The 115343-nt window shown below is 75.1% G+C and carries 96 protein-coding genes (2 of these 96 cut by a window edge); 28 read left to right on the forward strand and 68 right to left on the reverse strand.

The window, feature by feature from the left end; genetic code table 11:
- A protein-coding gene (gene gmd, locus WA616_RS05070; RefSeq protein WP_073421975.1) for a GDP-mannose 4,6-dehydratase crosses the window boundary here: on the reverse strand, positions 1-483 show its 5' end (the start). The gene continues 498 nt to the left of window position 1, outside the view; 483 of the gene's 981 nt are visible here — the first part of the coding sequence; its start codon is at positions 481-483; the stop codon falls past the left edge of the window.
- 100 nt (positions 484-583) lie between these two features.
- The gene (locus tag WA616_RS05075; RefSeq protein ID WP_073421545.1) at positions 584-1513 is read right to left on the reverse strand and encodes a glycosyltransferase family 2 protein; all 930 of its coding nucleotides are present in this window, start codon (positions 1511-1513) and stop codon (positions 584-586) included.
- A 102-nt stretch (positions 1514-1615) separates the two neighbouring features.
- Here WA616_RS05075 and WA616_RS05080 point away from each other — a divergent pair, with 102 nt between their 5' ends.
- The 4 genes from WA616_RS05080 to WA616_RS05095 all read left to right on the forward strand — a co-directional run bounded on the left by WA616_RS05080 (position 1616) and on the right by WA616_RS05095 (position 8111).
- Positions 1616-3166: a hypothetical protein gene (locus WA616_RS05080; protein ID WP_336027876.1), complete on the forward strand. Its 1551-nt coding sequence runs from the start codon at positions 1616-1618 to the stop codon at positions 3164-3166.
- A gap of 110 nt (positions 3167-3276) precedes the next feature.
- On the forward strand, positions 3277-4818 hold the full coding sequence (locus tag WA616_RS05085; RefSeq protein ID WP_336027878.1) for a hypothetical protein: 1542 nt from the start codon (positions 3277-3279) through the stop codon (positions 4816-4818).
- Between the two features lie 103 nt (positions 4819-4921).
- Positions 4922-6109, forward strand: a complete 1188-nt coding sequence (gene glf, locus WA616_RS05090) for a UDP-galactopyranose mutase (protein ID WP_139253018.1) — start codon at positions 4922-4924, stop codon at positions 6107-6109.
- A gap of 34 nt (positions 6110-6143) precedes the next feature.
- On the forward strand, positions 6144-8111 hold the full coding sequence (locus WA616_RS05095) for a glycosyltransferase (RefSeq protein WP_336027880.1): 1968 nt from the start codon (positions 6144-6146) through the stop codon (positions 8109-8111).
- 122 nt (positions 8112-8233) lie between these two features.
- Here WA616_RS05095 and glfT1 read toward each other — a convergent pair whose 3' ends face one another.
- From glfT1 to rfbB, 8 genes are all read right to left on the reverse strand, one after another.
- Positions 8234-9145, reverse strand: coding sequence for a galactofuranosyltransferase GlfT1 (gene glfT1, locus WA616_RS05100; protein ID WP_336027883.1), 912 nt, complete (start codon positions 9143-9145; stop codon positions 8234-8236).
- Positions 9142-9906 (reverse strand): galactan export ABC transporter ATP-binding subunit Wzt/RfbE, encoded by a 765-nt coding sequence (gene wzt / locus WA616_RS05105; RefSeq protein ID WP_245794688.1) that lies wholly within the window; start codon positions 9904-9906, stop codon positions 9142-9144. Before wzt ends, glfT1 begins: the two co-directional genes overlap by 4 nt.
- A gap of 2 nt (positions 9907-9908) precedes the next feature.
- Positions 9909-10745 carry a galactan export ABC transporter permease subunit Wzm/RfbD gene (gene wzm, locus WA616_RS05110; RefSeq protein WP_073421972.1) on the reverse strand — a complete coding sequence of 279 codons (837 nt, stop codon included), beginning with the start codon at positions 10743-10745 and terminating at the stop codon, positions 9909-9911.
- A 76-nt stretch (positions 10746-10821) separates the two neighbouring features.
- Positions 10822-13737, reverse strand: coding sequence for a hypothetical protein (locus tag WA616_RS05115; RefSeq protein ID WP_336027888.1), 2916 nt, complete (start codon positions 13735-13737; stop codon positions 10822-10824).
- Positions 13734-14267 (reverse strand): hypothetical protein, encoded by a 534-nt coding sequence (locus WA616_RS05120; protein WP_336027890.1) that lies wholly within the window; start codon positions 14265-14267, stop codon positions 13734-13736. Before WA616_RS05120 ends, WA616_RS05115 begins: the two co-directional genes overlap by 4 nt.
- A 62-nt stretch (positions 14268-14329) precedes the next feature.
- Positions 14330-17269 carry an N-acetylmuramoyl-L-alanine amidase gene (locus WA616_RS05125; protein WP_336027891.1) on the reverse strand — a complete coding sequence of 980 codons (2940 nt, stop codon included), beginning with the start codon at positions 17267-17269 and terminating at the stop codon, positions 14330-14332.
- A 232-nt stretch (positions 17270-17501) separates the two neighbouring features.
- Positions 17502-18395, reverse strand: a complete 894-nt coding sequence (gene rfbD / locus WA616_RS05130) for a dTDP-4-dehydrorhamnose reductase (RefSeq protein ID WP_336027893.1) — start codon at positions 18393-18395, stop codon at positions 17502-17504.
- Entirely contained in the window at positions 18392-19390 is a 999-nt protein-coding gene (gene rfbB / locus WA616_RS05135; RefSeq protein ID WP_336027895.1) for a dTDP-glucose 4,6-dehydratase, read from the reverse strand. Before rfbB ends, rfbD begins: the two co-directional genes overlap by 4 nt.
- Before the next feature lie 184 nt (positions 19391-19574).
- Between rfbB and WA616_RS05140 the strand changes: the two genes are divergently transcribed.
- On the forward strand, positions 19575-21155 hold the full coding sequence (locus WA616_RS05140) for an LCP family protein (protein WP_336027898.1): 1581 nt from the start codon (positions 19575-19577) through the stop codon (positions 21153-21155).
- Positions 21156-21216: 61 nt separating this feature from the next.
- On the opposite strand, the gene WA616_RS05145 is transcribed toward WA616_RS05140, so the two are convergent.
- From WA616_RS05145 to WA616_RS05165, 5 genes are all read right to left on the reverse strand, one after another.
- Positions 21217-21972 carry a decaprenylphospho-beta-D-erythro-pentofuranosid-2-ulose 2-reductase gene (locus tag WA616_RS05145; RefSeq protein ID WP_336027900.1) on the reverse strand — a complete coding sequence of 252 codons (756 nt, stop codon included), beginning with the start codon at positions 21970-21972 and terminating at the stop codon, positions 21217-21219.
- Entirely contained in the window at positions 21969-23333 is a 1365-nt protein-coding gene (locus WA616_RS05150; protein ID WP_336027902.1) for an FAD-binding oxidoreductase, read from the reverse strand. Before WA616_RS05150 ends, WA616_RS05145 begins: the two co-directional genes overlap by 4 nt.
- A complete protein-coding gene (locus WA616_RS05155; protein WP_336027904.1) occupies positions 23330-24331 on the reverse strand; it encodes a decaprenyl-phosphate phosphoribosyltransferase in 1002 nt (333 codons plus the stop codon). Before WA616_RS05155 ends, WA616_RS05150 begins: the two co-directional genes overlap by 4 nt.
- Positions 24328-24870, reverse strand: coding sequence for a phosphatase PAP2 family protein (locus tag WA616_RS05160; protein ID WP_336027907.1), 543 nt, complete (start codon positions 24868-24870; stop codon positions 24328-24330). The genes WA616_RS05155 and WA616_RS05160 overlap by 4 nt, the downstream gene beginning before the upstream one ends.
- A gap of 68 nt (positions 24871-24938) precedes the next feature.
- Entirely contained in the window at positions 24939-25601 is a 663-nt protein-coding gene (locus tag WA616_RS05165; protein ID WP_336027909.1) for an SGNH/GDSL hydrolase family protein, read from the reverse strand.
- 148 nt (positions 25602-25749) lie between these two features.
- Between WA616_RS05165 and WA616_RS05170 the strand changes: the two genes are divergently transcribed.
- Positions 25750-27975: an acyltransferase family protein gene (locus WA616_RS05170; protein WP_336027911.1), complete on the forward strand. Its 2226-nt coding sequence runs from the start codon at positions 25750-25752 to the stop codon at positions 27973-27975.
- Between the two features lie 257 nt (positions 27976-28232).
- Here WA616_RS05170 and WA616_RS05175 read toward each other — a convergent pair whose 3' ends face one another.
- From WA616_RS05175 to WA616_RS05200, 6 genes are read right to left on the reverse strand one after another with little or no spacing between them, the layout of a single operon-like run.
- Positions 28233-28973: a glycosyltransferase family 2 protein gene (locus tag WA616_RS05175; protein WP_073421531.1), complete on the reverse strand. Its 741-nt coding sequence runs from the start codon at positions 28971-28973 to the stop codon at positions 28233-28235.
- The gene (locus WA616_RS05180) at positions 28973-29755 is read right to left on the reverse strand and encodes a glycosyltransferase family 2 protein (protein ID WP_336027912.1); all 783 of its coding nucleotides are present in this window, start codon (positions 29753-29755) and stop codon (positions 28973-28975) included. Before WA616_RS05180 ends, WA616_RS05175 begins: the two co-directional genes overlap by 1 nt.
- Positions 29752-31974 carry a lysylphosphatidylglycerol synthase transmembrane domain-containing protein gene (locus WA616_RS05185; protein WP_336027913.1) on the reverse strand — a complete coding sequence of 741 codons (2223 nt, stop codon included), beginning with the start codon at positions 31972-31974 and terminating at the stop codon, positions 29752-29754. The genes WA616_RS05180 and WA616_RS05185 overlap by 4 nt, the downstream gene beginning before the upstream one ends.
- Positions 31974-32546, reverse strand: a complete 573-nt coding sequence (locus tag WA616_RS05190; RefSeq protein ID WP_336027915.1) for an HAD family hydrolase — start codon at positions 32544-32546, stop codon at positions 31974-31976. The genes WA616_RS05185 and WA616_RS05190 overlap by 1 nt, the downstream gene beginning before the upstream one ends.
- Before the next feature lie 52 nt (positions 32547-32598).
- Positions 32599-33036: a GtrA family protein gene (locus WA616_RS05195; protein WP_073421527.1), complete on the reverse strand. Its 438-nt coding sequence runs from the start codon at positions 33034-33036 to the stop codon at positions 32599-32601.
- Entirely contained in the window at positions 33033-35411 is a 2379-nt protein-coding gene (locus WA616_RS05200; protein ID WP_336027920.1) for a hypothetical protein, read from the reverse strand. Before WA616_RS05200 ends, WA616_RS05195 begins: the two co-directional genes overlap by 4 nt.
- Before the next feature lie 178 nt (positions 35412-35589).
- Between WA616_RS05200 and WA616_RS05205 the strand changes: the two genes are divergently transcribed.
- The 5 genes from WA616_RS05205 to WA616_RS05225 are packed head-to-tail and all read left to right on the forward strand — an operon-like array spanning position 35590 to position 39203.
- Complete coding sequence (locus tag WA616_RS05205) at positions 35590-36393, forward strand: TIGR03089 family protein (RefSeq protein ID WP_336027921.1); 804 nt, start codon at positions 35590-35592, stop codon at positions 36391-36393.
- Between the two features lie 41 nt (positions 36394-36434).
- Positions 36435-37241 (forward strand): CoA transferase subunit A, encoded by an 807-nt coding sequence (locus WA616_RS05210; RefSeq protein WP_083628798.1) that lies wholly within the window; start codon positions 36435-36437, stop codon positions 37239-37241.
- Positions 37238-37906 carry a CoA transferase subunit B gene (locus tag WA616_RS05215; RefSeq protein WP_336027924.1) on the forward strand — a complete coding sequence of 223 codons (669 nt, stop codon included), beginning with the start codon at positions 37238-37240 and terminating at the stop codon, positions 37904-37906. Before WA616_RS05210 ends, WA616_RS05215 begins: the two co-directional genes overlap by 4 nt.
- Before the next feature lie 30 nt (positions 37907-37936).
- Positions 37937-38758: a DUF1028 domain-containing protein gene (locus WA616_RS05220; RefSeq protein ID WP_336027925.1), complete on the forward strand. Its 822-nt coding sequence runs from the start codon at positions 37937-37939 to the stop codon at positions 38756-38758.
- 1 nt (position 38759) lies between these two features.
- Entirely contained in the window at positions 38760-39203 is a 444-nt protein-coding gene (locus WA616_RS05225) for a GtrA family protein (protein ID WP_073421522.1), read from the forward strand.
- Positions 39204-39209: 6 nt separating this feature from the next.
- On the opposite strand, the gene WA616_RS05230 is transcribed toward WA616_RS05225, so the two are convergent.
- From WA616_RS05230 to WA616_RS05255, 6 genes are all read right to left on the reverse strand, one after another.
- Positions 39210-39635, reverse strand: coding sequence for an adenylyltransferase/cytidyltransferase family protein (locus WA616_RS05230; RefSeq protein WP_336027928.1), 426 nt, complete (start codon positions 39633-39635; stop codon positions 39210-39212).
- Positions 39636-39646: 11 nt separating this feature from the next.
- On the reverse strand, positions 39647-40054 hold the full coding sequence (locus WA616_RS05235; RefSeq protein WP_073421521.1) for a DUF6752 domain-containing protein: 408 nt from the start codon (positions 40052-40054) through the stop codon (positions 39647-39649).
- A complete protein-coding gene (locus WA616_RS05240) occupies positions 40051-41649 on the reverse strand; it encodes a class I SAM-dependent methyltransferase (RefSeq protein WP_336027931.1) in 1599 nt (532 codons plus the stop codon). The genes WA616_RS05235 and WA616_RS05240 overlap by 4 nt, the downstream gene beginning before the upstream one ends.
- A gap of 219 nt (positions 41650-41868) precedes the next feature.
- A complete protein-coding gene (locus WA616_RS05245; protein ID WP_336027934.1) occupies positions 41869-43038 on the reverse strand; it encodes an acyl-CoA dehydrogenase family protein in 1170 nt (389 codons plus the stop codon).
- A gap of 9 nt (positions 43039-43047) precedes the next feature.
- Positions 43048-43602, reverse strand: a complete 555-nt coding sequence (gene purE, locus WA616_RS05250) for a 5-(carboxyamino)imidazole ribonucleotide mutase (protein WP_336027936.1) — start codon at positions 43600-43602, stop codon at positions 43048-43050.
- Between the two features lies 1 nt (position 43603).
- Entirely contained in the window at positions 43604-44809 is a 1206-nt protein-coding gene (locus tag WA616_RS05255; protein WP_336027939.1) for a 5-(carboxyamino)imidazole ribonucleotide synthase, read from the reverse strand.
- 78 nt (positions 44810-44887) lie between these two features.
- Here WA616_RS05255 and WA616_RS05260 point away from each other — a divergent pair, with 78 nt between their 5' ends.
- A complete protein-coding gene (locus WA616_RS05260) occupies positions 44888-45487 on the forward strand; it encodes a GtrA family protein (protein WP_336027941.1) in 600 nt (199 codons plus the stop codon).
- Positions 45488-45530: 43 nt separating this feature from the next.
- On the opposite strand, the gene WA616_RS05265 is transcribed toward WA616_RS05260, so the two are convergent.
- Entirely contained in the window at positions 45531-48491 is a 2961-nt protein-coding gene (locus WA616_RS05265) for an AAA family ATPase (RefSeq protein WP_336027944.1), read from the reverse strand.
- Entirely contained in the window at positions 48488-49636 is a 1149-nt protein-coding gene (locus WA616_RS05270) for an exonuclease SbcCD subunit D (RefSeq protein WP_336027945.1), read from the reverse strand. The genes WA616_RS05265 and WA616_RS05270 overlap by 4 nt, the downstream gene beginning before the upstream one ends.
- Before the next feature lie 121 nt (positions 49637-49757).
- Here WA616_RS05270 and WA616_RS05275 point away from each other — a divergent pair, with 121 nt between their 5' ends.
- Complete coding sequence (locus tag WA616_RS05275; protein ID WP_336027946.1) at positions 49758-52175, forward strand: protein kinase domain-containing protein; 2418 nt, start codon at positions 49758-49760, stop codon at positions 52173-52175.
- A 19-nt stretch (positions 52176-52194) separates the two neighbouring features.
- Here WA616_RS05275 and WA616_RS05280 read toward each other — a convergent pair whose 3' ends face one another.
- Entirely contained in the window at positions 52195-52755 is a 561-nt protein-coding gene (locus tag WA616_RS05280) for a PH domain-containing protein (protein ID WP_336027948.1), read from the reverse strand.
- Positions 52756-52786: 31 nt separating this feature from the next.
- A complete protein-coding gene (locus WA616_RS05285; protein WP_336027950.1) occupies positions 52787-53626 on the reverse strand; it encodes a biotin--[acetyl-CoA-carboxylase] ligase in 840 nt (279 codons plus the stop codon).
- 19 nt (positions 53627-53645) lie between these two features.
- On the opposite strand from WA616_RS05285, the gene WA616_RS05290 reads away from it, so the two are divergent.
- From WA616_RS05290 to WA616_RS05305, 4 genes are all read left to right on the forward strand, one after another.
- Positions 53646-55271, forward strand: coding sequence for an acyl-CoA carboxylase subunit beta (locus tag WA616_RS05290; RefSeq protein ID WP_336027952.1), 1626 nt, complete (start codon positions 53646-53648; stop codon positions 55269-55271).
- Positions 55268-55486 (forward strand): acyl-CoA carboxylase subunit epsilon, encoded by a 219-nt coding sequence (locus WA616_RS05295; protein ID WP_336027953.1) that lies wholly within the window; start codon positions 55268-55270, stop codon positions 55484-55486. The genes WA616_RS05290 and WA616_RS05295 overlap by 4 nt, the downstream gene beginning before the upstream one ends.
- On the forward strand, positions 55483-56085 hold the full coding sequence (locus WA616_RS05300; protein ID WP_336027955.1) for a Maf family protein: 603 nt from the start codon (positions 55483-55485) through the stop codon (positions 56083-56085). Before WA616_RS05295 ends, WA616_RS05300 begins: the two co-directional genes overlap by 4 nt.
- A 76-nt stretch (positions 56086-56161) precedes the next feature.
- Positions 56162-57931: an acetyl/propionyl/methylcrotonyl-CoA carboxylase subunit alpha gene (locus WA616_RS05305; RefSeq protein ID WP_336027956.1), complete on the forward strand. Its 1770-nt coding sequence runs from the start codon at positions 56162-56164 to the stop codon at positions 57929-57931.
- 68 nt (positions 57932-57999) lie between these two features.
- On the opposite strand, the gene WA616_RS05310 is transcribed toward WA616_RS05305, so the two are convergent.
- From WA616_RS05310 to WA616_RS05330, 5 genes are all read right to left on the reverse strand, one after another.
- A complete protein-coding gene (locus WA616_RS05310) occupies positions 58000-60114 on the reverse strand; it encodes a reprolysin-like metallopeptidase (protein WP_336027958.1) in 2115 nt (704 codons plus the stop codon).
- A 127-nt stretch (positions 60115-60241) separates the two neighbouring features.
- On the reverse strand, positions 60242-61927 hold the full coding sequence (locus tag WA616_RS05315) for a reprolysin-like metallopeptidase (protein ID WP_336027960.1): 1686 nt from the start codon (positions 61925-61927) through the stop codon (positions 60242-60244).
- A gap of 178 nt (positions 61928-62105) precedes the next feature.
- Complete coding sequence (locus WA616_RS05320) at positions 62106-63227, reverse strand: hypothetical protein (RefSeq protein ID WP_336027962.1); 1122 nt, start codon at positions 63225-63227, stop codon at positions 62106-62108.
- Complete coding sequence (locus WA616_RS05325; RefSeq protein ID WP_336027965.1) at positions 63224-65896, reverse strand: HAD family hydrolase; 2673 nt, start codon at positions 65894-65896, stop codon at positions 63224-63226. The genes WA616_RS05320 and WA616_RS05325 overlap by 4 nt, the downstream gene beginning before the upstream one ends.
- 153 nt (positions 65897-66049) lie before the next feature.
- Positions 66050-67456, reverse strand: coding sequence for an NAD(P)H-quinone dehydrogenase (locus tag WA616_RS05330; RefSeq protein WP_336027968.1), 1407 nt, complete (start codon positions 67454-67456; stop codon positions 66050-66052).
- Between the two features lie 115 nt (positions 67457-67571).
- Between WA616_RS05330 and WA616_RS05335 the strand changes: the two genes are divergently transcribed.
- Positions 67572-68030 carry a gamma-glutamylcyclotransferase family protein gene (locus tag WA616_RS05335; protein ID WP_336027970.1) on the forward strand — a complete coding sequence of 153 codons (459 nt, stop codon included), beginning with the start codon at positions 67572-67574 and terminating at the stop codon, positions 68028-68030.
- Positions 68031-68110: 80 nt separating this feature from the next.
- Here WA616_RS05335 and WA616_RS05340 read toward each other — a convergent pair whose 3' ends face one another.
- The 10 genes from WA616_RS05340 to WA616_RS05385 all read right to left on the reverse strand — a co-directional run bounded on the left by WA616_RS05340 (position 68111) and on the right by WA616_RS05385 (position 81733).
- Positions 68111-68830 carry a hypothetical protein gene (locus tag WA616_RS05340; RefSeq protein ID WP_336027971.1) on the reverse strand — a complete coding sequence of 240 codons (720 nt, stop codon included), beginning with the start codon at positions 68828-68830 and terminating at the stop codon, positions 68111-68113.
- A 350-nt stretch (positions 68831-69180) separates the two neighbouring features.
- Positions 69181-69642, reverse strand: coding sequence for a hypothetical protein (locus WA616_RS05345; RefSeq protein WP_336027972.1), 462 nt, complete (start codon positions 69640-69642; stop codon positions 69181-69183).
- A 9-nt stretch (positions 69643-69651) separates the two neighbouring features.
- On the reverse strand, positions 69652-70647 hold the full coding sequence (gene meaB / locus WA616_RS05350; protein ID WP_336027974.1) for a methylmalonyl Co-A mutase-associated GTPase MeaB: 996 nt from the start codon (positions 70645-70647) through the stop codon (positions 69652-69654).
- The gene (scpA, locus tag WA616_RS05355; RefSeq protein ID WP_336027976.1) at positions 70647-72854 is read right to left on the reverse strand and encodes a methylmalonyl-CoA mutase; all 2208 of its coding nucleotides are present in this window, start codon (positions 72852-72854) and stop codon (positions 70647-70649) included. The genes meaB and scpA overlap by 1 nt, the downstream gene beginning before the upstream one ends.
- On the reverse strand, positions 72851-74722 hold the full coding sequence (locus tag WA616_RS05360) for a methylmalonyl-CoA mutase family protein (RefSeq protein WP_336027977.1): 1872 nt from the start codon (positions 74720-74722) through the stop codon (positions 72851-72853). Before WA616_RS05360 ends, scpA begins: the two co-directional genes overlap by 4 nt.
- A 29-nt stretch (positions 74723-74751) precedes the next feature.
- Positions 74752-76011, reverse strand: coding sequence for an amidohydrolase (locus tag WA616_RS05365; RefSeq protein ID WP_336027979.1), 1260 nt, complete (start codon positions 76009-76011; stop codon positions 74752-74754).
- Positions 76008-77228, reverse strand: coding sequence for a glutamate--cysteine ligase (locus WA616_RS05370; RefSeq protein WP_336027981.1), 1221 nt, complete (start codon positions 77226-77228; stop codon positions 76008-76010). Before WA616_RS05370 ends, WA616_RS05365 begins: the two co-directional genes overlap by 4 nt.
- Before the next feature lie 50 nt (positions 77229-77278).
- Positions 77279-78757 carry an insulinase family protein gene (locus tag WA616_RS05375; RefSeq protein ID WP_336027983.1) on the reverse strand — a complete coding sequence of 493 codons (1479 nt, stop codon included), beginning with the start codon at positions 78755-78757 and terminating at the stop codon, positions 77279-77281.
- Between the two features lie 73 nt (positions 78758-78830).
- The gene (locus tag WA616_RS05380; RefSeq protein ID WP_336027985.1) at positions 78831-80123 is read right to left on the reverse strand and encodes a hypothetical protein; all 1293 of its coding nucleotides are present in this window, start codon (positions 80121-80123) and stop codon (positions 78831-78833) included.
- Positions 80124-80236: 113 nt separating this feature from the next.
- Complete coding sequence (locus WA616_RS05385) at positions 80237-81733, reverse strand: hypothetical protein (protein WP_336027987.1); 1497 nt, start codon at positions 81731-81733, stop codon at positions 80237-80239.
- Between the two features lie 121 nt (positions 81734-81854).
- Between WA616_RS05385 and WA616_RS05390 the strand changes: the two genes are divergently transcribed.
- Genes WA616_RS05390 through WA616_RS05400 form a run of 3 tightly spaced genes read left to right on the forward strand, consistent with a single transcriptional unit; the run spans position 81855 to position 84984 of the window.
- Positions 81855-82667, forward strand: coding sequence for a purine-nucleoside phosphorylase (locus WA616_RS05390; protein ID WP_336027989.1), 813 nt, complete (start codon positions 81855-81857; stop codon positions 82665-82667).
- Positions 82664-84289 carry a phospho-sugar mutase gene (locus tag WA616_RS05395; RefSeq protein WP_336027991.1) on the forward strand — a complete coding sequence of 542 codons (1626 nt, stop codon included), beginning with the start codon at positions 82664-82666 and terminating at the stop codon, positions 84287-84289. Before WA616_RS05390 ends, WA616_RS05395 begins: the two co-directional genes overlap by 4 nt.
- A 2-nt stretch (positions 84290-84291) precedes the next feature.
- Entirely contained in the window at positions 84292-84984 is a 693-nt protein-coding gene (locus WA616_RS05400) for a haloacid dehalogenase type II (RefSeq protein ID WP_336027994.1), read from the forward strand.
- Here WA616_RS05400 and WA616_RS05405 read toward each other — a convergent pair.
- The 5 genes from WA616_RS05405 to WA616_RS05425 form a co-directional block, all read right to left on the reverse strand.
- Entirely contained in the window at positions 84917-85462 is a 546-nt protein-coding gene (locus WA616_RS05405) for a hypothetical protein (protein ID WP_336027996.1), read from the reverse strand. The genes WA616_RS05400 and WA616_RS05405 overlap by 68 nt on opposite strands.
- Before the next feature lie 32 nt (positions 85463-85494).
- A complete protein-coding gene (locus tag WA616_RS05410) occupies positions 85495-86007 on the reverse strand; it encodes a DUF805 domain-containing protein (RefSeq protein WP_336027998.1) in 513 nt (170 codons plus the stop codon).
- A gap of 117 nt (positions 86008-86124) precedes the next feature.
- Positions 86125-87018, reverse strand: a complete 894-nt coding sequence (locus WA616_RS05415) for a Gfo/Idh/MocA family protein (protein WP_336028000.1) — start codon at positions 87016-87018, stop codon at positions 86125-86127.
- 2 nt (positions 87019-87020) lie between these two features.
- Positions 87021-87644 carry a uracil phosphoribosyltransferase gene (upp, locus tag WA616_RS05420; RefSeq protein ID WP_073421961.1) on the reverse strand — a complete coding sequence of 208 codons (624 nt, stop codon included), beginning with the start codon at positions 87642-87644 and terminating at the stop codon, positions 87021-87023.
- A 23-nt stretch (positions 87645-87667) separates the two neighbouring features.
- Positions 87668-88768, reverse strand: coding sequence for a calcium:proton antiporter (locus WA616_RS05425; RefSeq protein ID WP_336028003.1), 1101 nt, complete (start codon positions 88766-88768; stop codon positions 87668-87670).
- Between the two features lie 94 nt (positions 88769-88862).
- Here WA616_RS05425 and deoC point away from each other — a divergent pair, with 94 nt between their 5' ends.
- From deoC to WA616_RS05440, 3 genes are read left to right on the forward strand one after another with little or no spacing between them, the layout of a single operon-like run.
- Positions 88863-89858 (forward strand): deoxyribose-phosphate aldolase, encoded by a 996-nt coding sequence (gene deoC / locus WA616_RS05430; protein ID WP_336028004.1) that lies wholly within the window; start codon positions 88863-88865, stop codon positions 89856-89858.
- A complete protein-coding gene (locus WA616_RS05435; protein WP_336028006.1) occupies positions 89858-91321 on the forward strand; it encodes an aldehyde dehydrogenase family protein in 1464 nt (487 codons plus the stop codon). The genes deoC and WA616_RS05435 overlap by 1 nt, the downstream gene beginning before the upstream one ends.
- Positions 91321-92187 (forward strand): aldehyde dehydrogenase family protein, encoded by an 867-nt coding sequence (locus WA616_RS05440; RefSeq protein ID WP_336028007.1) that lies wholly within the window; start codon positions 91321-91323, stop codon positions 92185-92187. Before WA616_RS05435 ends, WA616_RS05440 begins: the two co-directional genes overlap by 1 nt.
- 42 nt (positions 92188-92229) lie before the next feature.
- Here the strand turns inward: WA616_RS05440 and WA616_RS05445 are convergent, their stop codons facing one another.
- The 8 genes from WA616_RS05445 to WA616_RS05480 all read right to left on the reverse strand — a co-directional run bounded on the left by WA616_RS05445 (position 92230) and on the right by WA616_RS05480 (position 100755).
- On the reverse strand, positions 92230-93177 hold the full coding sequence (locus tag WA616_RS05445) for an MBL fold metallo-hydrolase (protein ID WP_336028008.1): 948 nt from the start codon (positions 93175-93177) through the stop codon (positions 92230-92232).
- A gap of 64 nt (positions 93178-93241) precedes the next feature.
- Positions 93242-94819: a class I adenylate-forming enzyme family protein gene (locus WA616_RS05450; protein WP_336028010.1), complete on the reverse strand. Its 1578-nt coding sequence runs from the start codon at positions 94817-94819 to the stop codon at positions 93242-93244.
- Complete coding sequence (locus tag WA616_RS05455; protein WP_336028012.1) at positions 94816-95490, reverse strand: GntR family transcriptional regulator; 675 nt, start codon at positions 95488-95490, stop codon at positions 94816-94818. Before WA616_RS05455 ends, WA616_RS05450 begins: the two co-directional genes overlap by 4 nt.
- 37 nt (positions 95491-95527) lie before the next feature.
- Positions 95528-96364, reverse strand: a complete 837-nt coding sequence (locus WA616_RS05460) for an ATP-binding cassette domain-containing protein (RefSeq protein WP_336028013.1) — start codon at positions 96362-96364, stop codon at positions 95528-95530.
- Positions 96364-97356, reverse strand: coding sequence for an ABC transporter ATP-binding protein (locus WA616_RS05465; RefSeq protein ID WP_336028015.1), 993 nt, complete (start codon positions 97354-97356; stop codon positions 96364-96366). The genes WA616_RS05460 and WA616_RS05465 overlap by 1 nt, the downstream gene beginning before the upstream one ends.
- The gene (locus WA616_RS05470) at positions 97353-98276 is read right to left on the reverse strand and encodes an ABC transporter permease (protein ID WP_336028016.1); all 924 of its coding nucleotides are present in this window, start codon (positions 98274-98276) and stop codon (positions 97353-97355) included. Before WA616_RS05470 ends, WA616_RS05465 begins: the two co-directional genes overlap by 4 nt.
- A complete protein-coding gene (locus WA616_RS05475) occupies positions 98273-99217 on the reverse strand; it encodes an ABC transporter permease (RefSeq protein WP_336028018.1) in 945 nt (314 codons plus the stop codon). The genes WA616_RS05470 and WA616_RS05475 overlap by 4 nt, the downstream gene beginning before the upstream one ends.
- On the reverse strand, positions 99214-100755 hold the full coding sequence (locus tag WA616_RS05480) for an ABC transporter substrate-binding protein (RefSeq protein ID WP_336028020.1): 1542 nt from the start codon (positions 100753-100755) through the stop codon (positions 99214-99216). Before WA616_RS05480 ends, WA616_RS05475 begins: the two co-directional genes overlap by 4 nt.
- A gap of 126 nt (positions 100756-100881) precedes the next feature.
- Between WA616_RS05480 and WA616_RS05485 the strand changes: the two genes are divergently transcribed.
- The 4 genes from WA616_RS05485 (at position 100882) to WA616_RS05500 (ending at position 105867) form a co-directional block, all read left to right on the forward strand.
- A complete protein-coding gene (locus WA616_RS05485; RefSeq protein ID WP_336028021.1) occupies positions 100882-102459 on the forward strand; it encodes a class I adenylate-forming enzyme family protein in 1578 nt (525 codons plus the stop codon).
- Complete coding sequence (locus tag WA616_RS05490) at positions 102456-103406, forward strand: fumarylacetoacetate hydrolase family protein (protein WP_336028024.1); 951 nt, start codon at positions 102456-102458, stop codon at positions 103404-103406. The genes WA616_RS05485 and WA616_RS05490 overlap by 4 nt, the downstream gene beginning before the upstream one ends.
- 3 nt (positions 103407-103409) lie before the next feature.
- The gene (locus tag WA616_RS05495; protein WP_336028025.1) at positions 103410-104351 is read left to right on the forward strand and encodes an MBL fold metallo-hydrolase; all 942 of its coding nucleotides are present in this window, start codon (positions 103410-103412) and stop codon (positions 104349-104351) included.
- Positions 104352-104415: 64 nt separating this feature from the next.
- Positions 104416-105867: a hypothetical protein gene (locus WA616_RS05500; RefSeq protein WP_336028027.1), complete on the forward strand. Its 1452-nt coding sequence runs from the start codon at positions 104416-104418 to the stop codon at positions 105865-105867.
- Positions 105868-106068: 201 nt separating this feature from the next.
- Here WA616_RS05500 and WA616_RS05505 read toward each other — a convergent pair whose 3' ends face one another.
- From WA616_RS05505 to WA616_RS05545, 9 genes are all read right to left on the reverse strand, one after another.
- Positions 106069-107622 carry a DEAD/DEAH box helicase gene (locus WA616_RS05505; RefSeq protein WP_336028029.1) on the reverse strand — a complete coding sequence of 518 codons (1554 nt, stop codon included), beginning with the start codon at positions 107620-107622 and terminating at the stop codon, positions 106069-106071.
- 223 nt (positions 107623-107845) lie between these two features.
- Positions 107846-108922, reverse strand: coding sequence for an adenosine deaminase (locus WA616_RS05510; RefSeq protein WP_336028030.1), 1077 nt, complete (start codon positions 108920-108922; stop codon positions 107846-107848).
- A gap of 9 nt (positions 108923-108931) precedes the next feature.
- Complete coding sequence (locus tag WA616_RS05515) at positions 108932-109759, reverse strand: ABC transporter permease (protein WP_336028031.1); 828 nt, start codon at positions 109757-109759, stop codon at positions 108932-108934.
- Positions 109756-110664 (reverse strand): ABC transporter ATP-binding protein, encoded by a 909-nt coding sequence (locus WA616_RS05520; protein WP_336028032.1) that lies wholly within the window; start codon positions 110662-110664, stop codon positions 109756-109758. The genes WA616_RS05515 and WA616_RS05520 overlap by 4 nt, the downstream gene beginning before the upstream one ends.
- 189 nt (positions 110665-110853) lie before the next feature.
- A complete protein-coding gene (locus tag WA616_RS05525; RefSeq protein WP_336028035.1) occupies positions 110854-112125 on the reverse strand; it encodes a thymidine phosphorylase in 1272 nt (423 codons plus the stop codon).
- Positions 112125-112568 (reverse strand): cytidine deaminase, encoded by a 444-nt coding sequence (locus WA616_RS05530; RefSeq protein WP_336028037.1) that lies wholly within the window; start codon positions 112566-112568, stop codon positions 112125-112127. Before WA616_RS05530 ends, WA616_RS05525 begins: the two co-directional genes overlap by 1 nt.
- Positions 112569-113852, reverse strand: coding sequence for an ABC transporter permease (locus WA616_RS05535; RefSeq protein WP_336028038.1), 1284 nt, complete (start codon positions 113850-113852; stop codon positions 112569-112571).
- Positions 113849-115105 (reverse strand): ABC transporter permease, encoded by a 1257-nt coding sequence (locus WA616_RS05540; RefSeq protein WP_336028040.1) that lies wholly within the window; start codon positions 115103-115105, stop codon positions 113849-113851. Before WA616_RS05540 ends, WA616_RS05535 begins: the two co-directional genes overlap by 4 nt.
- Positions 115102-115343 carry the 3' end of an ABC transporter ATP-binding protein gene (locus WA616_RS05545; protein WP_336028042.1) on the reverse strand. 1378 nt of this gene lie beyond the right edge of the window, so the window shows 242 of its 1620 coding nt (coding positions 1379-1620); its start codon lies off the right edge, out of view — the gene reads right to left on this strand; it ends in the stop codon at positions 115102-115104. Before WA616_RS05545 ends, WA616_RS05540 begins: the two co-directional genes overlap by 4 nt.

Below are 115343 nucleotides of genomic sequence, written 5' to 3' on the forward strand. Positions count from 1 at the left end.
CGTCATGTAGTGGCCGAAGACCTTGGCGACGCCGTAGGGCGAGCGCGGCCACAGCAGGGTGCTCTCCCGCTGCGGGACCTCCTGCACCTTGCCGAACATCTCCGAGCTCGACGCCTGGTAGAAGCGGATCCGGCCCGGGTCGTCACCGCAGGACAGCCGCACGGCCTCGAGCATGTTGAGCACGCCCTTGCCGGTGACGTCGGAGGTCAGGTGGGCGTTCTCCCACGAGTACGCGACGAAGGAGATCGCGCCGAGGTTGTAGACCTCGTCGGGCTGCGCGGTCTGCACCGCGCGCAGCAGGCTGGAGAGGTCGGTGAGGTCGCCGAACAGCAGCTTCAGGCCGGGGATCTGCCGCGCGATCTCCACCTTGGGGTTGTTCTGGCCCCGGACGAGCCCGTAGACCTCGTACCCCTTGTCGAGCAGGAGCTCGGACAGGTACAGCCCGTCCTGTCCGGTCACCCCGGTGATCAGCGCGCGCTTCATCGACTCCACTTCCTCGCGACGGTGTTCGGCGCCGATGCTCGCACGCCCACGGCCGGATCAGGCCCGGTTCCGGGCCGGGATCACCCGTCCGGCGGCGCGTCTACGGCGTCCGGGTCCGCCGCGCGGCGCGGCCGACGTCGTCGGCCCGGCGCTGGAACCGGGCCCCGGCGGCCACCCGGCCGCTGACGTAGCTGACCAGCATCCGGCCGCCGAGCCCGGCCCGCAGGGCCGCCCGCAGCGGGGCGTTCCGGCGGCCCGGGTACTGCCCGGCCAGGTAGCGCAGGGCGCTGGTGTGGTGCACCCGCTGCATGCGGTGCGGCTCGCGGCGGGTGGCGTGCCCGCCCTCGTGGACGACGACCGCCGACGGCGCGTAGACGTGCAGGTAGCCGGCGCGGCCGAGGCGCTCGGCGAGGTCGACGTCCTCGAAGTACATGAAGTAGCCGGGGTCGAAGCCGCCGACGGCGCGGAACGCCTCGAGGTCGACGAGGAAGCACGAGCCCGACAGCCAGCCGGCCGTGCGCTCCCGCGGCGCCTCCCGCTCGCGGCGGTAGCGCGCCGTCCACGGGTTGCCCGGCCACGCCCAGCCGAGCAGCGCGTGCCCGGCGCCGGTCGACAGCCGCGGCAGGTCGCGCGCGGACGGGTACAGCTCCCCCTCGGGGGTGCGGATGGCCGGGCCCACGGTGGCCGCGCGCGGCCAGCGGGCGGCGACGGCGAGCAGCTCGTCGACGGCGCCGGCCTCGAAGCGGACGTCGGGATTGGCGACCAGGGCGTACCGGCCCGCCGCCCCGGCCAGGCCCGCGTTGACCGCCGCCCCGTAGCCGACGTTGCCGCCGGTGCGCAGCAGCCGCACCTGCGGGTGGCGCGCGGCGACGTCCTCGGGGACGCCGTCGGTGGAGCCGTTGTCGGCGAGCACGACCTCGACCGGCCGGGTGGTGGCCTCGGCCAGGGAGGTGACGAACCCCTCGAGCGCCTCGCCCGGGGAGTAGGTGACCGCGACGACGCGCAGCGGCCCCGCGTGCTCGGCGCTCATGTCCCCGACACTAGAGGCCGCGCTCCGGGGTCGGCCCGACACCCGGGGTGCACGGGGACCAGGGCACGCGCGACACGACGACGACCGACCGAGGGGACCAGCGTGGCCAGCAGCGCGCCGCCGACCGAGCACGAGCGCACCGGGGACGCGTCCGCCGCACCCCCTGCGGGCCGGCGGGACCGGCGGCCGGTGCTCGGCTGGGCCGCGGTCGGGGCGGTGGCCGGCGGCCTGTTCCTCCTGGTGGTCTCCCGCGCCCTGATCGACGACACCTACATCACCCTCTCCTACGTCCGGAACGTGGCGGCCGACCTGCACTGGGGCCTGATCCCCACCGAGACGGCCAACAGCGCCACCTCGCCGTTCAACGTGCTGTCGCTGGCGGCGGTCACCTGGCTGGTGTCGCTGGTCACCGGCGACGTGCGGCCGGTGCTGGGCCTGGGGATCGCCACCGTCGCCTGGTGCGCGCTGCTCACCGGCGCCACCGCCGCCACGGCACGCCGCCTGGGCCGCTCGGGGGCGTGGTCGGTGGCGCTGCTGGCCGTGGTGCTCGCCAACCCGTTCGTCAACTCCGCGATCGGCCTCGAGGTGCTGCCGATCGCCGCCCTGCTCGCCGGGCTGACCTGGGCGGCGGTGGCCGGGCGTCCCGTCGCGTTCGGGCTGGTCGCCGGCGTGCTGGTGCTCACCCGGCTCGACCTCGGCGTGATCGTCGCCGGGGTGTTCCTGCTCACCCCGGCCGTCCGCGGCTGGCGCGCGCCGGTCCTGGCGACCGCCGTGGTGCTGCCCTGGTTCGCGTTCAGCTGGACGGTCCTGGGCTCGGCGATCCCCGACACCTTCGTCATCAAGACCCTGCAGCGCTCGTTCGGCGACTTCACCTTCGCCAACGGCCCCTTCACCCTCTGGCTCGACCGGGGCGTGCTGCAGCTGTCGCTCGCGTTCGTCCCGGCGCTCGCGGGCATCGCCGTCGCGGTCGCCCTGGCCGTGCCGCGGGTGCGCCGCCGGCACCCGGGGCTCGCCGGCCCGCTGGCCGGGCTCGTGGTGGGCGGACTCGCCTGGTACGCGGCGTACTCGCTGCTCCAGGTGCCGCCGTACCAGTGGTACTACGTGCCGACGACGGTCGCGCTGGCCACCGCCGGGGTCCTCGGCGCGGCGCTGTTCCTGCCCGCGCCGCGGGTGCGCGCCGTCCGCCACGCCGTCCCCCTGGGCCTGGCCGCGCTGGCTGTCGCCCTGCTGGCCGTCACCTCCGGCGACCGCCCGGTGCCGTGGGACCGCCCCGTCTACTTCGGCGCGTGGGCCCTGCCCGAGGAGTACCGGGAGATCGGCGCGGAGGTCGCCGCGATCGTGGGCGACGAGACCGTGGAGGCGCCCGGGGAGATCGGCACGCTGGCCTACGCGTGCGGCTGCGAGATGGTCGACTACTTCTCCGACCGGGGCATCGCCGTCGGGCTCGTCGAGGAGCGCACCGAGCAGGCCGGCCCGCTGATGCGCGCGCTGCTCGACGCCAACTTCGCCCGCCTCGACCGCGGCGACCGGCCGCTGACGCCCGAGTGGCGGCTGCGCTGGACGCAGGGCGCCGTGCCGGAGGGCGCGTACACCTGGCCCACCGACTCCCCCGCCACCGGACCGGCCACCATCTACCTGAAGCGGGTGCCCTGACCGGCGCGGCCCGGCCGCCCGGTCGCCTACTGTCGAGGGGTCCGACCCCCGAGGCAGCGGCGGCGGCCACCGGGACGGACCGGTCGGCTCCCGCCCGAGGAGCAGGTCCCGTGCAGACGTCCCAGGTGAGCCCGTCGTCGCCGGTGTCCCCACCCTCCCCCCGCCCCCGTCGAACGGAGCGGGCGGACCTGCTGCTGGCCGGCGGGGCCGCCGTCGTCGCGGCACTGTGCTTCCTGCTGGTGCGCGCCAGCCTCATCGACGACGCCTACATCACGCTGTCCTACGCGCGGAACCTCGCCGAGGAGTTCCACTGGGGGCTGACCCCGTTCCGGACGGCGAACAGCGCCACTTCCCCGCTCAACGTGCTGGTCCTCGGGCTGGCCGCGTTCGTGGTCCGCGACCCGGTGTGGGGCCTCGGCGTGGTGTTCGTCGTGCTGACCGCGCTGCAGGCGCTGGGCCTGGCCCGGCTGGCGCGGCGGCTGGACCTCTCCCGCGGCGCGGCGGTCGCGGCGACGGCGCTGCTGCTGCTGTCCCCGCTGTTCCTCGCGATCGTGGGCATGGAGATGACGCTGGCGCTCACGCTGGCGGTCTGGGCGACGGTGGCCGCGGCCGAGCGGCGGCCGGTCCTGTTCGGCGCGCTGGCCGCCCTGCTGGTGCTCACCCGCGTCGACCTCGCCGTCGTCCCGCTCGTGCTGCTGCTGGCCACCCCGGGGCTGCTGCGCCGCACGCACGTCGTCCTCGGCACGGCGCTGCTGGTGGCCGCGCCCTGGTACGTCTTCAGCTGGGTGGCCCTGGGCGCGCTGGTGCCCGACACGCTGGTCATCAAGACGGTGTCCACCGGCGCGTGGGGGCCGTGGGACTTCGCCAACGGCTGGCAGCTCTACCTGGAGCGCTACCCGGCGGCGACGGTCCTCGCCGCGATCCCGGCGCTGGCCGGCCTGCTGGCGCTCGTCGTCTGGCCCTTCGTGCGGCGCCGGGCCCGCTGGGCGGGCCTCGGCCCGGTCGTGGCGCTCGGCGCCGCCGGGGTGCTGCACGCCGTGGCCTACTCGCTGCTCGCCCCGCCGCCGTTCCACTGGTACTACGCGCCCTCGGTCGGCGCGCTGACCGTCACCGCGGCCTTCCTCGGCGCCGCGGCCGCCGGGCGCCGGCCCGCCCCCGCGGCCGACGGGTCCCCCGCCCCCGTGCGGCGCCGGCCCGTGGCGCTGCTGGCCGCGGCCGTGGCGGCCGCGCTGCTCCTGGTCGACGCCGCCTTCGCCCTGCAGCGCGGCGTGCCGTGGGAGATGACGCCGATCACCACCAACTGGGCCACCGCCGAGCAGTACCTGGCGATCGGCGAGGACCTGCGCGCCGAGGTGGGCGACGACGTCGTCCGCAGCCCCGGTGAGATCGGCACGCTCGCCTACGCCTGCCGGTGCGACATCGTCGACCCGTTCTCCGACCGCGGGACGCTGCTGCCGCAGATCGACCAGCGGCAGGAGGAGGCCGGCACGGTGATGCGGCTGCTGCTGCGGCTGAACTTCGCCAACCTCGACCGGCCGCCGGCGGCCGAGCCGGACCGGGCGCTGGTGTACGAGGGCGGCCGCCCCGACGGCGACTGGCCGGTGACCTCCGCGTGGCGCGGCTCGGGTTCGTTCTCCCTCGTGGCGCCCTGACCGTCACGCAGACCGGACGGGTTCGTCACATCCGTAACCGACGCCCCCGACACCACATCCGTCGACGTGGCTGCGGGCGACCTCCCGGGTACCGTCGGTCCCCGTGACCTCAGCGAGACCTGACCTCGTCGTCGTCGGCTCCGGCTTCTTCGGACTGACCGTTGCCGAACGGGTGGCCAGCCAGCTGGACAAGCGCGTGCTCGTCCTCGACCGACGTGACCACATCGGTGGCAACGCCTACTCCGAGCCCGAGCCCGAGACCGGCATCGAGATCCACCGGTACGGCGCCCACCTCTTCCACACGTCCAACGAGCGGGTCTGGCAGTACGTCAACCAGTTCACCGAGTTCACCGGCTACCAGCACAAGGTGTACTCGATCTACCAGGGGCAGACGTACTCGCTGCCGATGAACCTGGCCACCATCTGCCAGTACTTCGGCAAGAGCTTCTCCCCCGGCGAGGCCCGGGCCCTCGTGGCCGAGCAGGCCGGCGAGATCGACACCGCCGAGGCGAAGAACCTCGAGGAGAAGGCGATCTCGCTGATCGGGCGCCCCCTCTACGAGGCGTTCATCCGCGGGTACACGAAGAAGCAGTGGCAGACCGACCCGACCGAGCTGCCCGCCGCCGTCATCGCCCGCCTGCCGGTGCGGTACACGTTCGACAACCGGTACTTCAACGACACGTACGAGGGCCTCCCCAAGGACGGCTACACGGCGTGGCTGCAGAAGATGGCCGACCACCCGAACATCGAGGTCCGCCTCTCCACGGACTACTTCGACGTCCGCGACGAGCTGCCGGCCGACGTGCCGACGGTCTTCACCGGCCCGATCGACAAGTACTTCGACTACGAGGCCGGCGAGCTCGGCTGGCGCACGCTGGACTTCGAGACCGAGGTCCTGCCGATCGGTGACTTCCAGGGCACCTCGGTCATGAACTACGCCGACGAGGACGTGCCCTTCACCCGGATCCACGAGTTCCGGCACTTCCACCCCGAGCGGTCCTACCCCGAGGACAAGACGGTCGTCGTCCGCGAGTACTCGCGCTTCGCCGAGTCCGGCGACGAGCCGTACTACCCGATCAACACCCCCGAGGACCGCGCCAAGCTGGAGCGCTACCGGGAGCTGGCCAAGCAGGAGGCCGCGGAGAAGCGTGTGCTCTTCGGCGGCCGGCTGGGCACCTACAAGTACCTGGACATGCACATGGCGATCGGTTCGGCGCTGAGCATGTTCGACAACCGCATCCGGCCGTTCTTCGACGAGGGCGGCTCGCTCGACGGCCGCCTCGACGACTGACCGCTCCGACGTCGACACAGAGGACTACTCCCCCATGACGACCACCGCACCCCAGGTCGCCGACGCGCCGGTCAAGCCCGACGCCGTGAGCGAGCCGGCCGAGACCGACCTCACGCCGGACAAGGCCGTCACGCTCGTCCAGCGCGTCCTCATGCCGCGGCCGGCCGACCCGCTGAAGGTCCGCAGCCTCTACCTCGACGAGGAGAACGCGCCGGTCCGCGTGCGGCAGGACGGCCGCCACTCCGGCACGATCACCGCCGGCTCCGAGGTCTCCTTCGCCACCTACTTCAACGCCTTCCCGGCCAGCTACTGGCGGCGCTGGAGCGTGCTCGGCTCGATCGTGCTGCGGGTGACCGTCGCCGGCAGCTGCCGCATCGACGTCCACCGCTCCAAGGCCGACGGCGAGTCGATGCACGTCACCGGCGTCTCCCACGAGGGCGACGACGAGCGGACGCTCGAGTTCGAGCTCGACCTGGCACCGTTCATCGACGGCGGCTGGTACTGGTTCGACGTCACCGCCGACTCCGACACCGTCGTCCGCGAGGCCGGCTGGTACGCCCCGCAGGCGCCGGCCGAGGAGCCGCGGCTGGCCGTCGGCATCTGCACCTACAACCGCCCGGTCGACGCCCTGGCCGCCGCCCGCGCGCTGGTCGAGGACGCCGCGGTGCTCGACCGGCTCGCGCTGGTCACCATCGCCGACCAGGGCAACAACCACGTCAAGGACGCCGCCGGCTACGCCGAGGTCAAGGCGGCCCTGGGCGACCGGCTGCGCGTGGTCGAGCAGCCCAACCTCGGCGGCAGCGGCGGCTTCGCGCGCACCATGCACGAGGCCTTCACCCGCAGCGACGCCACGCACGTCGTGCTGCTCGACGACGACATCATGATCGAGCCCGACAGCCTGCTGCGGGCCCGCGCCTTCGCCGCCTACGCGAAGAGCCCGATGCTCGTCGGCGGTCAGATGCTGGCCCTGCAGAACCGCTCGATCCTGCACAGCATGGGCGAGATCGTCGACCGCGAGACGTTCTTCTGGACCAACGCGCCGAACACCGAGTACCACCACGACTTCGGCAAGGAGTCGCTGCGCGAGTCGCCGGACCTGCACCGGCGCATCGACGTCGACTACAACGGCTGGTGGATGTGCCTGATCCCCCGCGCCGTCACCGAGCAGATCGGCATGCCGCTGCCGGTGTTCATCAAGTGGGACGACGCCGAGTACGGCCTGCGCGCGTTCGCCGCCGGCTTCCCGACGGCGTCGCTGCCCGGCACCGCCATCTGGCACCTCTCCTGGGGTGACAAGGACGACGCCAGCGACTGGCAGGCGTACTTCCACATCCGCAACCGGCTGGTCGCCGCGGCGCTGCACTCGCCGCACAAGCACGGCGGCAAGCTGTTCCGCGAGATGCTCAAGGCCGACCTGCGGTTCCTGATCAACCTGCAGTACTCGACGGTCGAGCTGCACCACCTGGCCTACCGCGACTTCCTCGCCGGGCCGGAGGGGCTGTTCGCCGGCATGCCGCAGTCGGTGGTCCGGGCCCGCGAGGTGCGCGCGACGCACTCCGACGGCCAGGTGCTGCCCTCCTCGGCCGACCTGCCGCTGCCGTCCATGCCGACGGCGAAGGCGGTGCGCTTCCGCAAGATCCCGGTGTCGCCGGTGTCGATCGCGAAGACCCTGGTCAAGGGCCTGGTGCACAACGCCCGGCCGGTGGACGAGGCCAACCTGGAGACCCCGCAGCTGAACCTGGCGTTCCAGGACGCCCGCTGGTTCCTGCTCTCCCGGCTCGACAGCGCCACCGTGGGCACCGCCGACGGCCGCGGCGTCACCTTCCGCCGTCGCGACCCGGCCACGTTCCGCCGGCTGGCGGCGACGTCGGCGCGGTACCTGCGCCGGATGTCGGCGGAGTTCCCGGAGCTGCAGCGCCGCTACCAGGAGGCCGCGGGCGACCTGACCTCCATGGACAGCTGGAGCAGCGCCTTCGAGCAGTGGGGCTACGAGCGGGTGTAGTCCCCGGCACGACGACGAAGGGCCCCGACCGGAGATCCGGTCGGGGCCCTTCGTCCGTGCGGTGGCCCCGGCGTGCGGTGGCCCCGGCGTGCGGTGGCCCAGGCGTGCGGTGGCGCCGGGGGCTACGCGGGGCGGGTCAGCCGCTCCTGGCGGCCGGCCCGGGTGAGCCGGCGCCACTCCTGCCAGCCGGCCGGGTCGCGGCGGGAGACGAGGAAGAACCAGCCGAAGCGGACCGTCTCCAGCGGCCGCAGCCAGCGCATCCCGGGCTGGGCCATGAGGTAGCCGCGGTTGCGGTAGGTGAAGAACCGCTTGACCTCGTTGGCCGGGTACTGGGCCGACAGCCGCCCGCCGAGGATCGGCGCGAACTCCGTCGTCCCCTCGGGGTGCAGGTAGGCCGCCTGCGTGCAGGTGCCGAACGGCAGCCCGGCGCGCAGCAGCCGGCGGTGGATCTCGGTCTCGTCGCCGCGGAAGAACAGCCGGTAGTCGGGCACGCCGACGACGTCGAGCGCCTCGGCCCGGAACAGCGCCCCGTTGAACAGCGAGGCGTAGCTCGGCAGCAGGTCCAGGCCCGCGAAGTCGCTGCGGTGCCGCCGCCAGCGCAGCCCGCGGCGCAGCGGGAAGGCCAGCCGGTCGGGGTCGGCCATGTCGGTGACCAGCGGGCTGACCTCGGCCAGCCCGTGCCGCCGCGCGGCGTCGAGCAGGGTGGCGAGCACGGTGCCGTCGGCGGGGCGGCCGTCGTCGTCGGCGCACCAGACCCAGTCCGCGCCCAGGGCGAGGGCGTGCAGCATCCCGTAGGCGAAGCCGCCGGCCCCGCCGAGGTTGCGCTCGCTGGGCAGGTGGGTGGCGGGCAGGCCGCTGGCGGCCACGACGTCGGCGGCCGACTCGTCCGGCCCGTTGTCGACGACGACGACGTGGTCGACCGGCCGGCTCTGCGCCGCCAGCGCCGCCAGGCTCTCGGCGAGCAGCTCGCGGCGGTGCCGGGTGACGACGACGGCGACGACGCGCTCGCCGGCGGCCGGGACGGCCGCGGTCACGCCGGGAGACCCTTGTAGGCCCGCAGCACGTCCTCGAGGGTGCCCTGCTGCTTGATCCGGCCGTGCTCCATCCAGATGGCGGTGTCGCACAGCTCGCGGAGGAACTCGTCGGAGTGCGAGGCGAAGACGAGCAGGCCCGAGCGCTCGACCAGGGACACCAGCCGCTGCTTGGACTTCTCGAGGAACGCGGCGTCGACGGCGCCGATGCCCTCGTCGAGCAGCAGGATCTCCGGGTCGATGCTGGTGACGACGCCCAGGGCGAGGCGCACCCGCATGCCGGTGGAGTAGGTGCGCAGCGGCATGTGCAGGAAGTCGCCGAGCTCGGTGAACTCGGCGATGTCGTCGACCCGCTCCTGCATCTGCTTGCGGGTCATCCCGAGGAACAGGCCGCGGATCATGATGTTCTCGAGGCCGGAGATCTCGGGGTCCATGCCGACGCCCAGGTCGAAGACCGGGGCCACGCGGCCGCGCACCTCGGCGATGCCGCGGGTGGGCTCGTAGATGCCCGACAGCAGCCGCAGCAGCGTGGACTTGCCGGCGCCGTTGTGGCCGACGAGGCCGACCCGGGCGCCGTGCTCGAGGGAGACGGTGATGTCGCGCAGCGCCTCGATGACCGGCACCTTGCGGCTGCTGTCGACGTTGCCGCCGACCAGGCCGACGACGGTCTTCTTCAGCGACCGGCTCTTGGCGTCGAAGATCGGGAAGTCGACGCACGCGTCCTTGGTGACGATGCCGATCGGACTGTTCGGGCTCTCTGACACGCTCACACCCAGTAGGAGACGCGGGACCGGTAGCGGCGCAGGACGAGCATCGTCAGCGCCCAGCCGACCACGGTGATGACGAGGACGACGATCCAGTGCCGCCAGACCTGGTCCTGGCCCAGGAGCGGTCGGCGGATGATCTCCACGAAGTGCAGGAACGGGTTGAACTCCGCCAGCCGCGCCCGCTCGGCGATCGCCGGGTTGGGGCTGTTCACGAGCTCGTCGTAGATCCAGACGATCGGCGTCAGGAAGAACGCGAGCTGCACGATGCTCTGCGTGATCGGCAGGATGTCGCGGAAGCGGGCCGTGATCGTGCCGACCGCCAGGGCCACCCAGGCGCCGTTGAGCGCCAGCAGGACGAAGGCCGGGATCGCGTAGACGACCGTCCACTTCAGCGGCTGGGGGAAGACCACCAGCATCACGACGTAGACGAGCAGGTTGTGCGCGAAGAACAGGATCTGCCGCCACACCAGCCGGTACACGTGCACCGACAGCGGCGAGGGCAGGTGCTTGATGAGGCCCTCGTTGGCGATGAAGACCTCGGAGCCCTCGTTGATGCAGCCGCTGATGAAGTTCCAGACGACGAAGCCCACGAGGACGTGCGGGAGGAGCCGGGCCAGCTCGATGTCGAACAGGCCCGAGTACAGGATGCCCAGCGCGATGGCGGTGACCGCCATGCTGATCGTGATCCACACCGGTCCGAGGACGGATCGGCGGTAGCGCTGGCGGATGTCCTGCCAGCCGAGGTGGCCCCACAGTTGGCGCTGCCGCCACCCGTCCGACAGGTCGTCGACGGCCCTGCGCCAGCTGCGCACGCCGGGGGCGGCCGTCGCAGTCATGGCGACCACGCTACCTGTGGACGCAGATCGCCCCGGGGAGCGCAGTGCTGCCCCGGGGCGACCCGTCCGTCACATCTCAACGGGGTTGCACAGTCGCCTCACCCGTCGCGCCGTTCACCGTGATCGTGCCGTTCTGGAAGGTCTGCCGGGTGCCGCCGGCCACGGCCTGCGCGTCGCCGGTCGGGTAACCGAGGCGGCCCTGCTCCCAGCCGGTGGCCCCCCAGGCGTCGAGCACGGCGCCGCGGACGACGCGCGTCCCACCCGCCGGGCTGCTGTAGACCGCGCCGCCCTGGAAGTAGGCGTAGCGGCCCTGCCCGTCGGGGGTGACGGTGACGTCGGTCGTGGGGAAGCGGAGGACGCCGGTCTCCCAGCCGCCGCGGGCCCAGGCCTCGAGCACCGTGCCGTACAGGAAGTGGGCGCCGGTGGCCCGCGTCCGGTAGACCGACCCGGCCTCGAAGTGCTGGTACTCCCCCAGGCCGTCCGGCGTCGTCCGGACGTCGGCGACCGGGTAGCCCAGCGGGCCGCGCTCGAAGCCGCTCAGCGCCCAGGCGTCGCGGAACGCCGTCGGCAGGACCCGCGCACCGCCGGTGGCGGTCGAGTAGATCGAGCCGCCCTCGAAGTGCTGGTAGGTGGCCTTCCCGTCCGGGGTCCGCCCGGTGTCGGAGACCGGCGCGCCGAGCGTCCCGGCCGGGCCGCCGGCCGCCTGGTAGGCGCCCGCCAGCGCGGCCTGCACGGAGAACCCGCGCCCGCCGGAGACGTAGACGGTGCCGCGCTCGAACGCCTGCGACGTCACGCCGCCGGCCGTCTGGGCCGCCCCGGTCGGGTAGCCGAGCGAGCCGCCCTCCCAGCCGCTGCGCGCCCACACCGCGACGACCGCCGTCGGCAGCACCTTGGGGCCGGTGGCGGTGACGTAGACCGACCCGCCCTGGAAGTGCTGGTAGGTGGCCTTCCCGTCCGGGGTGCGCCCGGTGCCCGAGGTGGGCAGGCCCAGCGCGCCGGCGGGGCCGCCGGCCCCCTCGTAGGCGGCGACCATCGCGGTGAGGACGGCGTTCCCGCCGCTCTCCCCGGCGTACACCCGGCCGCCCTCGAACTGCTGCGTCGTCACGCCGCCGGCGGTGGTCGCCGCGCCGGTCGGGTAGCCGAGCGGGCCGCCCTCCCAGCCGCTGCGGCCCCACGCGCCCACGACCGCCGTCGGCAGGACCTTCGCCCCGGTGGCGGTGACGTAGACCGAGCCGCCCTGGAAGTGCGCGTACCGCGCCTTCCCGTCCGGGGTGGTGCCCACGTCGCTGGTGGGCAGCCGCAGGGTGCCGGTCTCCCAGCCGGTGGCGGCCCAGGCGTCGAGCACGTCGCCGGCGAGCCGGCGGGCACCGGTGGCGGCCGACCAGTAGATCGAGCCCTCCTGGAAGTGCACGTACTGGGCGGCGCCGTTCGGGGTCGTGGCCTGGTCGGTGACCGGGTAGCCGAGCGGGCCGTTCTCCCAGCCGGTCGCCGCCCACTTGGCGTAGACCTCGCCGGCGATCACGCGCGCGCCGGTCCCGGCCGTCGCGTAGATGGAGCCGGAGCGGAAGTGCGCGAAGCTGCCCTCGCCGTCGGGCGTGGTCGCGACGTCGGAGATCGGCAGGCCGAGCGGGCTGGTCTCCCAGCCGCTGGCCGCCCACCGGTCGTAGACGGCGCCGGAGAGGACCCGCGCCCCGGTGGCCGCCGACCAGTAGATCGAGCCGCCCTGGAAGTGCACGTACTGCGCGGCGCCGTTCGGGGTGGTGACCTGGTCGGTCATCGGGTAGCCGAGCGGCCCGCCCTCGTAGAACCTGGTGCCCCACTTGTCGCGGACGGCGCCGGTGAGGAAGTGGGCGCCGCTGTCCGGCGACCAGTACAGCGAGCCGCCCTCGAACGCCTGGAAGCAGCCGCCACCGGCCAGGCCGCACATGCCGTCACCGGTCGGGTAGCCGAGCGGGCCGGCCTCCCACGTGTAGGTGGACCACTTGTCGCGGACCGCGCCGTACCAGACGATCCGCGCGCCGGTCATGGGCGCCCAGTAGATCGCGCCGTTGGCATAGCTCTGCATGCAGCCGCCGGCCCGCAGGCCGCAGACGACGTTGGCGCGGATGGCCCCGAGCGGGCCGGTCTCCCCGCCGGTCTGCGCGTAGCGGCCGGTCACCTGGCTCGCACCGGGGATCTGCGTGGAGCCGAACCAGTCGGTGTAGTAGATCCAGAAGTTGCGGTTGCCGTACGCCGAGCAGCGGTCGCCGGTGCCCTTGCCGGCCGCCAGCGCGGCGGCGTTGGGCTGGTAGGGCGTGTAGTTGTACAGCCCCGCGGTGGCCTGGTTCTCGATGAAGACCGCGGAGCTCCCGCAGTCGGTCTCGACGTCGTAGCGGACCTGGTTGACCACGCCTGCCCGGTGCCCGTACTTCGTGGGGTTGTTCGCGTAGTTCCGGTATTGCGCGGCGGCGCTGTACACCTGGTTGAAGAAGCCGTTGTACGCCGGGTTGCAGGTCCCGGTGTCCGGGCAGGCGAAGCCCATGGCCTCGCGGTAGCGCCTGGCGTAGAGCCCGCTGCCCGAACCGGTGACCAGGCCCTGCTCCTTCTGCAGGATGACGAGCAGCACGCGCTGGCTGATGCCGCAGGCCTGGCCGACCTTGGCGATCACGGTGGCCGCGGTCTCCTGGGGCGCGCCCACGTAGGTGCCCGCGCAGCGGGCGTCGGCCGGCTTGGTCTGCGTGTCGACCCGGTAGTCCTTGAGACACGGCGACCCGTCGCTGCCGGGCACGCAGCGCGGGTTCATGGAGTTGAGGAACGTCTGCACGTCGGCGGCCGACATCGCGTTGCCGTCGAAGAACAGCTGGTCGCTGATGATGTTGCCCGCGCGGAACTGGCTCATGTCCGCGGCCTCCTCCAGCCGCGGCGCGGAGGAGGCGGTGAGGACGCCGGCCAGGACGGCCGCGCCGCAGACCGCGGTGAGGAGGGTGACGAGGACGCGGCGGGCGCGGGTCACTCGGGCACCTCGACCTCGAGCGGCTCCGACTCACCGGAGGCGGTTCCCGACTCGTAGCGCAGGACGACCGACCAAGTCCCCGGGCGCAGCTCGTCGCCGGGCAGCGCCAGGCCGCCGCAGACGGTCGTGCTGGCGTCGGCCAGGCCGTCGGTGGTCGCCCGGACGGTGTTGCCGTCGCGGGAGACCTCGATGGTGCAGGTGCCGCCGTCCTCGATGACGGGGCTGACGTAGCCGGAGGCGAACAGCGCCGCCTCGGCCGGGTCCCAGTAGGCGTTGGAGAGGACGACGTCGGTGGCCTCCGGGCGCGGCGGGTCCGTGGCCACGGGCTCGCCGGCCTCGTCGACGACGGGCGCGTCGGTCCCCTCAGCGGTCTCGTCCGGCGCGGCCGGGCTGTCGGAGGCGGCGCTCGTCGCCGGGGACGACGCGCCGGCCTCGTCGGTGCCCTCCGCCGAGGAGCAGGCGGGCAGCGCGCACACGGCGGCGAGGGCGACCGCCGCGAGCGTCCGGCGGGTGGTGGTGGAACGGGTCATGACGGTTCTCCTCCGCGCCCCGGCCGGGGCGGTCGTCGGCGGTTTGGGGGACGGCGAGCGGGTCAGCGGACGGTCACGGTCGCCGCGCCGGAGGCGGAGACGGTGATCGTCCCGTGCTCGAACGAGGTGCGGGTGCCGCCGCCGGGCTGGGCGACGGTGTCCGAGGTGGGCCAGCCGAGGCGACCCTGCTCCCAGCCCGTGCGGGCCCAGGCGTCCAGCACCGCCCCGCGCAGCACGCGGGTGCCGCCCACGGCGCTGCTGTAGACGGCGCCGCCCTGGAAGTAGGCGTAGCTGCCCTTGCGGTCCGGCGTCGTGGTGACGTCGGTGGTCGGGTAGCGCAGCGCCCCCTGCTCCCAGCCCTGGGCCGCCCAGGCGGTGTAGACGTCGCCGCGCAGCAGGTGCGCGCCGGTGGGCCGGGTCCAGTAGACCGAGCCGCCCTGGAAGTGGGCGTAGAGGCCCTGCCCGTCCGGGGTCGCCGCCGTCGAGACGGTCGGGTAGCCGAGGACGCCGTTCTCCCAGCCGGTGCGGGCCCACAGGTCGTAGACAGCGCCGCGGACGACGCGGGCGCCGGTGGCCGCGGTGGCGTACACCGAGCCGTTCTGGAAGTGCTGGTAGCTGCCGCGCCCGTCGGGCGTCGTGCCGACGTCGGTGGTCGGGTAGCCGAGCACCTGGGCACCGCCGGCCGCGTCGACCGCCGCGCCGAAGGCGGTGGAGACCGCGTGCGCGCCGGTGGCGGGGGTCGCGTAGACGACGCCGCCCTCGAAGCGCTGCAGGGTCACGCCGGCCGGCTGCGCGGCCGCGGTGCCGGCCGGCGGCGCGGTCGGGTAGCCCAGCGGGCCGTTCTCCCAGCCGGTGCGCCCCCAGGCGGCGGCGACGTCGGTGCTCAGCACCGAGGTGCCGTGCTCGGCGGTCGCGTAGACCGAGCCGCGCTGGAAGTGCGCGTAGGCGGCGCCGCCGTCGGGGGTGGTGGCCGTGTCGGTGACCGGCATGCCGAGTGGGCTGGTCTCCCAGCCGCTGGCCGCCCAGGCGGCGTAAACCCCGCCGGTCAGCCAGCGCGCGCCGCCGGCCTGCGACCAGTACACCGAGCCCTTCTGGAAGTGCACGTACTGCGCGGCGCCGTTCGGCGTCGTCGTCCAGTCCGAGACGGGGTATCCCATCGGGCCGGCCTCCCAGCCCGCGGCCGCCCAGCGGTCGCGGATCGGCCCGCCGACGGTGTGCGCGCCGCTGGCCTGCGACCAGTACACCGAGCCGTTCTGGAAGTGCGCGAAGCGGCCGGCGCCGTCGGGGGTGGCCGTCACGTCGGTGGTCGGCATGCCGAGCGGGCTGTTCTCGAAGCCGGTGCGCGCCCAGCCCTCGAAGACCGGGCCGGACAGCACGCGGGCGCCGGTGGCCTGCGACCAGTACACCGACCCCTTCTGGAAGTGCACGTACTGGGCACGGCCGTTGGGCGTCGTCGTCCAGTCCGAGACCGGGTAGCCGAGGCTGCCGTTCTCCCAGCCGAGGGCGGCCCAGCGGTCGCGGACGGCGCCGCCGACGGTCCGCGCGCCGGTGGCCTGCGACCAGTAGATCGAGCCGTTCTGGAAGTGCTGGTACAGGCCGCGGCCGTCGGGCGTGGCGGTCGTGTCGGTGGTCGGGTAGCCGAGGCTGCCGTTCTCCCAGCCGAGGGAGGCCCACTTGTCGCGGATCGGACCGCGCAGGATGCGTGCGCCGGTGGCGGCCGTGGCGTAGATCGAGCCGTTCGCGTAGTGCGCGTAGGCGCCGAGGCCGTTCGGGGTGCGGGTGGGGGCGGTGGTCACCGCGCCCAGCAGCGAGCGGGCCGCGGCGTCGGACTCGTAGCGCTGGGCGACGAGGGGCAGCGCGTTGCCGATCTGGGTGGCGACCTTGCTGCGGATCTCCCCGAGCTTGGCGTAGCCGTAGCGGCCGGGGCAGGCGGTGCTGCCGACGTCGCGGTGGCCGAAGATCGTCGGCAGGGTGACCGACTGGCCCGCGGCGTAGCGGGAGGTCCCGCCGCCCGAGGAGGTCAGCGTCGTCGTCCCGCTGGGGTTGACGTTGTAGAGGGAGAACTTCCAGGCGATGATCGCCGCCACTGCGTCGACCATGGGCTGCGTGGTGTCGACGGCGTCGTAGTTGCCGAGCATCGAGACGCCGAAGGTCGAGGTGTTGAACCCGCCCGCGTGCGCGCCGACGACGGTGCTCGCCAGGCCGCCGTAGCGGCCCTCCCAGAGCCGGCCGAACTTGTCGACGATGACGTTGTAGCCGATGTCGCCCCAGCCCAGGCTGACCGTGTGGTACCGGTAGATCGACCGCATCATGTCCGGCACCTGGGCGGCCGTGTAGTTGTTCGTGTCGGCCGTGTGGTGCAGCGTCGCGGCCTTGATCGTCGAGGCGTAGGACGGGTCCCAGCGGCGGATGGTCTCGTCGGCCCCCCACTGCGCGCGCGAGTAGACGTCGGGCATGGCCAGCGCCGCGTCCGCGGTGTCCTGGATCTCCGGGGCGCCGAGCGCGGTGTCGGCGGCGCTGTCACCCGGGTCGATGAGGTCGAGCTGGACGTCGGTGGGCGCGGCGCCGGAGCGGGTGACCAGTTCCACCTCGACGCCGGTGCTCGGGCCGGTCCACAGCGGCGAGGTGCCGGCCCGCGCGGTGGCGGCCGCCGGCGACGCGGTGTCGGCGCTCGCGTCCTCGGGGCCGATCTCGGTCCACTCGCCCCAGGCGCCCGCGGCGTCCTGCACCCGCACCTGCGCCCGGACGTCGGTGACCGCGGGGTCGGCGGCCCAGGTGACGCCGACGAGGGAGAACTCGTCGACGTCGGTGCGGGTCACCGTGAGCGCCGGCGCGGTGTCGGGCACGCCGGCCACCGGCTCGGTGGTCCCCTCCTGCACCTCGGCGTCGGCCGCGGGCTCCTCGACCGAGCCGAGCGGCACCTCCTCGGCCGTCGTCTCGACCGGCACCGCCTCGGGTCCCGGGTCGGCGTAGACGGGCAGCACCAGGAGGGTGCCGGTCATGGCGACGAAGGCTGCGGTTCCCGCGAGTAGGCGGCGCACGAGGGAGGACCTCCGGGGGGTCGTGGCGGCCACACGCCCGGACGAGGGCGCATCTGTCCGCCACGAGCATCGGCACGGCGCCGTCCGACCTTGAGGCGACGCGCCCGAACCGGTGACGGGACGGGACCGTCCCGTCACCATCGGTCACAGTGGACCCACCCCTCCCGGCGGGAGCGGACGACGGCCGGCGCCCTCAGACCCCGGCGGGCACCGCCAGCGCCCGGTGCAGCGCCTCCCGCCACGGCAGCGGCTCCGGCAGCCCGGCGGCCAGCCAGGCGCCGCCGTCGAGCACCGACCACGCCGGCCGGGGCGCGGGGCGCGGGAAGGCGGCGGTCGTCGTCGGTGCCACCAGTCCCGGGTCCGCCCCGAGCTCCTCGTAGACCGCGCGGGCCAGGCCGAACCAGCTGACCGCGCCCGCGTCGGTGCGGTGCAGCACCGGCGGGGCCGGCTCCGCCCGCTCCCCCAGCGCCACCAGGCCCGCGGCGAGGCCGGCCGCCCAGGTGGGCGAGCCGACCTGGTCGTCGACGACCGACACCTCCGCGCCGGCCTCGGCGCGGCCGGCCATCGTCCGCACGAAGCTCGCCGAGTGCCGGCTGTAGACCCAGGCGGTGCGCACGACGGTGGCGTCGCCGCCGGCCGCGGCGACCGCCCGCTCCCCCGCCGCCTTGGTGCGCCCGTAGGCCGACCGCGGGGCGACCGGCGCGTCGACCGGGTAGGGCTCGGTGGCGTCGCCGCCGAAGACGTAGTCGGTGGACAGGTGCACCAGCCGCCCGGCGCCGGCCACCTCCTGTGCGAGCCAGCCCGGCGCGTGCCCGTTGACGACGAGCGCGGTGTCCTCGTCGGTCTCGGCCGCGTCGACGGCGGTGTAGGCGGCGGCGTTGAGCAGCACCGGACGGCGGCCGGCTGCGCGGGCGCCGGCGAGCCAGCCGCGCACGGTGGCCCGGACGCCGTCCTCGTCGGTGAGATCCAGGCGGTCACGGCCGAGGGCGGTCAGCTCGTCACCGGGCCGGCCGGACAGGAGCGCGGTCAGCTCCCGGCCCAGCTGCCCCTGCGCGCCGGTGACCAGCCAGGCGGTCGGCGCGCTCACGCCCCGGCCCGCCAGGCCGCGGCCTTGAGCGGCTCCCACCACGCGCGGTTGTCGCGGTACCACTGCACGGTCAGGGCCAGCCCCTCCTCGAACGACATCCGCGGGGCGTAGCCGAGCGCCGCCGTCTTCGAGTAGTCGACCGAGTAGCGCAGGTCGTGGCCGCCGCCGCGCGGGTCGACGATGTGGTCGACGTAGCTCCAGTCGCGCCCGGTGGCCTCGAGCAGCTTCTCGGTCAGCTCCCGGTTGGACAGCTCCCGCCCGCCCCCGATGTTGTAGTACTCGCCGGGCCGCCCCTCCTCCAGGACGAGCTGGATGCCGCGGCAGTGGTCGTCGACGAACAGCCAGTCGCGCACGTTGGCGCCCTCGCCGTACAGCGGCACCTTCCGCCCGTCGAGCAGGTTGGTGACGAACAGCGGGATGACCTTCTCGGGGAAGTGGTAGGGCCCGTAGTTGTTGCTGCAGCGGGTGACCGAGACGTCCAGGCCGTAGGTGCGGGCGTAGGCGCGGGCGATGAGGTCGCCGCCGGCCTTGGCCGCCGAGTACGGCGAGTTGGGCTCGAGGAGCGACTCCTCGGTCCAGGACCCCTCGTCGATGGAGCCGTAGACCTCGTCGGTGGACACGTGCACGACCCGGCGGACGCCGTGCCGCAGTGCCGCCGCGAAGACCTCCTGGGCGCCGAGCACGTTGGTCAGGACGAAGTCCGCCGCGCCACCGCTGATCGACCGGTCGACGTGCGACTCCGCCGCGAAGTTCACGACGACGTCGTGGCCGGGCAGCGCGGCGTCGAGGTCGGCGGCGCGGCAGATGTCGCCCTGCACGAACCGGTAGCGCGGCGAGTCGGCCACCGGCGCCAGGTTCGCCGGGTTGCCCGCGTAGGTCAGCTTGTCGAAGACGGTGACCTCGGCGTCCTCGTAGCCGGCGTAGCCGCCGGTGAGCATGGTCCGGACGTAGTGGGAGCCGATGAACCCGGCTCCGCCGGTGACGAGCACGCGCATGGGCGACATCCTCCAGTCGGGCGACAGCGGGGGCATCCTCCCCGTGTGTGACGTCCGTGGCGGATGAGGTCGCGCGCGACCAGACGGGCGGCCGGTGCCAGACGGGCGCGGGCGACGGCGAGACGGAGCGTTCCCCCGTGTCGCTCGCCGCCCGGCCGCACCGGCCGCACCTAACCTCGGTCGCGTGAGCCGAGACCGCAACGAGCAGGACGCGTCCCCGGGCCGGCCGCTCCCGGCGCGCCTCGACCCGCGCGCAGGCCGCCCGTCCCGCCCCCGCACCCGGGACGCCGCGGACGCCGCCCCCCGCGCCGGACGGGACGAGCGCGACACCGACGCCCCGCGCCCGGCGCGCCGCCGCAACGGCCGCGCCGCCGCCGTCGCCCGCGGGGTCGCCGCCGTCCTGTCCGTCGTCCTGCTCGGCGCGAGCGGCTGGGGCTGGTACCTCGGCCGCGTGGCCGAGGCGACGGTCAACCGCACCGACGCCATCCCCAGCGCCGGCAACACCCAGGCCGGGGACGCGCCCGAGGCGATGAACCTGCTGCTGGTCGGCAACGACAGCCGCGCCGACCTGACGCCCGAGCAGCTCGCCGAGCTCACCGCCGGCACCGACTCCGGCATCAACACCGACACGATGATCCTGGTGCACATCCCGGCCGACGGGTCCAGCGCCTCGTTCGTCTCCTTCCCGCGCGACTCCTACGTGGAGATCCCGGGCTACGGCATGGACAAGCTCAACGCCGCCTACGCCTACGGCTACAGCGAGGTCGACGACGCCGCGCCCGAGGCCGACCGCCAGGCCGGCGGCGCGCAGCTGCTCGTGCAGACCATCAGCCAGCTCACCGGCCTGCAGATCGACCACTACGCCGAGGTCGACCTGCTCGGCTTCTTCAACCTGACCAGCGTGGTCGGCGGCGTGACCGTCAACCTCTGCGAGGCCGTCGACGACTCCGAGTACTCCGGCGCGGTCTTCCCGGCCGGCGAGCAGGTCATCGCCGGCGCGGACGCGCTGGAGTTCGTCCGCCAGCGGCACGGCCTGCCCCGTGGCGACCTCGACCGCATCGTGCGCCAGCAGGTCTTCATCGGCGGCGTGCTGCGCAAGATGCTGTCGGAGGACGTGCTGCTCGACCTCGGCAAGCAGCGCGAGCTCGTGCAGGCGGCGTCGGAGTCGCTGACCATCGACCGCGACCTGGTGCTGCTCGACCTGGCCCAGCAGATGCAGGCCGTCACCCCCGGCAGCATCGAGTTCCAGACCGTGCCGATCGTCGGCGACGACCGCGACGAGCAGGGCCGCTCGATCCTGCAGCTGGCCGACGAGGACACGCTGCACGAGTTCTTCGCCGACCTGTCCGCCGAGCCCGAGGCGCCCGCGTCCGAGGCCCCGGCCGCGCCGGTCACCGTCGCGCCGGCGCAGGTGTCGGTGCAGGTCTACAACGGCTCGGGCACCCCCGGGCTGGCCGCCGAGGCCGCCGCCTCGCTGGAGACCGCCGGCTTCGTCGTCGCCTCGACCGGCAACGCCGACTCCAGCGACTACGACCAGACGGTGATCCGGTACGCCGCGGGCGACGAGGCGCTGGCCACCACCCTGGCCGCGCAGATCCCCGGCGCCACCACCGAGGCCAGCGACGACGCCTCCACCGGCACCGTGCAGCTGGTCCTGGGCACCGACTTCAACGGGATCGGCCAGGCCACGACGCCGCCGGCGCCGACGGCCGCGGCGCCCACCGAGGTGCCCCGCACCGCCGCCGACACCACCTGCATCAACTAGGCGCAGCGACGACCGAGGGCCCCTCTCCCGCGTGGGAGAGGGGCCCTCGGTCGTCCCCGCCTCAGATGGACAGGCGGCGGAAGAGCGGGCGCGGCAGGTGGCGCAGGCCGCTCATCACCACGCGGAAGGCGCCGGGCACCCAGACGGTGTGCCGCCCGGAGCGCACGCCGTCGACGATCGCCTCGGCCACGGCCTCGGGCGTGGTGGCCAGCGGGGCCTCGGGCAGCCCCTCGGTCATCTTCGAGCGGACGAAGCCGGGCCGGACGACGAGCACCGAGACGCCGCTGCCGTGCAGCGCGTCGCCGAGTCCGGAGAAGAACGCGTCCATGCCGGCCTTGGTCGAGCCGTAGACGTAGTTCGAGCGCCGGGCCCGCTCCCCCGCGACCGAGGACAGCGCGACGATCACGCCGTGTCCCTGCCGCCGCATGTGCGCGGCCAGCGCGGTGCCGATGGCGACCGGTGCCTCGTAGTTGACCCGGGCCAGGCGGGCGGCGGCGACCGGGTCGTCGGCCAGCGCCTCCTGGTCGCCGAGCTGGCCGACCGCGACGACGGCGACGTCGACGTCCCCGCCCGCGGCCGCGGCGGCCACCAGGCCGGCCGGGTCGTCGAGGTGCTCGGCGTCGAACGTGAGCACCTCGACGGTGGCGCCGAGGCCGGTGAGCTCCTCGGCGACGGCGGCCCGCCGCGGGGTGTCGCGGGCGGCGAGCACCACCCGCAGCGGCCGCTCCTGCAGGTAGCGGCGGGCGGTGGCCACGGCGATGTCCGACGTCCCGCCCACCAGCAGCAGGGAGCCGACGGAACCGAGCGCGTCGATCACAGGGACAGCCTCCGGGCGAGGTCGGATGTGAAGACCCCGTCGGGGTCGACCCGCGCGCGGACGGCGCGGAAGCGGTCGAGGTCGGGGTACATGCCGGCGAAGACCTCCGGGCGGACGCGCGCGTCCTTGGCCAGGTAGATCCGGCCGCCGGCGGCGACCACCAGCTCGTCGAGGTCGTCGAGCAGCCGGGCGAGGCCGGGGACGACCGGGATGTCGAGCGCGAGCGTCCAGCCGGGCGCCGGGAAGGACAGGAACCCGGGGTCGCCCTCGCCGAACCGCTTGAGGACGGCGAGGAAGGACGCGGTGCCCGAGCCGGAGATCCGCTCGAGGGCGGTGCGCAGGGCGTCCTCCTGCCCGAACGGCACGAGGAACTGGTACTGCACGAACCCGCCCGGGCCGTAGACGCGGTTCCACTCCCCCACGCCGTCGAGCGGGTGGAAGAAGGTGGGGATGGTCTGCAGCTGGTCCCGCTTGCGCTGCGGGGCCTTGCGGTACCAGAGCTCGTTGAACGCCGAGACGGTGAACCGGTTCAGCAGGCCGCCGGGGACGACCGGCGGCACGGAGAGCAGCACGTCGCCGCGGTAGCGCAGCGGGTCGCGCTGCGCCCGCGCCGGCAGCTCGTCGCGGCGGGCGAACCGGCCGCGGGTGAGCACCGAGCGGCCCATCCGGCGGCCGCGGGCCACGCAGTCGATCCAGGCCACCGAGTAGTCGTAGTGGTGGTCGGTGGTGGTGAGCAGGTCGAGCAGGGAGTCCAGGTCGGGCGTGCGGTCGGTGTCGACGACGACCCGCGAGGTCTCGATCGGCTTCATCCGCACGCGGGCCCGCACGATGACGCCGGTCAGGCCCATGCCGCCGACGGTGGCCCAGAACAGGTCGGGGTCGGTGTCGGGGCCGACCCGGCGCTCCTGCCCGTCGGCGGTGACCAGGTCCAGCCAGGCCACGTGCGCGCCGAAGCTGCCGACGCGGTGGTGGTTCTTGCCGTGGATGTCGGCGGCGATCGCCCCGCCCACGGTCACGTAGCGGGTGCCGGCGGTGACCGGCACGAACCAGCCCAGCGGCACGAACAGCTGCATGAGCCGGTCGAGGGAGGCGCCGGCCTCGACGTCGAGCTCGCCGGTGACCAGGTCGGCGGCGAGCACGCGGTCGAGGCCGGTGAGGTCGAGCACGGCGCCGCCGGCGTTCTGCGCGGCGTCGCCGTAGCTGCGGGCCAGGCCGCGGGCGAGCACGCCGCGCGGGCCGGAGCCGCCGACCACCGCCGCGACGTCGTCGACCGAGCGGACGCTGGTGACGCTGGCCCGGGTGGGCGCGGTGCGCCCCCAGCCGGTCAGCTGCTGCTCGCGGGCGGGCAGCGTGGCGGTCACAGGAACACCCCCAGGCCGAGGGTGGCCACCCACACCGTGCCGATGAGCAGCAGGACCTTGTCGTTCAGGACGACCTCCTCCGGCGCGCCGGCGGCGCCGCGGTCGAGGTCCACCGCGTGCCGCAGCAGACCGAGGACGAAGGGGGCGATCGAGATGGTCGACCAGGGGATGCCGTCCTGGGTGCGGCCGATCTCGAAGGCCCACAGGCTGTAGACGGTGACGGTGACCCCGGCCGACATGCTCCACACGAAGCGCAGGTAGCTGGCCGAGTACTCGCGCAGCGACTTGCGGGTGGCGGCCTCCTCGCCGAGGACGACCAGCTCCGAGTAGCGCTTGCCGGCGACCATGAACAGCGACCCGAACGCGGCCACGAGCAGGAACCACTGCGAGATGGCGATGCCCGCCGCGACACCGCCGGCGACCGTGCGCAGCAGGAAGCCGGAGGCGACGATCGCCAGGTCGATGACCGGCTGGTGCTTGAGCCACAGGCAGTAGCCGAGCTGGATCACGACGTAGACGCCGAGCACCCAGCCCAGCGCCGGTCGGGCGAACAGCGAGCCGAGCACCAGCGCCCCGGCGAACAGGACGACGGCCAGCCCGAGCGCCAGGCCCCGCGGGACGATGCCCGCGGCGATCGGCCGGAAGCGCTTCTTCGGGTGCCGGCGGTCCTCCTCGACGTCGACGACGTCGTTGACCAGGTAGATGCCGGCCGACACCGCGCAGAAGAGGACCAGCGCGAGCAGCGTGGCCCGGGCGACGTCCTGCTCGAACAGCCGCCCGGCGGCGGCGGGCGCGGCCAGGACGAGCACGTTCTTCACCCACTGCCGCGGGCGGACGGCGCGCACCAGGCCCACGGCCAGCGAGCCGCGGGCGCCGGGCGGGCGGGGCGGGAGCTCGCCGGGCGGCGGCAGTGCGGCGTCGGCGGCGGCGGTGGCGCCCCGCGGCGCCGGGACCTCGGCCTCGCGCTCGGCCCGCCTGGCCTCGGGTCCGCTGGTCATCGGTCCTCCCCTGGGGTCGCGGCGCGACGGACGCCGGAGGCCACCGCCGTACCCAGCACGGCGCCCGCCACGACGTCGGTGGGCCAGTGCACGCCGAGCAGCACCCGGGAGACCGCCATGGCGCCGAGGGCGGCGGTCATCACCGGCCGCCCGACGAGCGGGCCGAAGCCGGCGGCGGCCGCGGCGGTCGAGGCGGCGTGCGCGCTCGGGAACGACAGCGTGCTGGGGGTGCGCACCAGCGAGGGCACCGCCTCGAGCACGGGGCGGGAGCGGCGGGCGGCCCGCTTGACGCCGACCGCGGCGCCGTGGGCCAGCAGCACGCCGACCGTCGCCGTCGCCCAGTCACGGCGGTCGCGGCCGCGCAGCCAGCCGGCGGCACCGAGCAGCAGCCAGCCGGCCGCGTGCTCACCGAACAGCGACAGCCCGCGCGCCACCGGCACCGCCGGCGTGCGCCCGAGCGCCCGCCGGGTGGCGCCGAGGAGCGCCACCTCACCCCGGGCCAGTGCCGCCCGGGTCGTCCCCACCTGTCCCGAGCCCATGTGTCCCGAGCCTAGGCGTTCACGCAGAGCCTCCGCCCGGTCACGAAGGGCGCTCACCCGTCCGGGGATCAGGCGCCCGCGGTCTCCAGGACGGCCTCCCGCAGGGCCGCCCCGATGACCGCCGCGCCCTCCTGGGAGGGGTGCAGGCCGTCGGTGGCCATGCCCGGGGCGAAGCGGTCCCCCGACCGGACGCCGGCCGCGGAGTCGGCGAAGGTCCAGCCCTCCTCCTCCGCGAGCGCCTCGAGCGCCGCGTTGGTGGCGACGGCGACGGCCGGCGCCTCGTCGCGCGGGGGCACCGCCGACAGCACCACGCGCTCGACGCCGACCGCCTCGACGATGCCGCGGACGTTGTCGGCCGTCTCGGCCTCCGTCAGGCCCGCGCCCGGGTCGTTGGTGCCGGCGAGGACGACGAGCACGTCGGCGTCCACCGGCCCGACGGCGGCCAGCATGTCGGCCGTCGTCGCGCCGGGCCGGGCCCAGCCGCCGGCGAACACGACGCCGTCGGTCGCCGCCGTGGACAGCCAGGACGCGCGGCCCAGGAGGCCTGCGGGCACGTCGCCGTCGGCCTGGGTGATCGAGTCGCCGACCGCGGCCAGCCGGACCGCGTCGGCCGGCGCGGGCGGAGGGGTGTCGCCGCGGTCCCCGGACGTGCATCCTGCGAGGGACAGCGCGGCCGCCGCGACCACCGCGGCCGCGCTCGTGGGACGGGTGTGACGAGGGGTGCGGGACACCCCTGGAGTGTCGCCGACGGGCGCGTCGGACCGGTTCCTCTCAGTACCCGTTTCGTTACATTCGGTCCGTCGGTCGCCGTTGTCGCCGCCGACCTGGACCGAACGGGTGCAGGCGTGGGCCGCCGCACCGGATGCAGGAGTGAGCAGCGTGTCTGGTCGACTGGGGACGATGGATCCGACGACGGCGGGGGTGCCGGAGCCGGCCCTGTCCACGAGCACCGTGCGCATGGCCCCCGTGCCGCCGGCGGTCCCGCCCCGCGACGGCGACACCCCTCCCCCGCCGGCGGCGCCGCGCAAGGAGTCCGGCGTCCGGATCGAGATCCAGGCGCTGCGCGCGCTGGCGATGTCGCTGGTCGTCCTCTACCACGTGGTCCCGCTGCGGGTGCCCGGCGGCTACGTCGGCGTCGACGTCTTCTTCGTCGTCTCGGGCTTCCTCATCACCGCGCACCTGCTGCGCGAGGTCGAGCGGACCGGGCGGGTGAGGCTGGCGCAGTTCTGGGCCCGCCGCGCCCGCCGGCTGCTCCCGGCGTCGCTGCTCGTGCTCGTCGCCAGCGCCGTCGCCACCGTCGTGTGGGTGCCGCAGACCTACTGGCAGGGCTGGCTGCGCGAGGTCGGCGCCTCGGCGCTCTACGTCGAGAACTGGCTGCTCGCGGGCGACGCCGTCGACTACCTGGCGAACACCAACGCCGCCTCGCCGGCGCAGCACTACTGGTCGCTGTCGACCGAGGAGCAGTTCTACCTCGTCTGGCCGCTGCTGGTCGTGGCCGCCGCGTGGGTCGCCGTGCGGGCCGGGGTGCACCGCCGCCTCGCCGTCGGCGTGCTGTTCGGCGCGCTCACCGTCGGCTCGTTCCTGTACTCGCTGGCGACGACGGTCAGCAGCCCGCCCGACGCGTACTTCACCACCCCCGCCCGCGCCTGGGAGTTCGGCCTGGGCGGCCTGCTGGCCCTCGTGGCCGCCACCCCGCCGGAGGGCCGGGAGAAGCTGCGCACGCTGGTCTCCTGGGCCGGGTTCGGCGCCATCGCGTACTCCGCCTTCGCCTTCACCGCCCTGACGCCGTTCCCCGGCACCGCCGCCCTCGTGCCGGTGCTGGGCACCGTCGCCGTCATCTGGGCGGGCGCCCCGCGCTGGGACTGGAGCCCCACCACGCTGGCCGACTTCGGCCCGGTGCGCTTCCTCGGCGACGTCTCGTACTCCGCCTACCTGTGGCACTGGCCGCTGGTCGTGATCCTGCCCTTCGCCCTGGGCCACGAGATGGGCACGACGGCGAAGCTCGCCGTCCTGGCCGCCACCGTCGTGCTGGGGTGGGCCACCAAGGTCTGGGTCGAGGACCCGGTGCGCACCGGCACGCCGCTCGCCCGCCGCGGCAACGGCACCACCTTCCTGGCCACCCTGGTGGCGACCGTGCTGGTCGTCGGGTGCGCCGCGGGCGGCTGGTTCTACGTGCAGTCGGAGGTGGACGAGGCGCGGGCGGCCGCAGCCGCCTACGCCGCGGGCGGCGACCCGTGCTTCGGCGCCGGCGCCACCGACCCGGCCAACGGCTGCGGCGACCCGTACGCCTACGAGGGCGACGCCGCCAACCCGATCTTCGCCAAGAGCGACCTGCCGCAGGGCTTCTCGTGCCTGTCGGTGCTGGCCGAGACCGACGTCGTCACCTGCCGCTTCGGCAGCGCGGACCCCGTCGAGACGGTCGCCCTGCTCGGCGACTCGCACACCGCCAGCCTCTACGAGGCGATGGAGACCGTCGCCGAGCGCAAGGACTGGGCGGTGGTCACCTACATGAAGGCCGGCTGCCCGGCGCTGGCGAGCTCGCGGCTGCCCGCCGTCGGCCAGCCCGCCGAGGAGCGCCCGGCGTGCGGCGAGTGGGGTGAGGCGGCGATCCAGCAGATCGCCGACGACCCCTCGATCAGCCGGGTGTTCACCAGCTACCGCTCCGACGTCTACCGCTACGAGGACGAGTCGGGCGCGCTGCACGCGGAGATCCCGGCCGACCTGGTCGCCGGGTCGCTGCAGCGGCTGGCCGACGCCGGCAAGGACGTGACCGTCATCCGCGCGGTGCCCACGACCAACGGTTTCCACCCCGGCCCGGAACTGGTCAACCTCGAGGCGAGCGCGCCGGACTGCATCGCCCGGGTCAGCGGGACCGACGACCCGTGCGCCGGCCCGCGCGACGTCCGGCTCTCCCCCGACCGGATCGTGCAGGCCGTCGAGGAGCTCGGCGACGACCGCATCTCGGTGCTCGACCTGACCGACGTCTTCTGCGACGAGCAGACCTGCCACGAGCTGATCGGCGGGGTGATCGTCTACTTCGACGGCTCGCACCTCACGGCCACGTTCTCCCGGACGCTGGGGCAGGTCATCGCCCAGCGGGTCTGACCGCGCCGACGCGACAGCGCCCCCGTGCCCACCCGGGCCCGGGGGCGCTGCGCTGTCCGGGGACCGCGGGACACCTGCTCCCCGCGATCATGGAGCCGGCGTGGCGACGCGCCGGTGACGCGCGGTGTGTCGCCACCGGGCTCCATGATCGCGGGGACGACACCCCGGCCCGGGAACCTCCCGCGGGCAAGGCCCTGGACGCGCGGAGGCCCGGTGGCTGGTCGCCACCGGGCCTCCGCGTCGGGTCGTGCGGGAGCTCAGACCGGCAGGCCGGTCTCCTGGTACGCCTTCAGCTCCTCGGGCGTGCCGAAGCAGTAGAAGTCGCCGCGCACCAGGCCCACGCGCCGGCCCGACGAGATGAGCTCGTTGAACACCAGCGAGACGTAGTACTCGGGCATGGCGGCGTCGATCTGCCGGGCCATGAGCCGGTCGGCGGCCTCGAGGAACACCCGCGCCGAGGTGAACGAGTAGACGCCCATGAGGGCGTCGGAGCTGATCGCCTGCTTCTCCGCGGTGCGGACGACGAGCCCGTCGGGGCCGACCTCGGCGAAGCTGTAGCGCGGCAGGACCGACGAGAACGACAGCAGCAGCCCGTCGAGGCTCTGCTGCTCGACGGCGTCGGCGAGCACCCGGAAGTACTCGGCGCTGTCGAAGGCGATGTCGCAGTCGATGATGACCAGCGGCTGGTCGGGGTCGAGCGCGTCGCGGGCCACCAGGCAGGTCTCGACGGCGCCGCGGGTGTCGTGGTCGAGCATGACGATCCGCGCGTCGGGCTGGGCGGCGAGGACCTTCTCGGCCAGCCCGTGCTCGGCGTCGTCGTCGGACCGGACGACGACGGTGACCGTCTGGTCCCCGGTCCACGGGTCGAACGAGCGCAGCGCCCGCTGGAACATCGGGCCGCCGTCGACCTCGATGAGCGGCTTGGGCGTGGTGATCCCGACCTTGCGGAACCGCGTGCCGAGCCCGCCCATCGGCATGAGCACCTGCAGCGTGGTCATCAGGAGACCTCGTCCCACTCGTAGTCGCGGTCCGGCGCCGGCTCCGACGTCGGCCGGCCCAGCCGCCACAGCGCCAGGTTGCGCAGCGCCGTCCGGAAGATGTTCCAGTTCCGCGCGTTCGACACCTGGTCCTCCTCGCGCCAGGTGATCGGCACGTACGCGAAGCGCACCTTGCGGGCCACCAGGTCGAGGATGAGCTCGTAGTTGAACGTCAGGTGGTTCGCGAAGCGCAGGTAGCGGGCCGGGTCGAGGTCGCGCAGCGCGAACAGGTTCAACCCCGAGCCCAGGTCCTGCAGCGAGCGCAGCGCCACGGCGCTGTAGACGCCGTTGAGCACCCGGTTGCCCCAGACCCGCTTCGCGTCGTAGCCGTGCAGCGTCGAGTGCCGGCTGAACCGCGAGCCGAGCACCGTCTGGGTCTCCGGGTGGGCGGCGGCGTGGTCGAGCAGCAGCGTGACCTCGTCGCTCCTCGCCTGGTTGTCGCCGTGCAGGATCACCACGTGGGTCATCCCGGCGGCCCGGGCATGCTCGAAGGCGACCTTGTGGGTGCCGCCGAGGCTGTTGTTCTGCCGGTTGCGGAACACCCGCAGCTGCGGCAGCCGGCCCGAGCGCCGGTACTCGACCGCCCGCTCGAGGGTGTCGTCGGTGCTGCGGTTGTCGATCACCCAGATCTCCTCGACCCGGGCGGCCACCTCGTCGGTGATCTCGTCGAGCACCCGGCCGATCTGGGGGGCGCAGTTGTACGCCGGGATGGCGACAACGACCTTCTGCGGCTCCGGACTCACCGTGCGAGGACCTCCCCGTCCCTCGGCGCATCGCCGAAGACGTCGTCGTCCTGGGCAGCCACGGGCAGCTCGTACTGCTCCAGGAAGCGGTTCAGCGCCTGGATGCAGACGCCGTAGTACTTGAGCACCGTGCCGGGGTTGATCGCCACCCGGTGGGTGAGCATCCGGCCGTAGAAGAGCCCGACGTGGAACAGCACCGCGCGCTGCTCGGCCTGCGACAGCCGCCGCGGCATGACCTCGGTGGAGACGAAGTCGGCGAGCTCGGCGTACCGGGCCGACCGCGCGTCGCGGTAGGTGATCTCCGGGGTGCCGTCGGCGGCGGCGCCGAGGACGACCGGGTCCTCGTCGTCGTTGAGGAACTCGTAGCCGTACAGCAGCGACTGCATGTGCCGGGCGAAGTCGATGACCGGGCCGCGGATCTGGTTGTCGTCGGAGGGGTCGATGACCAGCACCCGGTCGGTGGGCAGGTCGACGAGGATGTTGTCGACCGTCAGGTCGCCGTGGATGTGCGACGACGCCCGGAAGGTGGCCAGGTCCTCCCACGCGGCCGGGTTGGCCTGGATGCGGGCGAGGATCCGGTCGAAGTTGTCCAGCTCGGTGCCGTTGACGACGATCCGGTCGCCCTTGAGCGCCTCGGCCAGCGCCGGGTGCGACTCCGCGGCGGCGCGCACGCGCAGCACGAACCGCTCGGTGACGTAGTCGTCACGCAGCTCCGGCCGCGCCTCGAGCCCACCGAGCCGGTAGACCCGCGAGTACATGTAGTCCCAGACCTCGGCGAGCTTGGCCGCGCCCTCGGCCAGCGGGTTCTCGTGCACGTACTCGTGCAGGGGCACGCTGCTGGGCCGGTACTCGAGGTCGATCGAGTAGTGGTCCTCGGCGTGCTCCTCGCGCAGCACGGTGACCAGCTGGTCGTGGTCGGCGCGCTCGGCCAGCCAGTCGTGCTGGTTCTTCAGCCGGTGCGCGTACTCGGTGGGCACCATCTTCTTCACGAACAGCTCGCCCGAGCCGTTGGTGGCCAGCAGCGTCACCGCGTTCGACCCGCCCTTGAAGAAGCGGACCAGGCTGACGTTGCCCTTCACCTCCAGCCGGTGCATGACCGTGCTCAGGTGCTGGCGCTGGAAGTAGGCGTCGAGGAAGTGCGTCATCGACCCGGAGATGTCCTGGTCGCGGCCGAGCTTGTTCACGTACCGGTCGGCCGGGGCGAGCTCGGCGCCGGCCAGCGGGTCGCTGGTGCGCCGCGCCCAGTTGACGAACAGCGAGACGACGGCGACGACGATCACCGGCACGTTCACGACCGCCCAGGAGGCGGCGGCGAACAGGAGCACCTCGGAGCCGGACAGGCCGGTGCTGCCGGTGACGAAGTCGCGGATCCCGTCGGCGTAGGAGCCGGGGGCGCCGTTGCCGATGCTGGGGCTCACCACGCCGGCGGGCGCCGCGGTGGTGATGACGGCGTCGCGGCTCGTCAGCGCCGGGAAGACGACGGCGACGGTGACCGCGGCGGCGGCGACGTAGCAGGCCCACGAGGCCAGCGTCAGCACGCCGTAGCGGGCGAGCTGGCGGCGCTGCCGCAGGAACCGCTGGAAGCCGAAGATGACCGACCAGAGCTTGAACCGGGCCCGGTTCTCCAGGTCGGTGTTGAGCCACGCCGTCATCCGCCAGGCCAGCCGCATGAGCGTGGCGTTCTCGCGCACGAGCGCGGCGAACGAGCCGATGAGCACCAGCGAGACGACCAGCGCGGCGACGGCGGCGAACGGCACGATGCCGGCGATCGGGCCGCCGAACAGCGCGATCACCAGCAGGAACGCCACCGAGACGAGGACGACGTCGATGAGCCGCTCGAGGACGACGGCCATCAGCGTGTACAGCCAGCTGATCCGCAGCGTCTTGGCGACCAGGTAGGAGCGGACGACCTCGCCCACGCGCAGCGGCCAGACGAGGTTGAACAGGTAGCCGATCGACAGGTGCCGGAACTGCCCGGCGAGGCTGCCCCGCCGCACGTTGTCGATCGGCACCTTGGTGCGCGCGGCGCGCAGCACGTGCCCGCCCAGCTGCACCGCGGCGGCCAGGCCCAGCAGCGCCCAGCCGCCGCCGGACAGGCCGGAGGCCAGCCGGTCGGCCAGGTCGGTGAGCGAGCCCCAGGTGAGGACGACGAAGCCGGCGAGCGAGAGCAGCGCGACGACGATGAGCGCGAGCCGGCCGCGCGAGTAGCGGAGAGCCATCAGAAGTGCGGCACCTCGAGGACCATCAGCCCCGCCGCGAGGGCCGCCTGGCGCCCGGTCTCGGAGTCCTCGAACGCCAGGCTCGCCGACGCGTCGGCGCCGAGCAGCTCCAGCGCCCTGAGGTAGCCCTCCGGGTCGGGCTTGCTGCGGGTCACCTCGTCACCCCAGACGACGACGTCGAACAGCGGCGTCAGCCCGTGGGTGTCGAGGATCTGCCGGCCGTTGCCGGACTTGGCGGTGCTCACCAGCGCGGTGCGGTGGGTCGGGGCGACCAGCCGCAGGAAGGCGATGAGCGCGTCGTTGGCCGACGTCTCGTGCAGGACCTCGGCGTAGAGCCGGCTCTTGGCCGCGCGGATCGTGTCGACGCCGCTGGGGTCGATGCCCGGCAGCAGGTCGGGGATGAAGTCGCGCGAGTCGCGGCCCCAGGTGCCGGCAAACTGCTCGGGCGTCAGCTCGTGGCCGGACTCCGCGAACGCGTCGCGGTAGGCCGCGTAGTTGGCCTCGCGCGTGTCGACGAGGGTGCCGTCGAGGTCGAAGAGCAGGGCCTGCACCGACCCGCCTGGACGCGTCATGCCGTTCGGTCCCCCCAGTGCGTCGGTCCCGGTGCCCGGTCGTGCTGCCACCTCAGGCCCCCGCCCCGTCGCGCGCCGGCTCCCGCTCGGGCTGCGGCGCCGGGCGGCCGCGGAACAGCAGCTTGCTGGCGACGAAGTTGGCCGCGAACGACGGCGGCAGCGACACCAACTTACAGACGAAGGCGTCCCACCCCGTGACGTCGTGCAGGAGCTCGATGAGCACCGAGAAGACGACGATCGAGGTCGCGTACCAGCCGACGAACAGCGCGAAGGTGGTGCGCGAGCGCTCGGCGGCGAAGGCGTACTTCGTCACGAACAGGTAGACGACGACCACCGCGCAGGCGGCGCTGACGACGTTGGCGACGCCGGGCGAGGCGCCCAGCCGCACGCCGAGGGCGAAGACGCCCAGGTCGACGGCGAGGCCGAGGCACGAGCCGAGGAGGAAGCGGAGGACCTGCCGGAGCAGGTGCCGCACGCGGCCGCCGCTCACCGGCGGGCCCCCCGGCGGCCGGCGACGACGGCACCGGCGGCGGCCAGCACGATCAGCGCCGACCCGGCGAGGGCGGCGGGCACGACCGCGCCGGCGCCGGCCGGGGCGTAGGCCAGCTCGAGGCGGCCGCCGTCGATGCCGGCGGGCAGGTCCACGGCGAGCGCGGCGCCCTCGACCGTGGTCACCGGGAGCTCCTCGCCGTCGAGGGTCGCCGTCATGCCCGGGTAGTACGGGATCCGGGTGGCCAGGGTGCCGCCCGCGTCACCGGTCGAGACGACGTAGGTGTCCATCGGGGCGTCGACGCGGGCGAGGGTGGAGGTCCAGCCCTCCTCCGAGACGGCGACGTCGCCGGTGACCGCGGTGACGCGGCCGGGCAGCCCGTCGGCGCGCTGGTAGCGCAGCCACGTCTCGTTGGCAGCGACCTGGCGCCAGCCGCCCTGCGCGAAGTGGTCGACGACCTCCTGCGGCGCCTCGGCCGACAGCAGCACGACGTCGGAGGACATGAGGTCCAGCCAGGTCAGCCCGGTGTCGCCGGCCGGGGCGAGCAGCTCCGCCGGCTCCGAGCAGGTGGCGCCCCAGACCGAGCGGCACCAGTGGTCGTTGAGCGCGGCCTGCCAGACGGCCAGCGAGGCGTAGCCCGGGCGCAGGCCGGCGATGACGTTGCCGCTGCCGTTCACGACGCCGTCGGACCAGCCGCGGTCGCCGTCGAAGCGCCAGGTGACGACGGTGAGCTGCTCGTCGGGCGCGACGGAGGCGGCGCGGAAGTCGGCGACCGTGGTGCCCACGTCGCGGCCCGGGTCCAGCGCCCGCAGCGGGGCGCCGTTGCTGTCGGGGTTGCCCTTGATGACGTCGTCGCGCTCCTGGACGGTGACCATCATCTGCTCGCCCAGCGGGAAGCCGGCGGCGACGGCGAGGACCAGGACGACGCCGGCGAGGGCGGGCACCGCCGGACGGGCGCCGGCCCGGCCCTCGGCGGAGCGGCCGGCGGTGGCGGCGGAGGTGGTGGCGGTGGAGCCGCGCAGCACGACGACCAGCGCGGCGAGCGCCACGAGCGCGACGACGAAGGCCAGCGCGTGCCACTTGACCAGCACGGGGGCGCGGGAGAAGGCGAGGGCGGCCTGGGCGGCGGCGATCCCGCCGGCCAGCGCGATCCGCCGGCGGGTGAGCACGGGGGCGGCGGCCAGCGCGATGAGCACCAGCAGCGGCAGGAAGACCTCGACGTAGACGAGGTAGCGCACCGGGTAGCGGAAGACCGACACCGTGGTGGGCAGCTGGGTGGCGACGACGGCGGCGGCCCACACCAGGCCGGCGGTCAGCACGCCGGGCCGGTGCCAGGCGGCGCGCCAGTCGACCAGCGCGGCGGCGGGGAGGGCCACCAGCATCGTGGCCATGGCCGGGACCAGGCCGATGGTGCCGGTCCAGGCGTTGGTCTGGCCGAGCAGCGTGGTGCCGCCGAGCAGCACGTCGGCGAGGTTGGGCACGCCGAAGCCGGCGTTGCCGATGAGCGGGTCGGCGCCCTGGCGGCCCATGACCTCTGACAGCTGCAGGGTGGAGACGAAGGTGGGCAGCGCGACGACGAGCCCGCCGACGGCGGCCGCGACCCGCGACAGCGCGCGGGCGTTGACCAGCGCCGCCTTCCAGGAGCCGTACTCGCGGCGGTACTCGACGAGCTGGCCGACGATGACCAGGCCCGCGAACGGGAAGGCGTAGGGGTTGCCCGAGGTGAGCAGCGCCCAGGTGGCGAGGCCGGTGCCGAGCACGCCCACGGCCGAGCGGCTGCGCAGGCCGGCCCACAGCCACGGCAGGCACGCGGTGGCCCACAGCAGCGGCCACCAGGAGCTGCCGTACCAGACGAGGAAGCCGCTGGAGCCGATGCCGACGGCCCCGGCCACGGCCAGCGCGGGCCGCACGCCGTACTGCAGCAGGACGACGACCGCGCCGGCGCCGAGCACCAGGATCATCCCGGCGCCGTAGGCCCAGGAGATCGCCAGGAAGTCACCGGAGCGGCCCACGACCGCCTGCACCAGCCAGTGCAGCGGGTCCAGCGCGCCGTACTGCATGTCGGCGACGACGTTGCCGCCCATCCCGAGGTCGGGGTCCATGAGCGGCGGCCGGCCGCCCTCGAGGTTCTGGCCCAGCCACCAGGTCATGGGGCCGAACTGCGCCTGCGAGTCGTCGAACCAGAAGAAGCGGGGCGCCCAGTGGCGGACCAGCAGCAGCTGCAGGCCCTGCGCGACGAGGTAGGCGGCGAGGGCGAGCACCCAGGTGCCGGCGCGCGAGCCGCGCGGCGCGCGGGCCTCGCCGGGGGTCCGGTCGGGCACCGGCGGGGTCTCGCGGTCGAGGACGGCGGCGCGGGAGCCGGTGTCTGCGTTCATGGGGTCTCGGCCTTCTCGTCCGACGCGGGCGGCCTGACCGGCCGGGCCCGCGGCACCGAAGGCGCTCCCGTCGGGAGGCGGGCCCGACCGGTGCTCGTGGGGCGTTCCGGGAGCCGACTGTATCCGCGCGCGGACGGCCCCGGGGCGAACCGGTCCGGTCCGGTGCCACCCTGTCCCCGTGCCTCCCACTCGTCCCACGGACCCCGCCGGGCTGCTCGCCGCGGCGCTGCGCCGCGACCCCTCCGCCCCCCTCGTCACCGCCTACGACGACGCCACCGGCGAGCGCGTCGAGCTGTCGGCCACGACGCTCGCGAACTGGGTGGCGAAGACCGCGAACCTGCTGCAGGACGAGTTCGACGTCGGCCCGGGCAGCACGGTCGCCGTCGCCCTGCCGGTGCACTGGCAGACCGCCGCGGTGCTGCTCGGCGTGTGGAGCTGCGGCGCCGCGGTGCTCGACACCGCCGCCGAGGACGACGGCCGCCTCGACGCCGCCGACGTCGTCCTCGCCGCGCACGACCGGCTCGCGCCACTGGAGGAGCAGGACCTCCCCGACCTGATGGGCCTGTCGCTGCACCCGCTCGGGATGGGCATGACCGGGTACGCGGGCCCGGCCCGCGACTTCGCGCTCGAGGTGCGCGGGCACGGCGACGTCTTCACCCCGTACCAGCAGCCCGACCCGGCCTCCCCGGGACTGTCCGCCGGCGGCCTGCAGCTGACCCTCGGCGCGCTGGCCGGGGCCGCGGAGGAGCTCGCCGGGCGGCTGGGCCTCGCGGCCGGGGACCGGGTGCTGGTCGACGAGCGGACCGCGGAGGAGGCCGGGCCGGTCGCCTGGCTGCTCGCGCCGCTGGCCGCCGGGGCCTCGCTCGTGCTCGTGCGGCACCCCGACCCGGCCGCCCTGCGCGGCCGGGCGGAGGCCGAACGGGTCACCGCTACGCTCGGCGTCCGGATCGAGGGCATCCGCGAGCTGGGCCGGCCCGCCTGAGGCGACCGCCCCACCGCGCCGGGAGAGACGGTGGTCAGCTGATGGACAAGGTCGTCGCGAGCGCGCGGGAGGCGGTGGCCGACGTCGGCGACGGCGCCGTCCTCGCCGTGGGCGGGTTCGGGCTCTGCGGTGTCCCGGTGGCGCTGATCGACGCGCTGCTGGAGAAGGGGTCGCGGGACCTGACGACCATCTCCAACAACTGCGGCGTCGACGACCAGGCGCTCGGCGTGCTGCTGTACGCCGGCCGCATCCGCCGCACGATCAGCTCCTTCGTCGGCGGCAACAAGGAGCTCGCCCGGCTGTACCTGTCCGGCGAGCTGGAGGTCGAGCTGACCCCGCAGGGCACGCTGGCCGAGCGGCTGCGGGCCGGCGGCGCCGGGATCCCCGCCTTCTACACGCCCACCGGCGTGGGCACGATGGTCGCCGACGGCGGCATCCCGGTGCGCTACGACGCCGACGGGAACGTCGTCGAGACCTCCGCGCCGAAGGAGACCCGCGTCTTCGACGGCACCGAGTACGTGCTGGAGACCGCGCTGACCGCCGACTTCGGCCTGGTCCGCGCCGCGGTCGGCGACCGGCACGGCAACCTGGTCTTCCACGAGTCGGCGATGAACTTCAACCCGCTGGCCGGCATGGCCGGGCGGGTCACGATCGCCGAGGTCGAGGAGCTCGTCGAGCCCGGCGAGATCACCCCCGAGCACGTGCACCTGCCCGGCGTCTTCGTCGACCGGGTCGTCGTCGTCGGCAGCGAGGGCAAGAAGATCGAGCGGCGCACCACCCGCCCGCGGCAGTCCGCCGCACCGCTGGCCGCGGCCGGCGAGGAGGCCACCGAGGAGACGGCCCGATGACCCTGACCCGCGACCAGCTCGCCGCCCGGGTGGCCCAGGAGCTGCAGGACGGCTCCTACGTCAACCTCGGCATCGGCATGCCCACGCTCGTGCCCAACCACGTCCCCGACGGCGTGCACGTGGTGCTGCACAGCGAGAACGGCGTCCTCGGCGTCGGCCCGTACCCCTTCGAGGGCGACGAGGACCCCGACCTGATCAACGCCGGCAAGGAGACCGTCACGATCCTGCCGGGCGCGAGCTTCTTCGACTCCGCCATGAGCTTCGGGATGATCCGCGGCAAGCACCTGGACCTCGCCATCCTCGGCGCGATGCAGGTCAACCCCCGCGGCGACCTCGCCAACTGGCTGATCCCCGGGAAGATGGTCAACGGCATGGGCGGGGCGATGGACCTCGTCCACGGCGCCAAGCGCGTGATCATCATGATGGAGCACGTGGCCCGCGACGGGTCGCCGAAGCTGGTCGAGGAGTGCTCCCTGCCGCTCACCGGCAAGGCGTGCGTGGACCGGGTGGTCACCGACCTCGCCGTCGTCGACGTCACGCCCGAGGGGTTCGTGCTGCGCGAGGTCGCCCCGGGCGTCACCGCCGACGAGGTCGTCGAGAAGACCGGCGCCCCGCTGGCGGTGCCCGGCGACGTGCCCACGATGGCCCTACCGGCCACGGTCTGACCCCGTCGTGACCACGGCACCGCTCCCCCGGTGACGTTCTCGGTCGTCGCCCGCGACCCGGTCACCGGGGACATGGGCATCGCGGTCTCGTCCTGCATCCTCGCCGTCGGCCGGGCTGTGCCCAGCGCCCGCCCGGGCGTCGGCGTGGTCGCCGTCCAGGCGCGCAGCCCGCGCGGCCTCGGGCACGTGCTCCTCGGCGGGCTGGCCGAGGGCACCGCGCCCGCGGTGCTGGTGCGCCGCGCCGCGCACGCCGCGGAGGACGTCGACCGGCAGATCGCCGTCCTCGCGACCGACGGCTCCGTCGCCGCCGACACCGGCCCGGGGTCGTTCCCGGTCAGCGGCCACGTCGTCGGCGGGGGCTGGAGCGTGCAGGGCAACATGCTCGCGTCGCCGGAGGTGCTCCCGGCGATGGCCGCGGCCTACGAGGCCGCCGCGGGCGGGCTGCCCGACCGGCTGCTGGCCGCGCTCGCCGCGGGGCAGGACGCCGGCGGCGACCTGCGCGGTCGCCAGTCGGCGGCGCTGCTCGTGGTGAGCGGGCAGCCGGCGTCGGAGGAGGACGACGGCGTGCGGATGGACCTGCGCGTCGACGACTCCGGCGACCCGGTCGCCCAGCTGCGGATGCTGCGCAACCTGCAGCGGGCCTACGACGAGCGCGACTACGACACCCTGGCGCTGTTCGCCCCGGAGGGGGCCCGCGACCTCTACGCCGCGCTGGCCGCCTCCCGCCGCGGCGACCGGGAGGGCGCCCGCGCCGCGCTGGCCGCCGTCCGCCGTCGCCCGGGCTGGTCGGCGTGGCTGGCGTCGATGGCGGGTGACTCGCGGCTGGCCGCGGTCTCCCGGCTGCTCGACTGACGTGGCCGCCGACGTCCCCGCCGACGGCATCCCGGCCGACGGACCCGCCCGCGAGCCCGCCCGCGACGGGCTGCTGCGCCAGCTGACCCGCTTCGTCGCCGTCGGCGCGCTGTCCGCGGTCGTCGACCTCGGCGTCTACACCCTCGGCCTGCACCTGGGGCTGGCCACCTGGCTCGCCCGGGCGATCAGCTTCGTCTGCGGCACGACGACGGCCTACGTGCTCAACCGGCGCTGGGCGTTCGGGGTCGAGGGCGGGTCGCGGCGGGTGGCCGGGTTCGTGCTGCTCTACGGCACCACGTTCGGGGTGGTGCTGGCCGTGAACGCGCTGGCCCTGCTGTGGCTGCCCGGGCGGTGGTGGGCGCCGACGCTGGCCTGGGCCGTCTCGCAGGGCGTCGGCACCGCCGTCAACTTCGTCGTCCTGCGGACGGTCGTCTTCCGCCGCTGACGGCGCTCAGGCGCTCTCGCCGACCTCCGCCGGCACCCCGCGGATCTGCTCGATGATCGCGGTCGTGGACACCGCCGGGGTGCGCTCCAGGTAGACGACCCGGCAGACGTCGCCGAGGCCGTCGAAGCGGCCCGCCCAGTCGTCGCCCATGACGAGGACGTCGGCCCGCTGCTCGACGAGGTACCGCCGCTTGGCCTCCAGGCTGTGCTCGACGAACACCTCGTCGACGCACCGCAGGGCGCCGACGATCGCCATGCGCGCCGCCAGCGGGTAGACCGGCGAGCGCCCCTTCTTGCCGCGGTTGAGCTCGTCGGAGCTGACGCCCACGACGAGCCGGTCCCCGAGCGCCGCGGCCCGCTCGAGCAGCCGGAGGTGGCCGGCGTGGAACACGTCGAAGGTGCCGAAGGTGACCACGCGGGTGGGGCCCGGCACCGGCGCCAGGCTCACAGGGTCTCCGGCCGGAGCGAGCGCAGGACCGCCGGGTCGATCTCCCGGTCGTGCAGCGGCAGGACCAGCTCGGTGACCAGGTCGGTCAGCTCGGCGACGCGCAGGTGCAGCCGCCGCTCCTCGTGCAGGCCGTCCCGCAGCCGCGCCACCTCCTCGCGGAGCGCGCCCACCTCGTCGCCGAGGCCGCGCAGCCGGGCCACCTCCGCCTCGAGCTCGCGGGTGCGGCCGCGCGCCTCGTCCAGCTCCTCGCGCAGCCGGTCGTCGGCGGCGCGGAGGTCGGCGAACTCCTGCTGCAGGGCGGACAGCTGCCCGGCCAGCTCGAGGCCGGCGGGTGCCAGGACCCGGCGCACCAGGTGCGCCGGCCGGGCCAGGGGGCGCCGGGGCGCCGCGTCGTCGGGGGTCAACTGTTCCTCCGTCGCAGGGTGATGCGCCACAGGTCGGTGAGGCGCTCCTCGGGGGCGCCGGCCCAGGAGACCGGCTCGGTGCACGGGACCACCTCGTCGGCGACGAGCCGGTGCCGCGCCGCCTCGGCGAGAACGTCGTCGAGGCGCAGGTGGCGGTGGGGGGCGATCCCCGGGTGGGCGTGGTCGGCGACGACGTCGAGGTGGGCGGTCCCGCCGCGGCGCAGCAGCATCCCGCAGAGCCGGAACACGTTGTCCCGGCCGCGGTCCTCCAGCGCGTTGAGCAGCCGGCGGCCGAGCACGGTCCAGGCGCCGGGGTGCCCGGCGGCGAGCTCGGCGCCCAGCCGGAGGACGAGGCGGGTGTCGAGGAGGTTGAGGACGTCGAAGGCGACGTCGAGGTCCCGCTCCCCCGCCGCCCGGCGCGCGGTCTCCAGGGCGTACCGGGAGAAGTCGACGGCGCGCACGGTCCGGCCCGCGGCGGCCAGGGCCAGCGCGTCCGAGCCCGGGCCGCAGCCGAGGTCGAGCACCGGCGCGCCGTCCGGGGCCGTCGCGTGCAGCGCCCGGGCGAGGCCGCTCATAGCGCGGGCGGGGCGGGGCTCCTCGGTGGCGAGGACGACCTCGTCCTCCCAGCCCTCGCGCTCGACGTTGTAGTCGGCGAACCAGCCGTAGAAGCGGTCGGCCGTCTCCGGCGGGATGTCGAACTGGTAGGCCGGGTCCGGCACGCGCCACCCGGGTCCGAACAGCTCGACGAGCATCCGCTCGGGGTCCCGCGGCGCCGGCTCCGGGCGGCCCTCGACCAGCACGGTCACCGGCGGGAGGAGGTCCTCCTCGGTCGCCTCGGTGCGGATCGGGAAGTGCTGGAACCAGCGCCCCTCGAGCAGGAAACCGGTGAAGACGTCGACGTAGTGGTCGGGCCGGCCCTCGTGCTCGACGAGGACCTGGAGGTGCCCGGCCGACAGGCGCAGCACCCGGTGTCCGGCGCCGGCCAGCACCCGGCCGAGCTCGAACGCCTCGAGCACCACGTCCACCGGGACCGAGAGCCGGCTGAGGTAGGCGAGGTCGGCGTCGTCGTCGTGCGGGAGGACGTGCCCGTCCTCGCGGACGGGACCGAGCAGGCTGCCGCCGGTCACGTAGACCCGGTCGCCGAGGTGCGCCTGCACGAGGGCCCGGATCTCGTCCATCGAGTCGAGCATCCGCTCGACCATGGCGGGGCCGGCGTCGCCGAGCGCGTGCCCGAGCCGCCCCCACTTGTTGACCACGAGCGGGCGGCCGTGCCGGTCGGCCAGCCGCAGCGGGCCCGGGTCGCCGTCGAGCGAGGTCTCCGCCTCCGCCCAGGCCCCCGCGTCCTCGCCCACGGTCCGCAGCGCCACGCGGAAGGTGCCCCGCAGGTGCGGGAGGAGGGCCGGCGGCCAGGGCTCGAAGCCGACGCGGGTCCCCTCGTCGACGCCGGGCGGCCGCCCGGGGGCGACGCCGTCGGGCCGGTCGCGGAACGACCCGACGCGCCGGTCGTCGAGCAGCACGTCGAGGACGCGCCCGTCGACGTCGGCGGACTCGTAGGCCAGGCCGTCCGCGGACGGCCAGAGACTGCGTGGCGGCATGGCTCCGGAGGGGTCGGGGCCGTCCCCGGAGGTCCCGGTGTTCGCGCGCGGGACGGGACGACGATGCCCCGATGTTACGGACCGGTCACCCGCAGTACAGGTCGGACACGCCAGGGCCCGTGCGGCCCCGTCCGGGGACGCGCGCGGGCCGGCGGCGGTGACCGCCGCCGGCCGGTGCCGGCACCGATGGGCGGGCGGGTGCCCCCGCCGCGGACGCCGCTACCGCAGGAGGCTGCGGGCGATCACCATCCGCTGGATCTGGTTGGTGCCCTCGTAGATCTGGGTGATCTTGGCGTCGCGCATCATGCGCTCGACCGGGAAATCCTGCGTGTAGCCGGCGCCACCGAACAGCTGGACGGCGTCGGTGGTGACCTTCATGGCGACGTCGGAGGCGAACGCCTTCGCCGCGGCGCACAGCCGGCCGAGGTCGGGGTCGACCTTGCCGCCGTCGTGGGCGGCCTCCCCGCGCGCGGCGGCGACGTAGACCAGGTGCCGGGCGGCCTCGATCTGCATGGCCATGTCGGCGAGCATGAACTGCACGCCCTGGAAGTCCGAGACCGCCTTGCCGAACTGCGTGCGCCCGCGGGTGTACTCCACCGCGGCGTCCAGCGCGCCCTGCGCGATGCCGACCGCCTGCGCGCCGATGGTCGGGCGGGTGAAGTCCAGCGTCCGCAGCGCGGTCTTGAAACCGGTGCCCTCCGCGCCGATGATCCGGTCGGCCGGGATGGTGCAGTCGGTGAAGTAGAGCTCGCAGGTGGGCGAGCCCTTGATGCCCATCTTCCGCTCCTTCGGGCCCACGGCGAAGCCCGGGTCGTCGCGGTGCACGACGAAGGCGGAGATGCCGTTGGCCCGCTTCTCCGGGTCGGTGACGGCCATGACCGTGTACCACTCCGACACGCCGGAGTTGGTGATCCAGGCCTTGGTGCCGTTGAGCACCCAGGTGTCGCCGTCGCGGCGGGCGCGGGTCTTCATCGCGGCGGCGTCGGAGCCGGCCTCCCGCTCGGACAGGCCGTAGCTGATCATCGCCTCGCCCGCGGCGATCGACGGCAGCACCCGCTGCTTGAGGTCCTCCGACGCCGACAGGATGATCGGCATCGAGCCCAGCTTGTTGACCGCCGGGATGAGCGACGCCGAGACGTCGACCCGGGCGACCTCCTCGATCACGATGCAGGTGGCGACGGCGTCGGCACCCTCACCGCCGTAGCTCTCCGGGATGTGCGTGGCGTGGAACCCGGCCGCGGTCAGCGCCTTCTGCGCCTCGATCGGGTAGCGGGAGTCCGCGTCGACCTCGGCCGCGTACGGCCCGATCTCCCGCTCGGCGATGTCCCGGACCGCGGCCCGGATCGCGTCGTGCTCCTCGGTCAGCTGGTACAGCCCGCTCGTGCTCACGACCAGATGTTAGGACGTCCCAGCAGTTCCCCGGGAGCTGCTCCCACCCTCCGCGGCGAGGCGGGCCCGCAGCGCGGCGTCGCGGGCGACGACGGAGTCGGCGAGGTCGGCCTGGAACCGCTCGACGGCGGCCCGCAGCTCCGGGTCACCGGCCGCCAGCACCCGCACGGCGAGCAGGCCGGCGTTGCGCCCGCCGCCGATGGAGACGGTGGCCACCGGCACGCCCGCGGGCATCTGGACGATCGAGAGCAGGCTGTCGAGGCCGTCGAGCCGGTCGAGCGGCCGCGGCACGCCGATCACCGGCAGCGGCGTGGCCGCGGCGAGCATTCCCGGCAGGTGGGCCGCTCCCCCGGCGCCGGCGACCAGCACCCGCAGGCCGCGCCCGGCCGCCGACGTGGCGTAGTCGAGCATCCGCTGCGGCGTGCGGTGCGCCGACAGGACGTGCACCTCGAACGGGACGCCGAACTCCCGGAGCGCGGCGGCGGCCGGCTCCATGGTGGGCCAGTCGGAGTCGCTGCCCATGACGATGCCGACGAGGGGGCTCCCGACGAGCGGCTCGGTCATCTCAGTGCTCCTCGGGGAAGGCGAAGGCCGGGTCGACCTCGCCGTCGGCGAGGTAGCGGGCGGCGGCGACGGCGCGGGCGCGGACCTGCTCGAGGTCCTCGCCGAGCGCGGTGACGTGGCCGAGCTTGCGGCCGGGGCGCTGGCCCTTGCCGTACCAGTGCAGCTTCACGTCGGGCCAGTGCGCCATGAGGTGGTGGACGCGCTCGTCGAGGCCCGGCCCGTCCCAGCCCTCCTCCGAGGCGCGCCCGCCGAGCACGTTGGCCATGACGACGGCGGGCGCGGCCATCGCCGTCGACCCCAGCGGGTAGTCGAGGACGGCCCGCAGGTGCTGCTCGAACTGGCTGGTGCGGGCGCCCTCGATGGTCCAGTGCCCGGAGTTGTGCGGGCGCATGGCCAGCTCGTTGACCAGCACGCCTTCGGGGGTCTGGAACAGCTCGACGGCCATGACGCCGACGACGCCGACCCGGTCGGCGATGCGCACGGCGAGTTCCTGGGCGGCGCCGGCGGTCTCCTCGTCGAGGCCCGGCGCGGGCGCGAGCACCTCGGTGTTGATGCCGTCGCGCTGCACGGTCTCCACGACCGGCCAGACGGCGACCTGCCCGAACGGCGAGCGGGCCACCAGCACCGCGAGCTCGCGCACCAGCTCCACCCGCTGCTCGACGAGCAGGGTGCCGTGCGCGGCGAGCAGCTCGGCGGCCTCCTCCGCGGCGCCGACGACGAACACGCCCCGGCCGTCGTAGCCGCCGCGCGGGGTCTTCACGACCACCGGCCAGCCGACCGCCTCGCCGAGGTCGGTGATGCCCTGCAGCGTCTGCACCTCGGCCCACTGCGGCTGCGGCTCGCCGGCCGCGGCCAGGGCGCGGCGCAGGACCAGCTTGTCCTGGGCGTGCACCAGGGCGTCCGGGCCGGGCGCGACCCGCACCCCCTCGGCGACCAGGGCGTGCAGGTGCTCGGTGGGCACGTGCTCGTGGTCGAAGGTGAGCACGGTGGCGCCGTCGGCCGCGGCGCGCAGGGCGTCGAGGTCGCGGTGGTCGCCGATCCGGACGTCGGCGGCGACCAGCGCCGCCGACTCGTCCGGCCCGGTGGACAGCACGCGCAGCGACTGGCCGAGGGCGATGGCGGCCTGGTGGGTCATGCGGGCCAGCTGGCCCCCGCCCACCATGGCGACGACGGGCAGACCGGTCCGCGGGTCGGTCGGGGCAGGCACGGTTGACCACCGTAGCGAGCGACCCGTCCGGCGTCGGTGCCACCGGAGGAGGCCCCCGGGTCCGTACAGTCGGCAGGCGTGCCGCTGCTGCCCGCCCTCCGCCGTCGCGTCGGCAGCACCTGGCACCTGCTGCTCAAGGAGCTGAGCGCCTTCGGCGCGGTGGGCGCGGCCTGCTTCGTGCTCGACGTCGGCCTGTTCCAGCTGCTCTACACCTCCGGCAGCGGCGCGGTGACGGCGAAGCTCGTGGCGACGGTCGTGTCCACGACCGCGGCCTACCTCGGGCACCGGTTCTGGTCGTTCGCGCACCGCGAGCGCTCGGGCTACCGGCGCGAGTACGTCGTCTTCGTGCTGGTCAACGGGCTCACGCTGCTCATCGGCCTGGCGCTGGTGGCCTTCGTGCGGCACCCGCTGGGCCAGGAGCACGCGCTGGTGCTGCAGGCGGCCAACGTCGCCTCGATCGGGCTGGGCACGGTGATCCGCTGGTTCGCCTACCGGCGGTGGGTCTTCCGCGCCGTGGCCGAGCCGCCCGCCGCGGGGTCTCCCTCCACGGCATCGCCCTCCGCGGTGTCCCCCGCCTCTCCGCGCCCGGCCGACCCGCGCGCGGCGGTCCCGGCCGTCGGCGCTGCCGCCGTCGGGCGGCGGGTGGGCGGCGCGGAGCCGGCCCGCAGCGGCGCCTGACCTCCCCCGGCCCCGCCGGGGTCCACCTCGGCCCCGCCGGGGTTCACCCCGCCAGGCGCGACCCCGACCGGCCGGCCACGACCTCCAGCCGGGTGGGCACCCGGGTGCGCAGCTCCTCGAGGTGGCTGATCACCCCGACCGTGCGCCCGCCGCGGCGCAGCTCGTCGAGCACGGTCATGACCGCGTCGAGGGCGTGCGCGTCGAGCGTGCCGAAGCCCTCGTCGACGAACAGCGTGTCCATCTGGACGCCGCCGGCCTCCGCGGTGACGACGTCGGCCAGCCCGAGGGCCAGCGCGAGCGAGGCCATGAAGCTCTCGCCGCCCGACAGCGTCTTGGTGGGCCGCCGGGTGCCGGTGTACTCGTCGAGCACGTCGAGGCCCAGGCCGCCGCGGGCGCCGTGGCGGCCCAGCGCGTCGCTGTGCAGGAACGTGTAGCGCCCGCGCGACATCTCCTGCAGCCGCCGGCTGGCCACCTCCGCCACCTGCTCCAGCCGCGCGGCGAGCACGAAGGACTGCAGCCGCATCCGCAGCGTGTTGGCCCCGCGCCCGCCCACGAGGTCGGCCAGCGCCGCGACCTGCCCGGCGCGCGCGGTGCGGTCGGCGAGCTCCTCCTCCGCGGCCACGACGTCGCCGGCCAGCCCGTCGAGCGCCCCGGCGCACCGGCGGGCCTGGTCGAGGGCGGTGACGGCGTCCTCGCGGCGGGCGGTCAGCGCGGCGCAGCGCTCCTGCAGCGCGCCGACGTCGGGCCGCTCGCCCAGGTCGGCGAGGTCGGGGTCGGCCAGCGTGGCCGCGGCGACCGACCGGGCCTCGTCGTGCGCCCGCAGCCGCGCGTCGAGGGCGGCCAGGTCGCCCGCGGGCAGCAGCGCCGCGGCGGCGTCGAGGACGTCGGCGAAGCCGGCCGCGGCCGACCGCTCCTCGGCCGTGGCCTGCGCGGCGGCGGCCGACTCGGCGGCACGGACCTCCTCGGCGGCCGCGGCCACGGCCGCCTCGCAGCGCTCGGCCGCGGCGGTCAGCCGGGTGGTGCGGGTGCGCAGGTCCGGGTCCTCCCCGCGGGCGGCGTCGACGCGGGCCGCGGCCTCGGCGGCGCCCTGCCCGGCGGCGGCCTGCTCGGCGGTGCGCCGCTGCAGCGCCTCGCGGTCGGCGGCCAGCGCGGCGGCGGTGGCATCGCGGCGCCGCTCGGCCGCCGCCAGGGCGGCGCGGGCGGCGTCGGCCCCGCGGGCGAGGGCGGCCACCTCGTCGCGCTCGGCCCGCGCGGCCGCGGCCCGGTCGGCCAGCTCGGCGGGAGGCACCTCGCCGGCGCGGGCGCGCAGCACCGCGAGCTCCCGCTCCCGCTCCTCGACGACCCGGCCCGCGGCGGTGCGCCGCTCGTCGGCGGCGTCGACGGCCGCGCGGGCGCGCTCCTCGTCGTCGGCGGTGACCCGGGCACCGGCCGCCGCGGCCGGGCGCGGGTGCTCCGTGGCGCCGCAGACCGGGCAGTCGGCGCCGGGGGTGAGCCCGGCGGCGAGCTCGGCGGCCATCCCGTCGAGCCGGGCGGTGCGCACCTCGACGAGGCGCTCGCGCGCGTCGACCCAGGCGACCCGGGCGGCCTCGGCCCCGGCGCGGGCGGCGGCCAGCCGGCCGGTGAGCGCCTCGGCGCGGGTGGCGGCGTCGAGCGCGGTGCGGGCAGCCTCCTCGGCGGCGACCAGACCGGGCAGCCGGGCCGCGGCGGCCGCCGCGGCGTCGAGGCGGGCCTGCGCGGCCGCCACCCGGGCCGGCTCCTCCTCGACGGCGCGCGCGCCGTCGGTGCAGGCGGCGGTCAGCCGGGTGACCTCCCCGGCCAGCCGGTCGGCCTCGGCGGCGAGCTCGCGGGCGCGGGCCGCGTCGGGCAGCAGGGCGCGGGCGTGCGCGGCGGCGTCGCGCAGCTCCCGCGCGGTGATGGCGTCGGCGGGGCGGCCGTCGGCCACGGCGGCCCACGCGCGGTCGGCGGCCGCGCGGGCGGCGGTGGCCCGCTCGGCGGCGAGGGCGGCGCGGCCGGCGGCCTCGAGCGCGTCGCGCAGCACCTCGGCGCGGCGGCCGGCGTCGGCGCGGGCGCGCAGCGGTGCCAGCTCCGGCTCGCGGGCGGTGAGCTCCTCCAGCCGGGCGCGGGCGCGGGCGCGGCGGGCGTGCCGGTCGGCCAGCGCGCGGGCGGCGGCGAGCTCGGCGTCGACCCGGGCGCTCTCCTCCGCGGCGGACGCGGCGCCGGCCTCGGCGGCGGTGAGCCGCTGCGCCGCGCCGGCCCGCACGCTGCGCACCCACGCACCGACCGAGGCGCCCGGCCGCGCGCCGACCAGCTCGGGCGCGAGCTCCTCGGGCACCTCGACGTCGGCGATCTGCGCGACCCGGTGCAGCAGCGTGCTCACCCGGTGCCGGTCGGACCGCAGGCCCTCCTCGGCGGCCCGCCGCTCGCCGGCCAGCCACTCCTCGGCGCGGGCGAACCGGTCGACGTCGAACAGCGTGCGCAGCAGCTTGGCGCGGTCCTCGGGCTCGGCGCGCAGGAAGCGGGCGAAGTCCCCCTGGGGCAGCAGCACGACCTGGCAGAACTGCTCGGCCGACAGGCCCAGCCGCACCCGCAGGTACTCCGAGCCCTCGTCGATGCGGGTGCTCACCGGCTCCCACGTGCCGCCGGCCCAGCGCTGCACGGTGAGCTTGGCCTGCTCGGTGGTCTCGCCGGCGCCGCGCTTCTTCGGCCGGGTCTGCTCCGGCCGGCGGGTGACCAGCAGCCGCTCGCCGGCGAGGGTGAGCTCGCAGCCGACCTCGGTGCGGGTGGCGGCGTCGGCGTGGTCGCTGCGCAGCCGCCGCGCCTCGCCGCGGGCGCCGGGCACGACGCCGTAGAGGGCGAACACGACGGCGTCGAGCAGGGTGGTCTTGCCGGCGCCGGTGGGGCCCCAGAGCAGGAACAGCCCGTCGCGGGCGACGTCGTCGACGTCGACGGTCTCGGTGCCCGCGAAGGGCCCGAAGGCGGTGAGCGTCAGGGTGTGCAGCCTCACCGGGACAGCTCCTCGCGGGCGGCCGCGCCGAGCGCCCGCCCCAGCAGGTCGCGCTCGGGCGCGCTGGCCCCCACCCCGCCGCGCACGTGGGCGACGAACTCCCCGGCGACGTCGAGGTCGCCGCGGCCGCGCAGCCGCTCCTGGTAGCTGCGCCCGTCGGAGGTGCCGCCCCCGGACCACTCCAGGTGCACGCAGTGCGGGAAGCGGGTGCGCAGCCGGCGCATCGGGTCGGAGGGCCGGACGTCGTCGGTGAGCCGGGCGGACACGAACGCCTCCTGGACATGAGCGTGCGCGGGATCGGCCAGTAGCTCCTCCAGGGTGCCGGTGAGCACGGTGAGCGCGCGCGGCAGGGGCAGCGGGACCTCGCGCACGCCGGCCAGCCCGCCGGCGTCGAGGTCGACCAGCCACGCCTGCTTGTCCTGGCCCGCCTCGCCGAAGGAGTACGGCAGCGGCGAGCCGCTGTAGCGCAGCCGGTCGCTCAGCGACTGCGGCCGGTGCAGGTGTCCCAGCGCCACGTAGTCGACGCCGTCGAAGACCGCGGCGGGGACGATGTCGACGCCGCCCACGCAGATGTCGCGCTCGCTCTCGCTGGCGAGCCCGCCGCCGACGAAGGCGTGCGCCAGCACCACCGAGCGGGTGCCCGGGCGCAGGAACAGGTCGGCGCGCACCCGGTCCATCGCCGCCCGCAGCACCGCCTCGTGACTCCGCGCGTCCAGCAGGCCCAGCTCGTGCCGCGCGATCTCCGGCTCCAGGTACGGCAGCCCGTACACCGCGACGTCGCCGTGCGCGTCGGACAGCAGCACCGGCTCGTCGAGCCCTGCGACGGTGGCGCGCACGTGCACGCCGGAGACGGCGAGCAGGCCCGCGGCGAAGTTCAGCCGGCGGGCGGAGTCGTGGTTGCCGGGGGTGAGCACCACCGTGGCGCCGGCCCCGCGCAGCCGGGTGAGCACCCGGTCGAGCACCGCCGTCGCGTCGGCCGAGGGCACCGCCCGGTCGTAGACGTCGCCGGCCACCAGCACGGCGTCCACCCGCTCGGCGGCCACGACCTCGGCCAGGCCGGAGAGCACCGCCTCCTGCTCGGCGAGCAGGTCGGCACCGTGCAGCGACCGGCCGATGTGCCAGTCGGAGGTGTGCAGGAGGCGCATGGGTGCGGAAGGTAGGTCGGGGTACCGACAGAACCGGCCAGGCTCGCCGTGACCGATCGGTCACACACCGCCGCGTCCCGACGCCTTCCCGCCCTCCGCCGCGTGCGGGAGGCTGCGCGGCGTGCCGCTCGCGCCCGGGGACGTGTTCGCCGGCTACACCGTCGTCCGCACGCTCGGCGCCGGCGGCATGGGCGAGGTCCACCTGGCCCGCCACCCGCGGCTGCCCCGGCACGACGCGCTGAAGGTGCTGCGCCCCGAGCACTCCGCCGACCCGCACTTCGCCGCCCGGTTCCGGCGCGAGGCCGACCTGGTGGCCCGCCTCTCGCACCGCAACGTCGTCCCCGTGCTCGACCGCGGCGAGGCCGACGGGCGGCTGTGGCTGACCATGCGCTACGTCGAGGGCACCGACGCCGAGGGCGCCCTGGCCGCCGCGGGCGGGCTGCTGCCGGCCGGCCGCGCGGTGCGGATCGTCGGCGAGGTGGCGGCGGCCCTCGACGCCGCGCACCGCGCCGGCCTGCTGCACCGCGACGTGAAGCCGGCCAACGTGCTGCTCGCGCCGGGCGAGGAGGGCGAGCCCGAGCAGGTGTTCCTCACCGACTTCGGCATCGCCAAGGCCCTCGACGGCGGCACCGCCCTCACCCGCACCGGCATGGTGCTCGCGACGTTCGAGTACGCCTCGCCCGAGCAGATCGAGTCCCGCCCGCTGGACGCGCGCTCCGACGTCTACTCCCTCGGCTGCCTGCTGCACCGGCTGCTGACCGGGCAGGTGCCCTTCCCCGGCGCCTCGGTCATGGCCTCACTGCACGGCCACCTCACCGCGCCGCCGCCCCGGCCGACCGCGCTCGCGCCCTGGCTGCCCCCGGGCCTCGACGACGTCGTCGCCCGGGCGATGGCCAAGGACTCCGCCGGGCGGTTCCCCACCTGCCGGGCGCTCGCGGCGGCCGCCTCCGCCGCGCTGGCCGACCTCCCGCCGGCCCCGCCGCCGCCCTACCGGCTCACGCTCCCGTCGGGGCAGGCCGTGTCCACCGCCGACCTGTCCGCGGCCGAGACCGAGCACCTGTCCGGGCTGCTCCGGCGCACCCGCTTCTTCGACCTGCCGCCCGTGCTGCCCGGGGACCTGCCCGAGCCGCGGACCGCGACGGGCCTCCCCCGGGGTCCGGCCCGCCCGGTGACCGTCGAGATCGCCACCGCGACGACGACCCGGCGGGTGACCGCCGACCTCGCCGACGCGCGCCGCCCGCCGGAGTTCGATGAGCTGGCCGCGACGGTCGCCGCCACCCGGCCCCGCGTGCGCCCCGCCCCTCCTCCGCCGCCACCTCCGCCGTCCCGGCCCCGCCCGGCCGCGCCGACCACCGTCACGACCCCGGCCGTCCGGCCGCCGGAGCACGCCCCGCCGGTCCCGACGCCGGTCCCGGCACCGGTTCCGGTCCCGGCACCGGCCGCCCGGCTCCCCGCGCGCGGGCGGGCCGCCCGGTGGGCCGTCGCGGGGGTGGCCGCCCTCGTGCTCGCCGGGGCCGGTGGCACGGTGTGGCTCCTCGGGCGCGACGACCCGGCGGGCGGCGATGGCGCCGCGTCTCCCGGCACGACGACCGGGGCGGCGGGCACCTCGGACGGGACGACGGACGGGACGGCGGGGTCGGGCTCCGACGGCCCCGGCGCCGCGCTGGCCGCCCTGCCCCGGTCCGCACCCCTGCCCGACGGCGCCGTGCTCGTCTCCCGGGAGCTCGACGGCGAGGTGGACCTGCTGGCCGTCGACACCGCCACCGGCGCGGCGGTCCCGCTCACCACCGCGGCGGGGGCCGACGTCGGCGCCGTCGTCTCCCCCGACCGGCGCACCGTCGTCTACGGCAGCGTCACCGACGCCGGCGGGGAGCTGCGCGCCGTCGGCGCCGACGGCAGCGGGGACCGGCCGCTGTTCACGGCGCCGCTGGCGGGCTGCGCCGACCCCGGCCGGCCGGCGTGGGACCCCGCCGACCCGACGCGGCTGGCCCTGACGTGCGCCGGCGGCGACGGCGTCTCGCTGCACCTCGTCACGCTCGACGGCGCGGTCGGCCCCGCGCTGGCCACCGCGCCCGCGCTCGGCGACCCGGCGTTCTCCCCCGACGGCACGACCGTCGTCTACTGGGCCGGGCAGGACCCGGAGCGCGACGGCGGCTCGCTGTTCGCCGTCGCCGCGGCCGGCGGGGACCCCGAGCCGCTGACCGACGAGGAGGACGGCAGCGACGCCGACCCCTCCTTCTCCCCCGACGGGCGCACGCTGGCCTTCCGGCGGGAGATCGTCGGCGGGCAGCGCGGCATCGTCACCATGGGTGCCGACGGGTCCGGCCCGCGATTCGTCACGTCGGGCTCCTTCGACCAGGACCCCGTCTGGTCACCGCGGGGCGACGCGCTCGCCTACAAGAGCAACCGGGCCGGCGACGCCGCGCCGCCCGGGGACCAGCTCTGGGTCACCGACCCCGACGGGCTCGACCCGCGGCAGGTGCCCGCCGAGGAGGGCGTGCTGGTCAACGCCGTCGCCTGGGGACCACCGGCCGGCTGAGCCCCAGGGCAGCGGGGCCTCAGGGCAGCGGGCTGGTGCTCCAGCGGTCGTCCGCGGGCTCCCACGCGCCGGGGACCTCGCCGTACGCCCGCTCGGCGTCGTCCTCGACCAGCTGCGCGACCAGCGCCTGCACCCCGTCGCTGTCCGGCACGCGGGCGAGCACCAGCGGGCCGGCGTCGCCGGCCGACTCGACGGTGACCGTCCCCGACCGCACGACCCGCTGCCACAGCGTCTGCCGGCTGGAGACGTCGGTGATCCGCGACAGCGCGACGTCGCGGCCGCGGCGGGTCAGCACGCCGGTGCGCACCAGCAGCCGGTGCGTGGTGAGGACGTAGTGCGTCGTGCGCCAGCGGACCACCGGCTGCACGACCGTGGCCGCCAGGACGACGAGCACCACGCCCAGCAGCGCCATGCGCAGGACGCCCTGCTGGCGACCGTCGGGCACGAGCGCCGCGAGGTAGGACGCCCCGCCGACGACGGCGAGCAGCCGGACCACCGGCCAGAACAGCGTCAGCCCGTGCGGGTGCAGGTGCGCGACGACCTCCTCGTCGTCGGCGAGCAGCTTGTCGGGGAAGGCCACCCCGCCAGGATGACCGAGCGGAGGCGGGTGGTCAGGCTCCGCGCGGGCGTGTCCGCACGTGGCGCACGTCGCCGCTGGCGAGCTCCACCGTGCCGCCGCCGGTGTCGAGCACGAGCCGGCCGTCCCAGTCGACGGCGGTGGCGGTGCCCGCGAGCTCCGACCCGTCGGGCATGGTGACCGTGACCTCGGCGCCGACGGTCGAGCACCAGGCCAGGTAGTCGGCGGCCAGCCCCGTGGACGCCGGGTCGCCGAGCGCCGCGGTCCACGCGAGGTAGCGGCGCTCGAGCGCGCGCAGGAACGCCAGCAGCAGCGGCCCCCGGTCGACGGACGAGCCGGCGACCAGCGCCAGCGACGTCCCGGTGGGCGGCAGCTCCTCGCGGCGGGTGTTCACGTTCAGCCCGGTGCCGACCACGACGGCGGCGCCGGTGACCTCGGCCAGGATCCCGGCGAGCTTCGTCCCGTCGGCGGCCAGCAGGTCGTTGGGCCACTTGAGCGAGCTGCGCACGCCGGAGACCTCGCCGACGGCCTCGCCGAGCGCGATCCCGGTGAGCAGCGGCAGCCAGCCGCGGCGGGCGGCGGGCACGTCGGGGCGCAGCAGCACCGAGACGGTCAGCCCGGCGCGCGGCGGGGAGGTCCAGGTGCGGTCGAGGCGGCCGCGGCCGGAGACCTGGTGCTCGGCGACCAGGACGGTGCCCTCGGGGGCGTCGTCGGCGGCCCGCGCGGCGAGGTCGGCGTTGGTGGAGCCGACCTCCGGCGCCACCTCCAGCGAGCGCCACAACCGGCTGTCGCGGACCAGCGCCGCCTGCAGCGCGGCGGCGTCGAGCGGCGGTCGGTCCAGCTCCGACCAGCGGGCGGAGGGCGCGTCGGGCACTCCCCTACGCTACGGCCCCGTGAGCGCTGCCGAACTCGAGAGCGCGGGCGACTCCGTCCCGGCCGACGTCGACATCCACACGACCGCCGGCAAGCTGGCGGACTTCGAGCGGCGGGTGCAGGAGGCCGTCCACGCCGGCTCCGAGCGCGCGGTCGAGAAGCAGCACGCGGCGGGCAAGATGACCGCCCGCGAGCGGATCGAGGCGCTGCTGGACCCGGGCTCGTTCACCGAGCTCGACGAGTTCGCCCGCCACCGCTCCAGCAACTTCGGGATGGACTCGCGCCGGCCCTTCGGCGACGGCGTCGTCACCGGGTACGGGACCGTCGACGGCCGCCCGGTGTGCGTCTTCTCCCAGGACGTCACCGTCTTCGGCGGCAGCCTCGGCGAGGTCTACGGCGAGAAGATCGTCAAGGTGCTCGACCTGGCCATCCGCAACGGCTGCCCGGTGATCGGCATCAACGAGGGCGGCGGCGCGCGCATCCAGGAGGGCGTGGTCTCCCTCGGCCTCTACGGCGAGATCTTCCAGCGCAACGTGCACGCCTCCGGCGTCATCCCGCAGATCTCGCTGGTGATGGGCGCCGCGGCCGGCGGGCACGTCTACTCCCCCGCGCTCACCGACTTCATCGTGATGGTCGACGGGACCTCGCAGATGTTCATCACCGGCCCCGACGTGGTGAAGACGGTGACCGGCGAGGACGTCACGCTCGAGGAGCTCGGCGGCGCCCGCACGCACAACACCAAGTCCGGCGTCGCGCACTACCTGGCCGAGGACGAGACCGACGCCCTCGACTACGTCAAGGCGCTGCTGTCCTACCTGCCGAGCAACAACCTCGACCCGCTGCCGGCCGTCGAGGTCGCGCCCGCCGACACCACGCCGGACGGGGTGACCGAGGAGGACCACGAGCTCGACACGGTCGTCCCCGACTCGGCGAACACCCCTTACGACATGCACACCGTCATCGAGCACGTCCTCGACGACGGCGAGTTCCTCGAGGTGCAGGCGCTGTTCGCGCCGAACATCGTGGTCGGCTTCGGCCGGGTCGAGGGCCGGCCGGTCGGCGTCGTGGCCAACCAGCCCACCCAGTTCGCGGGCACGCTGGACATCGACGCCAGCGAGAAGGCCGCCCGCTTCGTGCGCACCTGCGACGCCTTCAACGTCCCGGTGCTCACCTTCGTCGACGTCCCGGGCTTCCTCCCCGGGACGTCGCAGGAATGGGAGGGGATCATCCGCCGCGGCGCGAAGCTGATCTACGCGTACGCCGAGGCCACGGTCCCGAAGATCACCGTCATCACGCGCAAGGCCTACGGTGGCGCCTACGACGTCATGGGCTCCAAGCACCTCGGCGCCGACCTGAACCTCGCCTGGCCGACCGCCCAGGTCGCCGTCATGGGCGCCCAGGGCGCGGTGAACATCCTCTACCGGCGCGAGCTGGCCGACTCGCCCGACGCCGACGCCCGCCGCGCGGAGCTCGTCACCGAGTACGAGGACACGCTGCTCTCGCCGTACATCGCCGCAGACCGCGGGTACGTCGACCAGGTGATCCGCCCCTCGGAGACCCGCATCGAGATCACCAAGGCGCTGCGGCTGCTGGCCAACAAGCGTCAGACCCTGCCGCCGAAGAAGCACGGGAACATCCCGCTGTGACGGAGCAGCAGCGCCCGCTGCTGCGGGTCGTGAAGGGCGAGCCGACGGCCGAGGAGCTCGCCGCGCTCACCGTCGTCGTCGCCGCGCTGTCCTCCCAGGGCCGTCCGCGGCGGCGCCCGGTCCCGGTCGGCGCGTGGGCCGCGTACGGCGACGCCCACCGGCAGCCGCTGCGCCCGGGCCCCGGCGGCTGGCGCGCCGCGGGACGGTCAGCGTGAGCCGGCGGCTGGTGCTCGCGTCCGCGTCCCCGGCACGGCTCGCGCTCCTGCGCCAGGCGGGCCTCGCCCCCGACGTCGTGGTGAGCGACGTCGACGAGACGACGGTGACCGCGGCGCGCGTCTCGGAGAAGGTCGCGCTGCTGGCCGCCGCGAAGGCCACCGCCGTCGCCGGGCGGGAGGACGACGCGCTGGTGATCGGCGCCGACTCGCTGCTGGAGTTCCGCGGCCAGGCGATGGGCAAGCCCGCCGACGCGCAGGAGGCCCGCGAGCGCTGGCGGCGGATGGCCGGCCGCAGCGGCACCCTGCACACCGGTCAGGCGCTGTTCGACGTGCGCGGCGGCGCGGTGGAGTCGCGCGACGTCGTCGTCACGTCCACGGTCGTGCACTTCGCCAGCCCCACCCCGGGCGAGGTCGAGGCCTACCTGGCCACCGGCGAGCCGCTGGCCGTGGCCGGCGCGTTCACCCTCGACGGGCTCGGGGCGCCGTTCGTCCGCCGCGTCGAGGGCGACCCCGCGTCGGTGGTCGGGCTGTCGCTCGCGGCACTGCGCGAGCAACTGCGCCGCCGCGACCTCACGATCACCGACCTCTGGCACCGCTGACCCACCCGCCCGTCCGGACGGCCTCCCGGGCGTCCTGACTACAGTCCGACCGGTCCACGAACGAGGGAGTCGCCCGGTGCAGAAGGTCCTGATCGCCAACCGCGGGGAGATCGCGGTCCGCGTCGCGCGCGCCTGCCGGGACGCCGGGCTGACCAGCGTGGCCGTCTACGCCGAGCCCGACCGCGACGCCCTGCACGTGCGCGCCGCCGACGAGGCCTTCGCGCTCGGCGGCACGACGCCCGGCGACTCCTACCTCGTCATCGACAAGATCCTCGACGCCGCGAAGCGGTCCGGCGCCGACGCGATCCACCCCGGCTACGGCTTCCTGTCGGAGAACGCCGGCTTCGCCCAGGCCGTCCTGGACGCCGGGCTCACCTGGATCGGCCCCTCGCCGCAGGCGATCATCGACCTCGGCGACAAGGTGGCCGCCCGCCACATCGCGACCAAGGCCGGCGCGCCCCTGGTCCCCGGCACGAAGGACCCGGTCGGCGGCGCCGACGAGGTGCTCGCGTTCGCCCGGGAACACGGCCTGCCCGTGGCCATCAAGGCCGCGTTCGGCGGCGGCGGGCGCGGCCTGAAGGTGGCCCGCACCGAGGAGGAGATCCCGGAGCTGTTCGACTCCGCCGTCCGCGAGGCGGTCGCCGCCTTCGGCCGCGGCGAGTGCTTCGTCGAGCGGTTCCTCGACAAGCCGCGGCACGTCGAGGCCCAGGTGCTCGCCGACACGCACGGCAACGTGGTCGTCGTCGGCACCCGCGACTGCTCGCTGCAGCGGCGCAACCAGAAGCTGGTCGAGGAGGCGCCCGCGCCGTTCCTCACCGACGAGCAGCGGGCCCGCATCCACGAGTCGGCCAAGGCGATCTGCCGGGAGGCCGGCTACCACGGTGCCGGCACTGTCGAGTACCTCGTGGGCACCGACGGGTCGATCTCCTTCCTCGAGGTCAACACCCGGCTGCAGGTGGAGCACCCGGTCTCGGAGGAGACCTCCGGCATCGACCTGGTGCGCCAGCAGTTCCGCATCGCTGAGGGCCTGCCGCTGGAGGTCACCGAGGACCCGACCCCACGCGGGCACAGCATCGAGTTCCGGATCAACGCCGAGGACGCCGGGCGGAACTTCATGCCCGCCCCCGGCCCGGTCACCCGGCTGGAGATCCCGCAGGGCCCCGGCGTGCGCTGGGACTCTGGCGTCGAGACCGGCGGCGAGGTGGCCGGCGCGTTCGACTCGATGCTGGCCAAGCTGATCGTCACCGGCGCCACCCGCGCCGAAGCGCTGCAGCGGGCCGCCCGGGCGCTCGACGAGCTCGTCGTCGAGGGCATGCCGACCGTCATCCCCTTCCACCGCGCGGTCGTCCGCGACGAGGCGTTCACCAGCGAGCCGTTCACGGTGCACACCCGCTGGATCGAGACCGAGTGGGACAACCAGGTCCCGCCGTACTCCGCCGCCCCGGCCGTCGCCGAGGAGGAGGCGCCGCGGCAGACCGTCGTCGTCGAGGTGGGCGGGCGCCGCCTGGAGGTCTCGCTGCCCGCGGGCCTCGCGCTCGGCGGCGGCGCGGCCGCGCCGGCCGGCACCGGGGGCGCCAAGCCGCGCAAGCGGGGCTCCGGCCACGGCGGCTCGGGTGCCTCGGGCGACTCCCTCACCTCGCCGATGCAGGGCACCATCGTGAAGGTCGCCGTCGAGGAGGGAGCGACCGTCGCCGCCGGCGACCTCGTCGTCGTCCTCGAGGCGATGAAGATGGAGCAGCCGCTGACCGCCCACAAGGCGGGCACCGTCACCGGCCTGTCGGCCGAGGTGGGCGCCACCGTCACCAGCGGCGCGGTCATCTGCACGATCGCCGACGCCGCCGAGTAGTCCCCCGAGCACGCACGAGGGCCCGCCACCGGTCATCCGGTGGCGGGCCCCCCTCCGCGGCTGCTCCCTCAGTAGGTGCGGCCGTAGAGGGACGACCACAGGGCCCGGCCCGTAGCGGCGTAGATCACCAGGTTGCCGTCGTCCTGCACCACGAGGCGGTCGTCCGGGTTGCTCCACGTGCCGGCGTGCCATGCCACTTGACGGGCGGGGGTGTGCACGACGAGGTTGCCGTCGACCTGCAGTCGCGTCCGGCTGCCGGGCAGGCCCCAGGTCCCGCTGTGCCAGACCACCCGTCCGCCGGGCCCGGTGACCACCAGGTTGCCGTCCGCCTGCTGCGTGGCCGTGTACCGGCCGGCCGGAGAGGTCAGCGTCTGCCCGGCAGTGAGCTGCTGGCGGGGCCACAGGGTGTCGTTCGGCGCGCCGGCCTTGCGGTCCCACCCGGTGAACCACACCGGGGCCCCACCGGCGGTGTAGAGGACCAGGTTGCCGTCGTCCTGGAGCACGAGGCGCCCACCGGCGTTGCCCCACGTGTCCGAGTGCCAGAGGGGGCGCCCGGACGAGGAGTAGAGGACCAGGTTCGCGTCGGGCTGGAACGTCAGCCGGGCACCCGGGTTGAGCCACGACCGCGTGTGCCACAGCGCGCGCCGGTCCGGCGCGTACACGACGACGTTGCCGTCCGACTGCACCTCGAGGACGTACCGGCCGTTCGGTGAGACCAGTCGCTGTCCGGCGGCCAGTGACTGCCCCGGCTGCAGGACGTCGGTGGTCACAGGACTCCCGGTGCCCGGGCTCACCGCCACGGTCGCCCCCGATGCGCCCACGTACTGCACGACGACGGTGAAGGCGCCGCCGGCCACCGGCACCGGCCGCCCGACCGGCACGGCGGTCTGCAGGTCCTCGAGCCAGCCCGCACGCGCCGACGGGGTCGCGTCGAGCAGCAGCGCGGTGTTCGAGCCCGTGGACGCCCGGCGCAGCAGGACCCCCTGCTCGAGCGCCGGCCAGTTGGTGGAGGGCCCGGCCAGCCAGCCGTCCCGGCCGGACGCGGGCCGGTACTCCAGCCACGTCACCGTGCCGGCCGCGTCGACCAGCCGCAGGGCCCTCGTCCCGGCCCGCTGGGAGACCGGCGCCAGCGTGTACGTGGCCGCAGGGGTCGACGGCGTGATCGTGCGCTGCTCGCCCGCGGAGAGCAGGCCGATCGCTCCTGCCTGCGCCACGCTCAAGGACCCGACCTGCTCCCACGACGCCCCCATGACGTCGTAGAGGTCGTAGTAGGGACGGACGTCGCAGCTCCCGGTGTCGACGGCGCCGTCGCACTGGCGGACCGAGGAGTGGCCCAGGCCGAAGTTGTGCCCGAGCTCGTGCGCGATCACCGACGCCCTGACGTCGCGGACGTACAGCAGGCCACCCCCGGTGCGCGAGGTGCCCACGGTGGCGAGGCCGAAGGCACAGTCCGGCATCTCTGCGGGATGTCCCGGGACGTACAGCATGAGGTGACGGCCGGCGCCCGAGGTCCAGCCCACCGTCCGGGCGACGTCGGACCACAGGGCCGACGGGTTGCCGCACGCAGCCGTCGTGGACACCCATCCCGCGGCACCGGCGGTCGCGTGCACGCGGACGGCGCCGCCGCTCTCCTGCTCCCAGAAGTCCGCGACCGGCCCGTTGACCTGGTCGACCAGTTGCTGGACGGTCACCCCGTTGGGAGCGAGGGTCGGGGTGGTGACCAGTACCACCGTGACCTCGTTCGTCCACGGTGCCGTCGTCGGGGCCGTGGTCGTTCCCGGGTCCACGTCCGGGGCGGCCGCCAGCACCTCCGCCGCCAGGACCTCGTGCGCGGGCGCGGTGACCCCGCTGTCGTCGTCCGGGTTTCGGACCACCGAGCCGAGGGTGACCTCCACGGTGGCCCCCACCGGCAGCTCCGCGACGTCCTCCGTCTCGACCCGGACGCTGTGCGTGCCGGTGTCCACCCAGCTGACCAGCCCGTCGCCGTCGCCGTCGCCGGAACGGTGCGCCAGCGGGTCGGCGTGCTCGGTCTGGGCCTGGACCAGCTCGCCGACCACGGTGTCGCCCGGCCCGGCGGCCTCGTCGGCGGCAGCCGGGACCGCCGGGAGGACGGCGACCGCGAGGAGGGCGGGGATGGCGAGGACGAGAGGCCTCGTCCTGTGCGGACGGCGGGTGACGGACACGCTTGCTCCTGGATCGGTGGACTTTCTCCCCCATCGGCGTTGCCGGCCGCCGCCTGGAGCACCGGGTCGGCCGCCTGCCCCCTCCGGGCGAGCGTCGCGGCCGGGGACGAGCCAGGGCATGCCGCGGTCAGGCATGCGTGCGCAGGCGGGAGAGGACCCGGCGGGTGGCCAGAGCCGTGCCGCCGAGGCCGGCCAATGCGCCGGCGGCGAGCGCCGGGGTGGTCCAGGAGGAGCCGGCCGCCTCGGTGGCGGCGGCCTCGACCGGGGCGGCGGCGGTCACGCCGGGGGCTCCCGCCGGGCCCTCCGCCGGGGCGGCCGGGGCCACGGCGGGGACCTCGGCCGGGACGACGGCGGACGGGGCGGTGGTGGGGGCGGCGGCCGGGGCCGGTGCCGCGGTGCCGCTGCCGGGCAGGACCGACGGCGCCGGGGCGGGAGCGGGCGGCGGGACCGCGGCGGCACCGGGGGTGCGGACGACGGTGACGGTCGCGCCGGCCGGGGTGACCGCCTCGACGGTGACGGTGAGCTCCCCGCCGGCGACGGCGACGGGCACGCCCGGGCGCAGCGCCGTCTGGAGGTCGGCCTCCCAGCCGGCGGCGGCCGACGGGCTGCCGTCGAGCAGCAGCGAGGTGTCGGGCAGCGCGCCGGAGCGGTGCAGCAGCACGCCGCTGTCGAGCCGGTAGCGGTTGTCGGTGGCCAGCCACTCGTCCCGGCCGGTGGCGGTGCGGTACTCCAGCCAGTAGTCCGGACCGGCGGCGGTGGGCATGCGCAGCACGCGGGTGCCGGCGCCGGCGCCGAGCGGGGCGAGCGCGGCCGTCGTCGTGCCGGTGCCCGCGGTCAGGGTGGCCGCGGCGGGCAGCACGCCGAGGCGCTGGGCCTGGGCGGCGGTGAGGCTGCCGACGCGGTCCCAGGAGACACCCATGACGTCGTAGAAGTCGCGGTAGGCAGCGGTGCGGCAGGCGCCGGTCCCGGCCGACTCCACCGTGCCGTCACACTGCAGGCCGCTGGAGTGGCCGAGGCCGAAGTTGTGGCCGAGCTCGTGGGCCACCAGGGAGACGAGGTCGTCGCGGACGTAGAGCCGCCCGCCCGAGGCCGTCCCGGTACCCACCTGCGCCAGCGCGTAGGAGCAGCCGGGCAGGTCCTGCGGCCGGCTGGTGACGTAGAGCAGCAGGTGCTTCCCGGGACCGGGCACGAACCCGACGCGGGCGGCGGCCTCGTCCCACAGCGCCGTCGGGTCGGCGCAGCCGGCGGCGGTGGTCATCCAGTCGTGCGCGGCGGTGACGCCGACGCTCACCGCGCCGCCGGTCTGCTCCGCCCAGAAGGACGCGACGCCGGTGTTGACGGTGTCGACGACGTCGGCGAGCGCGGTGCCATCGGGGGTGCCGCCCGCGGGGGCGACCATGACGACGGTGACCTGGTTGGTGACCGAGCCGGCCGGCACCGTGGCCGCCGGCCGGGGCGCCCGCAGGACCTCGGTGCCGAGGACCTCGCGGGCCGGCGCGTAGCCGGACTCGCTGGCCTCGTCGTCGGTGTCGCCGCCGACGGTCACCTCGACCGTCGCGCCGACCTCGAGGCCCGCGGCGGCCTCGGTCGGGATGCGGACGGACGTGCCGTCGGCGCCCTCGACGAAGGTCAGCGGCTGCTCGTGCGACTCCCCCGCGTGCTGGCCCTCCAGCGACGTCTCCGGCCACGCCTGCACCAGCTCGCCGACCACGGTGGTCCCGGCGTCGGCCCTCGCGACGGAGGCGGGGCCGGCGCAGACGGCGACCGCCATGCCGGCGAGGGCCAGGGTCCGCAGTGCTCGGGAGGCGTGCATCCCTCCCGGCATCGGCGGGCCGGCGTCCCAGCCGCACCATCGGGGACCCGTCCGTCACACCGGTCCCGGACGCCCCGTCCCGCGGGCCCCGGGCGTCCCACCGGTCACGCCAGCGCGTCGGCCCCCATGGTCACGGCAGTCGGCCCAGCGGCGACGGACAGCCGACAGATGCCGTCCATCAGCCTCGTGCCGCTGTGGCGGTCACCCTGGCAAGCTCGTCCTTGTAGTATTCGAGCGTCCGGTAGAGCCCCCGGTGCAGCTCGGTGAACGCCGACCAGCGATTCGCCTGAGCTCGGGTGAGGCGTTTGGTGCGCGGCCTGCGCAGGTGGCGGCTGTCGAGAAGGGCGTCGACCCTCGACGAGAGCCGCCACCGCGCGGCGTGTGCGGAGCGACGACTCCGGGCGAAGCGGCTCGCTTCGGGGAACCCCGTGACCAGCTCGTCGGCGATCGCAGCCGCCGTCACCCGTCGTCGGGTGGCCCGGCCGGAAAAGTTCCAGTGAAGCTCGTCCTCGAAGCCCTCGGAGGTCAGCCAGCCACGGCCGCCGAAGTGGTCGTAGACGTAGCACGGCAGCCCCATTGACAGCGCGTACTGCACCGTCTTGCCGATGGACAGGACCGCGTCGTACCCGGCGAGCAGTCGTGGGCTGACGCGCGTCACGCCGGTGACCTCACCGAGGACGTCGACCTGCACCTGGCCACGGTCACGCAGTAGGTCCGTCGCCGCTAGGACCTCTTCGGGCGGGTGGTTCGACACCACCAGCAGTCTCTCAAGCGTCTCCCCGTTTCTCGTGACGACCGCCTCGGCGAAAGCGTCGGGGGCCGGGTTGTCGAATACGGCGAGACGCCGACGGGACAACCCGAACGCGGACAGCGTCTCGGCGACCTCCGGGGAGACGGCCGTCGAGACGTCCGCGATCTCCGTCTCGACGTCGGCGAGAACAGGCAGTTCCATGTGGACTTGGGCGGACATGTGATGCCACACGACGGCGCTGGAGACACCCGGGCCGGCGAGCTGCTCGATCACGCTGTCGGGCAGGACGCTGTGCTGAACCCAGATGAGATCATACGGACCGATGAATTCGTGGTAGGGGTCGGTCGCCACGAAGAGCCGGTCGTGGCCCTCCAGCGCCTCGAACTCGCTCGACATCGGCGGCAGGTAGAGGTTGTTCGCGACGTCGACGGTGGCGCCGCGGGAGAGGAACTGCTCGACGAGCTCAAGGGTCACCAGCTCCGAGCCCCGGATGTGCCGAAGCTGGTTCGTGCACACGAGGACCCTTCGCGGCCCGGCGACGCCGTTCATGAGCGCCGGTCTCGGGCCAGCCTCCGCGCCCCGGCACGCTTGAGCCCTACGGCGAGCCCAACGACGCCGCGCTGCTGGTAGTCCACCGCGGCGCGGTGGGCCAGCCGCAGGAGGGTTGAGGCCGACTGCAGGTGCGGCTCGAGGCCCGAGGCCGAGCGGGGCAGCATGGCGAAGGCGACGCTGATCTGCGCGGAGCTCACCGGCCCGCCGACGGCATCGGCCAACGGCAACCACACGGCCGAGTGCGGCCAGTCGAACTCCACCAACGTGCCACCGAGCCACCGGCACTGGTGGAGGACCAGCTGCGCAACGTCCTCGGGACTGTCCCAGCGGACCACGTGCGGCTGGGCACGGTCGGTGATCACACGGGCCTCGATCCAGTCGATCCGCACAATGGCGGGTCGACCGGGGATCGACAGCGCGACGTCACTGATGTCGTCGGCGGTGATGTTCAGGCGGGCGAAGGACAGGCCGTTGTGGTTAATCCGCACCCGCCGGCGCGGACCCGGGTGCACGTGCCCGCTCCGGCCGCGCCAGCGCAGGTGAGTCTCGAATGGCTCTCCGGAGGGCTCGAAGACCTCTCGGTCCACCTGCCCCTGCTGCAACGCGTCGACCTGCGCGGCGAGGCGCGGGTCAGTCGCGGCAATCAACCGCGGCCAGAAGGCGTCGCGGAGCTGCAGGTCGTCGAGGTCGTTGGGCGACAGGTAAGCAAGCGCCGCAGCCAGGTCCTCGGGGATGACGGTCGTGACGACAGTTGACCCAAAGTTATCCTCGTGACGCCAGTTGCCAAAGACCTGCGCTTCCTCACTCGTCGGCGTCTTGAGGGCTGACACCACGATCGTGGCCAGCCTCCGGGCTGCAGACGGGTGGGCAAGTGACGGCCACGTCGGATTACTCTCGACGTAGTCGCTCCACAGTCCCTGGAAGGCGTGAACACCGTCCTGGACGGCACGCCGCTCGGCGTTCTGTGCTGGGGTGTCGACGACGGGCCCCTGGATGGGCTCCCCTTCACTGGTGAAGTCGATCAGCGAGCCGCACAGCGCGTTGACCGCCTGCTCGATCACCTCCGGACTCCGGGCCAGTGTCGTCGCCACCTCTGCGGGCTGCCCCGCCTGGGCCAGGTAGCCCTCCGCCCGCAGGCCGAGCCGGTAGACCCGCGCTGCCCGGTCCTCGGTCGCCAGGTAGAGCCCCGACACGGTGATGGGCAGACGCGCGAGCTGCAGGACATTCGCGAGCTGGTACTGAATGGTCCCGCCCCAGCCGAGGTCCACCAGGGTCAGGTTCTCGGACTCCAGCGCGCCGGCGTGCTTTAGCGCCGTGATCAGGCGCTCGCGCGCACTGGTCACCGTGGCGGTCATCTGGTTGAGCAGGTGCGGGCTCTCGGTCAGCGCGTGCGCCACCCGGTCGAGCAGCTCCGAGGTCTCCAGGACGGTGCTGAGCTCACCGGCGAGGGCGGGCACGTCACCGGGACGGAGGTGCAGGATGTCGAGCAGCCCGCCGACGGTGAGGTGATAGCTACGGCGGATGAGCTCACTGAGCGTTCCGCGGTCCACCCGGTCGAGCATCGCCACCGAGGTCACGTGACGGGAGAGCCACAGGGGACGGGCCTCCACAGCTGCGCCACGAGCGCGGGCCGCCTCGTTCACCATCGCCGCGAGGAGTTCGCCCTCCCGCATCGGGCACCACACCACCGACGTACCGGTCTCCTCGGCTCGCTCGACCACCCACTCGGCGAAGCCGGCGAGCGCCGGGCCGAGGACCGTGGCGCCGTAACGCCAGGCAGTCGAGACCGCACGAGCGAGGCCCTCGGGCTCCCGGTACACGACCTTGGCCCGCAGGCTCGTGAGTCCGAAGTCCCCGTGCTCCGCGTCGAGCAGCGGGTCGACCGGCCCATAGCCGTCCAAGGGCTGCTTCTCACGCGACATGATCGAGGCGAGCCGGCCGTCGATCCGCTCGTAGTGGGTGGCGCGGACGCCGAGCGCGCTGGTCGGCAGGACGTCCGCGTGGAAGTTGTCACCGACGTGCCACACCTGCTCCGGACGCAAGCGGAGTTCCTTGAGCACGACGGGCCAAAGTCCATTGGCCTTGTCGACGCCGTACGCATGTGAACGGAAGAGCCGGGCGTCCTTGAGGACGGCGAGCTCCGGACGCTCGAGGAAGTACCGGAGCTGGTCCTCCGTGAAGTACGTGTCCGAGACCAGCACGATCGGGACGCCCGCGTCGGTGGCCAGCTCGATGAGCTCGGCGATCGCGTGGTCGACGACGAGGAACTGGAACTCCATCGAGATCTCGGCGTCGACCAGCTCCTCGAGCGTCGCGTCGAAGACGCTCAGCGGCATTTCCCGCCAGATGTCGTACAGCGACACCTCAGGCCCGTGCTCCCGATGACGTGACTCGATCTCCGCGCTGATCCGCATGTGTCGGAACGTCGCGTCAGTCACCCACTCAGGGCACCGGCCCTGACGGCGGAGGTCGGCGCCCAACAGGGAGAACACGTCGGTGGGCCGGGGGACCCGGCGCCACAGGATGGTGTCGAATATATCGAGACACAGGGAGGCGCACGACCTGTCTCGGATGGCATTGCGGACATGGTCCAGACTCGTCGGCATCCTCAAACCCGTTCTTGGCCAGCCGGAGGCCACCAGGTAATCGGCGGTCTCGTGGATCACGCAACTCACGCATTCCGTATGGGAAAGCATAGATGAGCCCGCACGGTGATCGCCCGTGTGCGAGTGACGCGGGGGCATGCTGTGACGCGCCTGCCGGGAGTCACGGCCGGTGCGAGTCCCGCCTCGAGGAGTGCCCGCCGGACGGGCCCGTCGTCAGGCCAGCGCATCGGCGCCCATCAGCCTCCGGCCGGCCTCGGTGATCGAGCCCGACAGCGACGGGTAGATGGCGAAGGTCTGCGCCAGGTCGCTGACGGTCAGGCCCTTGGTGACGGCGAGCGCGATCGGCAGGACCAGCTCGCTCGCGCCGGGCGACACGACCACGCCGCCGACGACGACGCCGGTGGCCTTGCGGGCGAACAGCTTCACGAACCCGGCGTGCAGGTCGCTCATCTTGGCGCGCGCGTTGGTGGCCAGGGGCAACTGCACGACGTCGAGGTCGTGGCCCTCGGGCAGCGTCTTCTCCTGGACGCCGACGGTGGCGATCTCCGGGTGGGTGAAGACGTTGGCCGACACGGTCTTGAGGCGGATCGGCTGCACCGCCTCGCCGAGCGCGTGCCACATCGCGATGCGGCCCTGCATGGCCGCGACGCTGGCGAGCTGGAAGACGCCGGTGACGTCGCCGGCGGCGTAGATGCCGGGCACGTTGGTGCGCGACACCCGGTCGACGACGACGTGGCCGGACTCGCGCAGCTCGACGCCGCACGCCTCGAGGTTGACCCCGGCGGTGTTGGGCACCGTCCCGACGGTCATCAGCGCGTGCGAGCCCTCGACGGTGCGCCCGTCGGTGAGCTCCACGAGCACGCCCTTCTCGGTGCGGGTGACGCTCGCCGCCCGCCCGCGCCGGGCGATCTGCCCGCCGCGGGCCTCGAACACCTCGGCGATGACATCGGCGGCGTCGGCGTCCTCGCCGGGCAGCACCTGGTCGCGGGAGGAGACGAGGGTGACCGGCACGCCCGCCTCGAGGTAGCCCGAGGCGAACTCCGCGCCGGTGACGCCGGAGCCGACGACGACGAGGTGCTCGGGCAGCTCGGGCAGGTCGTAGAGCTGGCGCCAGTCGAGGATCCGCTCGCCGTCGGGCTCGCTGCCGGGCAGCACGCGCGGGTCGGCGCCGGTGGCGATGAGGACGACGTCGCACTCGAGCGTCTCGCGCACCCCGCCGTCGGGGCCGAGCACCTCGACGCGGTGCTCGATCAGGCCGCGGGCCTCGTCGGCCAGCCGGCCCTGCCCGGAGACCAGGCGCACGCCCTCGCCCTCGAGGCGGGCGTGGATGTCGGCGGACTGCGCGACGGCCAAGCCCTTGACGCGGGCGTTGACCGCGGCGAGGTCGAGGCCGACCGTGGCCAGGTCGCTGCCGCGCAGGCCCAGGACCGACGCCTCGCGGACCGACGTCATCGTGCCGGCGGCGGCGATGAGCGTCTTCGACGGCACGCAGTCGGTGAGCACGCTGGCCCCGCCGAGGCCGTCGCGTTCGACGACGGTGACCTGCGCGCCGAGCGAGGCGGCCACCAGCGCGGCCTCGTAGCCGGCCGGGCCGCCGCCGATGATGACGATGCGGGTCATGCGGGATCTCCTGCGTCGGAAGCGGGCAGTGCGCCCCCATCCTCCCAGCCGGGACCGTCCGTGTCGGCCGCCTCCCGGGTCGGACTGGCCACACCGGCCGTAGGCTCGGGCGGCGATGGGTCTCTATGCCGCGTACGGGTCCAACATGGATCCCGAGCAGATGCTGCGCCGCTGCCCGTCCTCCCCCCACGTCGGCACCGGGTGGATCCGCGGCTGGCGGCTGGCCTTCGGCGGCGAGGAGTACGGCTGGGAGGGCGCGCTGGCCACCCTCGTCCCGGCCGAGGACCGCGAGGCGCCCGGCGTCTTCGTCGCGCTCTACGACCTCACCCCCGCCGACGAGCGCGAGCTCGACGCGTGGGAGGGCGCCGACCGCGGCCTCTACCGCAAGCTGAACCTGCGGGCGCACACGCTGGGCGGCGACGTCGTCGCCTACGTCTACGCGCTGGACGCCTTCGAGGGCGGGCTGCCCTCGGCCCGGCACCTCGGCGCGATCGCCGACGCGGCCGAGGCCGCCGGCGCCCCGGCCGACTACCTCGCCGAGCTCCGCGGCCGGGAGTGCCGCTCCGCGTTCTGAGCGCGTTCTCCCCCGCGATCATGGAGCCGGGGTGCCGACACGCCGGCCGAGATCGGCGGGTCCCCACCGCGAGTCCATGATCACCGCGGGGTGGGCAGCCGCAGCGCCCGCGCCACCTCCGCGACCATCCGCCGGTGGTCGCGGTAGACGTCGGCGGCGGTGACGTGCAGCAGCGTCCACCGGTGCTCGGTGAGCCAGTTGTGCCGCCGCCGGTCGTCGCGCAGTTGTTCCGGCGTCATGTGCGCCTCGTGCCCGTCGAACTCCGCCGCCACCCGCTGCTCGCGCCAGCCGGTGTCGAGGTACCAGCTGCGCCCGTCGCCGAGGACGCGCACCTGGACGTCGGGTGCCGGCAGCCCGCCGTCGATGAACCGCCAGCGCATCCGCGACTCCATCGGCGACTCCGCCAGCCCGTTCGCGTGCGGGACGAGGCGCCGCAGCCGGACGACCTGGCGGAGCCCGCGCTGTCGCTCCGCTGCCGCCGCGAGGTCCGCGCGGGTGCACTCCCTCGTGGCCAGGGCGGCGTCGAGGGTGGCCAGCGCGTCGATGGGCGCCGTCGCGCGGACGACGTCGCAGGCCGTCCGCGCCGGCGGGGTGCACCACACGCCGTCGACCAGCTCGGCGTCGTCCGTGCCGAGGACCGAGGGGTGCACCCGGATGCCCGGGCGGCTCCGGTTCGCCAGCGACGGCGGACCGAGGAAGTGCACCGTGTCGCCGCCGGGGACGTCGAAGCCCCACAGCGCCGCGGCGGTGGAGGAGCAGGCGACGAGGTCGGGTCCGACGGCGAGCGCCGCGGCGCGCACCTGCTGCCCGAGGGAGTCCGGCAGCTCGGCGTCGGCCAGGACGCCGCGCCAGCGGGTCCGCCGCCACCTCCCGGAGGCGACCAGGCGCCGGACCTCCCAGGCGCTGAGGCGCTCACGGGCCTACTCGGTGGTGAAGACGCCGCCCTGGCGGGCGATGGTCCGGTACAGCGCGAAGTCCATGCCGGGACGCTCGGTCGCGGGTGCGACAGCCGAGGGTCCCGTACGCCGTCTGTGGAGTGCGGCCGACCTGTGGACCCGCCGTGATCATGGAGCTGCGGTGGCGACATCCCGACCGACGGCGGTGCGTCGCCACCCGCGCTCCATGGTCGCGGGGAGGGGCGGCCGGGCGCTCAGGCGCAGGTGGCGAACCACCAGTCGGTGAGCGCGTCCTGCGCGTCGGTGACCTCGGAGCCCGGGTTGAACAGCGTCGCGTCGGTGACCGTGCCACCGTCCGGTGCCGCCTGCGCCGCAACGAGGTACTGCTCGAGGTAGCTCTGCGCGGTCGACCACTCGGCGGCGACGTCGGCCGCGGGGTCGGACTGCTGCAGCGGCGTCAGCTTCTCCTCGATCGCCGCGATCAGGTCCACCTTCGGCAACGCCGCCTGCACCGGACCGAAGCTCGCCCCGTTCGCTCCTGCCTCCCGCAGCTGCGCGCAGGTGTCACCCTCCACCACGGGCTCCTCCCCGGCGGCCGAGGAGGCGGACGGGGAGGCCGAGGGCGTGTCCGCTCCGGAGGACCCGCACCCGGCGAGCAGCAGGACGCCGGCGGTCGCGGCGAGCAGGGGACGGAGCAGGGAGGCAGGAGAACGCACCCGGCGAGGCTAGTCAGCGGCCCCGGCGTCGCCGAGGAAGGTCTCCAGCAGCCGGCGGGCGGCCAGCGCGGGGGTGAGCTCCCCGGCCAGCACCGCCTCCTCCAGCCCCGGCGCCTGCGCCCGCACCGCCGGGTGCGCGCGCAGCCGGTGCTCCAGCCCGTCGCGCACCATCTGCCAGGTCCAGCGCACCTGCTGCGCCCGGCGCCGCTCGTCGAGGGCACCCGACGCCCTCGCGCGGTCCTGGTGCTCGACCACCTTCGCCCACACCTCGGCCAGCCCCTCGCCGGTCAGCCCGGCGCAGGTCAGCACCGGCACGTCCCACTCGGAGTGCCCGCGCAGCATCCGGATCGCCCCGGCCAGCTCGCGGGCGGCCTTCCGCGCGTCGCCGGCGGCGGGCCCGTCGGCCTTGTTCACCGCGATGACGTCGGCGATCTCCAGGATGCCGCGCTTGATGCCCTGCAGCTGGTCGCCGGTGCGGGCCAGCGTGAGGAAGAGGAACGAGTCGACCATCTCCGCGACGGTGACCTCGGACTGCCCGACGCCGACGGTCTCCACCAGCACGACGTCGTACCCGGCCGCCTCGACGACGACCATCGACTCCCGCGTCGCCTGCGCGACCCCGCCGAGCGTCCCGGCGGTCGGCGCGGGCCGGATGAAGGCGTTGCGGTCGACGGCGAGGCGGGCCATGCGGGTCTTGTCGCCGAGGATCGACCCGCCCGACCGCGCCGACGACGGGTCGACCGCCAGCACCGCCACCCGGGAGCCGGCCGCGGTGAGGTCGACGCCGAGCTGGTCGATGAACGTCGACTTCCCCACCCCGGGCACCCCGGAGATGCCCACCCGCCGGGCGCCGCCCGCGTGCGGCAGCAGCTCGACCAGCAGCTCCTGCGCCCGCTCGCGGTGGTCGGCGCGGCGCGACTCGACCAGCGTGATCGCCCGCGCCAGCGACCGGCGGTCGCCGCCGAGCACCCCCTCGACCAGCGCGGGGACGTCGGGATCGGCCATCAGTGCCCGAGTCGCTGGGACAGCGTCCGCAGCAGCTCCTGCGCCGCCTCGGCGATGACCGTGCCCGGCGGGAACACCGCGGCTGCGCCCATCTCCCGCAGCCGCGGGACGTCGTCGGGCGGGATGACCCCGCCGACCACGACCAGGACGTCGTCGGCCCCGAGCTCGGCCAGCGCGTCGCGCAGCGCCGGCACCAGCGTCAGGTGGCCGGCGGCCAGCGACGAGACGCCGACGACGTGCACGTCGGCCTCGACCGCCTGCCGCGCGACCTCCTCCGGCGTCTGGAACAGCGGGCCGACGTCGACGTCGAAGCCGAGGTCGGCGAACGCGGTGGCGATGACCTTCTGCCCGCGGTCGTGGCCGTCCTGGCCCATCTTGGCGACGAGGATGCGGGGGCGGCGCCCCTCGGCGTCGGCGAACGCCCCGGTCATCCGGCGGGTCTCCTCCACCGGGCCCGAGCTGCCGGCCTCGTCGCGGTACACACCGGAGATGGTGCGCACCTGGCCGGCGTGCCGCCCGTGGACCTCCTCCAGAGCGTCGGAGATCTCCCCGACCGTCGCCTTGGCCCGCGCGGCGTCGACGGCGAGCTTGAGCAGGTTGTCGCCGAGGTCGCGGCCCCGCCGTCCCTCGGCGGCGGCGCGGGCGGCGTCGGTGAGCCGGCGCAGCGCGTCGGCCACCGCCGAGTCGTCCCGGGAGGCGCGCAGCTCCGCGAGCTTGGCCTTCTGCTGCGCGAGGACGTCGGCATTGTCGACGCGGAGCACCTCGATCGCCTCGTCGGCCTCGACCCGGTACTTGTTCACGCCGATGACCGGCTGCCGGCCGGAGTCGATGCGCGCCTGGGTGCGGGCGGCGGCCTCCTCGATGCGCAGCTTCGGGATGCCGTCGTCGATGGCCTGCGCCATGCCGCCGTGCTCGGCGACCTCCTGGATGTGCGCCCAGGCGCGGCGGGCGAGGTCGTAGGTCAGCTTCTCCACGTACGCCGAGCCGCCCCACGGGTCGATGACCCGCGTCGTCCCCGACTCCTGCTGCAGGAGCAGCTGGGTGTTGCGGGCGATCCGCGCGGAGAAGTCGGTGGGCAGCGCCAGCGCCTCGTCCAGGGCGTTGGTGTGCAGCGACTGGGTGTGCCCCTGGGTGGCGGCCATGGCCTCCAGGCAGGTGCGGACGACGTTGTTGTAGACGTCCTGCGCGGTCAGCGACCAGCCCGAGGTCTGCGAGTGGGTGCGCAGCGACAACGACTTGTCCTTCCGTGCGCCGGCCTCCTTCACGAGCCGCGCCCACAGCAGCCGCCCGGCGCGGAGCTTGGCGACCTCCATGAAGAAGTTCATGCCGATGGCCCAGAAGAAGCTCAACCGCGGCGCGAACGCGTCGATGTCCAGGCCCGCGGCCTTGCCGGCGCTCAGGTACTCGACGCCGTCGGCGAGGGTGTAGGCCAGCTCCAGGTCGGCCGTCGCCCCGGCCTCCTGGATGTGGTAGCCGGAGATGGAGATCGAGTTGAAGCGGGGCATCTCCGCCGAGGTGAAGGCGAAGATGTCGCTGATGATCTGCATCGACGGCTTCGGCGGGTAGATGTAGGTGTTGCGGACCATGAACTCCTTGAGGATGTCGTTCTGGATGGTCCCCGTGAGCTGGTCCGGCTTCACCCCCTGCTCCTCGGCGGCGAGGACGTAGAGCGCCAGGACGGGCAGGACGGCGCCGTTCATCGTCATCGAGACGCTCATCCGGTCCAGCGGGATGCCGTCGAACAGCTGCCGCATGTCCAGGATCGAGTCGATCGCCACCCCGGCCATGCCGACGTCGCCGACCACGCGCGGGTGGTCGGAGTCGTAGCCGCGGTGGGTGGGCAGGTCGAACGCGACCGACAGGCCCTTCTGCCCGGCGGCGAGGTTGCGCCGGTAGAACGCGTTGGACTCCGCCGCGGTGGAGAAGCCCGCGTACTGGCGGACCGTCCACGGCTGGGTCGTGTACATCGTCGGGTAGGGCCCGCGCAGGTAGGGCGGCAGGCCGGGGTAGGTGCGGAGGAAGTCCAGCCCGGCGAGGTCGGCCGGGGTGGCCAGCGGCGGGACGGCGATGCCCTCGGGGGTCTCCCAGCTCGCCTCCGCCACGCCGCGCCCGGTCGCCTCCTCGAACGCCTTCGCCCAGTCGTCGGCACCGGCCTGCGCCGCCAGGCGGCCCAGCTCGACGCCGCCGAAGTCGGGGATCCCGCTCATGCCTTGACTCCCAGCTGCTCGTGGACCGTCCGGAGGGCGGCCAGCGCGTCACACCCGGCGTACACGTGGCCGTCGACGCCGTCCACCGCGAGCGAGGGCTTCCCCGCCAGCCAGACCGAGATCGCGCCCGAGGCCCGGAGCTCGGCGGCCAGCGCCGCGGCGGACTCCGCGTAGTCGGCGTCGGTGCCGCAGATGCACGCGACGGTCGTCCCGGCGCCGGCCAGCCCCGAGGCGCCGTCGGCCGCCGGGGTCTCGACGCCCCCGGCCTGGAACAGGTTGGCCGCGAAGGTGGCCCGGGCGGTGTGCCGGGCGACCGGGCCGAGCGTGGCCAGGTACACCCGCGGCCGCGACGGCGCGGCGTCGGCGCGGTCGCGCAGCTCCTCGTACTCCTGCGCCGCGCGCACCCGGGGCAGCCCGCCGGTGGGGTGCAGGTCGGCCGCGGGCTGCCGCCGGGGCAGCTCCTCGGCCAGGTTGGGGAACTCGCTGACGCCGGTGATCGCGTCGGCGCGCGTCGCCAGCCGCGTCGCGCGGGCGTCCCAGGCGGCGGCCAGCCGGTCGCGCACCAGGCCGGAGTCCAGCGCCGCGGCCAGGCCGCCGGCCCGCTCGATCTCGGTGAACCACGCCCAGGCGGCCTGCGCGAGGTCCTCGGTGAGCGACTCGACGTACCAGGAGCCGCCGGCCGGGTCGAGCACGCGGGCGAGGTGCCCCTCCTCCACCAGCAGGCTCTGGGTGTTGCGCGCGATCCGCCGGGAGAACGCGTCGGGCAGGCCGAGCGCGGCGTCGAAGGGCTGCACGGTGACGACGTCGGCGCCGCCCACGCCCGCGGCGAAGCAGGCGATCGTGGTGCGCAGCATGTTCACCCACGGGTCGCGCCGCGTCGTCATCACCGACGACGTCACCGCGTGCTGGCGCTGCGCCCGGGCCGTCTCCGACGCCCCGCTCACCTCGCCGACCCGGTCCCAGAGGCGGCGGGCGGCGCGGAGCGCGGCGATGGTCGTGAACTGGTCGGCCGAGGCGGAGTAGCGGAACTCCAGCGCGGCGAACGCGTCGTCCACGCCCAGCCCGCCGTCGGTCAGCGCCCGCAGGTAGGCGACGCCCGCGGCCAGCGAGCAGCCGAGCTCCTCGACCGCGGTGGCCCCGGCGTCGGCGAAGACGGTGGCGTCGACGACGACGGTGCGCCAGCCGGCGGGCGCGCGGCGGGCGAGGGCGGCCAGGCCGGAGAGGTCCTGCTCCTCCCCCGAGGCGGCGTGCACGCCGAGCGGGTCGAGGCCGAGCGAGCCGCCGGGCGCGAGATCGGTGCGGTCACCGACCAGCGCCAGCAGCGCCTCGGCGGCCGGCGCCCCGCCGGAGACGGCGATCGGGGCGAGGTCGAGGTAGACGTCGGCCAGCACGTCGCCGAGGGAGTCCACGGGCACCGCGCCCTCGCCGAGCTGCAGCCACAGCGAGGTGACGCCGTTCTCCAGGTCGGCGGCGAGCGCCTCGCGGGTCGTGGCGACGTCGGGGTGCGCGTGCCGCTGCCGGACGTCCCAGCCGGCGGGCACCCCGCTGTCCGGGTGCGACCCCGCGCGGGCGCCGCGGACGTACGGCGGCAGGCCGGGCACGCCCACCGCCGTCGGGAGGTCACCGGCGTCGTCGGCGTCGTAGAGGGGCAGGACCCGCACGCCGGTGGCCACCGTGCGGCGCAGCGCGTCCTCGACCGGGTCGGGCAGCTCCTCGCGGCCGGCCTTGCGCAGGACGCCGGCGACCAGCTCGCGCCAGGCGCCGCGGTCGGCGGGGGCGAACCCGCCGGCGAGGGACAGCTCGTCGGGGACCGCGTGCTCGGCGGGGACCTCGTCCTCGCCCGGCGTGGCAGTCTCGGTGGCGCTCATCGTCGAACTCCTCCCAGTCGAGGAGTGTTCTACCGTCGCTCCCCCGACCGCGGACGCGCGGGGTGACCCCGCGCGGGTGCCCCGGCGGCCGACCCCGACGTCCCGGCGGCGGCGGCCAGCGCCTGCAACGCGGTGCGCGCCATCAGCCGGATCCCGACCCCGATGGCCCGCTCGTCGACGTCGAAGGTGCCGCGGTGCAGGTCCAGCGCCGCGCCGCCGCCGTGCGTGCCGAGGCGGGCCAGGGCGATCGGCAGGACGTCGGCGAACCAGCCGAAGTCCTCCCCGCCCATGCTCTGCGGCGACTGCCGCAGGTTCTCCGCGCCGACGGTCTGCAGTGCCGCGGTGCGCAGGAGGGCGACCGCGCGCGGGTCGTTGACCACCGGCGGGACGCCGGGCACGTACTCCACCTCGACGCCCGCGCCGGTGGGTGCCACCACCTGCTCGACCAGCCCGCGCAACAGCCCCTCGGCGCGCTGCCACTCGTCGCGGTCGAGGACCCGCACCGTGCCCCGCAGGGTGCCCCGCTGCGGGATGGCGTTGGCCGCGACCCCGGCGTTGACCGCGCCCCACACCAGCGAGAACCCGGCCCGCGGGTCGACCTTGCGCGACAGCAGCCCGGGCAGCCCGGTGACCAGCCGGCCGAGGGCGTCGACCAGGTCGACGGTGAGCTGCGGGCGGGCGGTGTGCCCGCCGGGGCCGGTCAGCGTGACGTCGATGCGGTCGCAGGCGGCGGTGATGGAGCCGGTGCGCAGGCCGACGGTGCCCACCGGGATCGACGGGTCGCAGTGCAGCGCGAACGCCCGCGACGCCCCGTCGAGCACGCCGGCGGCGACCACGTGGGTCGCGCCGCCGGGGACGGTCTCCTCGGCCGGCTGGAACACGCAGCGCACCGTGCCGGGCAGGTCGTCGAGCGACGCCAGCGCGAGCGCGGTGCCGAGCAGCACGGTGGTGTGCACGTCGTGCCCGCAGGCGTGGCACCGGCCCTCGCGGGTGGACGCGTAGGGGACGTCCTTGAGGTCGGCCAGCGGCAGCGCGTCGATGTCGGCGCGCAGCACCACGGTCGGGGGTCCGGAGCCGACCTCGACCACGAGCCCGGTGCCGCTGGGCAGCCGCCGCGGGTGCAGCCCGGCGCCTGCGAGCCGCTGCTCGAGGAACGCCGTCGTCTCCACCTCGGCGAAGGCGAGCTCGGGGTGCATGTGCAGGTGCCGGCGCACGCCCACCAGGGAGTCGTTGCGCTCGGCCACCCACGCGTCGAGCCCGGCGGCCAGTTCCTCGGGGGTCCGGGTCATGCGGCGTGCCCGCCGGCACACGCCGCCGGGCCGGGGACGGGGCCGTCGGTGGCGGGGCCGTCGGGGCCGGTGGCCGGGCCCGAGGTGGGCAGCCCGTTCTCGCGCTCGGCGAGCAGCAGGTCGACGACGGCGCGCAGGTCGCCGTCGGCGGCGAGCGCCGCGGCCCGCTGCCGCTGGTACGAGGCGCCCACCGCGAGCACCCGCTCGACGCCCGCGAGCTCGGCCTCGCACCCGAGCCGGCGGGCGGTCGGCTCGAGGTCCTCGGCGAGGTCGAGCAGCGCCTGCCGGACCGGCCGCACGGTGCCCTTCTCGTCGACGACGACGTCGGCGTCCAGGCCCCAGCGGGCAGCCCGCCACTTGTTCTCCCGGAGCACCCAGCTCGGCGGGGTCGGCAGCGTGTAGCCGCGGTCGAGCTGGTTGTCGAACTGCTCGACCAGGCACTGCGACAGCGCCGCCACCACCCCGATCTCCTCGAGCGTGGGCAGCCCGTCGCAGATGCGCAGCTCGACGGTGCCGAAGCCCGGGTGCGGGCGGATGTCCCACCACACCTCGCGGACGCTCTCGATCGACCCGGTGGAGATGAGCGTCTCCATGTAGGTCTCGAAACCGGCCCAGTCCGGCAGCTGGATGGGCAGCCCCGCGGTGGGCATGCCCTCGAACACCTTGCTGCGCGCCGAGGCCAGGCCGGTGTCGCAGCCGACCCAGAACGGCGAGGACGCCGACAGCGCCAGGAAGTGCGGCACGTACTGGGTGAGCGCGTTGACGATCGGCATCGCCTTGTCCGGCGAGCGGACGCCGACGTGCACGTGGACGCCGAAGATCTGCAGCCGGCGGGCCAGCCACTGCATCCGCTCGACGAGCTGCAGGTAGCGCTCCTTCGGCGAGATGAGCTGGGTCTGCCAGTCGGTGAACGGGTGCGTGCCGGCGCACATCAGGCCCAGCCCGCGCCGGTCGGCGGTCGAGGCGACCTCGGCGACCGTGCCGGCGAGGTCGGCGACGGCCTCCTCCACGGTGGTGCAGACGCCGGTGATGACCTCGACGGTCGACTGCAGCAGCTCGTGCTTGGCCTTCGGGTGCTCCTCGGCGCCGTCGGGGCGGAGCTCCTCGAGGATCTCGTTCGCGCCGGCGGTGAGCTCGCGGGTCCCGCGGTCGACGAGCTGCAGCTCCCACTCGACGCCCAGGCTGGCGCGCTCGGAGGAGGAGAAGGGGATCTGCACGCGATGAGGATAGGGACGACCGGCCCCGTCCACCCCCCGAACGGCGGCGCCTACGGGACGGGGACCAACTCCGCGGCCGCCGCCCCGGGTAGCCGCAGCAGCGCCGCGGGCACCCGCTCGACGACGGCGGCGAGCGCGCGGCGGCCGTAGAGGTCGGGGTGGACGAGCACGCAGCACAGGTCCCGCCCGACCACGGTCACGCCGCGGCCGTCGGCGGTGGGGACCAGCGCCTCCACCCGCGACCACGGGATCCCGTGCACGTCGCCGTCGGCGTCGCGGTGGGCCAGGCCCTCGTCGGAGAGGACCAGCGCCACCCGCGCGGCCGGGTCGAGCAGCCGCCGGTGCCACGGCGGGCGGAACGGCGTCCCGGCGGGCAGCCCGGGCAGGGTGCCGCACAGCGGCCGGCGGGCCACCCCGGCCGGCCCCTCCCAGGCGACCGTGTCGGGCACGGCGAGGACGGCGGTCGGCTCGGCGCGGCGCAGCGCCTCCCGCACGGCGGCCGGCGTCACCGCGCGCCAGGTGGCCAGCGTCTGCGCGGCGGTGCGGAACGGCAGCCCGGTGGCGGCGCAGTAGGCGGCGTCGGCGAGCTCGGCGCCGGCGGCGTCCTCCTCGTCGAGCTCGGCCTCCAGCCCCGCGACGGCGTGCGCGACCTCGCCGTCGGACGGGCCGTCGGCGCACAGCTCCGCGAAGGTGGCCCACAGCAGGTCGGCGACCTCGGCGTCGCGGCCGGAGCGGGCGTCGACCACGAGGGCGACCTCCCGGCGGTCGGGCGCGAGGTCGAGGGTGAGCGAGTCGACGGCGTAGGACAGCCCGCGGCCGTGTCGCGCCCGCTCGCGCAGCCGCTCCCCCGCCACCTGCACGCCCACCGCCAGCGCGGCGTCGGCGGGCCGGTCGGTGGCCAGCAGCAGCCCGACCCCGGGGACGTCGGTGCGGGTCCACACCGGCCCGTCCTGCGGCCGCGGCGCCGGTGCCCGCCGCACCGGACGCGGCCCCTCGGGCAGCGGCAGGCGGAGCCCGGCCGGCAGCGGGCCGTGGCACCACAGGGCGGCGTTGCCGCGGACGAACCAGCGGGCGGCGTGCGCGCGGACGGTGTCCTCGTCGAGGTACTCCGGCCCGGGCCCCGCGGAGACGGTGAGCCCGGGGCCGGTCAGCCCGTAGCGGGCGGCCCACAGGGCGCTGACCGTCGTGGACGCCGAGCCGCAGCCCTCGGCCTGCAGCACGCCGACCTCGGCGGCGATCCGGTCGATGGGCAGGTCGGCCAGCGCCCGGCACACGGCCTCGAGGAAGGCGCGCACCGCCTCGGGGCGGCCGGTGGCGAAGAACGAGGTGCTGTCGACGTCGGTGACGGCGTTGCAGCGCAGGTGCGTGCGGGGCAGCGCGGCCATCGCCAGGTGCTCGACGAGATGGGTGACCTCGATGGTCGCGAAGGTCTCGTCGCGCAGGCCCACGCCGAACACCAGCGCGGCGGTGGTCCGCTCCCGTCCGCCCGCGCTGAACACGGGCACCCCGTCGACCACCGTCCGCTGCACGCGGCCATCGTCGGTGCCCGGCGTCCCGCCGTCCCCGGCCGACACGCGGCCGGGGACGGCTGGGACGGGTGGGTCAGCGGGTCAGGCCGAACACCGAGATCGTGCCGTCGTCCTCGTTGCTGGTGAGGAACAGCTGCCGGTTCGGGACGGCGAGCAGGCCCTCGGGGGCGTCGCCGGTGGGCAGCACCTGCAGCAGCCGCGGCCGGCGCTCGTCGCGCAGGTCGTACACGAGGACGGCGTCGCCGCGCTCGGAGCCGACGAACGCGTACGTCGTGCCGCGGATGGCGGCCACCTCCGCGCCCTCGAACTCCGCGCCCTTGTCGTCGCTGCGCCCGTCCGGGTACCGCCCGGCGTCGGCCAGCGCCTGCTCGGCCGAGGTGCCCGAGGAGGACACGACCGCGCCCGACGGCGAGAACACCGTCCAGCCGCGGCCGCCGCTGGGCTCCGCGGCGAGGTCGCCCTCGTCGGCGGTGAGCAGGTTGCCGCCGGGCGTCCACTGGACGGCGTCGGGCTCGCGCGGGGCGGTGAGGGCGTCGTCGAAGGCGACCGTGCCGTCGTCGGCGGTGTCGGCCTGCTGCGACACCGTGCCGGCCGAGAAGGAGCCGACCACGCGCCGCTGCCGCAGGTCGACCAGCGCGACGGCGTTGTTCTCCTGCAGCGTCAGCGCGGCCACGTTCCGCTGGTCCACGTCGACGTACTCCGGCTCCGGGTCGTCCGGGAAGGCCAGGCCGGGCAGGCCCGCGAGCTCCACCCGGTCGACCGTCCAGCGCGCCGGCGGGCCCTGCAGCTCCACGACCGACAGGAAGCCCGCCGGCGGCTGCGGCAGCCCGCCCTCGACGCCGCCGACCTCGAGCTCCTCGTCGCGCTGGTTCTCGATGGCGATCGCGGCGTAGCGGCCGTCGGGGCTCAGCCCGATGGAGTCCGGCTGCCCGCCGAGCGGCTTCTCCGTGACGACGGCGAGGGTGCGCAGGTCGATGACGACGAGGCGGCCCGACGGGGCGGTGAACGCGCCGTCGGTGTCGTCGACGACGGCGAGCGCGAAGCGACCGTCGCGGGTGACGGCCACCGAGGTGGGCTCCCCGCCGACGTCGACGGCGCCGGCCTGGCGCGGCTGCTCGGGGCGGCTCAGGTCGACCACGCCGACCTGGCCGGTCGCGGAGTCGGTGTAGAGCACGGTGCGGCCGTCGGGGGTGATCGAGAGGATCTCGGCCACCTCACCGGCGACGTCGACGGTGGCCAGCTCGGCGAACGCCGGCGCGGGCCGGGCGGGCGCGGCGGCGGCCGGCGCGGCCGTGGCGGCGATGGCAGAGGCGGCGAGCAGCGCCAGCGGGGCGGCGGTGCGGAGGCGGAGAGACGAGCGCGTCACGGGGGTCCTCGGGGTCCGGCGGAGGGGTCCCGCCGACCCAAGCCGCCCCCGGTGACGCGCCGGTGGCCGCCGGGTGACCGCCCGGCGTGCCCCGGGTGACCGGCCGCCCGGTGTCAGCCGACGGGGACGACGGTCCCCGGCCGCGGCGCCGACCAGCGTTGTGGGTGCACGACCTCGCGGAGCCGGGCGCTGACCTGGTCGACGGCGCGCTGCCCGAAGACCGCCCTCTCCACCGGCACCAGGCACATGTTGCCGCCGACGACCACGACGCCGCCGTCGTCGAGGATCGGGAAGACGTTCTCCACCTGCGACCAGGCGATGGCGTGCACGTCGCCGTCGGGGTCGCGGTGGGCGATGCCCTGGTCGCCCAGGACGATCGCGCGGTTGCCGGCGCGGCCGAGCACCCGCTGGGCCAGCGGCGGCCGGATGGTGCGGCCGGGCACCGCCTCGCGGGTCAGGCCGCAGATCAGCCAGCGCTGCAGGCCGGGCAGGCCGGCGAAGTCCGACCACTCGGGCACCTGCAGCAGCGCGCTGCGGCGCACCCGCTCGAGCGCCGCCTGCGCCTGCGGCGCGGTGACCGCGGTGCACGCCTCCATCCACGCGGCCAGCGGCAGCGCGGGGATGCCGGTGACGGCCGAGACGGCGGCGTCCATCAGGTCGGAGCGGACGAGCTCGTCCTCGTCCGCGGCGTCGAGCGCCTCCTCGAGGCCCTCGCGGGCGTGCGCGAGCTCGGCCGCGCCCGGGCCGGTGCGGCAGAGGTCCTGGAACTGCGTCCAGAGGATCTCCGCGACCGCGCCCTCCCGGCCCTCCCGGGCGTCGACGACGACGGCGACCTCGCGGCGGTCGGGGGCGACGTCGTGGGTCACGACCTCAGCGGAGTAGCTCAGGCCGCGCTCGGTGCGGGCGACGTCCTGCACCCGCTCGCGCAGCACGTCGGCGGCAATGCGCAGCGCCGGGTCCCACGGGCCGGTGGCCGACAGCTGCAGCCCGACGCCCGGCGTCCACGACCTCGTCCACGCGGCGGCGGCCTGGTGGCGGGGCACCGCGGGGCGGTGCGGCGGGGCCGGCCGGTCGGGCAGCGGCAGGCGCAGGCCCTCGGGCAGCTCGCCGTGGCAGACCAGCGCCGCGTTGCCGCGGACGAACCACGCCGCCGCGTGCGCACGGATCACCTCGTCGGGCAGGAACTGCGGGCCGGGCCCGCCGGCGAACGCGACGCCCGGGCCGGTCAGGCCGTAGCGGGCCGCCCACAGGCTCTCGACCAGCCCGCCGCCGGAGCTCGAGCAGTCCTCGGCCTGCAGCACGCCGATCTCGGCGTCGGCCCGCTGCAGCGACAGGTCCGACACCGCCGCGCACACGCCCTCGACGAACTCGCGGACCGCCTCGGGGCGGCCGGTCGCGTAGAAGGACGTGGTGTCGACCGTCGTCGTCGCGTTGCACTGGATGTTGCGCTTGGGCAGCGACCCCATGACCAGGTGCTCGACCAGGTGGGTGAGCTCCCGGGTCTGGTAGGTCTCGTCCTGGACGCCCACCCCGAACACCAGCACGAGCGTGGTGCGCCGCGGCCCGGGGGCGGAGAAGACCGGCACGCCGTCGATCTGCGAGGTCTGCACGCGGCCATGGTGCGGACGGGTCTCCCGGGGAGTCGGCGACACGCCCTCCGCGGGACGGATGGGGCGGGTGCGCCGTCCCGGAGCCCGCGACCGCCCCGGCGGGCTGGGTTAGCGTCGCCGGGTGAGCGAGCGCCCCACGCGTCCTGATCCGACCACTCTCGCCCGGATGGCGGCCGACGACCTCGAGCACGCGCTCGGTGGCCGGCACGACGTCGCCGTCGTCATGGGCTCCGGCTGGGCACCTGCGGCCGATGCGTTCGGAGCCCCGGACGGCTTCGTCGGCATGTCGGAGCTGCCTGGCTTCGCCGTACCGACCGCGCAGGGCCACGGCGGGGAGGTCCGGTCGATCCGCGTCGGCGAGCGGCGGGTGCTGCTGTTCCTCGGCCGCACCCACCTCTACGAGGGCCGCGGCGTCGAGCCCGTCGTGCACGGCGTGCGCACCGCGGCTGCGGCCGGCGTGCGCACCGTCGTGCTGACCAACGCCGCCGGTGGACTGGACCCGCAGCACCGGGTGGGCCAGGCCGTGCTGATCAGCGACCACCTCAACCTGACCGCCCGCTCGCCGCTGGTCGGCGCCGACTTCGTCGACCTCACCGACCTCTACTCCTCCCGCCTGCGCGCGCTGGCCCGCGAGATCGACCCCGAGCTCACCGAGGGCGTGTACGCCCAGCTGCCCGGCCCGCACTACGAGACGCCGGCCGAGATCCGCATGCTGCGCACGCTCGGCGCCGACCTCGTCGGTATGTCCACCGGGCTGGAGGCGATCGCCGCGCGCGCCGCCGGGGCGGAGGTGCTGGGGCTGTCGATGGTCACCAACGCCGCGGCCGGCATCACCGGCGAGAAGCTCGACCACGCCGAGGTGCTCGCCGCCGGCCGCGCCGCCGCGGGCCGGCTGGGCCGGACCCTCGTCGAGCTCATCGGCCGGCTGCCGTGACCCTGCTCGAGCAGGCACGGGCCTGGGCGGCCGCCGACCCGCACGACGGCGACCGCGCCGAGATCGAGTCCCTGGTCGCGGCCGGGGACACCGCCGAGCTCGAGCGCCGCTTCGCCGGGCCGCTGACCTTCGGCACCGCCGGGCTGCGCGGCCCGCTGCGCGCCGGGCCCGCCGGCATGAACGCCGCCGTCGTCACCCGGGCCGCCGCGGGGCTGGGCGCCTGGCTGACGGCGCACGGGCACGCGGGCGGCGGCGTCGTCGTCGGGTTCGACGCGCGCCGCCGCTCCGACGAGTTCGCCCGGGTCACCGCCGCGGTGCTCACCGCCGCCGGCTTCGCCGTGTCCGTGCTGCCCCGGCCGCTGCCCACCCCGGTGCTGTCCTCGGCGGTCCGCTCCCTGGGCTGCGTGGCCGGCGTGATGGTCACCGCCAGCCACAACCCGCCGGAGGACAACGGCTACAAGGTCTACCTCGCCGACGGCGCCCAGCTCGTCCCGCCGGCCGACCGGGAGATCGAGGCCGCGATCGCCGCGGTCGGCCCGGCCCGCGAGGTGCCCACCGCCGACGGCTGGACGACCCTCGGCGACGAGGTGGAGGCCGGGTACGTGACGGCGGTGGTGTCGGCGCTCGACCCGGCGCAGGTGCCGGCGATCGTGCGGCAGGGCGTGACGGTGGCCTACACCGCGATGCATGGCGTCGGCGCGGCCACCACGAGGGCGGTCTTCGCCGCCGCCGGGTTCGGGCCCCTGGTGAGCGTGCCCGAGCAGGACGCGCCGGACCCGGCGTTCCCGACCGTCGCCTTCCCCAACCCGGAGGAGCCCGGCGCGGTCGACCTGCTGCAGGACCTGTCCTCCCGCGTGGGCGCCACCGTCGGCATCGCGGAGGACCCCGACGCCGACCGCTGCTCGGTGGTGGTCGACGGCCGCCAGCTCACCGGTGACGAGGTCGGGGCGCTGCTCGCGGACTGGCTGCTGCGCCGCGGCGTGCGGGGGACGTACGCGTCCTCGCTGGTCAGCGGCTCGCTGATGCACGCGCTGGCGCAGGCGCACGGCGTCCGGTCCGCCGAGACGCCGACCGGCTTCAAGTGGATCATCCGGGCGGGCACCGACGCCGAGCCACTGGTGTTCGGCTACGAGGAGGCGCTCGGCTACGCGGTCACCCCCGACGTCGCGCGCGACAAGGACGGCATCTCCGCGGCCCTCGCCGTCGCCCTGCTGGCCGCGGAGCTCAAGGCCAGCGGGCGCACGCTGGTCGACCGGCTCGACGAGCTGGCCCGCGAGCACGGGCTGTTCGCCACCGGCCAGCTGGCGGTGCGGGTCGAGGACCTCTCGCTCATCTCCGGCGCGATGGAGCGGCTGCGCGCCGACCCGCCGCAGCGGCTGCTCGGCCGGCCGGTCACCGCCACCGACCTGCTGGCCGAGGACCCGCCCGTCGACGCCGTCCGGCTGCTCGGCGACGGCGTCCGCGTGATCGTGCGGCCCAGCGGCACCGAGCCGAAGCTCAAGGCCTACCTGGAGACGGTGGTGCCGGTGCACGACGACGCCGGGATCATCGCCGCCCGCGGCCGCGGCGAGGACGAGCTCGACCAGCTGCGCGGCGAGATGGCGCACGCGCTGGGGCTCTAGCCGTGGACGCCGCCGCGCTGGTCCTCGACGTCTTCGGCACCGTCGTCGACTGGCGCGGCGGGGTCGCCCGCGAGGCGGCGCGGCTGCTCGGGCCGGACGTCGACGCGGCCGCGTTCGCCGATGCCTGGCGGGCGCGCTACCAGCCCTCGATGGAGGAGGTGCGCTCCGGCCGGCGCCCGTTCGTGCCGCTGGACACGTTGCACCGGGAGTCGCTGCCGGCGGCGCTCGCCGCGGTGGGCGCCGGCCCGGTCCCCGACGACGTCGCCGGCGAGCTCGTGCTGGCCTGGCACCGGCTCGACCCGTGGCCGGACTCCGCGCCCGGGCTCGCCCGGCTGCGCCGCCGGCACCTGCTCGCGCCGCCGTCCAACGGCGGCGTCCGGCTGCAGGTGGACCTGGCCCGGCGCGGCGGGCTGCCGTGGGACACGGTGCTCGGCGCGGAGGTCGTCGGCCGCTACAAGCCCGACCCGGAGGTGTACGACTCCGCGCCGCGGCTGCTGGCGCTGCCGCCGTCGCGGGTGTGCCTGGTGGCCGCGCACGTCGACGACCTCGCGGCCGCCCGCGGGCGGGGCCTGCGGACGGCGTACGTGCACCGGCCCGCCGAGTTCGGCGGCGACCCGGTGCCGCCGGTCAGCGACCCCGCCGCCGACCTCTCGGTCGGCTCGCTGGAGGAGCTGGCGGACGCCCTCGGCTGCTGACCGGCGCGCGCCAGTCCAGCGTCCAGGTCTCCCCCACCGGCAGCGCCCGCCAGCGCCGCCCGGCGTCGGCCAGCGCGTCCGCCGCGGCGGTGAGCCGCTCCGGCGGCAGGCCCAGCCCCGCGGCCTCGCCGGGCAGCACCGGCGCGCCGCGGGCGCTGCGAGCCACCAGGTCGGCCACCCCCTCGGCCCGCTGTATCGCCGCGGCCCGCTCCCGCTTGAGCCGCGCCGAGCGCTCGGCCGCGTGGGGCGGCTGGCGGCCGCTGACGTGCCGCATGCTGCCCCAGACGACGCCGTCGGCCACGCAGCCCCAGATCCCGTCGGCCATCCCGAGCTCGGTCTCCACCAGCGCGTGCACCAGGTCGTGCGGCAGGTCCGCGCCCCCGCCGGCGCCGCGCATCGCGAAGACCACGCCGTCGTCGCGCTCGACGACGGTCTCCACCGGACGCCGGTCGGCCAGCCGGGAGAAGGTGAGTCGCACCTCTCCAGGCTGGCCGACGGGGTCAACCGGTTTCACCTGTTCGCGAGCAGGGGCTCCCGCCGCGCCGGGCGGGCGCCGCCGGCGCCGCCGTACCGGTTGGCGCGCGGCTCGCCGGGCAGGCAGCCGACCACGACGAACAGCACGATCGGGCCGGCGATCGGCACCAGGCCCCACAGCAGGAACCAGCCGGACCGGCCGGTGTCGTGCAGCCGGGTGACCGCCGCGCTGATCGACGGCGCGAACAGGGCCAGCGAGACCAGCAGCATGATCGGCCCGCCGGAGAAGCTGACGTCGGCGCTGTAGTAGTCGTAGCCGTAGGACTGGTAGCTCGTCGTGTACCAGGCCAGGCCGAGCGCGATGTCCGCGGCGATCGCCGCGATGCTCGCCGCCCACAGCGGCAGCGCGTAGTGCAGCCAGTAGGTGCGCCGGTCGATGCGGCCCCGGCGGACGTACCAGCTGCCCTGGTCCTGGTACGCCGGCGGGCGGGAGCCGTGGCCGTTCCCGTGGCCGTCGTAGCCGTAGCCGTTGTAGCCGTGCTCGCTCATGGAGGTGTCTCCCTGTCCGGCCCCGGTGCCCGGGGCTCCCTGTCGTCGAGGGAGACGATGGCGGCGGCCGCTTGGCCCGCGGTTGGGCGCGGCTGCACCCCCGCCGCAAGCGGGCCGCTAGGCGGTCGGGACGAGCTCCCGGCAGCCCGACGCGAGTGCCCGCTCGGCGGTCTCGAGCACCACGACGACGTCGCGGCCGAAGCCGACGTCGCACGGGTGGTCGCCGCTGGTGAGCGCCGCGGCCTGCAGCTGGTCGACCGCCGCGGACAGCGACTCGACGGCGCTCTCGGTGTCGGGCAGCAGCACCAGCCGGCCGGCGTCGCCGTGCACGGAGAACTCGATGCCGGTGGCCAGCGGCGCCACGGTGTGCGACAGCGTGACGGTGGAGGCGACGCCCGGCGTCGCGTGCTGCAGCACCAGGTGCACGGTGTCGCCGGCACCGGCGCCGGCCTGCACCGACGTCACCGGCCCCAGCGCCGGCACCAGCAGCGACAGCGCGTGCGGGCCGATGTCCCACAGCGCGCCGTGCTCGCGGCGCCAGGCGGAGTCGAAGGGGCTGCCGGCCAGGGCGCTCAGCCACGACGCGGCGCCGCCCGCGAGCCGGGTGCGCGCGGCCTGCCCGAGCCAGGTCGTCGTCGCGGCCTGGAAGCGGAAGGTGAAGAACACGACCGAGGCGACGCCGGCCGAGCGGACCGCGGTCACCACCCGGTCGGCGTCGGCCGTGGTGAGCCCGATCGGCTTCTCCAGCAGCAGGTGCCGGCCCGCGGCCGCGGCCTGCTCGGCCAGCGGCACCTGGACGTCGGGCGGCACGGCGACGGCGACGGCGTCGACCTGCTCGAGCAGCGCGGCGAGGTCGGAGGTGCCGGGGACGTCGAACTCGGCGCCGACGGCGGCGGCCTTCTCCGCGTCGCGGCCCCAGATGCCGGCGAGCTCGGCGGTGGGGTGCGCCGCGATCGCGGCGGCGTGGACGGTGCGGGCCCAGTGACCGGTGCCCAGGACGGCGAACCGCATGGTCAGACGGCGCCGAACTGGCGGTCGCCGGCGTCGCCGAGGCCGGGGACGATGTAGGCCTGGTCGTTGAGGCCCTCGTCGACGCTGGCGGTGAACACCCGCAGCGGGAGCCCGCTCTGCTCCAGCCGCTCCAGGCCGGCCGGGGCGGCGAGCGTGCACAGCACGGTGATCTCGGTGGCGCCGCGATCGGTGAGCAGCGTGCAGCAGTGCACGAGCGAGCCGCCGGTGGCCAGCATCGGGTCGAGGACGAACACGTGCCGGCCGACCAGCGACTCCGGCAGCGAGGCCATGTAGGCCTCGGGCTGGAAGGTCTGCTCGTTGCGGGCCAGGCCCACGAAGCCCATCTGCGACTCGGGCAGCATCCCGTGCGCGGTGTCGGCCATCCCGAGGCCCGCGCGCAGCACCGGCACGATCAGCGGCGGCGACGCCAGCCGGTAGCCGGTGGTCTCGGTGACCGGGGTGGTGATCGGCTCCTCGGCCACCTCGAGGTCACGGGTGGCCTCGTAGACCAGCATCTGGGTCAGCTCCCGCAGCGCCGCCCGGAAGGCGGCGTTGTCGGTCCGCTCGTCGCGCATGCGCGAGAGCCGGGCCCGGGCGAGCGGGTGGTCGACGACGGTCAGCTGCACGGGCGCCACCGTATCGGTCGCGCTCAGGGGGCGACGGCGAGGAACAGGAAGCCGGCCAGCAGCACCAGGTGCACGACCCCCTGCAGCCGGGTGGCCCGCCCGGGCACCACGGTCAGGACCGCGACGCCGACGGTGACCGCCAGCAGGACCAGCTGGGTGGGCCCGAGCCCGAGCAGCAGCGGCCCGTCGAGCCAGATGGTGGCCACCGCGATCACCGGGATGGTCAGCCCGATGCTGGCCATCGCCGATCCGAACGCGAGGTTCAGGCTGGTCTGCAGTCGGTTGCGCCGCGCCGCGTTGGCCGCGGCCAGCGTCTCGGGCGCCAGCACGACCAGGGCGATGACCACGCCCACGAAGGACTGCGGGAACCCGACGGCGGCCACCCCGGACTCGATCGCCGGGGAGGCCACCTTGGCCAGCCCGACCACCGCCACGAGCGCCGCGAGCAGCAGCCCGAGGCTGGCCAGCGCGGTGCGGCCCGTCGGCGGGTCCGCGTGCTCGCGGTCGTCGTCGGTGTCGTCGTCCTCCACGACGGGGAGGAAGAACCCGCGGTGCCGCACGGTCTGGGTCACCACGAACGCCCCGTACAGCACGAGCGAGGCCAGCGCGGCGAAGACCAGCTGCGGAGGGGAGAACTCCGGGCCCGGCCGGCTGGTGGTGAACGTGGGCAGCACGAGCGTCATGACCGCCAGCGCCAGGACGGTGGCCAGCGCCGCGCCGGAGCCCTCGCGGTTGAAGGAGACGACGTCGCGGCGCAGCGCGCCCAGCAGCAGCGACAGCCCGACGATGCCGTTGCAGGTGACCATCACGGCGGCGAAGACGGTGTCGCGGGCGAGCGAGGCGGTCTCGGGGCCACCGGAGACCATCAGCGTGACGATCAGGCCGACCTCGATCACCGTCACCGCCACCGCGAGCACCAGCGACCCGAAGGGCTCCCCCACCCGGTGCGCGACCACCTCGGCGTGGTGCACGGCGGCGAGCACCGCGGCCACCAGCGCGACGGCGACCACCGCGACCGGCACCGGGCCGGGCTCGGTGCCCCACACGAACGCGAGCACGACCAGCGCCGCGACCGGCGCGACCGTCGTCCAGGTCAGCACTGTCGGTCGCGCCGTCGTCGCCACGTGCCCACGCTGCCACGCCTGTCACCTGCGCCGAGCTCCCCGCACGGGGGAACCGCGCTCCCGGGGCGGCCCGCCGCACTGGGAGGATGGGCGCATGACCCACGTGCTCGACCCCGGGACGCTCGCGGCCGGGACCCGGCCCGCCCCCGGGTCCGGAGCGGCGTTCGACGACGTGACCCGGTCCGACGCCGCCCTCCGCGCCTTCCTGCACGGGCTGCCCGGCGTCGACCAGGTCGGCGCGGAGCAGCGCGCCGCCACGCTCGGCACCCGCTCGATCAAGACCACCGCCAAGGCGTGGGCGATCGACACCGCCATCGCGATGGTCGACCTCACCACGCTCGAGGGCGCCGACACCCCGGGCAAGGTGCGCAGCCTCGCCGCGAAGGCCCGCCGGCCCGACCCGACCGACCCCACCGCCCCGCCGGTGGCCGCCGTCTGCGTCTACGGCGACCTCGCCGGCGTCGCGCGGGAGGCGCTGGCCGGCACGGGCATCCACGTCGCCGCCGTGGCCACCGCGTTCCCGAGCGGGCGGGCGAGCCGGGAGGTCAAGCTCGCCGACGTCCGCGACGCCGTGGCGAACGGCGCCGACGAGATCGACATGGTCATCGACCGCGGCGCGTTCCTCGCCGGCCGCTACCTCGAGGTGTTCGAGGAGATCGTCGCCGTCAAGGAGGCGTGCGGCAGCGCCCACCTCAAGGTCATCCTCGAGACCGGCGAGCTGGTCACCCTCGACAACGCGCGCCGCGCCTCCTGGCTGGCGATGCTCGCCGGCGGCGACTTCATCAAGACCTCCACCGGGAAGATCTCGCCCGCGGCCACGCTGCCGGTCTGCCTGGTGATGCTCGAGGCGGTCCGCGACTTCCGCGCCGCCACCGGCACCCAGGTCGGCGTCAAGCCCGCCGGCGGCATCCGCACCACCAAGGACGCCGTCAAGCACCTGGTGATGGTCAACGAGACCGTCGGTGCCGACTGGCTGTCCCCCGACTGGTTCCGCTTCGGCGCCTCCAGCCTCCTCAACGACCTGCTCCTGCAGCGGCAGAAGCTGCGCACCGGCCACTACTCCGGCCCCGACCACGTGAGCGTCGACTGATGACTGCACCCGCCCAGCCGGGCCCCCTGTTCGAGTACGCCCCCGCACCCGAGTCGCGCTCGATCGTCGACATCCGGCCCTCCTACGGCCTGTTCGTCGACGGCGAGTTCGTCGACGGCTCCGGCGAGACGATGAAGACCGTCAACCCGGCCACCGAGGAGGTGCTCAGCGAGATCGCGGTGGGCACCGAGGCCGACGTCGACCGCGCCGTGCGGGCCGCGCGCCGGGCGTTCACCCGCGTGTGGGGGCCGATGCGCCCCGCCGACCGCGGCAAGTACCTGTTCCGGATCGCGCGGATCCTGCAGGAGCGGGCGCGGGAGTTCGCCGTCCTGGAGTCGCTGGACAACGGCAAGCCGATCCGCGAGTCCCGCGACGTCGACGTGCCCCTGGCCGCGGCGCACTTCTTCTACCACGCGGGCTGGGCCGACAAGCTGGCCCACGCGGGCCTCGGCCCCGACCCGCGCCCGCACGGCGTGGCCGGCCAGGTCATCCCGTGGAACTTCCCGCTGCTGATGCTGGCGTGGAAGGTCGCGCCGGCGCTGGCCACCGGCAACACCGTCGTCCTCAAGCCCGCGGAGACGACACCGCTGACGGCGCTGCTGTTCGCCGAGGTGTGCCGCCAGGCCGACCTGCCCCCGGGCGTGGTCAACGTCGTCACCGGCGCCGGCGACACCGGCCGCGCGGTGGTCGAGCACGACGACGTCGACAAGGTCGCCTTCACCGGCTCCACCGAGGTGGGCCGCTCGATCGCCCGCGCCGTCGCCGGCACCCGCAAGGTGCTCACGCTGGAGCTGGGCGGCAAGGCGGCGAACATCGTCTTCGACGACGCCCCGATCGACCAGGCCGTCGAGGGCATCGTGCGCGGCATCTTCTTCAACCAGGGCCACGTCTGCTGCGCGGGCTCGCGGCTGCTGGTGCAGGAGTCGGTGCACGACGAGGTGATCGCCTCGCTGCAGCGGCGGATCGGCACGCTGCGCGTGGGCGACCCGCTGGACAAGAACACCGACATCGGCGCGATCAACTCCGCCGAGCAGCTCGCCCGCATCCGGGAGCTGTCCGACGTCGGCGAGGCCGAGGGCGCGCACCGCTGGCAGCCGGCCTGCGACCTGCCCGACCGCGGCTTCTGGTTCCCGCCGACGGTGTTCACCGGCGTCTCCCCCGCCCACCGGATCGCCCGCGACGAGGTGTTCGGGCCGGTGCTCAGCGTGATGACCTTCCGCACGCCCGACGAGGCGGTGGCCAAGGCCAACAACACCACCTACGGGCTCTCGGCCGGCATCTGGACGGAGAAGGGCTCGCGGATCCTGGCGATCGCCGACCGGCTGCGCGCCGGCGTGGTGTGGGCCAACACCTTCAACCAGTTCGACCCGACGTCGCCCTTCGGCGGCTACAAGCAGTCCGGCTACGGCCGGGAGGGCGGCCGGCACGGGCTGGCCGCCTACCTGAAGGGGGCCTCGCACTGATGTCGGACCGGCTCGCCGTCCGCAAGACCTACAAGCTGTACGTGAACGGGGCCTTCCCCCGCTCGGAGTCCGGCCGCACCTACGAGGTGGCCGACGCCCGGGGGGCGTTCCTCGCCAACGCCGCGTGGGCCTCCCGCAAGGACGCCCGCGACGCCGTCGTCGCCGCCCGCGGCGCGTTCGGGAAGTGGTCGCGCGCCACCGCCTACAACCGCGGCCAGGTGCTCTACCGGGTGGCCGAGGTGATGGAGGGCCGGCACGCGCAGTTCTGCGAGGAGGTGGCGGCCGGCGAGGGCGTGTCCTCGGGGCGGGCGCGGGCCGTCGTGGACGCCGCCATCGACCGGTGGGTCTGGTACGCCGGGTGGACCGACAAGCTCGCCGCCGTCCTCGGCAGCGCGAACCCGGTCGCCGGGCCGTTCTTCGACTTCTCGCTGCCCGAGCCCACCGGCGTCGTGGCGGTGCTGGCGCCGCAGCGGTCCTCGCTGCTCGGCCTGGTCAGCGTGCTCGCGCCGGTGCTGGCCGGCGGCAACGCCGCCGTCGTCGTGACCTCCCACCGGCGGCCGCTGCCGGCCGTGACCCTCGGCGAGGTGCTGGCCACCAGCGACGTCCCGGGCGGGGTGGTCAACCTGCTCACCGGCGACGCCGGCGAGATCGGCCCGTGGCTGGCCGAGCACGACGACGTCGACGCCATCGACCTCACCGGCGCCCCGGCCGACCGGGCGCTGGAGCTCGAGCGGCTGGCCGCCGGGAGCATCAAGCGGGTCGTGCGCCCGCCCGCCGAGGAGCCGGACTGGACCGCCGACCCCGGCACCTCCCGGATGACGCCGTTCCTGGAGACCAAGACGGTCTGGCATCCCAAGGGCGTGTGAGGTCCGGGTGCGCCGCCTTCGGGGCGGCGCACCCGGAACCGGTCAGGCCAGGCAGGTCAGCGGCCGGCCGCCGTTGTAGGTGACCATGTCGCCGAGGGCCGCCATCAGGTCGATCGGCACGCCCCGCTCCCCGCCGTCGAGCTCCGCGTAGGCACGGTGCAGGTTGCCCACGATCCGCTCGCTGTCGGACCACTCCGCGTACTCGCCGAGGTCGGCCTGCCGGGCCGCGTCCAGCGGCGACAGCCCGGCGTCGCGGCCCTCCCGCGCCGTCCGCTCGAGGAAGCGCAGGTAGCCCAGGATGTCGGCGACCAGCGAGCCGTCGGTGACCGGCCCGTGCCCGGGCACGACCGTCGTGGCCTCCAGCGGCGCGATGACCTTCTCCAGCACCTCGAGCGACCCCGACAGCGACCCCATCAGCAGGAACGGGGTACCGCCGTTGAACAGCAGGTCGCCGGCGAAGAGCGTGGAGCGCTCGGGGATCCAGACGATCGAGTCGTTCGTGGTGTGCGCGGGCGTGCCGACGTAGCGGACCTCGCAGCGCAGGTCCCCCGACCAGAGGGTGACGCCCTCGGTGTAGGTGAGGAACGGCGGCGCGAGCTCCAGGGCGCCGGTGTCGAAGTGCGTCCAGAACGGCAGCGGCCCCTCCGGCCCGGGCACCCCGGTCTCGATGACGGCCTCGCGGGTCAGCTCGTGCCCGACGATCGTGGCGGTGCCGAGCAGGTAGTTGCCGTGCGTGTGGTCGCCGTGGTGGTGGGTGTTGACCAGCGTGCGCACCGGGCGGTCGGTGACGGTGCGGACGGCGTCGAGGAAGTCGCGGGTGCGCTTCTCGGTGGCGCAGGTGTCGATGCTGACCGCGCCCTGGTCGCCGACCAGCAGGCCGGTGTTGTTGATCCACCAGCTGCCGTCGGGCTGGATGTAGGCGAAGACGCCGTCGTTCACCTCCTCCAGCCGCGACGGTGGGAGGTCGTGGTCGCCGTGCGACGAGCTCATCTGGTGCCTCTCCGGTCAGGGCGCGTCGTCGCGCCGGTCAGGGCCGGGGACCCGGCCGTCCCCCTCAGCGGGCAGGGGGCACAGGGGATGCGAGCGAGGTGAGGTCGCCCAGCTGGCGCTTGAGCACCTTGCCCACCGCGTTGCGCGGGAGGGCCGGCACGGCCACGACCCGCTCGGGGACCTTGTGCACGGCGAGCCGGTCGCGGGCCCAGGCCAGCACCTCGGCCTCGGTGGCGTCGTCCTCGGGGCGCAGGACGACGTAGCCGACGATGTGCTCCTCGCGTTCGGGCGTGCTGACGCCGACGACCGCCGCGTCGCGCACCGAGACGTGCTCCAGCAGGACGCGCTCGACCTCGGCCGCCGAGACGTTGTCCACGCCGGGCTTGAGCACGTCCTCCGCGCGGCCGAGGAACTCCAGCGACCCGTCGGGCAGGGCGCGCAGGTGGTCGCCGGTGGCGAACCAGCCGTCGCGCAGGATCCGCCGGGTGTCCTCCTCGCGGCCGAGGTAGCCGGCCATCAGCGAGTGCCCGGGGACGCCGTGGACGAGCAGCTCCCCCGCCTCGCCCGGCGCCACCTCGGCGCCGTCGTCGTCCACCAGGCGGGTGCGCACCCACGGCGTCGGGCGGCCGACGGTGCCCGGCACCGCCGGCCCGTGCACGGGGTCCGACAGCGTCGGCGCGAGCGTCTCGGTCAGCCCGTAGACCTGCACCAGCCGGGTGGTGAACCGCTCCTCGAACGCGCTGCGCTCGCGCTCGGTGAGGTGCTGGGCGAACAGGGTGAGCCGCAGGCCGGTCCGGTCGACACCGCCGGGGGTCGCGCCGAGGACGGCCCGCGCGTGGACGGCGAACAGGCTCGCGACCGTCGCCGAGACGTCCCGGGTCTGCTCGGCCCAGCGGGCCGGGTCGAAGGTCGGCACCAGCGCCGCGGAGGCACCGGTGACGAACGCCGACATGACGGAGTAGAGCAGCGCGTTGGCGTGCGAGAGCGGCAGCGTGACCAGCCACCGGTCGTCGGCGCGCAGCCGGGTCAGCTGGGCGACCGCCTCGCCGGCGAACAGCAGGTTGCCGTGGGTGAGCATGACGCCCTTGGGCCAGCCGCTGCTGCCGGAGGTGTAGAGGACGGCGAGCAGGTCGCCCGGGCCGGTGGGCACGTCGGGGAGGTCGCCCTCGGCGAAGCCGGCGCGCGCGGCCTCCCAGCAGACGGCGCCGTCGGCCGCGCCGCCGACGGTGACCACCAGGCCCACCTCCGGGACCATCTCGGCGGCCGCGGCGACCACGGCCACCCGGTCGATCGCGGTCACGCTGACCCGGCACCCGGCGTGGGAGAGCACGTAGGCGACGTCGTCGACGGTCGAGGACGGGTGGGTCGGCACGAGGACCGCCCCGAGGTGGGCCGCGGCGAACAGGCAGACCAGCAGCTCCGGGACGTTGCCCAGCTGGGCGTGCACCCGGTCGCCGGGACCGACGCCGGCCTGGGTGAGCAGCCGCGCCATCGCCCGGGACTCCAGCAGCACGTCGCGGTAGGACAGGACGGTCTGCTGCCCGCCCGGCCCGACCCGCACGAGGAACGGCCGCCGCGGGTCGACGCCGGCCTGCCAGGTGAGCCGGTCGCCCAGCGACCCCGACCGGCCCGCGGGCGTCACCCCCCGCCCCCCGCCGGCACCGCCTCCTGCTCCGCGCCCAGGGCGACCGACTCGGAGATCGCGAGCTCCTTCTCGATGGCCGTCCGCACGTCGGGGACCCGCCCGGTGAGCAGTGCCTCGACCAGCGACCGGTGCAGCGCCGCCGACTCCTCCCGGTCCAGCCCCTCGCCCACCGCGAGCCGGTAGCGCGCGGACTGGTCCCGGACGACCCGGGACATGGTGCGCAGCCGCGCCGAGGGGCAGGCGCTGGCCACCGCCTCGTAGAAGGCGCGGTACGCGAGCTCTCGGGCCACCGCCGTGGCGTCGTCCTGGTCGAGGGTCGCCAGCAGCCGGGCGGAGGCCGACTCGACCAGCGCCCGCCACTCGGGGCCGCCGTGCTGCGCCGCCTGGGCCGCCGTCTCCGGCTCCAGCAGGGTCCGCAGCTCGGCCAGCTCGCCACGGTCCCGGGCCGACAGCGGGGTCACCCGCGCGCCCCGCTGCGCCGCGAACTCGACCAGACCCTCCCCCGCCAGCCGCTGCAGGGCCTCCCGCAGCGGCGTCGGGCTGACCGCGAAGCGCTCGGAGAGGGCCGCCGTGATCAGGCGCTCGCCGGGGGCCAGTTCGCCGTCGAGGATGGCCTGCCTGATCTGGGCCTCGACCCAGTCGATCCGTGTCAGTGGTACGTCGTTCACGGACACCAGACTGCGCCCTCACCGTTCGTGACATCGTTCACACCCGCCTCGCGACTCTCGGGACCGCGTCGAGCAGTGCGCGGGTGTAGTCCTCCTGCGGGGCGGACCACACCCGGTCGGCGTCGCCGGTCTCCACGACGGCCCCGCGGCGCATGACGGCGACGCGGTGGCTGACGTGGCGGACGACGGCCAGGTCGTGGGAGATGAACAGGTAGCTGACCCCGAGCTCGCGCTGCAGGTCCTCCAGCAGCGTGATGATCGAGGCCTGGGTGGACACGTCGAGGGCCGACACCGCCTCGTCGCAGATGATCAGCCGCGGGCCGAGGGCCAGCGCGCGGGCGATGGCCAGCCGCTGGCGCTGCCCGCCGGAGAACTCGTACGGGTAGCGCATGGCCGCCCGCCGGTCGAGGCCCACCTGGTCGAGCAGCTCGGCGGCCCGGCGGTGCCGGTCCCGCCGGCCGAGGCCGCCGGCGTACTTGAGCGGCTCGGTGATGATGTCGGCGACGATCCAGGACGGGTCCAGTGACGAGTACGGGTCCTGGAAGACCATCTGCACGTCGCGTCGCAGCCCGCGCAGGCCGGCCCGGTCGGCGGCCGTCACGTCCTGCCCGCCGAGGTGCACCGTGCCGGAGTCGGGGTCGATGAGCCGGGCGACGAGCCGGCCGGTGGTGCTCTTGCCGGAGCCGGACTCGCCGACCAGGCCGAGCGTGCGCCCGGCCTCCAGCTCGAAGGACACCGCGTCGACGGCGGTCAGCCGCTCCCGGGGCCGGCCGAGCAGGTCGCGGCGGGTGACGAAGGTCTTCGTCAGCTCGCGGACGACGAGCAGCGGCGGGGCCGGCGCCGTCGTGGGAGGCGTCTGCAGCGTCTCCGGCATCAGGCGATCCCCTGCAGCTCGATGTCGCGCGCCAGCAGGCAGCGGGCGCGGTGCCCGGACAGCACCTCGTCCAGGGCGGGCGGGGTGACGTCGCACAGGCCCTCGCGGGCGTGCGGACACCGGGGGTGGAACCGGCAGCCGCCGGGGAGGTCGAGCGGGCCGGGCACCAGGCCGGGGATGCCCCGCAGCCGCTCGCGGCCGTGCTCGGCCGGCAGGCACGCCAGCAGCCCCTCGGTGTAGGGGTGCTGCGGCCGCCAGAAGAGCTCCTCGGTGGGCGCCTGCTCCACGACCTGGCCGGCGTACATGACGACGACGCGGTCGCTGATCTGGGAGATGACGCCCATGTCGTGGGTGACGAACAGGACGCCCATGCCGAGGCGCTCCTGCAGGCCGGCGAGCAGTTCGAGGATCTGCTTCTGCACGGTGACGTCGAGCGCCGTCGTCGGCTCGTCGGCGATCAGCAGGTCCGGCTCGCAGGCCAGCGCGATGGCGATCATCACCCGCTGGCGCATGCCGCCGGAGAACGTGTGCGGGTAGTCCTCCACCCGCTTCGGGGCGTCGGGGATGCCCACCAGCTCGAGCAGCTCCACGGCCCGCCTCCGGGCCGCGCCGCGGGACAGGCCGCGGTGCCGGCGCAGCACCGCGGCGATCTGCTCGCCGACGCGGAACGCCGGGTCGAGGCTGGTCATCGGCTCCTGGAAGATCATCGACACCGCGTTGCCGCGGACGTCGCTGAGCCGCGACTCCGACAGGCCACGCAGCTCGCGCCCGTCGAGCCGGATGGAGCCGGCGGCGATCCGCGAGGACCGCGGCGGCAGCAGCCCCATGACCGCCAGCGAGGTCACCGACTTGCCGCAGCCCGACTCGCCGAGCAGGCCGAGGGTCTCCCCCCGCCCGATGGTGAACGACACGTCGTCGACGACGCGCGCCCAGCCCTGCGCCGTCGCGAACTCGACGGCGAGACCCTCCACCTCCAGCAGCACGTCGGTCACTGGGTGGGCCTCCTGACCTCGCGCCCGAGGGAGTCCCGGACGCCGTCGCCGATGACGTTGAAGGCGAGGACGGTCACGAGGATCGCCAGGCCGGGGATGAGCACCAGGTGCGGGCTCTGCTCGAAGAAGCGCGTGGAGCGGCCGAGCATCGAGCCCCACGAGGAGTCCGGCGGCTGCACGCCCAGGCCGAGGAAGCTGATGCTCGCCTCGAACAGGATCGCGAAGCCCATCGCCAGCGAGATCTGCACGACCAGCGGCGAGAGCGCGTTGGGCAGCACGTGGCCGGTGATGATCGACCGGGACGACCCGCCGACGCTGCGCGCCGCCTCGATGAACGTCTCCTCGCGGACGGCGAGCGTGCTGGCCCGGGTGAGCCGGAAGAACTGCGGCGCGTAGACGACGCCGATCGCGATCATCGCGCTGGTGAGGTCGGGCTCGAGGAAGCCGACGATCGCCAGCGCCAGCAGCAGCGCGGGGATGCTCATGATCGCGTCGGCGAACCGGCTGAACACGACGTCGACCCAGCCGCGCAGGTAGCCGGCGGCCAACCCGATCGGGACGCCGAGCAGGATCCCGATCGCGGTGGCCTGGACGGCCGCGAGCAGCGAGATGCGGCCGGCGTAGAGCATCCGGGAGTACACGTCGCGGCCGAGGTCGTCGGTGCCGAACCAGTGCTCCCCGTTGGGCGCCTGCAGCCGGTCGGTGAGCACCTGGGTGTCGGGGTCGTGGGTGGCCAGGAGCGGGGCGAGCAGCGCCGCGAGGGCGACGAGCAGCACGACGACGAGCGCGACGACGGCGGGCCGCTCGCGGCGGAACCGGCGCACGAAGCGCTGGCGCGGGGACTCCGGCCGGTCGGTGAGCGGCTGCTCACCGGCACCGGCACCGGCACCGGGCGCGGCCGGACGGCGGATGGTGGTCACGCGGTGCGCACCTTCGGGTTGACCAGGCCGTAGCTCACGTCCACGACCAGGTTGACGAGGAGGACGATCACGGTGATCAGCAGGACGCAGCCCTGGATCACCGGGATGTCCCGGTCGAAGACCGCGTCGACCGCCAGCGAGCCGACGCCGTTGAGGTTGAAGATGATCTCGACGACGGTGGCCAGGCCGAACAGGCGGGCGACCTGCAGCCCGGCCACCGTGATGACCGGCATGGCGGCGTTCTTGAGGGCGTAGCGCCGCATGATCGTCCCCGGCCGCAGGCCCTTGGCCCGGTGGGTGCGGATGAAGTCCCGCTCCAGGACGTCGGACATGCTCGCCCGCATCTGCCGCGCCAGCTCCGCGGCCACCGCCGTCGCCAGCGTGACGGCCGGCAGGGTGATGCTGCGCAGCCAGCCGACCGGGTCCTCGGAGAACGGGACGTAGCCCCCCGAGGGGAACCACTCGAGCTTCAGCGCGAAGAAGGTGACCAGCAGCAGGCCGAGCCAGAAGTTCGGCACCGCGAGCCCCACCGACGTCGTGACGGTGAGGACCCGGTCGGCCAGCCGGCCCCGGCGGTTGGCGGCCAGGACGCCGATCGCCGTGCCGACGACCGAGGCCAGCAGGAAGGCCACGAACACCAGGGACAGGGTGACCGGCAGCCGGTCGGCCAGGGCGTCGGTGACCGAGTAGCTGGTGTAGAGGGAGGTGCCCAGGTCCCCCTGCACCGCCGCGGCCAGCCAGCGCCCGTACCGCACCGGGATCGGGTCGTCGAGCCCGAGGTCCTCGCGGATGGCCTCGACCTGCTCCGGCGTCGCGGAGTCACCCGCGATCGCCAGGGCCTGGTCGCCCGGGATGATGAGGATGAGCCCCCACACCACCAGGGTCACGAGGAAGACCAGCGGGACGAGCGCGAGGAGCCTCCTCGCCACCATGCGGATCATGCGCTGACCGTCACCCCGCGGAAGTCGAACAGGCCGGTCAGCGTCGACTCGAGACCCGACACCTGCTCGGTGTGGACGAAGGTGTTGGTCGCGTTGCAGACGACGATCTGCGTGGCGTCCTCGGCCATCACCGCCGAGAGCTCCTGGTAGGCCGGCGCCCGGTCCTCCTGCGTCGTCGCGGACAGGCCCTCGAGCGCCAGCCGGTCGATGTCGGGGTTGGTGTAGCCGCCGGGGTTGAGCGTGCCCTGCGCCGACAGCAGCGTGGCGACGGTCTTGGCGGGGTCGGTCGCGCCGGGCCAGTTGCTGAAGTACATGTCGGCCTCGCCGCCGACGAAGCGCGACAGCAGCTCGGTGGGCTCCAGCGAGGTGACGGTCAGGTCGATGCCGACCTCGGACAGCTGCGCCTGGATGGCCTCCAGCTGCGCCGTGTAGAACGGCACGTTGATCACGACGGCGTCGAGGGACAGGTCCTCCTGGCCGGCCTCGGCCAGCAGCTCCCGCGCCCGCTCGGGGTCGTACTCCGGGGCCTCGACGTCGGGGTTGTGCGCCCAGTAGTCCTCGGGGAACAGCTGCGCGCTGGGCGTGCAGCGGCCGGCCTGCAGCGCGTCGCTGATGCCCTGCCGGTCGATGGCCAGGCTGATGGCCTCGCGCACCCGCTGGTCGGACAGCGCCGGCCCGCTCTTGTTGAGGAAGAGGGTGAACGAGCCCAGCGACGCCTCGGACTCCACGGTGACGCCGGGGCCCTCGGCCGCCTCCACCTGGTCGGGGTTGAGCTGCGTCGCGTCGGCCTGGCCGCCGCTCACCGCCCGCAGCCGCACCTCGGGGTCGAGCTGCATCTGGATCTCGAGCCCGCCGAGGGTCTGCACGTCGGGGGCCCAGTAGTCCTCGGTGCGCTCGTAGCGGATGGTGACGCCGGGCTGGTGCTCGGTGACGCGGTACGGGCCGGTGCCCACCGGGCGGAGGTCGAGGTCGGGATTGGCGAAGGCAGCGGGGCTGACCATCATCCCGGCGCGGTCGGCGAGCAGGGCCGGCAGCGAGCCGGCGGGGGCGCCGAGACGCAGGTCGACGGTGCGCGGGTCGACGACGACGGCCTCGGTGACCGCGGCGAGGTCGGCCTTGAGCGAGGAGTTCGGCAGGCTCTTCGCGCGGTCGATGTTGGCCTTGACCGCCTCGGCGTCGAACGGCGTGCCGTCGTGGAAGACGACGCCCTCGCGCAGGGTCAGGCGCAGCGTCCGGTCGCCGTCGGTGAACTCCCAGGACTCCGCCAGCATCGGCTGCAGCTCGCCGTCGGGCGTGACGTCGACCAGCCGGTCGTACACCGGGTACAGGTACACGTTCACGAACTGGTTGGTCGTGGTCGCGGGGTCGTAGTTGCTCCCCGCCGGGGTCCCGAACGAGAAGCGGAGGACCGCGTTCTCGTCGGCCGGACCGGCCGAGGACCCCGAGTCGCCGCCGCTGCCGGCCGTCGACCCCCCGTCCGAGCCACAGGCGGTCACGAGGGCGGCCGCCACCACCACGGCGAGCATCCGGATGCGCATCTCGTCTCCCTTGACAGGTGTGATCCAGGCCATGTTTATATTCAATTGATTGTTGTGGCAAGACCCTTCTCACCTGAGCCCCCTCCCGCCCTCGCCGCCCGGCCCTTCCCGTGGGGAGTCCGCATCGTGGAGCGCCCAGACCCCAGCCGGCCGACCTTCGCCGCCCTGTGGGCCGGGGCCGTGCGCGAGCACGCCGGCCGGCCGTTCCTGATGTTCGAGGACGAGGACGGCCGTGCCACCACCTGGACCTACGCGGAGTTCGACGCGCTGGTCGCGCGCACGGCGGCGGGGCTCGCCGCCCGTGGGGTGGGCCGCGGCGACCGGGTGCTGCTGGTGCTGCCGAACTGCGTCGCGTTCGTCGCCGTCTGGCTCGCCTGCGCGGTGCTCGGCGCGACCTTCAGCAGCAGCGACCCGCGCGCCCGTGCCCCGGAGATCGCCCACCAGCACGCGCGGTTGCGCCCCCGGCTGGTCGTCTGCGGCCCCGACCAGGCCCCGCAGGTCCCGGCCGGCGACACCACCCTGGTGGTGCCGACCGGGCCCGACGCGACCGTCGGCGGGCTGGCGGCCGGCGGCTCCCTGGACGGCGCGGCGGCGGCCGCGCCCGCCGCGGGGGACGACCTGAGCGTCCTGTTCACGTCCGGCACCACGTCGGCCCCGAAGGGCGTCGTCGTCAGCCAGGGCGTCTACGCGCACACCGGACGAGTCATGGCGGAGGCCGCGGGCCTCGGTCCCGGGTCGCGCTTCCTCGTCGCGCTCCCCCTCTTCCACGCCAACGCCCAGTACTACTGCTTCGCCGCCGCCGTCGCCGTCGGCGCCTCCGTCGCGCTGGTGCCCGCGTTCTCCGCCACCCGGTACCTGGCCCAGCTCGAGCGCCTCGGGGCCACGCACGCGTCGCTGTTCGCCGCGCCGCTGCGGATGGTCCTGGCCCGCGGCGGCGACCGCCCGCTGCGGCGCCCGCTGGAGCACATGTGGTTCGCCCAGGACCTGACCGCCGACGAGTACGCGGCGGTGTCCCGGCTGGTCGGCTGCGCGCCGCGGCAGCTCTACGGCATGACCGAGACCGGCCCGGCGGTGCTGAGCCAGCCCGTGGGAGGGGCGGGCCCCGCCGGGCTCGGCGGCGTCACCCCCGGCTGCGCCGTCCGCCTCGGCGACCTGGCCACGGGCACCCCGCTCGTCCCGCCCGCGCACGGCGAGATCCAGGTGGGCGGCGTCCCGGGCCGCACCGTGTTCACCGGCTACCTCGACGACCCGCACGCCCTGCAGGCCGTGTTGGCCGGCACCGGGCCCGACGGCGAGGTGTGGTTCCGCACCGGCGACCGGGCCGCGGTCGGACCCGACGGCACCTGGTCGTTCGCCGGTCGCGGCAGCGAGCAGCTCAAGGTCGCCGGCGAGAACGTGTCGGCCGTCGAGATCGAGCAGGTCATCGCCCGCCACCCCGGCGTCTTCGAGGTCGCCGTCACCGGCCGGCCCGACCCGCTGCGCACCGAGGTCCCCGTGGCCCACGTGGTGCCGGCGGGCCCGGCCGCGGCCGACCTGGCCGCGTCGGTGCTGGCCTGGTGCGCCGAGCACCTCTCCCCCGCCAAGAGACCGCACGAGGTCCACGTCGTCCCGGAGCTCCCCCGGACCTCCGTCGGCAAGATCCGCAAGTTCCTGCTCACGGCCGACCGCCGGCCTGAGCCCGGCCACCAGGAGGCACAGCCATGAGATGGGTGACCTACGACGCCGACGGGACCGACCGCGTCGGCCTGCTGCTCGACGACCGGGTCCACGGCCTGCCGCCGGGGACGACGCTGCTCGACCTGCTCGGCGACGACGGGACCCGGCTGCGCGAGGCCGGCGATCGCGCGACGTCGGACCCCGACGACGTCCGCCCGTTCGCCGGGGCGACGCTGCGGGCGCCGCTGCAGCCGCCCGCGATGCGCGACTTCCTGTGCTTCCTGCAGCACATGCGCAACTGCCGGGCCGGGCTCGGCGCGTCCGCGCAGCTGGACCCGGAGTGGGAGCAGATCCCGGCGTTCTACTTCACCAACCCGGTCGCGGTGATCGGGCCGCACGACCCCGTGCCGGTCCCGCCGGGCTGCGAGCGCTTCGACTTCGAGCTGGAGGTGGCCGCCGTGGTCGGGCGGGCCGGGTCCGACCTCGACCCGGCGACCGCCGCCGACCACATCGCCGGCTACACGATCTTCAACGACTGGAGCGCGCGCGACCTGCAGGCCCGGGAGATGCGCCTGGGCCTCGGCCCGGCGAAGGGCAAGGACAGCTCGACGACGCTGGGCCCGGTCTTCGTCACCGCCGACGAGCTCGCGCCGCACGCCAGCGGCAACTCCTTCGACCTGGACATGCGGGTGTGGGTCAACGACGAGGAGGTCGGCGGCGGGTCGATGGACCAGATGGACTGGTCGTGGGGCGAGATCGCCGCCTACGCCTCGCGCGGCACCACGCTGCGGCCCGGCGACGTCCTCGGCTCCGGCACGGTCCCGACCGGGTGCCTGTTCGAGCACTTCTCCCTCAGCGGTGGCGACGCCGGCGACGGCTTCCGCGGCTGGCTCAAGCCCGGCGACCGCGTGCGCATGCGCGTCGAGGGGATCGGCGAGATCGAGAACGAGGTCGTGCCCGGCCCCGCCGTGCACCTCCTGCGGACCGGGTTCTGAGCCGTGGCCGACCTCGAGTACAGCCGCGGCCTGCACGACCTCGGCGGCGGGTGCCACGCCTGGCTGGAGCCCGACGGGAGCTGGGGCTGGAGCAACGCCGGCCTGGTCGTCGGCGACGGGGAGTCGCTGCTGTTCGACACCCTCTTCGACGTCCCGATGACGCGCGCCATGCTCGACGGGATGGCCGGGCTGACCGGCTCCGCGCCGATCCGGACGGTGGTGAACAGCCACTCCAACGGCGACCACTGGTTCGGCAACCAGCTCTTCCCGGACGCCCGCATCCTCACCTCGGCGGCCACCGCGGAGGAGATGCAGCACTCCGGGCCCGAGCTGATCATGGGCCTGCGCGACTCCCCGGGCGGGCCGGGCCGGTTCGCGCGCGAGATCTTCGCGCCGTTCGACTGGACCGACTGCGACCCGCTCCGCCCCACCGACACCTTCAGTGGGCGGCGCGACCTCGACGTCGGCGGCGTCGAGGTGCAGCTGCTGGAGCTCGGGCCGGCGCACACGGCCGGTGACAGCGTCGCGTGGGTGCCCTCCGCCGGGGTGCTCTTCACCGGCGACCTGCTGTTCATCGGCGGGACGCCGATCATCTGGGCCGGCCCGCTGCGCAACTGGGTCCGGGCCTGCGACACCATGCTCGCCCTGGAGCCGGCCCACGTCGTCCCCGGGCACGGACCGGTCACCGACGGCGCCGGCATCCGGCAGGTCCGCGAGTACCTCCTGTTCGTCGAGGAGGAGGCGACGAAGCGGTTCGAGGCCGGGATGGACCCGGTGGAGGCGATGCACGACATCGCGCTGGGCCGGTTCGGCGAGTGGGCGGAGTCCGGGCGCATCGCGCAGAACGTGATGGCGGTGTACCTCGAGCTCGACCCGACGCTCGAGAAGCCCGACACCCGAGAGGTCTTCGCCCGGGTGGCGACGATGGAGGGCTTCCGGGACTGAGCCGGGAGGTCCGGCCGCGACCACGCGCAGCGGGCTCCCGGTCGGACCCGGCAGGATGGGCTCCGTGGCCAGGCCCAGCATCGTCCCCATCGCGCTCACCGTCGACGACCGAACCGGTTACACGCTGTGGGCGCCGCCGTGGGAGGAGGACGGCGAGGAGTGGCAGGCGTTCCTCGGCACGTCCGAGGGCGAGACCGCCACGGTGCACCTGTTCCCCACCCCGTCGGCGCTCGCCGCGTTCTGCCGCACGCGCACCGACCACGACCTCGCCGACCACCCGGTCTGGCCGGTCGTCACCGGGCTGGGTGCCGAGGACCTGACCCCCGATGACGACCACCGCTACGACCTCGACGGCGTCTACGACACCGCCGCGGAGAACCCCGACCGGTGGGCGGTCGAGGAGCTGGCGGCCACCATCGACATCGTCAGCCGGCTGGCCGAGTGCCTGGACACCGCCGGCGCCGACGACGAGGACGCCCCGCGTGCCCGCACCGACGGGGACGCCGACGACGACGAGGACCTCGAGAACGAGGAGACCGAGTTCCCGGCGCTGGCCGAGCTGGTCGCCCGCCCGGAGATCGGCTCGCTCGGCCTGGGCGTCGACGCCTTCGTGGGCCGCTCCGGCGAGGACGCCTGGGTCGGTGTCGGCGGGGCGCTCGACGAGCTGTGGGAGGACGTGATCGAGGAGCTGTCCGGCCACCTGGACTGGACCGGCTCCGGCACCACCACGGTCGACGCCTACCCCACGGCCGACGACGAGGACCTCGACGACGACCTGGGCGGGGACGACGACGACGAGGACGACGCCCCGGCGGAGCGCACGGTCGCGCTCGGCTCCGACGGCAGCGGCAACCGCCCGGCCGCCGGGTCCACCGCGGCCGCCCCCGGGGAGGCGGCGACCGCCGGGACGAGCACCATCCGCGGCGGCAGCCGGATCACCGCCACCCCGGCCGCCGTCGCCGCGGCCGCGGAGTTCTGGGAGGCGGTGGGGATCCTGCCGGTCGAGCTGGTGGTCCCCGACGGCGCCGGCGTGACGCTGCGCTGCTACGTCGACGACGTCGCCCGCTTCCTCGGCCGCGACGGCGAGATCTGGCTCTTCGACACCCCGGCCCAGCTCGCCCGGTTCATCGCCGGCGACGAGGACCACGACCTCACCGAGATCGCCTCGTGGCCGGAGGTCGCCGACACCGACACCCTCCCGCTACCGGCCGAGCAGGACCGCTACGACCTGACCGAGCTCTCCGAGGTGCTGGCCGAGGTCGCCGGCGGCGCGGCCGGGCTGGTCGACCACGGCACGCTGGCGCAGCCGGTGGAGGGCGTGCGCGACGTCGCGGAGTACGCCGGGCTGTCCCGGGTCGAGGAGCTGATGGCCCCGGGGACGCCGCTCGGCCGGGCGGTGGCGATCGGCGAGCGCGAACCGGGCACGCCGCTGCGGGCGGAGGACGCCGCGGCGCTGCGGACCGCGTGGGACGAGGTCGTCACCGAGGTCGGCGGGGCGCTGGTCTTCCGCCGCTGACACCCGCGCTCCGGGTCCGGCCCGGACCCGGAGCACGACAGTTCTCCCCGGAGCGGTCGTGCTCTGCCCCGTCTCCGTGGGCAGAGCACGAGGCGGCTCGTCGGGACGCTCGTGCTCTGCCCACACCCGTGGGCAGAGCACGACCCGGCTCCGGACAGCACAGCGGCCGGCCCCCGGGACGGGGACCGGCCGCTGCGTGCGTCAGTCGCGGGCGGGCGCCGGACGGTCGGGACGACCGCCGCGCTCCCCCGGCCCGCGGGACCGGTCGCGCTCGCCGTACGGACGGCGCGGGCGCTCGCCCTCGCCGAACGAGCGGCGGGGACGGTCGCCCTCACCGGCGGGCCGGCGGGGCCGGTCGCCGTCGCGGCGGCCGCGGTCTCCCTCGCCGTACGAGCGGCGGGGACGCTCGCCGTCGCGCCGCGGACGCCGGCCGCCGGGGCCGCCGTGCGGACGACGGGACTCCCGCGCCGGACGCTCGACCGGCTCCACCGGCACGCCGCTGGCGACGAGCTCGGCGATCGGGGCGTCGCCCGGCCGGATGCGGTCGACGCGCGGGTCGACCTTCGCCTGCCGGAACCGGCGCTTGGCCTGCCCCACCTGGTCGGGCAGCAGCAGCGAGACCACGACACCGGCGGCACCGGCGCGGGCGGTGCGGCCCGAGCGGTGCAGGTAGGTCTTGTGGTCGGCCGGCGGGTCGTAGTGCAGCACCAGCGACACGTCGTCGACGTGGATGCCGCGCGCGGCGACGTCGGTGGCGACCAGCACCGGGCTGCGGGCGTCGGTGAACGCCTCCAGCGCGCGGCGGCGCGCCGACTGCGGCAGCCCGCCGTGGATCGCCTCCGCCTTGATGCCGACGGCCTTGAGGTTCTCGGTCAGCCGGTCGACGCCGAGCTGGGTCCGCGCGAAGACGATGGTGCGGCCCGGGCGGGCGGCCAGCTCCTGCGTCACGGGCACCTTGTCGCGGAACGCGAGGCTGTAGGCCAGGTGCTCGGCCGGCGGGGCGTCGTCGCCGGGGCGCTTGACCTCGTGCCGGGCCGGGTCCTTGAGGTACCGGCGGACCAGGGTGTCGACCTCGCCGTCCAGCGTGGCCGAGAACAGCAGCCGCTGGGCGTCGGGGCGGGTCTGGTCGAGCAGCTCCTGCACGACCGGCAGGAAGCCGAGGTCGGACATGAAGTCGGCCTCGTCGACCACGCTGACCTCCACCTCGGCGAGGGTGGCCTCGCCCTGGGCGATGAGGTCCTGCAGCCGGCCGGGGGTGGCGACGACGACGTCGACGCCGCGGCGCAGCTGGGTGATCTGGCGGTGCATCGGGGCGCCGCCGTAGACGGTGACGAACTGGGCGCCGATGGCCTGGCCCAGCGGGGCGAGGTTGTCGGCGACCTGCTGGGCCAGCTCGCGCGTGGGCACCAGCACGAGGGCGCGGGGCGCGCGGGGGCCGCGGCGGGCGGTGAGGCCCATGCGGGCGAGCATCGGCAGGCCGAAGGCCAGCGTCTTGCCGGAGCCGGTGGCGGCCTTGCCCAGCACGTCGCGCCCGGCGAGGGCGTCGGGCAGGACGGTGGCCTGGATGGCGAACGGCGCGCGGATGTCGCGCCGCTCGAGCGCCGTCACCAGCTGCTGGGGCAGGCCCAGCGCGGCGAAGGAGGGCCCGGCCGGCTCGGGCGCCGGCGCGGGGGTGGTCTCGGTGTCGAGCGAGGTGACGAGCGAGGTGTCGAGCGAGGTGTCGAGCGAGGCGTCGACGGGGTCGAACGAGGTCATGCGGGTGTGGGACTCCGATACAGCTCGGGCGCGTCCCGTGGTGGTTGCGCGGGCGCCGTCATCGGCGTCCTCACTGGCGGTCGCGGCGTCGCGGGACGCGGCGGACCTGCACGGATGCGCTCATGCCCGGACGGACCGTCCGGGAGGATGTCCGGCGAGTGCCGGCACACCCACGGTAGCAGCGGAGATCACCCGTCCATTCCGGCGCGGGCGGTGGGGGTGGTCACCCGCGCAGCGCGGCGTACCCCGGCCGGACGACGTCGGCGAGCAGCCGGGCGCGGACGGCGTCGTCGGCGAAGGCGGCGCCCAGCGCGCGCTCGGTGACCGCCTGGACGTCGTCCCAGCCCCAGCCGTGCGCGGCGGCGACGTCGGCCAGCTCGCTGGTCACCGACACCCCGCTCATCAGCCGGTTGTCGGTGTTGACCGTGACGGCGAACCCGAGCCGGTGCAGCCGGTCGACCGGGTGCGCGGCGATCGAGGGGTAGGCGCCGGTCTGGACGTTCGACGACGGCGCGACCTCCAGCGGGACCTGCGCGTCGAGCACGCGCTGCGCGACGGGGCCGAGCGGGCCGTCCGCGGGGACCTCGTCGGCGATGCGCACGCCGTGGCCGAGCCGCTCCGCGCGGGCGCCGTCGAGGGCGGCGCGGATGCTGTCGATGCCGGCGGCCTCCCCGGCGTGGATGGTGCGGTGCGCGCCGGCCCGGTCGAGCAGCGCGATGGCCTCGGGGTGCCGGTCCGGCGGGAAGCCGATCTCCGGGCCGGCCAGGTCGAACCCGACGACGCCGGCGTCGCGGTAGCGCACGACGAGGCCCGCGACCTCCTCCCACCGGTCGGCCTGGCGCATCGCGCACAGCAGCGCGCCGACGGTGATCGGGGTGCCCGCGGCGGCGGCTTCGGCGCTGCCCTGCGCGAAGCCGTCGAGGATCGCCTCGACCGCCTCCTCGATCGGCGTGCCGCCGGCGGTCACGAGCTCCGGCGCCATGCGCACCTCGGCGTAGACGACGCCGTCGGCGGCGAGGTCGAGCGCGCACTCGCGGGCCACCCGGCGCACGGCCTCGGGCCGCTGCATCACGCCGACGGTGTGCGCGAACGTCTCCAGGTAGCGGACGAGCGACCCGGAGTCGGCGGCCTCCCGGAACCAGCGGCCCAGCGCCTCGGCGTCACCGGCCGGCAGGTCGCGGTAGCCCGCCTCGTCGGCGAGCTCGAGCACCGTCTGCGGCCGCAGCCCGCCGTCGAGGTGGTCGTGCAGCAGGACCTTGGGGGCGCGGCGGATCGAGTCGGCGTCGAGCGGTGCGGGCACCCGGCGACGTTATCTCGTGCCGCGCTCCTGCCAGCGGAAGGTCAGGACGCACAGCACCAGCCCGGCCAGGCACCAGGCACCGAGCACCAGGGCGACCCGCCCGAGCTCCCAGGTGCCGGCCGGCTCGGACGCGGCGAGCGCGTCCGGCAGGAACACCGAGCGCAGTCCCTGGGCCATCCACTTGAGCGGGAAGAACGACGCGACCGTCTGCATCCAGGTCGGCACCTGGCTGAACTGGAAGAAGACGCCGGAGATGAACTGCAGCACCAGCGCGATCGGCGTGACGGTGGCCGACGCCGACCGACCGTTGCGCGCCAGCGAGGACACCGCGATGCCGAGCAGCGTGCACGCGGCGGCGCCCAGCGCGGTCACCCAGGCGAAGGTCAGCCAGTCCGCGCCGGCGGGCAGGTCGACGTCGTAGAAGACGACGCCGACGAGCAGCAGGATCGCGATGATGAGCACCGTGACGGCGAGGACCTGCACGACCTTGCCGACGAAGTAGGCGCTGCGCGGCATCGGGGTGCCGTAGAGCGACTTGAGCGTGCCGTCCGCCCGCTCGGTCGCGATGGAGATCGCCATGTTCTGCAGGCTCGCCCCGAGGATGCCCGCGGCGATCACGCCGGCCACGAAGTACTGGGTGAAGCTGACCCCGCTGCCGAGGTCGTAGTCCAGCACCGCGCCGAAGACGACGAGCAGCAGCACGGGGAACACGAGGGTGAAGACCACCGACTCGCGCTGGCGGAAGAACTCCTTGAGCTCCACGCCGGCGCGGGAGCGGTAGACGGCGCCCAGCGAGGGCAGCGCCGGGGTGGTGCGGTCGGTCGTCACGGCGCTCACGCGCGCTCCTCCCCGATCATCTGCAGGTAGACGTCCTCGAGGGTCGGCCGGGCCACGGCCAGGTCGGGCACCTCGCCGTCGAAGCGTGCGGCCAGGTCGCGGACCAGCGCGGTGGGGGTGCCGGTGGCCTCGGTCCGCCGGACGCCGTCCTCGGTCCAGGTCACCACGGCCGGCGCCCGGCCCCGCCCGCCCAGCTCCGAGGGGACGGCGACCTCCGCCAGCCGGCCGCGGGCGATCACGCCGACCCGGTCGGCGAGCGCCTCGGCCTCGTCGAGGTAGTGGGTGGTCAGGAGCATCGTGGTGCCCAGGTCGCGCAGCGACCGGATCAGCGACCAGAACTGCCGGCGGGCCTCGGGGTCGAAGCCGGTGGTCGGCTCGTCGAGGAACAGCAGGGTGGGCCGGCCGACGATGCCGAGCGCGACGTCGAGCCGGCGGCGCTGCCCGCCCGACAGCGACCGGCCACGCGAGCCCGCCTTCTCCGTCAGGCCGACCAGCTCGAGCACCTCGTCGGGGTCGCGCGGATCGGGGAAGTAGGACGCCTGCGCCCGCAGCAGCTCGCGGCAGGTGAGCTGGCTGTCGCCCGCGCCGGACTGCAGGACGATGCCCAGCTGCGCCTTCCACCGGCGCCCGCCCGAGGCGGGGTCGGTGCCCAGCACCCGCACCTCACCGCCGTCGCGGTCGCGGAAGCCCTCGCAGATCTCGACCGTCGTCGTCTTGCCGGCACCGTTGGGGCCGAGCAGCGCGAAGATCTCGCCCCGCCGGATGTCGAGGTCGAGGCCGTCGACGGCGGTGGCGGCGCCGTAGCGCTTCACCAACCCGCGGACCGAGATCGCCGCGTCCGGGTCGAGGGGCGCCCCGGCCTGCGGGGCGGCGGCGGAGGTCGGCGCCGCGGACGTGCTGGTCACGAGGACCCAGTGTTCCACTGCCACACGGCGACCCTCCGGGCCGCACCGCGACCAGGTGCCGTCCCCGGCCGAGCGGAGCCCGTCCCGGCCCTCGTCGGGGACCCTCCGGGCCCCACTCCTCCCGCCGCACCGCGACCAGGTGCCGTCCCCGGCCGAGCGGAGCCCGTCCCGCCCTGCCGGGGGACCCCGTCAGGCCGAGATGCGGTCCAGCAGCAGCGGCAGCGGCTCGTCGCCGGTGTCCACGCCGACCGCGCCCTCCAGCGCCTCCAGCGCCCGCTCGATGCGCGCGGGGTCGTCGGTGTGCAGCTCCAGCAGCGGTTGGCCCTCGGTCACCTGCTCCCCCACCGTCGCCGTCCAGGTGACGCCGGCCGCGGCTGACACCGGGTCCTCCTTGCGCGCCCGCCCGGCCCCGAGCCGCCACGCGGCGACACCGAGGGCGTAGGCGTCCAGCCGGGTCAGCGTCCCGGTGGCGGGGGCGGTCACGACGTGCCGCTCCGCCGGCTGCGGCAGCGGGGCGTCGGGGTCCCCGCCCTGCGCGGCGACCATCCGCCGCCACACGTCCATGGCCCGGCCGTCGCGCAGCGCGTCGGCGGGGTCGACGTCGGGCCGCCCGGCGCCGGTGAGCATCTCCCGTGCCAGGGCGAGGGTCAGCTCGACGACGTCGGCCGGGCCGCCGCCGGCGAGCACCTCCACCGACTCGGCCACCTCGACGGCGTTGCCCGCGGCGCGGCCGAGCGGCCGGTCCATCGCGGTCACCAGCGCCACGGTGTTCACCCCGGCCGCCTCACCGAGGCCGACCATCGTGCGGGCCAGCTCGCGGGAGGCCTCCGGGTCCTTCATGAACGCGCCGGAGCCGGTCTTGACGTCGAGGACCAGCGCGTCGGCACCCTCGGCGATCTTCTTGCTCATGATCGAGCTGGCGATCAGCGGGATCGACTCGACCGTCGCCGTCACGTCCCGCAGCGCGTAGAGCTTCTTGTCCGCGGGCGCGAGGTCGTGCCCGGCCGCGCAGATCACCGCGCCCACCTCGGCGAGCTGCCGCAGGTAGGCGTCCTCGTGCACGTCGGCCCGCCAGCCGGGGATCGACTCGAGCTTGTCCAGCGTGCCGCCGGTGTGCCCGAGACCGCGCCCCGACAGCTGCGGCACCGCGACCCCGCACGCGGCGACCAGCGGCGCCAGCGGCAGGGTGATCTTGTCGCCCACCCCGCCGGTGGAGTGCTTGTCGGCGGTCGGGCGGCCCAGCGAGGACAGGTCCTTGCGCTCGCCGGAGTCGATCATCGCCTGCGTCCAGACCGACAGCTCGCCCGGCGACATGCCCCGGAAGAACACCGCCATGAGCAGCGCGCTCATCTGCTCGTCGGGGACGGTGCCGTCGGTGTAGGCGCCGATGACCCAGCGGATCTGCTCGGGCGTGAGCTCCCCGCCGTCGCGCTTGGCGCGCAGCACGTCGATGGCGTCCATCAGTCCCGTCCCCCTCCGGCCGCGCCCGTGCCGCCGTCCCGGGCGGCCGCGGCCACCAGGTCCTCGGGGCCGAAGGCGTCGGGCAGCACCTCGCGCATGGGCACGATGCCCAGCGACACCGTCTCGATGAGCATGTCGGCGCCGCCGTGCTCCCACAGCAGCTGACGGCAGCGCCCGCACGGCATGAGCGGCTGCCCGTCCCCGCCGACGCAGGCCACCGCGACCAGCCGGCCGCCGCCGGTGCGGGCGAGGTCGCTGACCATCCCGCACTCGGCGCACAGCCCCAGGCCGTAGCTGGCGTTCTCGACGTTGCAGCCGGTGACCACCCGGCCGTCGTCGACCAGCCCGGCCACGCCCACGGGGAACCGCGAGTACGGCGCGTAGGCGTGCGTCATGGCCTCCCGCGCCGCGCCGCGCAGCGCCTCCCAGTCGACGTCCGCCATCTAGTGCTCTCCTCTTCGGTAGACCAACCCGTCGGCCTTGGGCATCCGCAGCCTCTGGGACGCCAGCGACAGGACCAGCAGCGTGGTCAGGTGCGGCGTGAACGACACCAGGCCCGGCGGCAGCTCGTCGACGGTGAGGAAGCCGACCAGCGCGGCCGCGGCCACGACGGCGGCGATGCCGGCGGGCAGCAGCTTGCCGCGGCGGGCCTGCACGACCGCGATGACGGCGAGCAGGATCGCCACCAGCAGGAACAGGGCGACGACGGCGGAGCGGCTGCGCAGCTGCAGCGCGTCGGTGAACCCGAACAGGCCGGCGCCGGCCGCGAGCCCGCCGGGGCGCCAGTTGCCGAAGATCAGCGCGGCGAGGCCGATGAACCCGCGCCCGTTGACCTGGCCCTCGCGGTAGATCCCGGCGATGAAGACGAGGAAGACGCCACCCAGGCCGGCCAGCGCGCCGGAGATGACCACCGCGATGTACTTGAGGCGGTAGACCGGCACGCCGAGCGAGTCGGCGGCGGCCGGGTTCTCCCCGCAGGAGCGCAGGCGCAGCCCGAAGGACGTGCGCCACAGCAGCAGGTAGCTCGCCGGGATCAACAGCACCGCGATGAGCGTCAGCAGGCCGATGCCGCTGGTGAGCCCGCGCAGGATGCCCGCCACGTCGCTCACGAGGAACCAGCGCTGGCGCTCCAGCGAGCCGAGCAGGTCCGGCCCCGAGGACAGCACCGGCACCGAGAACGACGGCGGGTTGCCGTCGACCGGGGGCGACTGCGTGACGCCGCCGCCGGCCGGGTTGTCGGTGTAGAGCAGCTCGGAGAGGAACCGCACGACGCCGCCGGCCAGGATGTTGATCGCCACGCCGGAGACCACGTGGTCGACGCCGAAGGTGACGGTGGCCAGCGCGTGCAGCAGGCCGCCGACCGCGCCGAACAGCAGCCCGCCGACGACGGCGGCGCCCCAGCCCCACTGGTAGCCGGCGAACCCGGCACCCCAGGTGCCGAGCGTCATCATCCCGTCGAGGCCGATGTTGACCACGCCGGCGCGCTCGGCGAACAGGCCGCCCAGCGCGGCCAGGCCGATCGGCACCGCCAGCAGCAGGGCCGCGGCGATCGTCGAGGAGCTGGTGAGCTGCGCCTCGCCGCTGATCACCCGGACCAGTGAGACGAGCAGCACGACGCCCAGCAGCAGCCACATCAGGCGGCGGGACCGCCCGCCGCCGGTGAACAGGTCGGTCAGCGGTCCGCGGCTCGGCCGGGTCCCGCTGGGTGGGGTGGCCACGGTGCTCACAGCCCGGACTCCTGACGTTGGTCGGAACGCTGGCCTGCCCCGGCCGACCGGCTGACGCCGGCCCCGGTGCCCACCCCGCCGTCGGCGGCGCCGCCGTCGGACGCGGCGCCCGAGGCGGCCTGCCCCGGGCCGGTGCTGCCGTCGCCGGCAACGACGGCCGGGGTCGCCGAGCCGCGCTCCGCGGAGCGGCGGGCCACCCGGCGGGCGATCTCGTTGGCCACGACGACGGCGAGCACGATCGTGCCCTGGATGATCGTCACGACCGAGGCCGGGAAGTCCTGGATCTGCAGCGGCACCAGCGACCGGTCGAGGAAGGCGAACAGCAGCGCGCCGAGGGCGATGCCGACGGGCTTGTTGCGGCCCAGCAGCGCCACCGCGATGCCGAGGAAGCCCAGCCCCGAGGTGAAGTCGGTGGTGTAGGCGTGGGTGGAGCCGAGCAGGTCGGGCATGCCGATCAGCCCGGCGACGGCACCCGACAGCAGCATCGTCTTGACGACCATGCCGCGGGAGTCGACGCCGCTGGCGCTGGCCGCCGACGGCGACAGGCCCGCCGCGCGCAGGTCGAAGCCGAAGCGGGTGCGGTTGAGCAGCACGGCGATCACCGCGCCCACCACGACCGCGACGAGCAGGAAGCCGTAGAGCTGCCGCGGCGGGGTGGCCAGGCCGAGCACCCCGAAGACGCCGTTGAGGCTCGGCATCCAGCCGGACTCGGGGATCTCGGCGGTGGCGATGATCGAGGCGCCCTCGGGGCTGCCCCGCAGCGGGCCAGTGAGCAGGAACGACGCGATGCCCAGCGCGATGACGTTGAGCATGATCGAGCTGATGACCTCGCTGACGCCGCGGGTCACCTTGAGCACCGCGACGATGCCGGCCCAGATGGCGGCCACGGCCATCGCCACGACCACGATGAGCAGCACGTGCAGCGGGCCCGGCAGCGCGACGGCGGCGCCGACGCCCGCGGCGAGGATCGTGGCCAGCCGGTACTGGCCCTCGACGCCGATGTTGAACAGGCCCATGCGGAAGGCGATGGCCACCGCGAGGCCGGCCAGGAACAGCGGCACCGCCCGGTTGAGGATCACCACGAGGGCGGTGACCTGCTGGGCCGGGGTGTCGCCGAAGTCGACCATGACGGCGAAGACCTCGAACGGGTTCACCTGCAGCGCGGCCATGACGGCCGAGGAGATGACGACGGCGACGACGACGGCGAGGACCGGCGCGAACAGCGCCAGCCCGATCTTGCGGAGGACGTTCACGCCGCACCCGCCGTCGTCCGGGCCCCGGTCATGTACCCGCCGAGCTCCTCGGGGGTGACCGCGGAGGGGTCGAGGGTGGCCACCAGCCGGCCGCGCAGCATGACGTGCAGCGTGTCGGACAGGCCGATCAGCTCGTCGAGGTCGGCGGAGACGAGCAGGATGCCCATCCCCTCGGCGCGGGCCTCCTCGAGCAGCCGCCAGATGGCGCCCTGCGCGCCGACGTCGACGCCGCGGGTGG

It is taken from the genome of Geodermatophilus sp. FMUSA9-8 (assembly GCF_037034165.1).
GTDB classification, from domain to species: domain Bacteria; phylum Actinomycetota; class Actinomycetes; order Mycobacteriales; family Geodermatophilaceae; genus Geodermatophilus; species Geodermatophilus nigrescens.

Bases quoted from the DNA above. Each gene is read 5' to 3' on its own strand.
- WA616_RS05315 (WP_336027960.1), bottom strand. From the start codon at position 61,927: ATGCACGCCTCCCGAGCACTGCGGACCCTGGCCCTCGCCGGCATGGCG.
- WA616_RS05460 (WP_336028013.1), bottom strand. From the start codon at position 96,364: ATGCCGGAGACGCTGCAGACGCCTCCCACGACGGCGCCGGCCCCGCCG.
- wzm (WP_073421972.1), bottom strand. From the start codon at position 10,745: ATGACTGCGACGGCCGCCCCCGGCGTGCGCAGCTGGCGCAGGGCCGTC.
- purE (WP_336027936.1), bottom strand. From the start codon at position 43,602: ATGACCGAGCCGCTCGTCGGGAGCCCCCTCGTCGGCATCGTCATGGGC.
- WA616_RS05320 (WP_336027962.1), bottom strand. From the start codon at position 63,227: ATGAACGGCGTCGCCGGGCCGCGAAGGGTCCTCGTGTGCACGAACCAG.
- meaB (WP_336027974.1), bottom strand. From the start codon at position 70,647: ATGGCCGATCCCGACGTCCCCGCGCTGGTCGAGGGGGTGCTCGGCGGC.
- WA616_RS05480 (WP_336028020.1), bottom strand. From the start codon at position 100,755: ATGCGCATCCGGATGCTCGCCGTGGTGGTGGCGGCCGCCCTCGTGACC.
- WA616_RS05175 (WP_073421531.1), bottom strand. From the start codon at position 28,973: ATGACCACGCTGCAGGTGCTCATGCCGATGGGCGGGCTCGGCACGCGG.
- rfbB (WP_336027895.1), bottom strand. From the start codon at position 19,390: ATGCGCGTGCTCGTCACCGGCGGAGCCGGGTTCATCGGCTCCCACTAC.
- WA616_RS05185 (WP_336027913.1), bottom strand. From the start codon at position 31,974: ATGGCTCTCCGCTACTCGCGCGGCCGGCTCGCGCTCATCGTCGTCGCG.
- WA616_RS05095 (WP_336027880.1), top strand. From the start codon at position 6,144: ATGACGACCACCGCACCCCAGGTCGCCGACGCGCCGGTCAAGCCCGAC.
- WA616_RS05160 (WP_336027907.1), bottom strand. From the start codon at position 24,870: ATGGGCTCGGGACAGGTGGGGACGACCCGGGCGGCACTGGCCCGGGGT.
- WA616_RS05200 (WP_336027920.1), bottom strand. From the start codon at position 35,411: ATGAACGCAGACACCGGCTCCCGCGCCGCCGTCCTCGACCGCGAGACC.
- WA616_RS05530 (WP_336028037.1), bottom strand. From the start codon at position 112,568: ATGGCGGACGTCGACTGGGAGGCGCTGCGCGGCGCGGCGCGGGAGGCC.
- WA616_RS05525 (WP_336028035.1), bottom strand. From the start codon at position 112,125: ATGGACGCCATCGACGTGCTGCGCGCCAAGCGCGACGGCGGGGAGCTC.
- WA616_RS05360 (WP_336027977.1), bottom strand. From the start codon at position 74,722: ATGAGCGCCACCGAGACTGCCACGCCGGGCGAGGACGAGGTCCCCGCC.
- WA616_RS05330 (WP_336027968.1), bottom strand. From the start codon at position 67,456: ATGACCCGCATCGTCATCATCGGCGGCGGCCCGGCCGGCTACGAGGCC.
- WA616_RS05440 (WP_336028007.1), top strand. From the start codon at position 91,321: ATGTCGGACCGGCTCGCCGTCCGCAAGACCTACAAGCTGTACGTGAAC.
- WA616_RS05125 (WP_336027891.1), bottom strand. From the start codon at position 17,269: ATGACCGGCACCCTCCTGGTGCTGCCCGTCTACGCCGACCCGGGACCC.
- WA616_RS05415 (WP_336028000.1), bottom strand. From the start codon at position 87,018: ATGCGGTTCGCCGTCCTGGGCACCGGTCACTGGGCCCGCACCGTCCAC.
- WA616_RS05335 (WP_336027970.1), top strand. From the start codon at position 67,572: ATGGGTCTCTATGCCGCGTACGGGTCCAACATGGATCCCGAGCAGATG.
- WA616_RS05190 (WP_336027915.1), bottom strand. From the start codon at position 32,546: ATGACGCGTCCAGGCGGGTCGGTGCAGGCCCTGCTCTTCGACCTCGAC.
- WA616_RS05155 (WP_336027904.1), bottom strand. From the start codon at position 24,331: ATGACCAGCGGACCCGAGGCCAGGCGGGCCGAGCGCGAGGCCGAGGTC.
- WA616_RS05270 (WP_336027945.1), bottom strand. From the start codon at position 49,636: ATGCGCCTCCTGCACACCTCCGACTGGCACATCGGCCGGTCGCTGCAC.
- WA616_RS05505 (WP_336028029.1), bottom strand. From the start codon at position 107,622: ATGACCTCGTTCGACCCCGTCGACGCCTCGCTCGACACCTCGCTCGAC.
- WA616_RS05215 (WP_336027924.1), top strand. From the start codon at position 37,238: ATGACCCTGACCCGCGACCAGCTCGCCGCCCGGGTGGCCCAGGAGCTG.
- WA616_RS05365 (WP_336027979.1), bottom strand. From the start codon at position 76,011: ATGACCCGGACCCCCGAGGAACTGGCCGCCGGGCTCGACGCGTGGGTG.
- WA616_RS05475 (WP_336028018.1), bottom strand. From the start codon at position 99,217: ATGATCCGCATGGTGGCGAGGAGGCTCCTCGCGCTCGTCCCGCTGGTC.
- scpA (WP_336027976.1), bottom strand. From the start codon at position 72,854: ATGAGCGGGATCCCCGACTTCGGCGGCGTCGAGCTGGGCCGCCTGGCG.
- WA616_RS05410 (WP_336027998.1), bottom strand. From the start codon at position 86,007: ATGAGCGAGCACGGCTACAACGGCTACGGCTACGACGGCCACGGGAAC.
- WA616_RS05445 (WP_336028008.1), bottom strand. From the start codon at position 93,177: ATGAGCTCGTCGCACGGCGACCACGACCTCCCACCGTCGCGGCTGGAG.
- WA616_RS05210 (WP_083628798.1), top strand. From the start codon at position 36,435: ATGGACAAGGTCGTCGCGAGCGCGCGGGAGGCGGTGGCCGACGTCGGC.
- WA616_RS05240 (WP_336027931.1), bottom strand. From the start codon at position 41,649: ATGCCGCCACGCAGTCTCTGGCCGTCCGCGGACGGCCTGGCCTACGAG.
- deoC (WP_336028004.1), top strand. From the start codon at position 88,863: ATGACCCACGTGCTCGACCCCGGGACGCTCGCGGCCGGGACCCGGCCC.
- WA616_RS05435 (WP_336028006.1), top strand. From the start codon at position 89,858: ATGACTGCACCCGCCCAGCCGGGCCCCCTGTTCGAGTACGCCCCCGCA.
- WA616_RS05075 (WP_073421545.1), bottom strand. From the start codon at position 1,513: ATGAGCGCCGAGCACGCGGGGCCGCTGCGCGTCGTCGCGGTCACCTAC.
- WA616_RS05120 (WP_336027890.1), bottom strand. From the start codon at position 14,267: ATGACCCGTTCCACCACCACCCGCCGGACGCTCGCGGCGGTCGCCCTC.
- WA616_RS05490 (WP_336028024.1), top strand. From the start codon at position 102,456: ATGAGATGGGTGACCTACGACGCCGACGGGACCGACCGCGTCGGCCTG.